Annotated in this window: 98 protein-coding genes, 1 pseudogene and 2 other annotated features (1 of these 101 running past the window's edge); of the genes and pseudogenes, 32 read left to right on the forward strand and 67 right to left on the reverse strand. The window is 47.2% G+C overall.

What is annotated here, in order from left to right; translation table 11 throughout:
• Nucleotides 1-167: 167 nt before the first annotated feature.
• The 5 genes from GC098_RS32475 to GC098_RS32495 all read right to left on the reverse strand — a co-directional run bounded on the left by GC098_RS32475 (nucleotide 168) and on the right by GC098_RS32495 (nucleotide 3,820).
• Nucleotides 168-1,163 carry a molybdopterin-binding protein gene (locus GC098_RS32475; RefSeq protein ID WP_171648182.1) on the reverse strand — a complete coding sequence of 332 codons (996 nt, stop codon included), beginning with the start codon at nucleotides 1,161-1,163 and terminating at the stop codon, nucleotides 168-170.
• A 14-nt stretch (nucleotides 1,164-1,177) separates the two neighbouring features.
• The gene (locus GC098_RS32480; protein WP_029197035.1) at nucleotides 1,178-1,669 is read right to left on the reverse strand and encodes a MogA/MoaB family molybdenum cofactor biosynthesis protein; all 492 of its coding nucleotides are present in this window, start codon (nucleotides 1,667-1,669) and stop codon (nucleotides 1,178-1,180) included.
• A gap of 111 nt (nucleotides 1,670-1,780) precedes the next feature.
• Nucleotides 1,781-2,269, reverse strand: a complete 489-nt coding sequence (gene moaC, locus GC098_RS32485) for a cyclic pyranopterin monophosphate synthase MoaC (protein WP_261306573.1) — start codon at nucleotides 2,267-2,269, stop codon at nucleotides 1,781-1,783.
• Nucleotides 2,270-2,285: 16 nt separating this feature from the next.
• Nucleotides 2,286-2,915, reverse strand: coding sequence for a 5-formyltetrahydrofolate cyclo-ligase (locus tag GC098_RS32490; protein WP_171647990.1), 630 nt, complete (start codon nucleotides 2,913-2,915; stop codon nucleotides 2,286-2,288).
• A gap of 65 nt (nucleotides 2,916-2,980) precedes the next feature.
• On the reverse strand, nucleotides 2,981-3,820 hold the full coding sequence (locus GC098_RS32495) for an endonuclease/exonuclease/phosphatase family protein (protein WP_171647992.1): 840 nt from the start codon (nucleotides 3,818-3,820) through the stop codon (nucleotides 2,981-2,983).
• Between the two features lie 151 nt (nucleotides 3,821-3,971).
• On the opposite strand from GC098_RS32495, the gene GC098_RS32500 reads away from it, so the two are divergent.
• Complete coding sequence (locus GC098_RS32500) at nucleotides 3,972-5,924, forward strand: ABC-F family ATP-binding cassette domain-containing protein (RefSeq protein ID WP_171647994.1); 1,953 nt, start codon at nucleotides 3,972-3,974, stop codon at nucleotides 5,922-5,924.
• 580 nt (nucleotides 5,925-6,504) lie between these two features.
• On the opposite strand, the gene GC098_RS32505 is transcribed toward GC098_RS32500, so the two are convergent.
• The 8 genes from GC098_RS32505 to GC098_RS32540 form a co-directional block, all read right to left on the reverse strand.
• Complete coding sequence (locus GC098_RS32505) at nucleotides 6,505-8,952, reverse strand: hypothetical protein (protein WP_171647996.1); 2,448 nt, start codon at nucleotides 8,950-8,952, stop codon at nucleotides 6,505-6,507.
• Between the two features lie 367 nt (nucleotides 8,953-9,319).
• Nucleotides 9,320-10,891: a 2-isopropylmalate synthase gene (locus GC098_RS32510; RefSeq protein ID WP_171647998.1), complete on the reverse strand. Its 1,572-nt coding sequence runs from the start codon at nucleotides 10,889-10,891 to the stop codon at nucleotides 9,320-9,322.
• 359 nt (nucleotides 10,892-11,250) lie between these two features.
• Nucleotides 11,251-11,521 (reverse strand) — a binding site (T-box leader).
• Nucleotides 11,522-11,638: 117 nt separating this feature from the next.
• Nucleotides 11,639-11,889 (reverse strand) — a binding site (T-box leader).
• Nucleotides 11,890-11,963: 74 nt separating this feature from the next.
• On the reverse strand, nucleotides 11,964-13,034 hold the full coding sequence (gene tsaD, locus GC098_RS32515) for a tRNA (adenosine(37)-N6)-threonylcarbamoyltransferase complex transferase subunit TsaD (RefSeq protein WP_171648184.1): 1,071 nt from the start codon (nucleotides 13,032-13,034) through the stop codon (nucleotides 11,964-11,966).
• A gap of 70 nt (nucleotides 13,035-13,104) precedes the next feature.
• Nucleotides 13,105-13,611, reverse strand: a complete 507-nt coding sequence (gene rimI, locus GC098_RS32520; RefSeq protein WP_171648000.1) for a ribosomal protein S18-alanine N-acetyltransferase — start codon at nucleotides 13,609-13,611, stop codon at nucleotides 13,105-13,107.
• Nucleotides 13,611-14,435, reverse strand: coding sequence for a tRNA (adenosine(37)-N6)-threonylcarbamoyltransferase complex dimerization subunit type 1 TsaB (gene tsaB / locus GC098_RS32525; RefSeq protein ID WP_171648002.1), 825 nt, complete (start codon nucleotides 14,433-14,435; stop codon nucleotides 13,611-13,613). Before tsaB ends, rimI begins: the two co-directional genes overlap by 1 nt.
• Complete coding sequence (gene tsaE / locus GC098_RS32530; protein ID WP_171648004.1) at nucleotides 14,432-14,983, reverse strand: tRNA (adenosine(37)-N6)-threonylcarbamoyltransferase complex ATPase subunit type 1 TsaE; 552 nt, start codon at nucleotides 14,981-14,983, stop codon at nucleotides 14,432-14,434. Before tsaE ends, tsaB begins: the two co-directional genes overlap by 4 nt.
• Nucleotides 14,984-15,145: 162 nt before the next feature.
• Nucleotides 15,146-15,328, reverse strand: coding sequence for an H-type small acid-soluble spore protein (locus tag GC098_RS32535; RefSeq protein ID WP_171648005.1), 183 nt, complete (start codon nucleotides 15,326-15,328; stop codon nucleotides 15,146-15,148).
• A complete protein-coding gene (locus GC098_RS32540) occupies nucleotides 15,325-15,510 on the reverse strand; it encodes a hypothetical protein (RefSeq protein WP_171648007.1) in 186 nt (61 codons plus the stop codon). Before GC098_RS32540 ends, GC098_RS32535 begins: the two co-directional genes overlap by 4 nt.
• A gap of 161 nt (nucleotides 15,511-15,671) precedes the next feature.
• Between GC098_RS32540 and ku the strand changes: the two genes are divergently transcribed.
• Nucleotides 15,672-16,541: a non-homologous end joining protein Ku gene (ku, locus tag GC098_RS32545; RefSeq protein ID WP_171648009.1), complete on the forward strand. Its 870-nt coding sequence runs from the start codon at nucleotides 15,672-15,674 to the stop codon at nucleotides 16,539-16,541.
• Between the two features lie 77 nt (nucleotides 16,542-16,618).
• Here ku and GC098_RS32550 read toward each other — a convergent pair whose 3' ends face one another.
• Nucleotides 16,619-17,566: an ATP-dependent DNA ligase gene (locus GC098_RS32550; RefSeq protein ID WP_171648011.1), complete on the reverse strand. Its 948-nt coding sequence runs from the start codon at nucleotides 17,564-17,566 to the stop codon at nucleotides 16,619-16,621.
• A gap of 478 nt (nucleotides 17,567-18,044) precedes the next feature.
• Between GC098_RS32550 and GC098_RS32555 the strand changes: the two genes are divergently transcribed.
• The 5 genes from GC098_RS32555 to GC098_RS32575 are packed head-to-tail and all read left to right on the forward strand — an operon-like array spanning nucleotide 18,045 to nucleotide 21,085.
• Nucleotides 18,045-18,386, forward strand: a complete 342-nt coding sequence (locus GC098_RS32555) for an ArsR/SmtB family transcription factor (protein ID WP_376774046.1) — start codon at nucleotides 18,045-18,047, stop codon at nucleotides 18,384-18,386.
• Nucleotides 18,387-18,422: 36 nt separating this feature from the next.
• On the forward strand, nucleotides 18,423-19,715 hold the full coding sequence (locus GC098_RS32560) for an arsenic transporter (protein ID WP_171648016.1): 1,293 nt from the start codon (nucleotides 18,423-18,425) through the stop codon (nucleotides 19,713-19,715).
• A gap of 24 nt (nucleotides 19,716-19,739) precedes the next feature.
• Nucleotides 19,740-20,162, forward strand: coding sequence for an arsenate reductase (thioredoxin) (gene arsC / locus GC098_RS32565; protein ID WP_171648018.1), 423 nt, complete (start codon nucleotides 19,740-19,742; stop codon nucleotides 20,160-20,162).
• A gap of 1 nt (nucleotide 20,163) precedes the next feature.
• A complete protein-coding gene (locus tag GC098_RS32570; RefSeq protein ID WP_171648020.1) occupies nucleotides 20,164-20,637 on the forward strand; it encodes an ArsI/CadI family heavy metal resistance metalloenzyme in 474 nt (157 codons plus the stop codon).
• Between the two features lie 13 nt (nucleotides 20,638-20,650).
• Nucleotides 20,651-21,085: a protein-tyrosine phosphatase family protein gene (locus GC098_RS32575; protein ID WP_171648022.1), complete on the forward strand. Its 435-nt coding sequence runs from the start codon at nucleotides 20,651-20,653 to the stop codon at nucleotides 21,083-21,085.
• A gap of 82 nt (nucleotides 21,086-21,167) precedes the next feature.
• On the opposite strand, the gene GC098_RS32580 is transcribed toward GC098_RS32575, so the two are convergent.
• Nucleotides 21,168-22,445 carry an adenylosuccinate synthase gene (locus tag GC098_RS32580; protein WP_171648024.1) on the reverse strand — a complete coding sequence of 426 codons (1,278 nt, stop codon included), beginning with the start codon at nucleotides 22,443-22,445 and terminating at the stop codon, nucleotides 21,168-21,170.
• A gap of 126 nt (nucleotides 22,446-22,571) precedes the next feature.
• On the opposite strand from GC098_RS32580, the gene GC098_RS32585 reads away from it, so the two are divergent.
• On the forward strand, nucleotides 22,572-23,456 hold the full coding sequence (locus tag GC098_RS32585) for a LysR family transcriptional regulator (protein WP_171648026.1): 885 nt from the start codon (nucleotides 22,572-22,574) through the stop codon (nucleotides 23,454-23,456).
• 510 nt (nucleotides 23,457-23,966) lie between these two features.
• Here the strand turns inward: GC098_RS32585 and mnmH are convergent.
• The 7 genes from mnmH to GC098_RS32620 all read right to left on the reverse strand — a co-directional run bounded on the left by mnmH (nucleotide 23,967) and on the right by GC098_RS32620 (nucleotide 32,041).
• Nucleotides 23,967-24,998 (reverse strand): tRNA 2-selenouridine(34) synthase MnmH, encoded by a 1,032-nt coding sequence (gene mnmH / locus GC098_RS32590; protein WP_171648028.1) that lies wholly within the window; start codon nucleotides 24,996-24,998, stop codon nucleotides 23,967-23,969.
• Nucleotides 24,999-25,013: 15 nt separating this feature from the next.
• Entirely contained in the window at nucleotides 25,014-26,063 is a 1,050-nt protein-coding gene (gene selD, locus GC098_RS32595) for a selenide, water dikinase SelD (RefSeq protein WP_171648030.1), read from the reverse strand.
• A 135-nt stretch (nucleotides 26,064-26,198) separates the two neighbouring features.
• Nucleotides 26,199-27,167 carry a ring-cleaving dioxygenase gene (locus tag GC098_RS32600; protein ID WP_171648032.1) on the reverse strand — a complete coding sequence of 323 codons (969 nt, stop codon included), beginning with the start codon at nucleotides 27,165-27,167 and terminating at the stop codon, nucleotides 26,199-26,201.
• Between the two features lie 82 nt (nucleotides 27,168-27,249).
• Nucleotides 27,250-27,972, reverse strand: coding sequence for an anti-sigma factor (locus GC098_RS32605; protein ID WP_171648186.1), 723 nt, complete (start codon nucleotides 27,970-27,972; stop codon nucleotides 27,250-27,252).
• Between the two features lie 4 nt (nucleotides 27,973-27,976).
• Nucleotides 27,977-28,543, reverse strand: a complete 567-nt coding sequence (locus GC098_RS32610; RefSeq protein WP_057304934.1) for a sigma-70 family RNA polymerase sigma factor — start codon at nucleotides 28,541-28,543, stop codon at nucleotides 27,977-27,979.
• Nucleotides 28,544-28,700: 157 nt separating this feature from the next.
• Entirely contained in the window at nucleotides 28,701-30,383 is a 1,683-nt protein-coding gene (locus tag GC098_RS32615) for a hypothetical protein (protein ID WP_171648034.1), read from the reverse strand.
• Between the two features lie 1,058 nt (nucleotides 30,384-31,441).
• The gene (locus tag GC098_RS32620; RefSeq protein WP_171648037.1) at nucleotides 31,442-32,041 is read right to left on the reverse strand and encodes a nitroreductase family protein; all 600 of its coding nucleotides are present in this window, start codon (nucleotides 32,039-32,041) and stop codon (nucleotides 31,442-31,444) included.
• Nucleotides 32,042-32,275: 234 nt separating this feature from the next.
• Here GC098_RS32620 and ligD point away from each other — a divergent pair, with 234 nt between their 5' ends.
• Nucleotides 32,276-33,160, forward strand: a complete 885-nt coding sequence (gene ligD, locus GC098_RS32625; RefSeq protein WP_171648040.1) for a non-homologous end-joining DNA ligase — start codon at nucleotides 32,276-32,278, stop codon at nucleotides 33,158-33,160.
• Between the two features lie 29 nt (nucleotides 33,161-33,189).
• Here ligD and cls read toward each other — a convergent pair whose 3' ends face one another.
• Nucleotides 33,190-34,617, reverse strand: coding sequence for a cardiolipin synthase (gene cls, locus GC098_RS32630; RefSeq protein ID WP_171648042.1), 1,428 nt, complete (start codon nucleotides 34,615-34,617; stop codon nucleotides 33,190-33,192).
• Nucleotides 34,618-34,845: 228 nt separating this feature from the next.
• Here cls and GC098_RS32635 point away from each other — a divergent pair, with 228 nt between their 5' ends.
• The 4 genes from GC098_RS32635 (at nucleotide 34,846) to GC098_RS32650 (ending at nucleotide 39,333) form a co-directional block, all read left to right on the forward strand.
• Nucleotides 34,846-36,498, forward strand: a complete 1,653-nt coding sequence (locus GC098_RS32635; RefSeq protein ID WP_171648188.1) for a spore germination protein — start codon at nucleotides 34,846-34,848, stop codon at nucleotides 36,496-36,498.
• Complete coding sequence (locus GC098_RS32640; RefSeq protein WP_171648044.1) at nucleotides 36,485-37,657, forward strand: Ger(x)C family spore germination protein; 1,173 nt, start codon at nucleotides 36,485-36,487, stop codon at nucleotides 37,655-37,657. Before GC098_RS32635 ends, GC098_RS32640 begins: the two co-directional genes overlap by 14 nt.
• A 2-nt stretch (nucleotides 37,658-37,659) precedes the next feature.
• The gene (locus GC098_RS32645) at nucleotides 37,660-37,890 is read left to right on the forward strand and encodes a hypothetical protein (protein WP_171648046.1); all 231 of its coding nucleotides are present in this window, start codon (nucleotides 37,660-37,662) and stop codon (nucleotides 37,888-37,890) included.
• Between the two features lie 72 nt (nucleotides 37,891-37,962).
• Complete coding sequence (locus GC098_RS32650; protein WP_171648048.1) at nucleotides 37,963-39,333, forward strand: GerAB/ArcD/ProY family transporter; 1,371 nt, start codon at nucleotides 37,963-37,965, stop codon at nucleotides 39,331-39,333.
• Nucleotides 39,334-39,390: 57 nt separating this feature from the next.
• Here GC098_RS32650 and GC098_RS32655 read toward each other — a convergent pair whose 3' ends face one another.
• Nucleotides 39,391-40,482: a ParM/StbA family protein gene (locus GC098_RS32655; protein WP_171648050.1), complete on the reverse strand. Its 1,092-nt coding sequence runs from the start codon at nucleotides 40,480-40,482 to the stop codon at nucleotides 39,391-39,393.
• A 199-nt stretch (nucleotides 40,483-40,681) separates the two neighbouring features.
• Here GC098_RS32655 and GC098_RS32660 point away from each other — a divergent pair, with 199 nt between their 5' ends.
• From GC098_RS32660 to GC098_RS32670, 3 genes are all read left to right on the forward strand, one after another.
• A complete protein-coding gene (locus tag GC098_RS32660) occupies nucleotides 40,682-41,713 on the forward strand; it encodes a M23 family metallopeptidase (protein ID WP_171648052.1) in 1,032 nt (343 codons plus the stop codon).
• A 5-nt stretch (nucleotides 41,714-41,718) separates the two neighbouring features.
• Nucleotides 41,719-42,171, forward strand: coding sequence for a bactofilin family protein (locus tag GC098_RS32665; protein ID WP_052229292.1), 453 nt, complete (start codon nucleotides 41,719-41,721; stop codon nucleotides 42,169-42,171).
• A gap of 80 nt (nucleotides 42,172-42,251) precedes the next feature.
• Entirely contained in the window at nucleotides 42,252-42,986 is a 735-nt protein-coding gene (locus GC098_RS32670) for an HAD family hydrolase (RefSeq protein ID WP_171648054.1), read from the forward strand.
• Nucleotides 42,987-43,066: 80 nt separating this feature from the next.
• Here the strand turns inward: GC098_RS32670 and GC098_RS32675 are convergent, their stop codons facing one another.
• Together GC098_RS32675 and GC098_RS32680 are read right to left on the reverse strand one after the other, a co-directional pair.
• Complete coding sequence (locus GC098_RS32675) at nucleotides 43,067-43,975, reverse strand: ABC transporter permease (protein ID WP_216625504.1); 909 nt, start codon at nucleotides 43,973-43,975, stop codon at nucleotides 43,067-43,069.
• 19 nt (nucleotides 43,976-43,994) lie between these two features.
• The gene (locus tag GC098_RS32680; protein WP_171648058.1) at nucleotides 43,995-44,930 is read right to left on the reverse strand and encodes an ABC transporter ATP-binding protein; all 936 of its coding nucleotides are present in this window, start codon (nucleotides 44,928-44,930) and stop codon (nucleotides 43,995-43,997) included.
• A gap of 198 nt (nucleotides 44,931-45,128) precedes the next feature.
• Here GC098_RS32680 and GC098_RS32685 point away from each other — a divergent pair, with 198 nt between their 5' ends.
• Both GC098_RS32685 and GC098_RS32690 read left to right on the forward strand, forming a co-directional pair.
• On the forward strand, nucleotides 45,129-46,328 hold the full coding sequence (locus tag GC098_RS32685) for a sensor histidine kinase (RefSeq protein ID WP_171648060.1): 1,200 nt from the start codon (nucleotides 45,129-45,131) through the stop codon (nucleotides 46,326-46,328).
• A 143-nt stretch (nucleotides 46,329-46,471) separates the two neighbouring features.
• Entirely contained in the window at nucleotides 46,472-47,158 is a 687-nt protein-coding gene (locus GC098_RS32690; RefSeq protein ID WP_171648062.1) for a response regulator, read from the forward strand.
• 70 nt (nucleotides 47,159-47,228) lie between these two features.
• On the opposite strand, the gene GC098_RS32695 is transcribed toward GC098_RS32690, so the two are convergent.
• Nucleotides 47,229-47,687 (reverse strand): hypothetical protein, encoded by a 459-nt coding sequence (locus GC098_RS32695; RefSeq protein WP_171648064.1) that lies wholly within the window; start codon nucleotides 47,685-47,687, stop codon nucleotides 47,229-47,231.
• Nucleotides 47,688-47,812: 125 nt separating this feature from the next.
• On the opposite strand from GC098_RS32695, the gene GC098_RS32700 reads away from it, so the two are divergent.
• On the forward strand, nucleotides 47,813-49,084 hold the full coding sequence (locus tag GC098_RS32700; RefSeq protein WP_171648066.1) for an MFS transporter: 1,272 nt from the start codon (nucleotides 47,813-47,815) through the stop codon (nucleotides 49,082-49,084).
• A 315-nt stretch (nucleotides 49,085-49,399) separates the two neighbouring features.
• Here GC098_RS32700 and GC098_RS32705 read toward each other — a convergent pair whose 3' ends face one another.
• The 3 genes from GC098_RS32705 to GC098_RS32715 all read right to left on the reverse strand — a co-directional run bounded on the left by GC098_RS32705 (nucleotide 49,400) and on the right by GC098_RS32715 (nucleotide 56,440).
• Complete coding sequence (locus GC098_RS32705; protein ID WP_171648068.1) at nucleotides 49,400-50,884, reverse strand: glutamate synthase subunit beta; 1,485 nt, start codon at nucleotides 50,882-50,884, stop codon at nucleotides 49,400-49,402.
• Nucleotides 50,885-51,028: 144 nt separating this feature from the next.
• The gene (gene gltB / locus GC098_RS32710) at nucleotides 51,029-55,621 is read right to left on the reverse strand and encodes a glutamate synthase large subunit (RefSeq protein WP_171648070.1); all 4,593 of its coding nucleotides are present in this window, start codon (nucleotides 55,619-55,621) and stop codon (nucleotides 51,029-51,031) included.
• Nucleotides 55,622-55,837: 216 nt separating this feature from the next.
• Entirely contained in the window at nucleotides 55,838-56,440 is a 603-nt protein-coding gene (locus GC098_RS32715) for a YdcF family protein (protein WP_171648072.1), read from the reverse strand.
• A 99-nt stretch (nucleotides 56,441-56,539) separates the two neighbouring features.
• On the opposite strand from GC098_RS32715, the gene GC098_RS32720 reads away from it, so the two are divergent.
• From GC098_RS32720 to GC098_RS32745, 6 genes are all read left to right on the forward strand, one after another.
• Nucleotides 56,540-57,517: an HD domain-containing protein gene (locus tag GC098_RS32720; RefSeq protein WP_171648074.1), complete on the forward strand. Its 978-nt coding sequence runs from the start codon at nucleotides 56,540-56,542 to the stop codon at nucleotides 57,515-57,517.
• Between the two features lie 40 nt (nucleotides 57,518-57,557).
• Nucleotides 57,558-58,133, forward strand: a complete 576-nt coding sequence (locus GC098_RS32725) for a thymidine kinase (RefSeq protein ID WP_171648076.1) — start codon at nucleotides 57,558-57,560, stop codon at nucleotides 58,131-58,133.
• 57 nt (nucleotides 58,134-58,190) lie between these two features.
• Entirely contained in the window at nucleotides 58,191-59,372 is a 1,182-nt protein-coding gene (locus tag GC098_RS32730) for an MGDG synthase family glycosyltransferase (RefSeq protein ID WP_171648078.1), read from the forward strand.
• Nucleotides 59,373-59,396: 24 nt separating this feature from the next.
• Complete coding sequence (locus tag GC098_RS32735; protein ID WP_171648080.1) at nucleotides 59,397-59,894, forward strand: hypothetical protein; 498 nt, start codon at nucleotides 59,397-59,399, stop codon at nucleotides 59,892-59,894.
• A gap of 153 nt (nucleotides 59,895-60,047) precedes the next feature.
• On the forward strand, nucleotides 60,048-60,773 hold the full coding sequence (locus GC098_RS32740) for a polysaccharide deacetylase family protein (protein ID WP_246359105.1): 726 nt from the start codon (nucleotides 60,048-60,050) through the stop codon (nucleotides 60,771-60,773).
• 49 nt (nucleotides 60,774-60,822) lie between these two features.
• Nucleotides 60,823-61,749: a polysaccharide deacetylase family protein gene (locus GC098_RS32745; protein ID WP_246359106.1), complete on the forward strand. Its 927-nt coding sequence runs from the start codon at nucleotides 60,823-60,825 to the stop codon at nucleotides 61,747-61,749.
• Nucleotides 61,750-61,768: 19 nt separating this feature from the next.
• Here the strand turns inward: GC098_RS32745 and GC098_RS32750 are convergent, their stop codons facing one another.
• On the reverse strand, nucleotides 61,769-62,551 hold the full coding sequence (locus GC098_RS32750) for a C40 family peptidase (RefSeq protein WP_171648084.1): 783 nt from the start codon (nucleotides 62,549-62,551) through the stop codon (nucleotides 61,769-61,771).
• 149 nt (nucleotides 62,552-62,700) lie between these two features.
• Nucleotides 62,701-63,897 (reverse strand): beta propeller repeat protein, encoded by a 1,197-nt coding sequence (locus GC098_RS32755; protein ID WP_171648086.1) that lies wholly within the window; start codon nucleotides 63,895-63,897, stop codon nucleotides 62,701-62,703.
• A gap of 255 nt (nucleotides 63,898-64,152) precedes the next feature.
• On the opposite strand from GC098_RS32755, the gene GC098_RS32760 reads away from it, so the two are divergent.
• Nucleotides 64,153-65,163 carry a M23 family metallopeptidase gene (locus GC098_RS32760; protein ID WP_246359107.1) on the forward strand — a complete coding sequence of 337 codons (1,011 nt, stop codon included), beginning with the start codon at nucleotides 64,153-64,155 and terminating at the stop codon, nucleotides 65,161-65,163.
• Nucleotides 65,163-65,615: a bactofilin family protein gene (locus tag GC098_RS32765; protein WP_171648088.1), complete on the forward strand. Its 453-nt coding sequence runs from the start codon at nucleotides 65,163-65,165 to the stop codon at nucleotides 65,613-65,615. The genes GC098_RS32760 and GC098_RS32765 overlap by 1 nt, the downstream gene beginning before the upstream one ends.
• Before the next feature lie 86 nt (nucleotides 65,616-65,701).
• On the opposite strand, the gene GC098_RS32770 is transcribed toward GC098_RS32765, so the two are convergent.
• The 12 genes from GC098_RS32770 to GC098_RS32825 form a co-directional block, all read right to left on the reverse strand.
• Nucleotides 65,702-67,186 (reverse strand): leucyl aminopeptidase family protein, encoded by a 1,485-nt coding sequence (locus tag GC098_RS32770; RefSeq protein WP_171648090.1) that lies wholly within the window; start codon nucleotides 67,184-67,186, stop codon nucleotides 65,702-65,704.
• The gene (locus GC098_RS32775; protein WP_171648092.1) at nucleotides 67,183-68,082 is read right to left on the reverse strand and encodes a metallophosphoesterase family protein; all 900 of its coding nucleotides are present in this window, start codon (nucleotides 68,080-68,082) and stop codon (nucleotides 67,183-67,185) included. Before GC098_RS32775 ends, GC098_RS32770 begins: the two co-directional genes overlap by 4 nt.
• Before the next feature lie 332 nt (nucleotides 68,083-68,414).
• A complete protein-coding gene (locus GC098_RS32780) occupies nucleotides 68,415-69,371 on the reverse strand; it encodes a carbohydrate kinase family protein (protein WP_171648094.1) in 957 nt (318 codons plus the stop codon).
• 32 nt (nucleotides 69,372-69,403) lie between these two features.
• Nucleotides 69,404-70,423 (reverse strand): LacI family DNA-binding transcriptional regulator, encoded by a 1,020-nt coding sequence (locus tag GC098_RS32785; protein WP_171648096.1) that lies wholly within the window; start codon nucleotides 70,421-70,423, stop codon nucleotides 69,404-69,406.
• 43 nt (nucleotides 70,424-70,466) lie between these two features.
• A complete protein-coding gene (locus tag GC098_RS32790) occupies nucleotides 70,467-71,354 on the reverse strand; it encodes a CehA/McbA family metallohydrolase domain-containing protein (protein ID WP_171648098.1) in 888 nt (295 codons plus the stop codon).
• Nucleotides 71,355-71,377: 23 nt separating this feature from the next.
• Complete coding sequence (locus GC098_RS32795) at nucleotides 71,378-72,289, reverse strand: carbohydrate ABC transporter permease (RefSeq protein ID WP_312880483.1); 912 nt, start codon at nucleotides 72,287-72,289, stop codon at nucleotides 71,378-71,380.
• A gap of 78 nt (nucleotides 72,290-72,367) precedes the next feature.
• Complete coding sequence (locus tag GC098_RS32800; protein ID WP_171648102.1) at nucleotides 72,368-74,098, reverse strand: extracellular solute-binding protein; 1,731 nt, start codon at nucleotides 74,096-74,098, stop codon at nucleotides 72,368-72,370.
• An 84-nt stretch (nucleotides 74,099-74,182) separates the two neighbouring features.
• Nucleotides 74,183-75,142: an ABC transporter permease gene (locus tag GC098_RS32805; RefSeq protein ID WP_171648104.1), complete on the reverse strand. Its 960-nt coding sequence runs from the start codon at nucleotides 75,140-75,142 to the stop codon at nucleotides 74,183-74,185.
• A 410-nt stretch (nucleotides 75,143-75,552) separates the two neighbouring features.
• Nucleotides 75,553-76,602: an ABC transporter substrate-binding protein gene (locus GC098_RS32810; protein WP_171648106.1), complete on the reverse strand. Its 1,050-nt coding sequence runs from the start codon at nucleotides 76,600-76,602 to the stop codon at nucleotides 75,553-75,555.
• A 16-nt stretch (nucleotides 76,603-76,618) separates the two neighbouring features.
• Complete coding sequence (locus GC098_RS32815) at nucleotides 76,619-77,383, reverse strand: ABC transporter permease (protein WP_047687173.1); 765 nt, start codon at nucleotides 77,381-77,383, stop codon at nucleotides 76,619-76,621.
• The gene (locus GC098_RS32820; RefSeq protein WP_171648108.1) at nucleotides 77,316-78,155 is read right to left on the reverse strand and encodes an ABC transporter ATP-binding protein; all 840 of its coding nucleotides are present in this window, start codon (nucleotides 78,153-78,155) and stop codon (nucleotides 77,316-77,318) included. Before GC098_RS32820 ends, GC098_RS32815 begins: the two co-directional genes overlap by 68 nt.
• Nucleotides 78,156-78,195: 40 nt before the next feature.
• A complete protein-coding gene (locus GC098_RS32825; protein WP_171648110.1) occupies nucleotides 78,196-79,455 on the reverse strand; it encodes a DUF445 domain-containing protein in 1,260 nt (419 codons plus the stop codon).
• A 159-nt stretch (nucleotides 79,456-79,614) separates the two neighbouring features.
• Here GC098_RS32825 and GC098_RS32830 point away from each other — a divergent pair, with 159 nt between their 5' ends.
• A complete protein-coding gene (locus GC098_RS32830; RefSeq protein ID WP_171648112.1) occupies nucleotides 79,615-80,442 on the forward strand; it encodes a DUF2935 domain-containing protein in 828 nt (275 codons plus the stop codon).
• Nucleotides 80,443-80,818: 376 nt separating this feature from the next.
• Here GC098_RS32830 and GC098_RS32835 read toward each other — a convergent pair whose 3' ends face one another.
• Nucleotides 80,819-81,499 carry an HD domain-containing protein gene (locus GC098_RS32835; RefSeq protein WP_171648114.1) on the reverse strand — a complete coding sequence of 227 codons (681 nt, stop codon included), beginning with the start codon at nucleotides 81,497-81,499 and terminating at the stop codon, nucleotides 80,819-80,821.
• Entirely contained in the window at nucleotides 81,496-82,380 is an 885-nt protein-coding gene (locus GC098_RS32840; RefSeq protein ID WP_171648116.1) for a TrmB family transcriptional regulator, read from the reverse strand. Before GC098_RS32840 ends, GC098_RS32835 begins: the two co-directional genes overlap by 4 nt.
• Nucleotides 82,381-82,664: 284 nt before the next feature.
• On the opposite strand from GC098_RS32840, the gene GC098_RS32845 reads away from it, so the two are divergent.
• Complete coding sequence (locus tag GC098_RS32845) at nucleotides 82,665-87,353, forward strand: S-layer homology domain-containing protein (RefSeq protein ID WP_171648118.1); 4,689 nt, start codon at nucleotides 82,665-82,667, stop codon at nucleotides 87,351-87,353.
• A 155-nt stretch (nucleotides 87,354-87,508) separates the two neighbouring features.
• On the opposite strand, the gene GC098_RS32850 is transcribed toward GC098_RS32845, so the two are convergent.
• From GC098_RS32850 to GC098_RS32890, 9 genes are all read right to left on the reverse strand, one after another.
• The gene (locus GC098_RS32850; protein ID WP_376769363.1) at nucleotides 87,509-88,192 is read right to left on the reverse strand and encodes an MgtC/SapB family protein; all 684 of its coding nucleotides are present in this window, start codon (nucleotides 88,190-88,192) and stop codon (nucleotides 87,509-87,511) included.
• A 639-nt stretch (nucleotides 88,193-88,831) separates the two neighbouring features.
• A complete protein-coding gene (locus tag GC098_RS32855; protein WP_029194561.1) occupies nucleotides 88,832-89,521 on the reverse strand; it encodes a response regulator transcription factor in 690 nt (229 codons plus the stop codon).
• Nucleotides 89,518-90,993, reverse strand: a complete 1,476-nt coding sequence (locus GC098_RS32860) for a sensor histidine kinase (RefSeq protein ID WP_171648120.1) — start codon at nucleotides 90,991-90,993, stop codon at nucleotides 89,518-89,520. The genes GC098_RS32855 and GC098_RS32860 overlap by 4 nt, the downstream gene beginning before the upstream one ends.
• A gap of 5 nt (nucleotides 90,994-90,998) precedes the next feature.
• Entirely contained in the window at nucleotides 90,999-91,748 is a 750-nt protein-coding gene (locus GC098_RS32865; protein WP_171648122.1) for a DUF2705 family protein, read from the reverse strand.
• Nucleotides 91,741-92,478, reverse strand: a complete 738-nt coding sequence (locus GC098_RS32870; protein ID WP_171648124.1) for an ABC transporter ATP-binding protein — start codon at nucleotides 92,476-92,478, stop codon at nucleotides 91,741-91,743. The genes GC098_RS32865 and GC098_RS32870 overlap by 8 nt, the downstream gene beginning before the upstream one ends.
• Before the next feature lie 66 nt (nucleotides 92,479-92,544).
• On the reverse strand, nucleotides 92,545-93,477 hold the full coding sequence (locus GC098_RS32875) for a hypothetical protein (RefSeq protein ID WP_171648126.1): 933 nt from the start codon (nucleotides 93,475-93,477) through the stop codon (nucleotides 92,545-92,547).
• Between the two features lie 202 nt (nucleotides 93,478-93,679).
• Nucleotides 93,680-94,837 (reverse strand): Ger(x)C family spore germination protein, encoded by a 1,158-nt coding sequence (locus tag GC098_RS32880; protein ID WP_171648128.1) that lies wholly within the window; start codon nucleotides 94,835-94,837, stop codon nucleotides 93,680-93,682.
• Nucleotides 94,834-96,285 (reverse strand): spore germination protein, encoded by a 1,452-nt coding sequence (locus GC098_RS32885; RefSeq protein WP_171648130.1) that lies wholly within the window; start codon nucleotides 96,283-96,285, stop codon nucleotides 94,834-94,836. The genes GC098_RS32880 and GC098_RS32885 overlap by 4 nt, the downstream gene beginning before the upstream one ends.
• Nucleotides 96,285-97,376 (reverse strand): GerAB/ArcD/ProY family transporter, encoded by a 1,092-nt coding sequence (locus GC098_RS32890; RefSeq protein ID WP_171648132.1) that lies wholly within the window; start codon nucleotides 97,374-97,376, stop codon nucleotides 96,285-96,287. The genes GC098_RS32885 and GC098_RS32890 overlap by 1 nt, the downstream gene beginning before the upstream one ends.
• Nucleotides 97,377-97,579: 203 nt before the next feature.
• On the opposite strand from GC098_RS32890, the gene bluB reads away from it, so the two are divergent.
• Nucleotides 97,580-98,227, forward strand: a complete 648-nt coding sequence (bluB, locus tag GC098_RS32895) for a 5,6-dimethylbenzimidazole synthase (protein WP_171648196.1) — start codon at nucleotides 97,580-97,582, stop codon at nucleotides 98,225-98,227.
• Between the two features lie 232 nt (nucleotides 98,228-98,459).
• Here bluB and helD read toward each other — a convergent pair whose 3' ends face one another.
• The 6 genes from helD to GC098_RS32925 form a co-directional block, all read right to left on the reverse strand.
• Nucleotides 98,460-100,760: an RNA polymerase recycling motor HelD gene (gene helD / locus GC098_RS32900; protein WP_171648134.1), complete on the reverse strand. Its 2,301-nt coding sequence runs from the start codon at nucleotides 100,758-100,760 to the stop codon at nucleotides 98,460-98,462.
• Nucleotides 100,761-100,781: 21 nt separating this feature from the next.
• Nucleotides 100,782-101,753, reverse strand: coding sequence for an ABC transporter ATP-binding protein (locus GC098_RS32905; RefSeq protein ID WP_171648136.1), 972 nt, complete (start codon nucleotides 101,751-101,753; stop codon nucleotides 100,782-100,784).
• A 35-nt stretch (nucleotides 101,754-101,788) separates the two neighbouring features.
• Nucleotides 101,789-102,580 (reverse strand): ABC transporter permease, encoded by a 792-nt coding sequence (locus GC098_RS32910; RefSeq protein WP_171648138.1) that lies wholly within the window; start codon nucleotides 102,578-102,580, stop codon nucleotides 101,789-101,791.
• The gene (locus GC098_RS32915; RefSeq protein ID WP_171648140.1) at nucleotides 102,577-103,353 is read right to left on the reverse strand and encodes an ABC transporter permease; all 777 of its coding nucleotides are present in this window, start codon (nucleotides 103,351-103,353) and stop codon (nucleotides 102,577-102,579) included. The genes GC098_RS32910 and GC098_RS32915 overlap by 4 nt, the downstream gene beginning before the upstream one ends.
• Before the next feature lie 190 nt (nucleotides 103,354-103,543).
• Nucleotides 103,544-105,562 carry an LTA synthase family protein gene (locus GC098_RS32920; RefSeq protein ID WP_171648142.1) on the reverse strand — a complete coding sequence of 673 codons (2,019 nt, stop codon included), beginning with the start codon at nucleotides 105,560-105,562 and terminating at the stop codon, nucleotides 103,544-103,546.
• Nucleotides 105,563-105,659: 97 nt separating this feature from the next.
• A complete protein-coding gene (locus GC098_RS32925) occupies nucleotides 105,660-105,974 on the reverse strand; it encodes a c-type cytochrome (RefSeq protein ID WP_171648144.1) in 315 nt (104 codons plus the stop codon).
• Between the two features lie 358 nt (nucleotides 105,975-106,332).
• Here GC098_RS32925 and GC098_RS32930 point away from each other — a divergent pair, with 358 nt between their 5' ends.
• Nucleotides 106,333-109,923 (forward strand): family 10 glycosylhydrolase, encoded by a 3,591-nt coding sequence (locus tag GC098_RS32930; RefSeq protein WP_246359108.1) that lies wholly within the window; start codon nucleotides 106,333-106,335, stop codon nucleotides 109,921-109,923.
• Nucleotides 109,924-109,966: 43 nt separating this feature from the next.
• Here the strand turns inward: GC098_RS32930 and GC098_RS40510 are convergent.
• Together GC098_RS40510 and arfA are read right to left on the reverse strand one after the other, a co-directional pair.
• Nucleotides 109,967-110,118: pseudogene (locus tag GC098_RS40510) on the reverse strand (tRNA (N6-threonylcarbamoyladenosine(37)-N6)-methyltransferase TrmO); the annotation flags it as partial.
• 60 nt (nucleotides 110,119-110,178) lie between these two features.
• Nucleotides 110,179-111,690 carry an arabinosylfuranosidase ArfA gene (gene arfA, locus GC098_RS32935; RefSeq protein WP_171648145.1) on the reverse strand — a complete coding sequence of 504 codons (1,512 nt, stop codon included), beginning with the start codon at nucleotides 111,688-111,690 and terminating at the stop codon, nucleotides 110,179-110,181.
• A 165-nt stretch (nucleotides 111,691-111,855) separates the two neighbouring features.
• Between arfA and GC098_RS32940 the strand changes: the two genes are divergently transcribed.
• Nucleotides 111,856-112,761, forward strand: a complete 906-nt coding sequence (locus GC098_RS32940) for an ArsR/SmtB family transcription factor (protein ID WP_171648147.1) — start codon at nucleotides 111,856-111,858, stop codon at nucleotides 112,759-112,761.
• A 526-nt stretch (nucleotides 112,762-113,287) separates the two neighbouring features.
• Here the strand turns inward: GC098_RS32940 and GC098_RS32945 are convergent.
• The 4 genes from GC098_RS32945 to GC098_RS32960 form a co-directional block, all read right to left on the reverse strand.
• A complete protein-coding gene (locus tag GC098_RS32945; RefSeq protein ID WP_171648149.1) occupies nucleotides 113,288-113,722 on the reverse strand; it encodes an SRPBCC family protein in 435 nt (144 codons plus the stop codon).
• Nucleotides 113,723-113,758: 36 nt separating this feature from the next.
• Nucleotides 113,759-114,214 (reverse strand): SRPBCC family protein, encoded by a 456-nt coding sequence (locus tag GC098_RS32950; protein ID WP_171648151.1) that lies wholly within the window; start codon nucleotides 114,212-114,214, stop codon nucleotides 113,759-113,761.
• Nucleotides 114,215-114,245: 31 nt separating this feature from the next.
• Entirely contained in the window at nucleotides 114,246-114,647 is a 402-nt protein-coding gene (locus GC098_RS32955; protein ID WP_216625507.1) for an ArsR/SmtB family transcription factor, read from the reverse strand.
• Nucleotides 114,648-114,716: 69 nt separating this feature from the next.
• On the reverse strand, nucleotides 114,717-115,343 hold the 3' end of the coding sequence (locus GC098_RS32960) for an MATE family efflux transporter (RefSeq protein WP_171648153.1). Its footprint extends 768 nt past the window's final position; only the last 627 of its 1,395 coding nucleotides appear in the window; the start codon falls outside the window, past its right edge; it ends in the stop codon at nucleotides 114,717-114,719.

A 115,343-nucleotide genomic window follows, 5' to 3' on the forward strand; every position in this document is an offset into this window, starting at 1 on the left:
TGTACATCAAAATCAGCTAAAAAGAGCCAATATACCGCCAAAGCGCCAAAAAAGATGTACATTTTGCAGCAAATTGCTAGATACGAAACAAATTCATCCAATTACTTGCACAAAATGCAGTAAAATGTCCGAATGTGCTTTAAAAAGCAGGATTTCATCGACTACCACTAGCACTGATAAAACCCACCGTAACCCATCTCCGTAATGTCGCTGCGCACGATGGTCTCGCCCGCGCAAATCCGCGGGAGCAGCACATCAAAGGACGTGTACGGGTCGTGCATCACGCAACCCGGCAAGCCCATTATCGGCACATCGCCCAGATAGCCGATCATCAGCATCGAGCCCGGCAGCATCGGCGTGCCGTAGCTGACCACGCGGGCGCCGGCCTGCTTGATCGCACCCGGTGTGCGATCATCCGGGTCCACGGACATGCCGCCCGTGACCAAAACCAGATCCACGCCCAGCGCTAGCAGCGCGTGGATCTCCCCCACAATCGCTTCGCTGTCATCCGACACGAAGCGCTGATCTACTACCTCGGAGCCGAGCTGCGCCAGCTTCTCCTTCACAACCGGGCCGAATTTATCTTTGATTCGGCCCTTGAAGACCTCGCTGCCCGTCGTAATAACGCCGACGCGCAGCTTGCGAAACGGCTTCACCTCAAGCAAGGTGAAGCCCTCCTCACGTCGAGCAGCAGCCAGGCGCTCGACCTCCGCAACCTTCGCTTCGTCCACAATCAGCGGGATCACCCGCGTGCCGATTAACGAAGCGCCTGCCTGAACGACCGTGTTGCTGCGAATCGTCGACAACACAACCTCATCGATAGCGTTCACACTGTCGACGAACGCCTTATCGATCTTGACCAAGCCGTGAATCGCCGATTTCACGTTCACTTTGCCCTCATGCGGCTCCGTCAGCGTGAGCCCATCCCCAGCAATGGCCTTCGCCATACGCTGCGCAGCTTCATCTTCATGGAGGTAACCTGGCTGCAGCTCCATCAAATAGATGTGCTCCTTGCCAATGCTGAGCAAAGCAGGAATGTCCGCTTCCGTCACCTGATGCCCTTTGCGAAACAGCCGTCCCTTGAATTCACCTGGCAAAATCTGCGTAAGATCATGGGGCAAAATCATGCCGATCGCATCTTCGACCTTGACTTCTCGCAGCATGGATTCATGTTCGCTCACCCATGGTCACCTTCTTTGCCTGTCAGAATCCCCAGCGCATGCGGAAGCTGATCGATAATCGCCATCAGATTCTCCTGCACGCCTTTGGGGCTGCCCGGCAAATTAATGATCAGCGTGCGCCCGCGGATGCCGGATACCGCTCTGGAAAGCATCGCTTTCCGCGTTTTTTGCATCGAAATCATTCGCATGGCTTCTGCAAAACCAGGCGCAACTCGGTCAATCACATTGAGCGTTGCTTCCGGTGTCACATCTCGGGGAGCTAGTCCCGTACCGCCAGTCGTTAAAATCAAATCTGCCTGATAATAATCCGTCATTTCTATTAATGAAGCCATGATTTCATCCATCTCATCCGGAACGACCCGGTATTCGATGATCTCGCCTTGAATTTCCTCTTCAATCAGCTCGCGGATTACCTGAGCGCTAGTGTCTTCTCGTTCTCCTCGGTAACCGCGGTCACTGGCTGTCAAAATCGCAACTTTCCAGTGCATCCTTCGTCACCTCTCCCTTGTTAACTGAATGAGATAACCCCACTAACCTGAGTGATCGTCGACTTTCATTTCTATGAAAAAAAGTGCTTTATCTGTCTAGTCGCGTCACTGTCAACTATCTTGTCTGTGAAAATCCCCGTTTTTGCCGCCTGTTTTGAGGACAAGCAGCGTGGAGCTGATAATCATATCCTTCTCTACTGCTTTGCACATGTCGTAGACGGTTAGAGCAGCGGCAGATACGGCTGTTAAAGCCTCCATCTCAACGCCAGTCGGACCCGTCGTCCGAACAGTTGCTTCTATGTATAGTTCATTGTTGCCATTATCAGCAAACTGAATATCAATGCCGGTCAGCGCAATCGGATGGCACATCGGAATCCAGTCTGACGTTTTTTTGGCGGCCATGATGCCAGCCACTTGCGCAACGGCGAGGACGTCGCCTTTTTTCATTTTACCCTGCTTAATTAAATCGAGCGTCTCGCTCTTCATAATTAAAGTGGAACGCGCGGTAGCCGTACGCTTCGTCTCTGTTTTGTCCGAAATGTCGACCATTCGTGCTCGTCCCTGCTCATTAAAATGGGTTAATGGGGAAGAATCGGGCAAAGCACTCACCTCTATTTTAGGTTTCTGATTTGAAGACCATTTTGCTCTCGGTGACGATCCCGTCAACTCGGAAATCATGCCAGGAAGAAGGAACCGCAGGAATCAATTGATTATCAAAAGCGGCCGCAACCGCAAATGGTCTCTTAAGCCCGCGCGCAGCAAATAGCTGCATGAAGCGATCATAAAAACCGCCCCCATAGCCCAGTCTTCCGAAATCTAGATCAAAAGCAAGCCCTGGCACTAAGATCATAGATAGGGTGGACAAATCGTGCTCAATCGGCACCTCGCTGCGAGGTTCTCTGATGCCATATGCCCCGCTTTCCACATCTTCATAGCTGCTTATGACATGCAAATTCATTGTCTTCGTATCTGCTACAACCTTCGGCACAAGCACACGAATTCCCTTCTGCCAACACCATTCCATCAGAGGGGCAACATCCGGCTCAGACCGAAAAGGCATATAACTCATGATCGTAGGCGGAGCGGACGTTTCATTCTGTCCATGCCCAAGAAGCCTATCGCTGCATAGTTTTATCAATCTTTCATTTATGCGCTGCTGCTTCTCTTCACGTTCTTCAGACATGATGGAGGAGCGCAGTTCTTCCATTTCTTTACGTAATTCGATTTTCCGCTCTCGGATGTTCATACTAGCTTCAGCCCTTCCCTAACGAGGAGTGGTTTCCCCCATTTTAACATAAACAAGGAAAAAAACTATACTTGCACTGGGGACTTCAGTCGAATGAGCGTTATTACGGGAAAATGGTCCGAGAATATCGTCGGAATCGCCCATGAAGTTTGGACATTTTTCCTATTCGTGAAGATGTGATCGATCCTTTTTCCATCCACAAATGTCGATTTCACATCAGCTCGTAATGGCACATTGGTGAGCTGATCTGTGTCTATTTTGAACGGAAAGGAGTCTAATTCCATATTAAAATCCCCCGCGACAACAAGTGGGTCATCATAGTTTGTTACCATTTCTGAAATGCGAGCAAGTTGAAGGCTTCGATCCTCTTTGGTCAGACCCAAATGCGTGGTGGCTATTCGAACAGGTTTAGAATTCACCTTGATTTTTACCTCTAACAGACTTCTAGTTTCCTTATTACCTGGAAGCAGCGTATAACTGCTGTCCTCAATCGGATAACGGCTCAGAATCGCATTGCCATATTGCCCGGCCGTATAGGTTAAACTAGGTGAAAAACGCATATCCATCCCAAGAAGCTCGGCCAATTCCTTCGCTTGATCCACATACCCGCTGCGCCAGCGGTAACGATCCACTTCTTGCAAGGCGATGATGTCGGCTTTTTCATTTTGAATGAGCTCAGCAATACGTTGTATATTTACTCTACCATCTAAACCTTCACCGTGGTGGATATTAAACGTCATAATCGTGAATGCTGCTGGGGAAGTGGTTGAACTAGACGCGGGAATTGCAGATATGGCCTGCCTCCCATTATCTGATGAGCTTGTTACTCCTTGACATAGAAATATCAACAGAAGCAGGACCAAGAACATAAAGCCTATATTCTTAGCATGCCTCAAAAGTACCATTTACCCATCCCCCACCCATTCTGATCTATGCAAAATTAAGCATACGATGCCCTCGCGCATGGTGTATACTAGTGAATTGATGGGATTTATAAGCCAACGAAAAGGCGGGCAAGATCAGGTCCTTTCATTAATAAGCAGGAGGTAGCAGCAGATGCTATTACAGGTTTCTAACATTTCAAAAAGCTATGGGGTACGTTCCGTACTCTCCAATATAACGCTACAGATCGAAAACAGGGAACGGATCGGTTTAGTTGGCGTGAATGGCGCCGGCAAATCGACGTTGCTCCAAATTATTGCCGGCGAAATGTCCTATGACAGCGGTGACTTATTCAAGGCGAAAGAAACGAAAATCGGCTATTTGAAGCAAAATAGTGGACTGCATACGGACAAGTCTATCTGGAACGAGCTGCTCAGCGTGTTTAGTTCCTTGCTGGAAACAGAGCGAGAGCTTCGAGAGCTTGAAGCGTTAATGGCAGATCCTGATCTAATCTCGGATGAAAAAAAGTACGAAACCACAATGAATCGTTATGCTCAGCGCTCCGAATGGTTCCGTGAACATGGGGGCTATGAAATTGAAGCGAAAATCCGCGGCATTTTGCACGGGATGGGCTTTGGACAATTTCCTCCAGATACGTTAGTCAAAACGCTTAGCGGCGGTCAGAAAACAAGGCTTGCCCTTGCCAAAATGCTGCTCGAAGAACCCGATCTGCTCATGCTCGATGAGCCGACGAACCATTTGGACATTCCGACGCTAACTTGGCTGGAAGGTTATTTACGCGGCTATCCGGGCGCTATTCTGGTCGTATCTCATGACCGTTTCTTCCTCGATGCTTTGGTGACTTCTATTTATGAAATTGAGCGAAATGCTTCCAAACGATATACCGGGAACTACTCCCGATTCATCGAGATTAAAGAAGCTAATTATGAAATCGAAATGAAGCAGTTCGAGAAGCAGCAGGATGAAATTGCAAAGCTGGAGGATTTTGTTCAGCGCAATATTGTGCGTGCTTCCACGACGAAGAGAGCGCAGAGCCGCCGCAAGCAGCTGGAGAAAATGGATCGACTCGATAAGCCGATGGGGGATTTGAAGCGGGCTTCGTTTTCTTTTGAAATCGAGCAGACTTCCGGCAAGGAAGTGCTGCAGGTTGATCGTTTGGCGCTTTCCTATGATGGAAAGAACCGATTGCTCGATGGCGTCTCCTTCCAGCTTCGTCGTTCGGAAACCGCTGCACTCATTGGACCCAATGGTGTAGGTAAATCCACCTTGCTCAAAACATTAATTGGTCAGCACAAACAAGACGCAGGCACCTTCAAATGGGGCGCTGGCGTCACGATTGGCTATTATGATCAGGAGCAAACAGGACTGACCCCGACTAACAACGTGCTGGAGGAAGTGTGGAACACATATCCGCATCTGGAAGAAGCACGCATTCGGACTGTGCTCGGAAGCTTTCTTTTTAGCGGCGAAGATGTGTTCAAAAAGGTTGCGGCCTTAAGCGGCGGGGAAAAAGCGCGTGTAGCCTTAGCAAAGCTAATGCTGCAAAAAGCGAATGTTTTGATCCTCGATGAGCCTACCAACCATTTGGATTTGTACAGTAAAGAGGTTTTGGAATCGGCATTGATGGATTACGAGGGTACTCTCCTCTTCATCTCCCATGACCGTTACTTCCTGAACAAAATGGCTGAGAGTATGCTCGATCTGCAAAAGGATGGGCTTACGAGCTATCTCGGCAACTACGACGATTACGTGGAGAAAAAGGCCGAGCTCGCCGAGATGGAAGCGAAGCGTCTGGCCAAAGAAGCAGAGAAGAAGGCTGCTGGAGGCAGCGGTGCTAGTGCTGGAAAAAGTGATCCCACCAGCGGTGGTGGGTATGAAGCAGACAAACTGGCGAAGCGCGAAGAACGCAGCCGCCAGCGCAAGCTGGAGCAGCTCGAGCTGGACATCGCTCGGCTGGAAGACGAAGTGTCCGCCTTGGAGGCGGAGCTTGCTGATCCAGCTGTGTATAACAACTATGTGCTCGTTCAAGAGAAGACCGCTGCGGTAGATGAGCGGAAGAGTGCACTCGCTGCTTGTTATGAGGAGTGGGAGCTTTTGTTGGCTTGATGGGTTATCACTTAGCGGATCAATGCCTCGGAAGCGGGAATTTGTTGGACTGAGAGCGCGAAATTGGGCCTCTCGGGCTCCGTTCCGCTCGTGAGGCAGCCTAAGGGGATCTAAAACGACCTCTCAGCTGCTCAATGCCTCAATGGCGGGGTTTTTCTGAGCTGAGAGCGATGATTTCGACCTCTCAGACGCATTTCCGCTCGTGAGGCAGCTTGAGAGGATCTAACACGACCTCTCAGCTGGTCAATGCCTCCGTGGCGGGGGTTTTCTGAGCTGAGAGCGATGATTTCGACCTCTCAGACGCATTTCTGCTCGTGAGCCAACCTGAGAGGATCTAACACGACCTCTCAGCTGCTCAATGCCTTAATGGCGGGGGTTTTCTGAGCTGAGAGCGATAATTTAGACCTCTCAGACGCATTTCCGCTCGTGAGGCAGCCTGAGGGGATCTAAAACGACCTCTCAGCTGATTCTTGTCCCTATGAGCGGGGATTTACCGCGCTGAGAGAGCTTATTTGTTTCTCTCAGACCCGTTTCTGCTCGCTCGTAAGGTTGCACGAGAGTCCAAAAAGGACCACTCACCTTAATCCATGCCTCGGAGGCGGGGATTATCTGTTTCCAGCTCCTGCAATCGCAGGAGTTGCATCGGTACGGCGACGAAGATGATCAACGTCGCTGCTGCAACAATGCCGGAGTCGTTAAGCAGCAGCGCTGCGATGGCTCCGATCATATTGGCCGAGAACCCGTACATCCAGTACGGGTATTTGTGCTGCCACAAGCGGAGTCGGCCGCGGGGACGGAGCACAAGTACAGCCATGACGAAGAGGCTGGTGATGAGCACTTTGCTCCACGCGGATGCACGAAGCAAGTGCACGTTCATCCGCAGCTTGCGCTCGATCAGCTGTCCGATCTGATCGAAGTGCCCGGCGTGCAGCGCGTGAAACGCACGCCCGACATGGCTCTCCCGCGCGAATGCCGCGGGAGAATCGGCGCTGTTGAGCAGCCACAGCGCCCCAAGCCCCAGCGCGAGCAGCGCCGACAGCAGGGCTGCGCCCCTGCCTAGGCGCAGCTCGCTCCAGCGTTCGCCGGCGAAGCAATGCGCGCCGGCTACGCCGAAGGCGACCGCGGCGCTCAAGGCGCCGCCCGCGTTCGCGCCCAGTGACGGTGCCGCCAGGCACCCCGTCACGAGCAAGAACGCCCCGCACGCGAGCAGCGCGGCGGCAGGCGAAGCCGCCGCGACTCCGAGGCGCGGCGATGCCTCCCTCTTCCCGCTCCCAACAAGGAGCGGCTCAATCCCACCAAGCCTGCGCAGCGCGGGCTGCCCACCTCCATGACGGCGCTGCAAAACCGCCGTCACGCCTAGAACGAGGGCGCCGATCAAGACGCCCATGTACTCATTCCCGATGCCGTAGTAGCGGGCACCGATCATCGGATCATAACCCAGAATGGAATATTTCATAGCATGGGCCCCTGTACTGCCATCCAGCGTTATGATCAACGCGTTCCCAAGACCAAGCCAGATCATGGCTGTGGATAGGCGGCATTTTTCCATAACTGCAGAAATTAGCAGCGTGCACACAATAAAAACGGCAGTCAGCACCCCCATCGTTCCTTCTATCCCTATTTTTGTTGTCAGAGGAACAACCAACCAGCCCATCAACAGCATAACTGCAGGCGCCGTGGGCAATGAGAAAAGCAGCGTACGCACACTCCTGCGCCAAGGTAATGCCCTTCCTTCAAGATATCCAGTGTCTGCCTGTCTTTTTTTAATCCACAGACCATACATCAAACTCAAGAGCAATACGAGCATTTCATAAGTAACAAACGGATATAGCAGCAGCGGCCTACTGCGGTAAATCATCTGCATGCTGCTCTGTTCCCTGATAAGCCCAGCAAGAACGTCATTTTTCCCCATATAGGATAAAGGAATGCCCATCAGCCCACTCGGCACCGGGATATTGAACTCTTTTAGCAATGAACTTGTGAAATCTTGCGCCGTGACTACACCTTGCCTGCGAGTAGATTCCGAAACTAATATTGCTCCTCTGCTGTCGTTCGTGTAATGAAGGATAGGAGATAAATAGGCTTTGGCTCTAGCCGCCTCACTATTCACTTCCGGAGAGAAAATCCACATGCTTTCCTCCTCCGTCATTCCTGCTACCACTTGACCTAACCATTGATCCATTTCCCTCAATACTTGCCCTTTCAACTGCGTGAAACGTTCTTCGTTGTAATGCTCTTTATCCATGTAAAGTCTGTACAAATCACCTAATTCGACTAGTGTAATACCGGACAGCTTCCTTTTTTCCCACAAAGAACGCAATTGTGCATAATTGGCACTAACACCGTATGGTCTATCCACAACCACAGTTAAGACGTCATCTCCGAGTGCACCTTTGTCCACAAAACCATTGGAATCCATGAGCATAAGCGGACTGTAGCGCCGCAATTTCTTTTCTTCGATGCCTGATCTCTTCCCTAAATCACTGCTTCCCAACACGGAACGAACAACACCATACTCCTTCAACAATTCCCCTAGGATACCTGTTCCATATGCTTGGTTCTCATTAGCCCGCTGCAGCAACGTGATGTCAGGCACCAGTACTGCGTCAGCTTCAACCTGTTTTTCTTCCTGGCAGCAGCCTGTGTAACGATTCATAAGTTCGGAAAAACGAATACCTTGCTTTGTTTCTTTTGCTTCAAAAGCCTGCACTTCTGCAATGCCTACGGAAGGTGCTCCTGCTCCCAACGAGATATACACGTCTCTCATCGTTCGGCTTGATGTACGAATGTTCATAGCCCCAACTGCACTTAACTCCGTCAGCCGGCGTAAATGGGGGAGCTCCGCAAGTTGATCGGGTCGGAGCTCCATGAACGATAAACCCGGTATTGAAACCACCGTTACCTGCTTGGACTTTACTTCGTTGTGGATGGATTGGTCAAAACCAGCTGCTATTCCCTCCGCACCTGTGGACAACTCTAACAATAAAGTTAAGATACCCACAAATATGCCTGCTATTTTTACTTTCAAGTGTATTCACCCACTGTTTTTGCTTTTAGCATTTTCATCCAAGTGAAAAGCTATCCACTGCCGGATTGTTCCGATAATTTAAAGTGGGATGATTTTATGCCCAATTACTTATCCACATCGTTATCCACAAAAAAAGAGAGGCAAAATTCGCCTCCCTCCGCGATATTCCTTCGTTTTCCACAATCTTATCCACATTGTCCACAAAAAAATGTGAAAAAGTTATTCTTCTCCGTACTCTTTTAAAATCGTTGGTAACCGTGGGTTTGCACTAGTTATGCACATTGTACACAGGGTATGTGAATAACTTTGCACACAAGCTGTGTATATATCTAAGTTTTCTTACAATTTGATATTGTTTAGTCGTTTATCACGCTGTCGTGGCTTCGGTTGGAGCCGATACGCTATTTTTCATACGAATAGCTTGGTTGCAAGCTGAGATAAAAGCTTTCGCTACCGCAACAAGCACATCCTGGTCTATGCCTGTATTTTTGTAAGTTTGGCCGCCCACTGAGATGGTGACTTCCGCTTCTCCAGTTGCTTTTTCACCTGTGGATAACGAATGAAGCTCCAGATCGGAGAAATCCACAGCCATCGGAATCGCTTGTCGAAGGCACTGCACGATTGCTTCAATCGGTCCTTCACCTGTCCCCGAGTACACATTTTCAACACCTGTTTGATTGTTCTTTACCGACACAGAGGCAACACGATTGCGATCACTGCTGGAAACGACTTGCATATGTGTTAGTGTAAATGGCTCCATTTGCCCATCAACTGTTGAGCCCACAAGCTCCATGAGCTGATCGTCAGTCACCATTTTCTGGTCATCTGCTTTTTCTTTGAATCTGGTGTACAGTGTATCCAGTTCTTCTCCTGTAAGCTCAATGCCAAATTGTCCGACGCGATGCTTCAGCGCGTGACGTCCCGAATGCTTGCCAAGGATGATCATGGACCGTGGAATGCCTAGCTTTTCTGGATCCATAATTTCGTACGTATTACGGTTTTTCAGCAGCCCATCTTGATGGATACCTGCTTCGTGCTGGAAGGCATTACGGCCGACAATCGGCTTATTGTACGCAATGGGGAAGCCCATGATGCGGCTGACCATTTTGGATGTGTTAAAAATTTCACTGGCTACGATCCCTGTTTCCACGCCCATGGTCATCTTACGCGTCTCAATGGCCATAACGAGCTCTTCGAGAGAACAGTTGCCTGCGCGTTCCCCTACACCATTAACAGTTACTTCCACATGTGTGACTCCTGCAGCAATAGCTGCAAGGCTGTTCGCAACAGCAAGGCCCAAATCATTATGGCAATGCGCGCTGTACTCCACGGTGTCGCCGCCTCTAACACTTTGGCGTACTCTACGGAACATTGCACCATATTCTTCTGGAAGCGCGTAACCTACAGTGTCAGGGATGTTTAGTATAGTAGCTCCCTCAGCAATGACCGCCTCGAGCACTTCAAACAGGAATTCGTCCCCTGTTCGCGTTGCGTCCATTGGTGAGAATTCGATCCGATCAACGAATTGCTTCGTATAGGCGACCATGGAGCGAGCCATCTCTACCACCTGTTGACGGGATTTGCGAAGTTGGAAATCCAGATGGATGTCCGACGAGGACAGGAACATGTGAATGCGTCTTGAAGCAGCATCCTGTGTGGCTTTTACCGCCGAGTCAATATCCGCTTTAACAGCGCGGGCGAAGCCGCAAATCTCTATGCTTTGCAGTTCACGTGAAATTTGCTGCACCGCCTGAAAATCGCCTGGACTTGATATCGGGAAGCCCGGCTCGATGGTATCCACCCCCATTTTCGCAAGCTGCCTTGCGATACGAATCTTCTCTTCCGGATATAGTGAGGCTCCTGGCGCCTGTTCGCCATCTCTTAGTGTCGTGTCAAAAATGCGAATACGTCGGTTCGTGTTTGTGTTGTTGATTTCCATGGTTATTCCTCCTCAAGGTTGGGCCAGACCTGCTGGCAATTATCTTTTATGGTTTGAAAATGAAAATGAATCGTGCTACGACTGACTTATGTGTCTCCACGTTACTTTAGTGCTGTTTTTCATCGCTAACGTAGGTAGCTTGGGCTTTTCTGAGACTTTAGTGATGTTTTTCATGCTTAAATCACTTCTTTTGAGGCAGTTTCCATAAATGCTTCCTTGTTACGGATGTTTTTCATCACTACAGCTGCCAATACTGGGCGGACTGTGACTTTAGCGATGTTTTTCATCGTTACAGAGACTTGCTGAGATAAGTCATTCAGCCACCTCAAAAAAACAACAAAAAGACCCGTCATCTCTACATAAGAGACGACGGGTCTTCACCCAGCGCGGTACCACTCTTGTTGGCTCCAAGTCACGGAGCCCACCTCAGACATAGTGCAGCAAAACTAACTGCTGCAACTACGTCACCCGATCACGGAGGTCATCCGTTCATCCCTAACAGCGTAAAACTAGCTGATCAGGATGACCGCTTCCAAGCGAGTTCGGGGCATTCACGGTCTGCGTCGCATCAACCCGCAGCTTTCTGTACCGTACAAGTGAGCCCTTACTACTCTTGTTCATCGCGTTTTTGTATATGTTTTCCTTACTACTTGTTCATCAAGTTGGTTATATGTTCATATTCCTTCTTCGCATTTGTTCATGTTCGCTTCAAGTTTCAGAACAACCAAAAAAGCCTGCCATCTCTATAAAAGAGACGACAGGCTTGAACCTTCCGCGGTACCACTCTAATTGATCCGAGCTGTTACACTCGAAACCACTCATGTACCTGATCACGGGGGTCAACCGTCAAGACCTACTTGGGTGCTGGATCCTTGGCATCCTTATCAGTCTTACCGCTCCCGGGCGAGTTCAGGTACCGTTTCGTCTGTGCTTTCACCAAGCGCACAGCTCTCTGAGCGAAACTACTGTTCCTTACTAATCCCGTTCGTTGCGTTTGAAAGTATTGATTGTGATTATAATATGCAGCTTTGGCAAAGTCAATACAGTTGTCAGAAAATTTATTTTATTGCCCTTACCACTCTTCAAGCTTGAGCTGAGGCTCTGCCTTCAGTTCCATGGAGTCGAATTCCTGCTTGTCCCACTTGAGGAAAGCGGCTGCGCCTATCATCGCAGCGTTGTCCGTGCAGAGGCCTAGCGGCGGCACGAGCAGCGGCACATTCAGCTGCTCGCAGCGCTCGGCGAGCCTGCTGCGCAGTCCTTTGTTCGCCGCGACACCGCCCGCGAGCAGCAGCTGTTTCGCACCGTATTCACGCACGGCGCGGTCAGCCTTCTCCACAAGCACGTCGATGACGGAGGCTTGAAAGCCCTTGGCAATCTGCGCGACTTGAACGGCCTCGCCGCGCATCTTGCTTTGGTTGACGACGTTCAGCACAGCGGATTTCAATCCGCTGAAGCTGAAGTCGTAAGAGTCTGCCTCGAGCCATGAGCGAGGCATCTTGATCTCGGACTCGGCTTCCTGTGCAAGCCGATCCACGTGCGGTCCGCCCGGGTACGGCAGGCCCATCGCCCGCGCGATTTTGTCGTAGGCCTCGCCAGCCGCATCATCGCGAGTTCGCCCGATGATGCGGAATTGGCCCGGCCCCTCCATCAGAATCAACTCCGTGTGACCACCGGACACAACGAGCGAGATCAACGGATACTCGAGCTCATGCACAAGTTGATTCGCATAAATATGTCCCGCAATATGGTGAACACCAATCAGCGGCAGGTCTAAGGCACAAGCTAGCGCTTTGCCCGCAACGACGCCTACTAACAGGGCCCCGATTAATCCGGGTCCCTCGGTTACGGCAATCGCGGACAGCTCCTGCAGCGATACGCCCGCTTTCTCGACGGCTTCCTCCAGCATCCATGTGATCGACTCCACATGTTTACGGGAAGCCACCTCCGGCACCACACCGCCATAGCGTTGGTGCGTTTCGATCTGGCTGGAAATCACATTGGAACGAATGATTTTACCATTTTCGACAATGGCTACGGAAGTCTCGTCACAGCTCGTTTCGATGGCCAAAATATAAACCGGCTTCGTGACGGGAGCTTCTTTTTGCTGTTGTCCTGTTTCACCCTTTTGTACATCTGTATCTATCCGCTGTCCCGTTTCACTCTTTTGCTCTTGCCCTACTTCTCTAGTCAAATTCGTCACCTATCCGAAAGCCTCAATCTCCGAGACTATCCTTTCTTCTCTTAGGCAAGTCCGCCCACATAATGACAGCATCCTCGCGATTATCCGTGTAGTACCCTCTACGCACGCCAACAGAGCGGAATCCGACTTTTTCGTACAAATTTTGCGCAACGTAGTTCGAGGCTCGAACCTCAAGTGTCATCCGAATAGCCCCTAAGAAAGCAGCTGTTTTCATCAGCTCTCGAAGCAAACGTTCCCCCAGCTTACGTCCTCTATACGTATCCCGAACTGCCACATTCGTGACATGCGCCTCTTCCATGATGAGCCACATGCCACCATACCCTGCGACCTCGCCGTCGATATCCATAATCATATAATGAGCGAACTGATTGTTCGTTAATTCATTCTCGAATGCACCTTTTGTCCATGGCGTCGTGAAAGCTTCTTGCTCGATTTCACAAATAAAAGGGATGTCTTCCATTCTCATGGAACGGAACACCAACGAGTTTTCGGTTGTTTGCGGTTGTCGCTGTTCCATCATCAATGATCCCCTTTCTTCGTCTTAATCCCGGCCAGTAAATTGGCTTCGGCTTCTGGAAGTCTGGTGTAATTGGGGACAAATGTATGCACATCTGCCTTCTCCCCTTTAGCCAATCTCGGATAGGCTAGTCTCCCGATATATTCCGCTTCAATGCCATAGGAAAGGATACGAACAACTCCGTCCCAATCCCGCGCAAATTGTTCCAGTTCATCTATAAACCCTTCGGTTTCACCTACAAACAGAATCGCATGGGGCCTTTGTTCTTGCACAGATGAGGCTGCTAGCTTAATGATTTGCTCCGTCCAAGATCCAATAACACGAATGCCATCAGGCAGTACTTCTTGCCAGCTTGCTCCTAGCTCTCCACTAGCTGTCATAGGAGAAGCACCCTCATAGGCATAGACTGCTGTAAAAGCCTGCTTACGTCTACCATCCATGAGCGGAACTACCCAAGTTGGCCCATTTCCTGTCGCGCGCTGCTCTTTCATAGCACCACCAAGTGCCATTGCTTCTAAGCTGGACACACCAATGAGATCAAGACTTAACGACCATGCGAATGTTTTGGCAACAGACACGGCAATACGAACCCCTGTATAGGAACCGGGGCCTTGGCCCACAGCGACCGATTGAAGGTCCTTGGGTTTGAGATGTAAACTCGCAAGCAAATCTTGAATATGGGGAAGAAGCCCTATCGAGTGATTCCGTTCAGCGTAGGAGCTGACCTCGCCCAGCATATTTCCATTTTCCAAAATAGCAACTGTCATTGCAGATGTTGAGGTGTCGATGGCCAAGCATCGTCCTAAATTCATTGTCCGTTCTGTCATTGTAAATGTCCGTTCTCCTTCATTTGTACACACCAGCTCTGATACGGGGCTCCGTGCGGAGTCAGGTGAAATACTCTGGTTTGATCATCCTGATGGGCGATCGTGATAGCTAGTCTCTCTGGCGGCAAAAGGTCTTCAATTAAGCTTGACCATTCGATCAGCGTAACACCCGCTCCATAAAAATAATCATCGAGCCCTAATTCATCCGCTTCCTCTTGGGAAATGCGGTACATATCCATATGGTAGAAAGGAAGCTCGGCTCCCTCGTATTCTTTGATAATGGTAAATGTAGGCGAGTTGACGATTTCGGTAATTCCCATCGCTCTGGCAAAGCCTTGCGAAAACCTCGTTTTTCCCGCACCCAAATCCCCATCTAGTGTAAAGACGGTGCCAGGCTGCAAATAAGCGGCCAGCAATCTCCCTAGTTTATCGGTATCTTCCTCATGCTGGGAGTTGTACGTAAATGTGGATTGAGGCAAGTAGATCTCATCCCTTTCTTTCCGTTTGCGCGTGCTGCTCCTATTATAGTCCTCGCTAGTAGGCAACATCAACTCTCTAATCAAAATAAACGACTTCGTCGTCCCTTAGGGGCGAGCGCGTTTATCAAGATTGATGCGGAGCAAGAGTATAAAACTTATACTCACTTAATCAATTGAAAAAGCCCGCCCCGAAATAACTCGGAGCAGGCTTTTGCTGTTCTTTCACATCCACTAATGGACCTCTTCTAACTCTTGAACCGTCACAACCCGAGAATCAGCCGGGTTTTCTTCCGCATGAACTTTGGCAACTGCTTTGCCGGTATCCACACTGTCGATCCAGACAGGGAGGCCATTTAACTCGACGTGAATCTTCTCATCGGCGGCTAAAATTTCTTGAGCGCGATGAATGTTCATGGCTCATCCAATACGGATTCCGGATGATCCATCGTATCCGTCGTCGAGGATTCGATTAATCCATTGTGCATGGTGACGTTACCGCCTCCCAAGCCTTCGTTAATCATGCGATCAATGTCCATGAAATGATCATCTTTCCCTTGACTGTCTGTATCTTGGGATGCATTTGAATCTTGTGCCATCCGTGAATCCCTCCTTAGCATAGATTAGCTTCATGGTAATCAACTTGCGTTTTTAACGTACCCACTCTCAAGGCCATCTATTCTCTTAAATCCCTACCGTATAAAGCCATTAATTCAAGAGAATACTAGTACAATCACGACTATTGGGGAGGAATCACGAGATGCATACGGTTTGGAAAGGCGCTATTAGCTTCGGACTTGTTCATGTGCCTGTGAAAATGTTTTCGGCAACGGAAGATAAGGATATCTCCATGCGTTACATACATAAAACTTGTATTACACCGCTCTCCTATGTGCGTAAATGCCAGACTTGTGAGAAAGAAGTAGAGTGGGAGGAAATTTCCAAAGGATACGAGTATGAACCTGGACGTTTCGTTATTTTTGAGAAAGATGAATTAGAAAATATCTCGGGTGAAGCGAATAAGGAGATCAAGATTCTGGATTTCGTCAACTTGACAGATATTGATCCCGTTTATTTTCAAAAGACCTACTATCTTGGGCCTGGAGACACAGGGTCTGGCGCCTATCATTTGCTGTTGGACTCTATGCGTCAAACCGGCAAAATCGGCATCGCCAAAGTCTCGATCCGTTCCAAAAGCTCACTTGCCGCCATTCGAGTTATCGAGAACTGCCTTGCTATGGAAACTATTTTTTACCCGGATGAGATTCGTCCGATTTCTCAAGTTCCCAACCTTCCCGAGAAAGTCACTGTGAACGAGCGTGAAATGGAAATGGCGAAGATGCTCATCAGCCAGCTATCGACACCTTTTGAGCCTGAGAAGTATAAAGATGAATACCGCGGTCGCTTACTGGAAGCAATCGAGCATAAGGTGGCTGGAGAAGAAGTACAATCGGCGCCTGCGCTGCAGAAAACGAGTGTTATTGATCTCATGGCCGCGCTGCAAGCAAGTCTTGACGCCACGAAATCGACGGATGGTAAAGTAGCGCTAGGTGAGGACGCCAGTGTCACTGAGGTCAAGAAGCCGAAAGCGAAACCGAGAGCCAAAAAGGTCAAAGAACCGGTAACGTGAAAGTGAATAGGACACAAATAAAGCGCTGATTCTTGATTTTCAAGGATTAGCGCTTTTGCTTTGTTCTGTTGTATCATCTACATATTCTGTGCGAAGGTGCAATCCGCTATATCCATTTGAACGAAAGCTTGAATGCTGGGATGCCTCATCGTTCCGTGGGGAGTCCATTCAAGAAATTGGATTTTCGCCGTTAACTTGGGTTGGGTCCAAATGGCTTCTTTACTCCGCTCAGGTTCGTTGATAAATGGCTTTTGTGGCGTCGTCATCGGTTCAATGATCTTCGTCAATTGACGCCAATCTTCCCTGCTTAGTTTCCCTGTGCCAGCGTGGCCTATATAGATAAAACGGCCTTCTTTGTCGTATAACCCTAGCAATATCGCATTGACAACTCCGGCCCTAGTCGTTACCCCGCCAATCACAGCAAATAGGTCACGGAAAATCTTCTTCTTCACCCAACGACTGTCTTTTCCCCCAATGGCATAAGTACTTTTGAGATCCTTACATACAACCCCCTCCATACCATGCTCCTTCATAACATTGAAGAGTTTGTTTCCGTCCGCAATGTTTTGCGTAATTTGAAATTGGGGCAAAGGGGTAATCACTTCATGGAGGATCTTCTGTCTCTCTGATAATGGCTTATCCAAGACCCACTTGTCATTGTACATGAGGATATCAAAAATCATATATGTAATGGGCGTCTGCGTGACCGCTCTATCTATGCTTTGACTTTTCCGCAAAGATTCCCTCTTCATAATCTCGTGAAAGGCAGGCTTCTTTTGATCAAATGCTATGATTTCCCCGTCTAAGATGACGGAAGAAGCCGAACAATATGTTTTAATTTCTAGCAGCTCGGGGTACTGCTTGGTACGATCATTACATCGGCGATTCACTAAACGAACGTCATTTCCATCAAAATAGGTTAGCATTCTGACGCCGTCCCATTTAATCTGGGCCACCCAATTATCGGATGTTGGAATGGTTTCAGTGCTGATCGGCTCGAAAGGTAATACGGGCTTAAGTTCCATGTGGTTCTCCCATGTTTGATTTGTTCTCTTCATTGTTGCCATTATTAAAATAGAACAAACCAACTATACTAGCTGCCAAGGCGATCAATGTTTGCTTCAAGCCAAGTTTACCCCCAAAACATGTTGTACTTCATACAACAATAAGTAAGCACAATTCCGCGTTATTTTCAGAATTGTTGCAGAAAATACACCATTTACTCCTAAAAGTAGCCTCATAGCATGAAATATGGCTGAATTGTTGTACAACGTACAACATCTACAACTTGATGAGAAGAAACGAAAGAAATTGTTGTACACTGTACAACTTTCGCTCATAATAAGCCGATAAATGCTAGACTCAAAAGCATCCTAATCATCCTGCTTGCTTAAAATAAAAAAGCAAACACTCATCAACATATAATTAAGTAATTATATAAGCATTGACAAATGAATAGGTAATTGAGAAAATGACAAAGAAAATTCTTGTACTTTACGTCTTATGAAGGAGCGTGCAGCTTTGGTTGAATTAGAAAAAGTCGCGGACGTTTGCAAGCTGCTGGGGGATAAAATGCGGCTCACGATTCTCTCGCTTCTTAAGGAACGCGAGCTTTGCGTGTGCGAAATTGTGGAAATCATGAACACCAGCCAGCCTAATGTGAGTCAACATATGCGGAAATTGAAGGACGGCGGCTTGGTTAAGGAAGCCAAGAAGGGGCAATGGGTCTATTATTCCTTAAACATTGACGATAAGCCCTATTTGCATGTATTATTTCAATATTTGCCTTCTCAAAAAGAAAAGGTAGATCTCATATCTTGCGAACAGCTCAATTTCTGCGACTAGCAGATATTTACTATTAAGGAGGTTTAAGAGGAACACATGGTTTACTTAGCAGTTATCATCTTTTTACTTACACTGACCTTCGTTATTTGGCAGCCTCGAGGGCTGAATATTGGATGGTCCGCATCAGCAGGTGCCATTCTTGCACTGCTCTTTCAAGTTGTTTCTCTGAATGATGTTGTCACTGTGACTGGCATTGTGTGGAATGCGACTTTGACTTTTGTCGCCATTATTCTGATCTCCCTCATCTTGGACAACATTGGATTCTTTGAATGGTCTGCCCTTCATATGGCACGAATTGCCAAAGGGAACGGGAAAGTCATGTTCGTCTATGTCATCCTGCTCGGGGCCGCTGTTGCTGCATTTTTCTCCAATGATGGCGCCGCGCTAATTCTAACGCCAATTGTTCTAGCTATGGTTCGTGCCTTGAAATTTCCAGATAAAATGATTCTGCCCTTCATTATGGCCAGTGGTTTTATTGCAGATACGACATCCTTTCCTTTCGTTGTGAGCAACTTGGTGAACATCGTATCGGCTGACTTTTTCGGTATTGATTTTGTCACCTATGCTAGCCGAATGTTTATTACAAGTCTAATCTCATTAGCTGCTAGTTTGCTTGTGCTGTTCCTGTATTTTAGAAAAGACATTCCTCAAAACTACGATGTCACTCAGCTTAAGCGTCCTTCTGATGCGATTAAGGATATTCAGCTATTCCGATTATCTTGGGTCATTCTTGGGATCCTATTAGCTGCTTACCTAATCAGTGGGTTTATTAAAATTCCTGTTTCCATCATAGCCGGGGCCGCTGCACTAAACTTCATTCTGATTGCCCGATCGAGCAAGGTGATCGAAACCAAAAAAATCATCAAAGATGCGCCATGGGCTGTCGTGATTTTTTCAATCGGCATGTACGTAGTTGTTTATGGATTAAAGAATGCTGGCTTAACCAATGCTCTTGGAGAACTAATTGACACCATTTCAAGACAAGGCTTGTTCGCTGCCACCATAGGGATGGGCTTCCTGGCTGCTATCCTTTCCTCGGTTATGAATAACATGCCGACGGTTATGATTGATGCGCTAGCGATCAAGGGCACTCAAACAGAAGGAATCATTCGTGAAGCTCTCATCTATGCCAATGTCATAGGCTCCGATTTAGGGCCTAAAATTACACCAATCGGCTCGCTCGCGACTCTATTATGGCTCCATGTCCTATCCAAAAAAGGTGTGAAAATCACCTGGGGGTACTATTTTAAAATAGGCATCATCCTTACGATCCCAACTTTGTTAATCACGTTAATTGGTCTGTACCTATGGTTAAACGTAGTTTCATAATCAACCTTTAAGGAGATGTTCACTATGGACAAAAAAATCGTATATTTTCTATGCACGGGAAATTCTTGCCGGAGTCAAATCGCAGATGGTTATTTGAATGCTTTGGGCAGTGACAAATATGAAGTGAAAAGTGCCGGTCTGGAGGCCCACGGTCTAAACCCAAGAGCGGTTGCCACGATGAAAGAGGATGGCATTGATATCTCTACTCATACCTCTGATGTGATTGACCCTGAAATTTTGAGTCAAGCCGATTACATTATTACATTGTGCGGTCATGCCAATGACAACTGCCCTGTTGTGCGTAATGATAAAGCCGAAAGATGGCATTGGGGCTTCGATGACCCGGCCAAATCAACAGGAACAGAAGAAGAAATTACAGCCAAATTCCGCGAGGTTCGCGATGCCATTAAAGCTCGTATTACGCAGTTCGTAAAAGAAGGTAACTAAGATGATCAAAAGAATGCACGTTGCTGTGAATTGCTCTGATCTTTACAAGTCGTTAGATTTTTACCGCGCTTTCTTCGGCGCTGAGCCGACGAAAGTCAAAGACAACTACGCGAAATTCGAGCTGGAGAGCCCCGCTCTTCACTTCTCTTTGAATGTCAGACCGTTCGAGAAAAACGGCGTTCTCAATCATTTGGGATTCCAAGTGGATAACACAGAAGACGTACTGCAGATGGGTGAGCGTTTGAGACAAAGTGGCCTACTTCTTACCGACGAAATGAACACGACCTGCTGTTATGCTGTTCAAGATAAGGTTTGGGTATATGATCCCGACGGAAACGCTTGGGAAATCTTTTATACCAAAGAAGATTCCGAATTTGAATCCGCGGGAGAGCCATTGGATGCCTCATTATGCTGTGCACCACCGTCCGCACCTGTAAAAGCAACTATAGAATTCACACCATTTAAGAAAAAATAAGGAGGGCGTATCTATGCCGAAAAATTATCAAGCCTTAATCGAAGATAAGATCTTCTTTGGCGGTGCCTCTGACGTTGAGGACATGGTCAAGAACGAGAATGTTGAAGTGATTGTTGATCTACGTGGAGAAGCCACGGAGTGTGCTTTCCCAGCCGGTAACGTCGAATGGATTAAAGTACCCCTTGGAGACAACGCCGAGGGACCACAAGATCAGCTTTTCCAGCAAGCAATCGATCACGTTGTAGAGGCTTATAAAAGTGGCAAAAAGGTTGGCTTTCACTGTGGTGGCGGCAAAGGCCGTACCGGTGCTGTGGCCATTGGCACTTTGATAACATTGGGCAAAAGCCAGACCATTGAAGAAGCGGAGAAAATTGCTCAAAGCATTCGCCCTGTTGTGAATGTTAGAGCCCCTCAACGTGAGGCTCTTGAGAAAATATTTAATAGATAAAATTTAATAAATAAACCATAAAAACTAGACCCCTGAGCAAATTTGCTTAGAGGCCTAGTTTTTTGCTATTCTTTAACGCTGCTTATCTTTCAATAATTTGTTCGCGTTTCGGTCCAATGGAGACCCAGCGAATAGGTACACCAATCAATTTCTCAATGTGAAGTACATAATTTTGAGCTTCAATTGGGAGATCCTTAAAAGTACGAATATGTGAAATATCACACTTCCAACCCGGCAGCTTTTCATAAACTGGCTCTGCTTGCTGTAATTGTGAAGTATGCGGGAAATCCATGCTAATCTCATTTTGAATACGATAAGCGTTGCATATTGGAATCTCCTCCAGATAGCCCAGTACATCTAGATTAGTTAGGGCAACCTCGGTTGCGCCCTGCAGTTGACAGCCATACTTGGTCGCAACGGCATCGAACCATCCTACGCGCCTTGGCCTGCCGGTTGTTGCACCGAATTCTCCTGCATCCCCGCCACGCGTGCGCAACTCATGAGCAGCCTCGTCATGAATTTCTGATACGAATGGCCCTTCGCCGACACAGCTTGAATAAGCCTTCGTTACAGCGACAACTTTCTTAATGGCATATGGAGGAACGCCTGCCCCAACAGCAGCGTATCCAGCCAATGTGGATGAAGATGTCGTATAAGGATAAATACCATGGTCAGGATCTCGTAACGCTCCCAACTGTCCCTCAACTAATACCGATTGTCCTTTTGCAAATGCTTCTTGAAGCAATGTTGTCGTATTGCATACAAATGGCTGAATGAATGCCGCTTGCTTCTGCACTTCATCAACAAGCTGATCTACATCCAGGGGAGCCTTTTTATATAAATGTGTGAGAAGTATATTTTTGGACTCCAAAGCCCTAGTTAACTTTGATCTTAAATGACTTTCATCAAATAATTCGGACACTTGTATGCCAAGCTTCGCATATTTATCCGCGTAGAATGGCGAAATCCCTTGCTTAGTGGACCCAAACTTCCTATCCCCTAAACGTTCCTCCTCCAACTCATCGAAAAGAATGTGATAAGGAAGCACAACTTGCGCGCGTTCAGAAATACATATCTTAGGCTCTGGTACGCCTCGCTTCACTAATTCCTGAAATTCACTTTGCAGCTTACTCATATTTAAGGCAACACCTGGTCCAATTACGTTCGTGGTCCCTGGATAGAACACTCCTGAAGGCAGCATATGCAGCGCAAATTTTCCATAGTCGTTAATAATCGTATGCCCAGCATTGCTCCCTCCTTGGTACCTAACTACAAACTGGGAATGAACGGCAAGCACATCTGTTAATTTTCCTTTGCCTTCGTCTCCCCAATTCGCTCCCACAATAGCTGTAATCGTCATCTTAAGATCAACCTCCCATTGAAATAACTCCCTACAACTAAGTATAATGACAATGTTCATATTAAAAAAATTAATATTACTTATAATAGGTATTAACAATATTGATATCCTGGAGGTGAACGAACGATGATTCACAATATGGAACTATATCAAGTCTTCTACATCACGGCAAAAGCGGGAAGTCTGTCCAAGGCAGCTGATGAACTATTTGTGACACAACCAGCTGTTACGCATTCGATCAAACAATTAGAGGCAAAACTGGGTGGGCAATTATTTTTCCGCACATCTCGAGGAGTGACACTAACAACGGAGGGTCGCGAGCTTTTCACCTATATTGAGCAGGCTTATCATTTTATTCTTAATGGTGAAAGAAAGATTATGGAGATGCATCAACTTACGCACGGAGAGGTGAAAATCGGAGCTGGTGATACGCTTTGTAAACATTTTCTGTTGCCGCATCTTAAGCAGTTTCACGAATCGTTCCCCAAAGTAAAGATACAAGTAACGAACAGAACCACAACGGAGACCATTACTCTGCTAAAAGAGGGGAAAATTGATCTAGGTATCGTCAATCTCCCTATTTCTGACCCTCATATTTCCATTCAAGAAAGCATTGTCATTCATGACTGCTTCTTAACAGGGGCAGCGTACAAGCAGCTTGCAGAGATCCCTATTTCTCTTCAGAAGTTGCTCGAGTATCCGATTATTCTTCTTGAAAAGGGCAGCAGCACTCGCGCCTACTTAGATCATTTTGCTGAAGAGCATGGTTTATCCATGAAGCCCGAGATTGAGCTTGGAAGTGTTGATTTACTGATCGAATTTGCTAGAAATGGATTCGGTATTGCTTGCGGAATTAGAGAGTTTGTCAATCAAGAACTTTTGGACGAAACATTGTATGAAATTCAGTTAACAACACCGATTCCAGCCAGAAAAGTTGGTATTATTAAATTAAAGAGCACACCCCTATCTGCTGCTGCGACTCATGTATATGATACTTTAAGACAAATGTGAGAAAACCTCTATCGAAGCCATCCAAAGATGGGCGACTGCGTTTAATAAGGAGGGACTTTGGTCTCCAACCAAAGATCCCTATATGAGGATTTATCGCCAACAATAGCTCAAATCTCATCAGATAAAGCCCTCTCGTTCCACTAATTCAATGATTAACTCATTTCATCCACTTTAGCGGCTTGTCGTTCCGTTAGAACAACTATGACCAAAAAACGTGAATACCGCGCTTTCCGTGAGAGCTCTGCGAGCCGAAGTTAGCCGACTGAGTCTGAGAAGCTGATAATCGACTTCTCAGCAGACCATCCTGCGCGTCTGCTCTGAATAAGCTCAAAAACGCGCTTAGCTTTGCTTCCCCCAAACCCTAAACATATAAATTCTGATATGACCAAAAGGACCTCCCCCTATTGGCGGAAGTCCTTATGGATACGTGTAACCATCTTTAAGCTAGATACCCCTCAAGGATTATAACCCTTTTGGGACAGCCCCTCTTTTCCTCGCCATAGCCGCCTTCTAAATCCCCGACAAATAGTTTTTCACAGCCTCGACTGCTTCTTTCCTATTTCCAGCCTTGATAACGACTCGGTCTTGTTCATATTGCTTCATCGCATGCTCATAGCGCGGGTCATAGTAATGCAACAGAAGCAGCCTGACGGCTTTCTCATAGTGCTGTTCCTGAAGATTTGTCTCAATTTCTTTGGCTATTGGGGTATGGATGCGGTCTTTAATATGCTTAAACGCGTGTAAAATATCCGGCTGATGTTCGAAAGGTTTATAATCCTCAATAATATGCTGAACACGTTCTTCGATGGGCATTTCGATAAAAATCTGCTTGGCGGCTTCTTTTTTTTGAACGAGAAACTCAGGAAGAACGACTTTGCCTATTCGCTTGCTTTCTCCCTCTATTAAAACGTAAGGCGCTGTTTCAAGCTTCAACAGTTGTCCGACGAGTAAGGATTCGAATGTCTTTTGGTTATGAGATTTTAGGCCAATTTCTCCAAAAATGGAGCCTCTATGACCCGCCATCCCTTCAAAATCCAAGACAGGATAGCCTTCTTCCAAAAGACTGCGTAAAATAGCTGTTTTCCCCGTTCCCGTGTTTCCCAGAATAACGTGTGCAGGCGGCTTAAAATCTCCAAGCTGCTCTAGTGTACTTACAACCCACTTCCGATAAGCCCGAATACCTCCGGTCAAGCGGTAAACCCGAATGCCCATCAACGACAAAACAGTTGCTGTTGTTTTACTTCTCATCCCGCCGCGCCAGCAGAAAACGACCTTCGGTTCCTTGATTTGCTCGAAAGTCTTCACAAAAGCGGGCAGCTTCGCAGAAACGATCTCCAGCCCTCTATCCTTAGCTGCTTGCACGCTCACTTGCTTATAGAGGGTACCTATCTCGGCACGCTCTGCATCCTCAAATATGGGAATATTCAAGCTGCCGGGGAATGTGCCATCTTCAAATTCGGAAGAGGAACGAACGTCGATCGGAATGATCTCTTTTTTATTTTGCAGGGTTAGTAATTCTTCGATGGTGATATCTTGAAACAATGGATTTTCGCTCCTTTAAAGTACAACAATACGTCCAGGATGTTCTGCGGTGATTTCACCAATTAAGCTCGCTTCTACACCTGCATCCTTCAGTTTGCGAAGCAATTCATCAGCCTGCTCTCCATCGACAGAGATGAGGAGACCACCTGAGGTGACCGCGTCGCATAAAATCCATTGACTAATTTGATCCAACGATTCAGCAAATGTGATCGATTCTTGTACGTGAGCGAAGTTGTTCTTGGTACCCCCAGGAACGAATCCCTCTTCGGCCAGCTCTCGCACCCGCGGCAATACAGGTACATCTTGCGCAGTTATGCGAATACCCACGCCGCTGCCTTTGGCCATTTCCAGAGAATGCCCCATTAAACCAAAGCCCGTCACATCTGTGCAGGCATGAACGTTATAAGGCTCCATCGTTTCTGCCGCGGTCTTATTCAGCGTTGCCATCACCTGCGTAACTCGCTGAATTTCTTCTTCATTCAATCGATCCTTTTTGATCGAGGTTGTCAGAATACCTACACCAATCGGCTTTGTTAAGATCAATTTATCTCCAGGCTTAGCTCCTGCATTGGTGCGAATTTTCCCTGGGTGCACTAATCCCGTGACGGCGAGTCCAAACTTCGGCTCGTTATCATCAATGGAATGACCACCTACTAGTGTAATTCCTGCTTCCTGCATTTTATCTCCAGCGCCACGCAAAATATCGGCAAGCACTTGCTTGGGAAGCGTTTTAATCGGAAAAGCAACAATGTTTAATGCCGTTAATGGCTTACCGCCCATCGCATAAATATCACTGATGGCATTCGCCGCAGCTACTTGTCCGAATGAATAGGGATCGTCAACGATCGGAGTGAAGAAATCTACAGTTTGAACGAGCGCAAGCTCTTCAGTTAATTTATAAACCCCTGCATCATCGCTAGTATCTATCCCAACGAGAAGATTGGGGTTGGCAACTGTAGGCGGCAAAGATTTTATCACTTGAGAAAGATCTCCCGGACCGATTTTGCATCCGCATCCACCTTTCGTGGAGTAAGAGGTTAGTTTGATTTTATCCCCTGTTGTCATCTGGCATCTATCCCTTCATCATTTTCATGCTATGTATGTATTCCATGATAACCGATTTGACGCCAATCATAAAATAAAACGAACATCTCTTATCTGTGAGCTGAATCACAGAGCAGAAATGTTCGTTTTTGGTCATCAACGTTTCGTATGCAGCGACTTCAAGTTTGCTTCAATGGAAACACGTTGGTTCTCTAAGAATGGTGGAAGGGAAAGAGATTCGCCCAACGTCTCAAGGGGTTCATCCATAGCAAAGCCAGGACCATCGGTGGCTAGTTCAAAGAGAATGCCATTCGGCTCGCGGAAGTACAAAGAACGGAAGTAAAATCGTTCTACAAAGCCTGAGTTAGGTAATCCAGCTTGGTTAAGGATCTCAGCCCAAGCCAGCAGTTCTTCCTTGTCTTCAATACGGAAAGCAACGTGATGAACGCCGCCGCTGCCTTGACTTGTAACCGGCAGATCGCTGCGTGGCTCGACTTGCACTTCGGCCCCTGACCCACCTTCGCCTACTTGCAAGACAATGATATCTTCTTGTCCTTTAGTAAGTGCGGGAATGCGTTCTTTCTCAGTGAAGCCTAGTATGCGAAGTGCTTCCAATGTGAATTCCGGCTTCTGTACGGTCAGCAGCACTGGGCCTAGTCCGGTAATACCGTATGAGACAGGAACCGGGCTTTTTTCCCACGGCTTTCCGGCCTTAACACCTGTATTATTTTCATCGGAAACGATGGCTAGCTGCTGACCTTCCGGGTCCTCGAAAAAAATGACTTTGCGTCCCGCAAAATCCTCCACAGGGGAGTACTTTACACCATGTTCCTTGAATCGGTCTACCCAATATGAAAGCGCATCGTCATTCGCTACACGAAGGGATGTACCTGAAATACTGCCTACTCCTAAAACATTAGGCCCAACTCCCGGAAAATCAAAGAAGGTGAGTTCTGTTCCAGGATTCCCCTTTTCATCCCCATAAAATAAATGATATGCCGTTGTATCATCTTGATTGACTGTTTTCTTGACAAGCCGCATGCCAAGCACCTCGGTGTAGAACTGGAAATTCGCTGCTGCATCCCCTGTTATCGCGGTTACATGATGAATACCTTTGACGTTCAAATCTATCCGTCCTCTCTACAAATGCTCAGACCTCTGATCAAACACAACAAGTAGTCTAACCTTAACCTATTCGTAATATGAACTACGAAGTTCCCAGTATCTTCTTACCGCGCGGCTGCAAACCATTTGGATCCGGTTCTAACGTAACGCCAAAGGAGTCAATTTGGAAATCCTTCACCTTCACAGGGATACTGTATGTCAGCACACCAGTACCCTTCTCGTCTACACGGAGCGTCCCGCAATTGTATCGCTTCCCGCCTCGGTTATACCACACCTGGTAGGCCCAATCCCCTTTGGTTTCCTTGAGACCTTGCAGATTAATGACCACATTGTGGATATCGCCATTTTGCAGCACATAAGCTGTGCCAGAGGCAGTTGGCATTGTACTTTCAACGGATTTCAATTGGAACGTATGCACGATTTCCGCAGGTTGACTTAAAGAAGGGTTGGCTGAAAAGTTTTTTGGTTGTTGATTGTTCCACCATACACCTACAACGAGGCCTAAGATAATCGCAGCAGCTCCGCCATATACCCATTTATACGAACGTTTCTTCTTTTTCTTGATTGCCTTCAGTTGGGTCGGGATAATAGACTGCATAACCTGTTGCTTCAAATCCGAAGGGACTTCTACTTCCTCCATCTCAAAAGGAAGTGCCTGCCAGACCTCCTGCAGCTCGCTTAATTCTTCCCGGCATGTGACACAAGTTCGCAGATGCCGTTCGAAAGCAGCGCGTTCCCACTCCGTGCAATCACCTGTCAAATAATTGACAAGATAACTGCATTCCACAGTCTCCTGTTCTTTCATTACGTCATCCCTCCCTCAGTGATGTCAGATGCTTCCGAAGTATTTTCAAACCTTGATGCAAACGACTTTTTATCGTACCGAGCGGCTCATTCGTTTGAGTCGCAATTTCGCTTAGAGAATAGCCCTGCCAGTACATCATGTCGATCAATTGAATTTGGCTATCCGACAAATGCACATAAGCCTCTTGAATTTGCTCTCCAATCCACTTACGTGACATAACCGATTCTGGATCAGGATCGCTTGAAATGAGCGTATGTTCCCACTCTCTGGGCTCAAATTGGATCACTTGATCGAGTCTGCGCTTCTTGCGCAAGCAATCGATGGTGATATTACGGGTAACCGTGATCACCCAATTGACGAATGCACCTTTGCTTGCGTCAAAGCCCTTTTCTGTGGTCCAAAGACGTGTGAAAACAAGCTGGACAATTTCTCTGGCCGCTTGCTCTTCCTTCATGGATTTCAGCGCAAATGAATACACCAGCTTCGCATAGCGATCGTAAAGCTCTTCTAAGGCAGGATGGTGCTTAGCCATCACTAGCTTCATGAGCTCACCATCTGTTCGATTTCGCATAATTCGGTACACCCCGAGTCGAAATGAAGTTTATTATCTTTCTACCTTATCGCCAGCTAGACTTCTTGGCAATAGCTTTATAGAAAAATAGCGCCCCAACGTCGCTGAATCTGCCAGCATGTTGGAGCGCAATAAACCTACAGGGTCGACTAGGAAGTTATCTTGCTGTGGTTTGAGCTGGATCGAGGACGAACCAGACTTTTCCTACATTTTGTCCAGTCGTATCGCCAGGGTTGTGATCTTTGATCCAGTAGTAAAGCGGCCAGCCTTTATACGTGCTTTGTTTCGTGCCATCGTTTCGAGTAAGAGTACCGAAATCACTGCTAGTTAGATCCGTGGAAACCGTAAGGTTCGCATCATAGAAGATCGGCCAGTTAACCAAACATTGGCCTACACAAGAGTTAGGGTCCGCTTTATCTTTTGTGAACAAGTACAAAGCCATGCCGTTCTGATCCACCAAATACGTGCCAAGAGCGTCGGATTTACTTGTTTTTACAGATGTATTCGCCGCCTTGGTGCCACTGAATTTCGCAGGGTCAATCACGTACCAGACTTTACCAACATCCTGACCTAACGTGTCGCCCATTTTCTTATCATCTACCCAATAGTACAGAGGGAAACCTTTGTACGTTGTTTGCATTTTGCCATCTGCACGAATGAGAGTGCCGAAATCTGCTGAATTAACTTCTGTTGGAGGTGCAATATTCGGTGCGTAGAATAATGGCCATTTCTCCAAGCATTTGCCGGAGCAATTGCTGACGCCCTTCGTATCTTTATCATAGTAGTAAAGTGCCATGCCGTTTGCATCTGTCAAATAATTGCCTAGATCGGTTTTGGTACCTAGCGCCACCCCGCCGTTCGAGGGTTTAATAACGAACCAGACCTTACCAACGTTATCTCCTGTGGTATCTCCAGCTTTTTGATCTTTAACGAAGTAGTATAATGGCCAGCCCTTATAGGTGAGTTGTTCTTTGCCGTCAGCACGCACGAACACTTTGAAATCCGCTGCGCTAAACTCTGCAGGAACCGTGAAATTATTGCCGTTAAAGATCGGCCAGTTGGTCAAACATTGACCCACACAGGAATTAACATCTGCTGCATCCTTGGTAAAATAGTAAAGCGTCATTCCTTTGGAGTCCGTTAGATAACTACCCAACGTATCGCTTTGCTTCAAGCTGAGTTCTGCGTTCGCGAGCACTTCTAGCTTAGCCGCACTGATTTTACCTTTATCCGTCAAATCAGCACCTAGCGTTTTCGCAGTTCCTTTGATTGGCACCTTCAGAGCTTCGATGGTTGCTGTAGCGATATGTAAGTTTTTGAACTGCTTCACATTAGCAATTTTCGATAAGCCATTTTTACCGGCAAAAGTAAATACGTTCGCGTACTCGAAATCCGTGCCTTGTGTGTAGCCTAGCGATTCCAACAGAACCTTATAATACTGCTGCGCTGTAATTCCTGCGAGCGGTTCGAATTTATCATCGCCGGTTCCCTGCCAGCCTAAATCAGGATGTGCTTTCAAATAACCTAGGATCGCTTGGTTCTCTTTAGAAACGCCGCTAGCATCCTTAAAGCTAGTTGTTCCGGTGAAAGCTAACGCTTCGGCTTCCAATCCTTTTAATCTTAGGGACATCACCGCGGCTTGCAGCCTTATAGTTGGCTTGTTTAAGTATTCAGCCGTCAGCCCGTTGCCCTCTCCTTGGAGGATACCAATATCCCCTGCTATATCCGTTTCGGATTTGACCTTCAGAGGCTCAGCCGCAACAGCTGATAGAGCCGTCACTCCCGCCATAAGACCTAGTAATACTAGGGAAGATACTAATACTTTTTTAAAATTACCCATGCTCGAATACTCCTCCTTAAATTTTCTATCTAAGGTAACGATGCGGAGCTGCAAGCGGTTTTATCATTTGTGATAAGCTGGACAATTTTTATTTTTTAGCAACTATACGCTATGGTGAAAGCTCGAAAATCGGCTTCTCAACCTTCAAACGCCTACCTCACCATGATTCTCGCTGCGTTTAGGCGCGTTTACGGAGCTTATTTCAGTCACTCCTCAGCGAAAGCGCGTTTTCAGAGCTTATTCATAGTGACTCCTCAGCGAAAGCTCGTTTTCCGCGCTTTCGCACCTGCGCCGTACTTCCAGACTTAGCTGAAAGCGCGGAATTCGACTTCTCAACCTTCAAACCCAACCTCGCAACGGTTCTCGCTGCATTTAATCGCGGTTTCGGAACCTATTCCAGTCACTCCTCTGCGAAAGCTCTATTTCCGCGCTTATCCACTACGCCACACTTCCCACCTTTTGTTGAGAAGTCCGAAAAGGACTTCTCGAAGCAAAAATGATGCTTGTTAACCACAAATGTATGCTGAGAGAGCCGAAATCGACTTCTCATCGTCGGAAAAGTAACAAAGTGTTGCTAAGAAGTCTGAAAAGGACTCCTTGGAGCCAGAAGGATGCTTGTTAACCGACAAATGAATGCTGAGTGAGCCGAAATGGACTTCTCATCGTCGGAAAAGTAGCAAAGTGTTGCTGAGAAGTCCGAAAAGGACTTCTTGGAGCCAGAAGGATGCTTGTTAACCGACAAATGAATGCTGAGTGAGCCGAAATGGACTTCTCACCGTCGAAAAAGTACCAAGAGCCGAAAGCTCGAAAATCGACTTCTCAACCTTCAAGCGCCTACCTAACCATGATTCTCGCTGCGTTTAGGCTCTATTTCCGAGCCTATCTCAGTCACTCCTCGCGGAAAGCTCGATTTCCGCGCTTTCGCACCTACACCTCACGAGTGCTCGGCTTCCAAGCTGCTAGGTTTTTCTTTATACGTACAAAAAGCCACCCCAACGTCAAAGGACGAATGGGATGACTTTTTTATAAGGACGAATTGACGGTTAATCTTACATTTCTTATTGGAAAAACTTCACGCGGTCTTCAAGTGGTTGAAACTCTTTATCGCCCGGTGTAAAGGTCGGTTTACCGAATGGCATTTGGGCAAGCAGCTTCCACTCGCTTGGAAGGTTCCACGTTTGTGCAACTTCCTCGTTGATCAATGGATTGTAGTGCTGCAGCGATGCGCCAAGACCTTCTTGCTCCAGTGCCGTCCATACTACAAATTGCAGCATGCCTGAGGATTGGTTGGACCAGATCGGGAAATTATCAGCATAGGCAGCAAATTGCTTTTGCAGATTCTCTACTGTCGTTTCATCTTCAAAGAACAACACAGTTCCATACCCGCTTTTGAAACTATCGATACGTTCCTCTGTTGGCGCGAAGCTGTCAGCAGGTACGATCTTTCTGAGTGTTTCCTTTGTAATGTTCCACAATTTATCGGATTGCTCGCCGAATAATACAACAACTCTTGCGCTTTGTGAGTTAAAAGAGGACGGTGTATGTTTCACAGCCTCGTTCACAATTTCTTGGATGCGTTCATTCGAAACGACCACTTCTTTGCTCAGTCCATAGTACGTTCGTCTTTCTTTTACTGCTGCTAAAAATGAGTTACTCATATTTATCTCTCCTCCGCTTCTATCCTCTGATAGAATTAAGTTTTATATACAAATAAGAATTACCTTCTACTTCATATGTTACTTACTAAATGTTATTTACTTTTATTATTATCATACGAATCCACCTTTTTGTCAAGCATAATTTCATTACCTTTCAACAGGTCGTAGAAGTTTGAGATCCCTCCCCACGGGGAATAATCGGATATAAATCCATATCAGGAGGGACGAGTATACATGGCGGTAACAACCAAAGGAACGCTGCTTGTGGAAGGGCATGAGCTGACGATTACGAACCCAAACAAGCTTTTATGGCCTGAAGCGGGCATTACCAAGGCCGATTATCTCGCTAAATTAACCGAGTTGTCTCCTTTCCTGCTGCGCTATTGCCGTAATCGCCACTTAACAACCATTCGTTTCCCTAACGGGTATAATGAAAAGTCCTTTTATCAAAAAAACGCCCCCGATCCGGTACCTAACTTCGTGAAGCTGGCGCCGCTGGATGGCATCAATTACATCAATCTAGACTCGTTACCCACTCTGATTTGGCTGGGAAATTTGGCTTGCTTGGAGTTTCATCCTTCCTTCCACCGAATTGGCGAGACGCTGCCAGCAGAATGGGTGATCGATATCGATCCTTCGCTTGAGGAAGAGCCGCGTATTATGGAGGCTGCCCACATCATTGGAGAAGTGTTGGATTCCCTGCATATACAGTCGGTTCCCAAAACCTCAGGGGCTACAGGTGTTCAGATCTACATCCCCATTCAGCATGGCTACACATTTGAAGAGCTTCGCCGTATCGGTCATTTTATTGGTGCCTTTGTCGTGAAAAAATATCCTAATCTTTTTACCATCGAAAGGTTCAAGAAAAATCGCGGTGATAAAATCTACGTAGACTACCTACAGCACTGGTATGGAAAAACATTATCTGCTCCTTATACACCACGCGCCAAAAAGGACGCCTCCGTGTCCACCCCCCTGTTATGGAAAGAGGTTGAGCTGCGTCCAAGTATTCGTGATTTCAACTTACATACGGTGATGAACCGTTTGAGAATGTATGGCGACCTCATTGAGAAGGTTCCTCCACAAAATTTGAACGCCATCTTAGAGCGTCTTCAATAATTTTAGCAGTCTCTCACAGAACTACTCTCTTAGAACAAAGGGGATAATAATCGGGCAATGACTTCCTTCCCCTTCTCCATCCGGGATCTCATCTCAAATTGGGCTAATTTCAATTCATCACTGTCCTTCAAATCCATTAAAAAGTCAGTCTCTAGACGCTCAATGACATTCTTATTAAACATCACCGCATTCAATTCAAAGTTGCTGAAAAAGCTGCGCATATCCACGTTCGCCGTTCCTACTGTAGCCATTAAGTGGTCAATAATCATGACCTTGGCGTGCATGAAGCCTTTGCGATATAAATAGAACTGAACCCCCGCCTGCATCAGCTCCAGCAGATAGGACCGTGATGCGTACTGAACGATTCGGGAATCTGATTTGTAAGGGAGAATAATACGGACATCGACACCGCTGATAACCGCTGTTTTGAGTGCCATTGTGATACTGGGATCCGGAATAAAGTATGGCGTTGTCATGTAAATTCGTTTCTTAGCTGCTATAATACCTGCGAAAAACATCTCCTGAATAGCATCCCAGTGGGCATCAGGACCGCTTGAAATAACCTGGACCAACGAAGCTTCTGGTTCATTATGCTCAGGAAATAACGATTCTTCAGACAATCGCTCCCCGCTAACGAACATCCAGTCTGTTATAAAAGTCTGCTGCAAATAATACACCGAATCCCCGTGCAGCATGAGATGGGTGTCCCGCCAGAAACCAAGTTTTCGATCTTTCCCTAAGTACTCATCGGCAATATTAATACCGCCAACGAACCCCACCAAACCATCAACGACAATAATTTTCCGATGATTGCGATAGTTCATTCGTTTATCGAAGAAGGCAATGAGCGGCCGCAAAAAAGGATGCACGTCAACCCCAGCTTGCTTAAACTTATTTATGTAAGCCGTAGAAAGCGTATAGCTACCCACCCCGTCATAAATAACTCTGACCTTGACACCCTCCTTCGCCTTACGGATCAAAACTTCTTGAAATTTCACACCGGTTTCATCATGTCTGATGGTATAAAACTCAAAATGTATATGACTTTTCGCCTGTTCAATCGCCTTTATCATGGCCTCGTAAGTGACTTCCCCATTAGTCAACACTTCAACTCGATTCTTCGGAGTAATGGGTGAGCCCGGAATGTTATGGAGCAGTCCACCAAGTCGCGGCTCATCGAACAGCTGATAATTCCCCTCATTGCTTGCAATCGCAGCCGATTCCTTATACATCCATTGATGCTTAATTTCATCCATTTTACGGCGTCCTTTGCGCCGAACCATTTTCCTTTGGGTATATTCCTTAGCTAAGAAATAGTACATGATAAATCCGATGATTGGAAAAATAAACAAAACGAGCAGCCAGGCTACCGTTTTAGCTGGTCGTTTATATTCGCCGATCAGAATCGTTGCGGTCTGAAAGATGAATAGCAGCAGAAGTATCACAACCCACAACAAAAAGCTCCGCCTCCTCTACCAATTTCCCCGCAATTTCTTGTCCTGATAGCTTTTGCCAAGGGCTACTCAACTATACCCATCCTGCAGTTTGGGCTCGACCGAATAAAATTTTCCAACTTTCGTAATAAAATCCTTTCATTTCGAGAAAAATATGAAACGCATTCCTATAATCTTCATCCAGATTGCAGCAGGAGGGCCCCTCGCATGGTTAAAGCATCCAAACAATTGATGAAAAGTATCCTGCGTAAACGCCCATCAGACAGGCTGGGTGAGAATGATGAGCAATCTGAGCTTAGTGATTCGTTAGACTATCACTTCATCGAAGAGCTTAAGCAAACTAAAATATCTCTTCTTCTACATGAAAATCATGAATTTATTAAAGCCATGTTTCAGGAATGCTCTGATGTTGTCGTCCGTGAATTCGAGATAGAGCCGCACATTCCGGCATTGCTGCTCTTCGTTGATGGACTCACCAACACCCAACTGCTCAACGAAACGATGAAATCGTTAATGCTCCTGGGTGGCGGCGAAACATCAATCGACCGCATCGCGGGCACGATACTGCCGGTGTCTCAGACACAGATCTCCGATAATTACGGAGACCTGCTCGTTTCTGTTTTGGGCGGGGACACCGCCCTGCTCGTGGAAGGCAACGCGAAAGCCATTCTGCTTGGTATTCGCGGTACAGAGAAGCGCTCCGTTGGCGAGCCGGAGACGGAAACGGTCGTTCGCGGACCGAAAGAGGGGTTCGTGGAGAGCATTCGCACGAACACCTCTATGATCCGCCGCAAATTAAAGACGCCTCGATTGAAGATGAAATCCATGAGCGTCGGCAAAGAGAGCAATACCGCTCTTGTCATCTGCTATCTCGACGACTTGGCAATGCCCTCCCTTGTTGAGGAAGTGGTCAAGCGGATTGAGCAAATCAAGATTGATGCCATTATCGAATCGGGCATGATTGAAGAACTCATCCAAGATGATGCGTATTCGCCCTTTCCACAGATCCAATACACAGAACGACCAGACGTTATTGCCAGTGCTCTCCTGCAAGGACGAGTGGCCATCCTCGTTGATGGCACACCCTTTGCGCTAGTCGTTCCTTTCGTATTCATACAGGTTATGCAAGCGAGCGAGGATTATTATGAACGATTTCAAATCGGTACACTATTACGCTTGCTGCGTTACATCTTCTTGTTTCTGTCGCTGACGGCACCTGCTCTGTATGTCGCTATAACGACGTACCACCATGAACTACTACCGACCACACTGATGTTAAGTGTCGCAGCCGCCCGCGAAGCGATTCCGTTCCCTGCCGTTGTTGAGGCGTTCATCATGGAAATTACATTTGAAGCCTTACGAGAAGCAGGTATTCGATTGCCCAAAGCGGTCGGCTCCGCTGTCTCCATCTTGGGTGCGCTCGTTGTTGGACAAGCCGCCGTCCAAGCCGGCATCGTATCCGCACCGATTGTCATCGTCGTATCCATTACTGGGATTGCTTCATTCACCATCCCCCGTTATAACGGCGCTATCGCCATTCGGATGCTGCGTTTTCCTTTTCTAATCGTTGCCTCCGTATTCGGTTTCTACGGAATTATCTTTTGCTTGATGATTTTATTTGGACATATGGCGAATTTACGTTCCTTCGGAGTGCCTTATTTATCCCCACTAGGACCGTTATCCGCTGGAGACTTACAGGATTCGCTGATTCGCTCTCCTTCGTGGGCGATGGAGAAACGTCCTGCATTTATGGCGATTCAAGACACACAGCACATGGATCACAAGCTGCCTCAGCAAATCAAGGAGGACGGAGGCGTAGACGGAAGCAGAATTCAGCATGAGCATAAAGCGAGTGAGGAGGGCAAATCAAATGACTCATCGTAGGCGTCTTTTTGTGTTTGGGATGATGATCACCCTCGTGCTGACATTCCTGACAGGCTGTTGGGATCGTACCGAAACCAACGATATCGCCTTTGTGCTCACCTCCTCCATTGATCTGGAGGACGACGGCAAGTATCGCGTTACTTATATGTTACCCCTCCCCGGTTCCATGGGAGGCGCCAGCGGGGGTGGAGGCGGTACGAGTGGAGGTAAAAGTTACTATATCGATTCGGAGGTCGGAACAACGATACGCGACGCAACAAGCAAACTGCAGATGCGAATGTCGCGCAGACTGTTTCTGTCTCATCGGCGTACGATCGTCCTAGGTGAAAAGCTTGCCAAGGCAGGCATTGGCATCATGTTTGACGATGCGGCACGGACACCGGAGAGTCGGCTGACCTGCTTTCTCGTCGTGACGAAGGGCAGAGGCTACGACTTGCTGAATGCTGAGCCCAAGTTTGAACGTTTTCCCTCCGAAGTCATTCGCGAAATAACCAAATCGCGCCGCGCGATGGCGACATCCACGAAGGATATTGGCCTTTCGCTTAGCTTTAACAGTGATCCTATTTTGAGTTACCTCGAAGCCAAGGAAACCCAAGGAGCTAAGAAGCCCTCTCAAGAAATTCAGCTAGTTGGTTATGGTCAGTTCAAAGGAGACAGAATGGTTGGCATTTATAAGAACCAGGAGGCGAATGGACTCATGTGGATGAGAAACCGTGTTAGAGAACATCTTCTCACCTTTCCGCTCGAATCAGGCAAAGATATCTCCATTCTCGTTAAGGAAGGACATACCGAAATCAAACCTATACTGCAAGGGGACAAGGTCATCTTTCAACTTACTCTAGAGGCTAAAGGGGTCATTGGTGAAGATTTATCCGAACAAGATCTCAACAAGCCGGAGGCCATCCACAAGGTGGAGCGTAAATTCGCAGAGCAAGTGAAGAAATGCGTCCAAGCCGCCATTAAGCAAATGCAAAAGGAAGGGACCGATTCAGCGCAATTGGGTTTACTCGTTTGGCGGAGTCATCCAAATGTGTGGAACAACAATTTAAAACCTCAATGGCGAGACGTGTTTAAAGAAGCTGAATTCCGCATCAAGGTTGAAGCCTCCATCACCGAAACCGGTCTTATCAATCAGAATGTGATCAAGGATGGGAGCTAGCGATGAACAGCATATTTATACTGAGCTTTCTATTCATTATGATTGCCAGCCTTTTGATAGACCGTAAGGTACTTAAGCATCAGAAAGGCAGTGTAAAGGTAACGTATGGGCTAATTACCTTTGTCACATTCGTACTCTTTATTAGCAAATATTTACACGTACCGATTCCGATGCCTTCGCGCTTCTTTATCCACACGGTCTCCCCTTGGTTTAGTCATTTAATGGGCACTTGATTACAATTTAGCATCAATAACTCAATGATTCAGTGATCAGCCCTTGAAGCAATCGAAAAGGCGGTGTCTTTCTTGGATAAAAAACAAGTGATTAACCAGAGACAGCTGGCGTGGCTGGCCTCATCCGTCATCACAAGCGGAGGCATCTTTACGTTGCAAAATGTATTGATTCGAGTAAGTGAGATGGATGCGTGGTTCAGCTATATCCTATCTGTTTTCTATATATTTGTGATTGCAGCCTTCTTCGGATATTTAGTGAAGATGTTTCCCAAGCTGAACATTTTCGAAATATCCATACATGTGTTGGGACGCTGGGGCGGTACTGCCGTAAATCTGTTGATTTTATTCCACTTCTGGCAAATTCTCGTGCAGGATATGGCTTCCGCGTCGAAATACAATTCCACGTTGTTGCTGCACAACACACCCTTGGAAATCTTAGTTCTGATGCCCTGTTTGTATCTGATTTATTTTGGGAGAAGCAGCGTTGAAATTGTCGCTCGCGTCAATGACATGTTCTATCCTCTCTTCGTCATCGCGACTTTGTCGATGCCGCTCTTGCTGTCGAACGAATTCAACCTTCAGCTCGCTATGCCCGTTCTCACAATGCCGCTCAAACAATTGGCCTTCAGTAACCTGCTTGCCATCGGGAGCGCGGGTGATATTTTCATTCTCGGCGCCTTTCTGCACACGATGTACAACGCCAATCATATCCGTTCCGCGATCCGACACGGGTCCCTGCTCGGTATTTGCCTGTTCACGCTTCTCATTTTTTTGGTACTTACCGTTTTGGGACCCAAAATGCCAGCGAACTTCATATATCCCGCTTACAATTTGGTGCAAGTGATTCATGTGACGGATTTCCTCGATCGGCTAGACATCGTTCTCATGACCATCTGGTTACCCGTACTAGGTTGCAAAATGATCGCGATTTATTTGGCGATTCTCTTAGGCATTAGCTCAATCATCAAGGAGCGCAACTATCCCGTCATTAACAAGCAGGTTGCCCTCTTGGTGGGGCTTACGACTATTCTATCGTTCAAAAGTATCACTGAGGTGCTCGCCTTCGCGAATTTCAGCATGCCGCTCATCGTACTAGGATATCAGCCTTTCGTCATCGGTATCCTATTCGCTGCCGCGAAGATCAAGCAGCGGAAGCAATCTCATCCAATGGCTTCACCCAGCGACAGTGGGAATTCTAATAAAACTCCTCCCGAGCAGATGACCAAGACCAGTGTACGATTCTCCTACAAGCAATGGTTATGGCTGGGCAATATCCTGATCGTCTTCTCCACTGTCTGCATCGTCATCGGACTTGCCTTTGGCAAGTACAAGCCCATCATGAGCACGGCCTGCGCAATGTGTTTTGCTTGTTGTTTATTCCTTACGGTCCTGACAACTTATATGGAGGTGAACCTTTCGAAGCAATCAGAAGTAGGAAAATGATTTAGCGGGAAAAAACGCATAAAAAAAGCACCCGCATATAACAGGTGCTTGTGAGGATTAAACAGGAACTGACTGGCTTAACCGACTTTTGGCCACTTTCAAGTAGCCATACATATTTAGAAATTCGCTTTCATTCGCGAATCGTAATTTTAAGGACCCTGCGGCTTCTTGGATATAAGGTTTAAGGGCTGATGCGCCTCCACCAATCACATAAAAGCATTGAATATCGGGATATTTGCGCCAGCGCTTTTTGATCATCTCGATCATCCGCAAAGCCGCGCGGCGGAAATGCTGGTCTACGATCGGTCGAATATCGACCTGTCCTTCGCCAAGGAGTTGAATCGTAAATTCACGATTCTTCACTCGCTGAACCAGCTTCGCGCGGCTTGGGAACACGTAGCCGTATGCATCTTCGACATCGCGAATGACGGCATCCAGGTAGGTAGCGATGCCAATTTGTTCGCCATGGCTGAAGTGATTGTCAATGGCCATCCGTTTGATAACAGGGAAGTCCGTTGTCAGCGCGCCGATCTCGCAAACGCCGATGCAGCCGTTGTAAATTTCTTCATCCTTGACTTGCAAGCTGTCGTGCGTAGCCAAATGGAACATAGCTGCCGCCCCTTCAATGGAGACTGCAACCTTGCGAACCGATACTTTAATCTTGCGGTTTTGGAATTGTGGAGTGGATAGAAAAGTCACTTCATGCTCACCAAGCAGCCTCTGCTCGAATTGCTGATTGAACTTCGCAAACGCACGAACAGGCAAACCGGTTCCGAGCGTATATTCGACTTCGTCTACATTTCCGTAGCCAGCATTAAAGGCTTGGTTGCTTAGACCTTGATAAGCTAATGCAGTAAGCGCAACAATAAGGGATTGATCCGATATCGCCTTATTATCCGTGTCTTCAAGCTCCAGGTTATCTTCGTGTTCCAAAGCAAGTTGTCCGACGAAATAACGTTGATTTCTTTGAGAAAGGGATGGGCTGTAAATCATCACATCCAGCGCTTTCAATGGTGAGTCTTCTTCCTGCAAAATATGCCTTTCGTATCCTGGCGCAATGATATTCGGGATCACTAACGGTTCTCTAGAACCATCCAGCACCAGTTTAATACTATCGTTCCCTATATCGATACCTGCAAGCTTTATCATTAGTGGCTACACTCCATATCTACAACTTCCTGTATTTGTTAAGTACATTCGATTATATCCGACAGGATTCCTTCCTACTTTAGACTCATTTTATGTAGGACTAGTAGGTATAAGGAAGGTTTTTATCAGAATATGACGAATGAAGTACAGGAAACGCAATTTACCAAATTCAACCACGACAGGAGACAATTAAGCCTTTATGAAGCTCAACTGGAAACCAAAAAAACTGACGCTAGTCATCATTCCAGATGCCAATCAATCGGTCGTCAGGTTTCGTATTCCCCATCTATTCGCTTATATCGCCGCAGCATGCTTATCCGTGCTGCTGCTAATTTCTATAATCACTTATGTAATGCATGCAAGCACCTTGAAAAAGGCTAGTGCTCTACAGTCTAAGCTAACTGGAGCTAATCAGCAGTGGAGTGCTGCATTAAATTCCAAAGACAAGGCCATCGAACAATTACAGAATGAAGTTATTCAACTGTCTCAGCAAGCCGAACAAATGAAAACACAAGTTGAAGAGATGAAGAAATTCGAAAGTGATCTCAAATCGATTGCCGGGATCGACGCAAACACAACCGGCACAGCCGTTGCCAGCACGTCATCAAGCACACAGGATAAACCTGCGGATGCAGATGGAAAGCTCCCTACCCTAGACAGCGGCATTGGCGGAAGTCCTAATCCAGCTTCTCAGGAAGACATCATAAAGCTTGGTGAGCAGACGTTAGCTTCCTTCACGGCACTTAACAGCGAAGTGAAAGAGCTGCAAACCAACTTAACCGCAACGAAGCAAAAGGTTGCCGATAAGCAGCAATTGCTTCGCATTACCCCTACCCTGTGGCCGACTACCACCAAGGTCGTCACATCGACGTTTGGTTACCGTACAGACCCTTTTACGCATCGTCCAAGCTTTCATTCCGGCATTGATTTCGGTGCTCGTGAGAATGATCCTGTCTATGCAACCGCAGACGGCAAAGTCGTCAGCACCGGGAGTGATATGTTCCACGGCAACAATATCGTCATCGAGCATTCAAAGGGATTGCGCACTTGGTACATGCATTTAAATAAAATTTTAGTGAATAAGGGAGATTCCGTGGAAAAAGGTAGTTCTATAGGCCTAGTCGGATCCACGGGACGCAGTACTGGACCTCATCTGCACTATGAAGTACTCAAAAATGGGGAAAGCATCGATCCCAAACCTTATCTCAAAGCGAATCGAAAGGATGAATAACCACCATGTTTAAGAAAAAGAAAGACTTCATGAATCCGAATACAACAGATACTTTGATTGGAGAAGGTACAACCTTTGAAGGCCGCATCAAATCAGAAGCGAGCATTCGCATTGAAGGCGGCATTACAGGTGATATCGAATGCGCTGGGGATGTTATTATAGGGGAAAATGGCGTAGTAAAATCCAATATTTCTGCAAGAGACGTTGTACTCGCAGGAAGCGTACAGGGTAACATCATCACCAAGGGCAAGCTGACGATTACTTCTACAGGTTCCCTTCAAGGCAATATCAGCGCGGCTTCCTTTATCATTGAAGAAGGTGGACTATTCCAAGGAAACAGTAAAATGGACTCGAAAACATCAACAACTGCTCCTATCCAAAACGGTGAGCAAGACAATGGGAATAAACCTGCCTCATCCGCTAATGGAGCATTTAAGGGGAATACGGTGGCTATGTAAGGGTCTCGCCTAGGACTTAGGCTAGGCGCATGATATAATAGTTGGAAATTCATTTCTAACTGATGCAGGAGACAGGGCCTATGAGAGAACAGACGATACTTTTTGATCTTGATGATACGTTGGTGCATTGTAATAAATATTTTGACTTCGTGATTGACCAGTTTATCGATCTTATGCTTACTTGGTATTCTGGGCACGGACTTAACGCGCAGGACATCAAGCAGAAGCAGCTCCAAATCGATCTCGCTGGCATCCACATTCATGGCTTTATGCCGGATCGTTTTCCCAAATCATTTGTTGAGACATACCAATGGTTCGCCGCACAGTATAACCGTCCAACTAATGTAAAAGAAGAATCATGGTTGTTGCAATTAGGCCACACTGTTTATGAATATACAGCAGAGCCTTATCCGCTTATGAACGAAACACTCGATTATCTCCAGCAAGCCGGACACCGACTGTTTCTATATACAGGTGGCGATGCAACTATCCAAATGAAAAAAGTGAAGGATTTGAGCTTAGACACCTACTTTGATGATCGCATCTTTGTTACGGTGCATAAGACGAGAGAATACATGGAAACGATCATGAACGAACAGCGTTTTGATCGCAACCACACATGGATGATCGGCAACTCGATCAAGACGGACGTACTGCCTGCGCTGCATGCGGGTATCCATTCGATTCACATTCCTGTACAGCAGGACTGGGAGTACAACACAGGGACCATCGACATCACTCCTAAAGGGGCGTTCTATCAATTGAACTCCTTGCAGGAAGTTCCTGATACCATCCACGCGTATATTCAAAAATGAGAAAAGGACGATTCCAAAGGTTTCATAACCTCGGAGTCGTCCTTTTTTTGGTATCCATTAGTCTCTGGACCATACGATTATCAGGCGGCTACATCGCGTCTGCGGAATATTTCCCAAGAGAGCACAATAAACAATAAGAAGTAGAAGAGCAGCACGGTTATAGAGAAACCAAGCGTCATCCCTTCTGCCAGCGGCTGCCCCTCTAAGTACGGAGTGAGATCCGTGTTGGCGAATAAAAAATATTTGCCCCAGCTGTATCTCATCAACAATAGCGTAATAATTTGCCCTGCGAACATGATGAAAATGCTAAGACCAATGGCTAGTGAGGAGCTGCGAAATACGGTCGAGATCATAAAGGCCATCGTCACGATCATAACGAGTTCAATCAACTTTAGTCCATAGGTTGCAAACACGTACACCAGCATACTCCCTTCCTGAACTTGTCCTGCTGCATTTACAGTCAAGTGTGGAAGATTTAGACTCTGAAATCCGTAGAGGAACCCGTTCACAATGAGAGAAGTAATAAACATCACAATCAGCAGAGTAGCTGCGAAAAGCAGCGTTGTTAGATACTTAGACAAGAGAATTTTCGCTCGGCTGGCAGGACGAATGAGCAGCAGCTTAATTGTCCCCCATGTAAACTCACCAGCGACCATATCTCCGGCAATGATTACGGTAAATAATGTAACCATGATGATTAATCCTGCTGCGCTTAGGGTGCCACCCCATAAGGTGTTATCTGTCGGAGGGTAATTATGATCCAACATGTACTGCTGGAGTGCTATGTCCTCCTTCATCTGCTGTTTAAATTTGGCCGGCACATCCGGATTTTCCAGCTCTTTCTGATTGTGCTCAATCGATTCCGCTGCTCTGGTCTTCCAGTCATCATTTGTCTGATAGCCCGAATGTGAGAATAGTGCAGCTAATACGACAATGGCAATCAATAATCCACCTAGAATCCAAGTTCGCAACCTACGATAAATTTTCATATGTTCATTTCGAATGAGATTAAGCAATCGGATCACTTCCCGTCATCTCTAAAAATTGATCTTCCAGGGATTTGGTTGCCGCTCGGATGCCGTAGACCGCAATCCCTGCCTCTACGAACCTTTTGTTCCACGCTGCTATCTCTTGCTTATCGAGATTCATGATGATCTCATCCCCAGCCACTTCCACTTGTGCTCCGATTTCTGCTGCTAATGTCAACGCCTGATCCATCGACGCTACCTCAAAAGCCACCTGCTGCTTGCCATCCGCCTGACCAAACTCTTTAATCAGTCTGACGTCCACAAGCTTCCCGTTCTGAATAATGGCGACACGGTCGCACATCAACTCCATCTCCGCTAGTAAATGACTGGAAACGATAACTGAGATCCCATCCTCCCGGGTAAGCTTCCGTAAATGATCACGCAGCTCCCGAATACCTGCTGGATCCAGCCCATTAGTAGGCTCGTCCAGGATTAGCACAGACGGCTTGTGCAGCAATGCTTGAGCGATCCCAAGCCTTTGGCGCATACCGAGGGAGTACGTTTTGACCTTGTCATGAATTCTATTCTCCATACCGACAAGATCAATGACCTCTTGAATTCGGTCTTCCTCTATACCCGGGAACATTCTCGCGTAATGGACCAAATTATGATAACCACTCAGAAACTTATACATTTCCGGATTTTCCACAATTGCGCCAACATGACGAATCGCTTGCTCAAAATGGGTACGAATGGAATACCCGCCAATCCGTATATCCCCTTCCGTGATCGACATGAGTCCGACCATCATCCGAATGGTTGTCGTTTTGCCCGCTCCGTTCGGACCGAGAAACCCAAACACCTCGCCCCGCGGCACCTCAAAGCTTAATTTATCAATAATCGTCTTAGAACCGATTCGTTTCGTAATTTGATCGATTTTTACTATCGGCGTAATGGCATCTATTGTTGCCGTCATCCTTAACACTCCCCCTAATTTTTAACCAATATAACCCAATGCTACCCTACCTGAGCCGCTTTGCCTAGTAATCTTCCTAAGAATAGTCATAGAGAAATGTCACAAATCATCACCAAACCATATGACTGCGCTCACTATGGCTTTTTCCTTATTTTATGTACAATGATCTTATAAGATCTTGTGTAAAGGAGTCCTTTTATGATTCAAAGAAGACCTTGGCACGGTGTGGAGTGGTCCCTGTTTATCGTCTTGACTGGTTCTACGCTGCTTGGCTTACTTTATGCGCTTCTGCATATGCATGAGCATGAACTAACTGCCACCATCCAAACGATATTGGCCATCCTCCTGTCCTATGGTGTTCCATTTCTATTCTGGAGACCGAACTACATCAACTCAACTTTCTATCCAATTGCCGTGCTGCTGACAGGTATTCCTCTACAAATCTATCTTTCATGGATGCAGCAGGATGCGTACCTTACTATTAATTGCCCATTAATGGTCATTGGATTCCTCACCGACCGAAAAAATGCTTGGTGGACCGCTCCCATATTTATGGTGGCTATGCCTGTTGCCTATTTTTTCATCCTAAACAGTGGAATGGGTGTCGGCCAATTATTCAGCTTTATCTTAAATGCGGTACTGTTTTTCGCCATTGGTCTTAGTTTACAGCGGGTTGTGACGTCGAATGAGAAGACCGAAAAGCTTTTAGCCGAGAACCAACGTCAGTATCATTTAATCCATGAGCAAAATAACGCATTAGAGCAGTACGCCAACCAAATCGAACAGCTTACGCTGCTTGAGGAGCGCAACCGGATGGCACGTGAATTACACGATACAGTGGGTCATACGTTTACTTCCGTCATCATGGGGATGGACGCTGTGTCCTACCTGATCGAAACAGTGCCAGACAAAGCCAAAGAAAAGCTGGACGTCCTGCGTAGTGTAACCCGCAATGGACTTGAAGAAGTACGCCGCAGCATTCATCAGATGGTTCCCGAAGGCGATATGCTGCTCTCCCAACAATTGACGAGACTGGCCAACGAATTTGCCCTTCATACCGGGACCCAAATCCGATTCACCACCGTAGGTGACGAATTCGACATTCCGAAACAAACCAAACTTTCGCTCATTCGCTGTCTGCAGGAGTCACTAACCAATGCCAAACGACATGGCCGGGCTTCCACCGTAGAAGTTACACTCACTTACTCCGATGATTTAGTCGACATTCGCATTGAGGACGATGGCGTCGGTACCGAGCAGCTGAAAGTTGGCTTTGGTATCAACGCCATGCAGGAACGCATATTTGCGCTGCAGGGTACACTTCAGGTGAGTTCCACAATAGGTCAAGGTACTGTCGTCCATTGTTCCATTCCTGCCAAACGCTTGCCATCCTTCTAAATCCTTTCCCGTTGGAAGCACTGGGTGGTACAATGTGGATACAAACTTAAGCTGCGCTTACGATGCCAGTTTTTCTGGTGAAAAACTCAAGTAACGCTTTCGAAGCCAGTTTTTCTGGCGAAAAACTCTGAGGAGGACCAAGCATGAACACAACCCCGCTTAAACTTCTCCTGGTCGATGATCAGGATTTAATAAGAGAAAGCCTACACATCGTACTTGATATGGATCCGGATATTCATGTCGTCGGTTTGGCTGAGAATGGCCACATAGCTCTAAAGCAGTGCGAAGAACAGCAGCCTGACGTTGTACTCATGGACATTCATATGCCTGTCATGGATGGCGTCGAAGCGACTCGCCAAATCAAGGCCACATGGCCTCAGATTCGCGTCATCATTCTGACTACCTTCCAGGAAATCAGCTATGTCGTGGATGCCCTAGGAGCGGGTGCTGAAGGATATTTGCTCAAAGCCATTCATCCGAAGGATCTGGCGGCCGGTATCAAATGGGTGCACCAAGGCGGTACACTCATCCCGCAAGATATCGCCAGAATGCTCGTCCAGCAAGCGAGAGGCGCTTCAGACAGCACATCCCAGGGTGCCGGAGTCAAAGCTTCGGAAGAGCAGGTTCGGGCCGATGCTTATGGACTCAGTGAGCGCGAAGTGCAAGTACTGCACTGTATCGCCGATGGCCTCAATAACCGAGAAATTGCCGAAAAACTGTTCTTGTCCGAAGGCACCGTGAAGAACTATATTTCCAGCATATACTCGAAAATGGACGTCCGAGACCGCGTGCAAGCATCCAAGAAGGCTCATGAGGAAGGGATGCTATAGATATTCAGCCTCACTAAGAAACCGAAAGACCGCTCTTCGACTAGGAAGATGCGGTCTTTTGTCCTTTCAACTATCCGAAAAGCTTCTCCAGTAACGACTTTTTTCGTTTCCGAATCTTTTTGTAGCTTTTCACCCTGGAATAGGTCGGCTCCTCATCAACCGGTTCAGGCAGTTCAGCTGAATAGAGCGTCAATTGTTGGGATTCCTTATGCAAAACTTCGGCATCCATGTCTGTTGGCTGCTGCAGTACCAAGATCCCATTTGCCAACTGCTCATGGAGCTTATGTTCAATTTGATATTTAAATTGCCGCAGCAGTTGTTCTTGCTGTTTGTTTTGGAGTTCAAAATGCACATGAAGCTGCGTTTGAAGATCCGCTACCTGCTGGGAGAGGAGCACAACTGCTTTTTGCAGAGAATGAAGATGCTGTGTACCGATGGGTTCGTCCATTTCAAACTCCTGAAAGTCCTCTCCATTCTCAGCTAGCAGTGCATGCAGTTCCGCAGCCGTAATAAGATCATCTTTCTTCATGTGCTCCCCTCCAATCCGATCATACTAGGCTCCCGCAGTATCGCGCGCTTACCTGCTCCTTCTATTGTACATGATGTGTATGAATTGTTCACCTTTTGATTCTGAGAGTTAGGAGTAAATCAAACATGCAAATAGAATCCCCTCTTAAAAAGAAACAGCGAGTACTAGATAATTTCCTGATACCTTTCGTAAAATCACGTTCCTTTCCTTATTTGTGGCTTAGCCAACTCATATCCATGCTCGGCGGTTCTGTTACTACCGTTATTTTACCCATGGTTGTTTATTCCCTAACAGGTTCTACCACGATGATGGGCATCGTTATGGCTGCTTATATGCTCCCTTACGTAATCATGCTCCCTTTTTCCGGCTGGATCGTAGATCGCTATGATCGCGTTAAAATTATGATGCTCTCTGATATCGTTCGATTCATCACCATGTTAGCCATCGCGGTGCTTATTTTCACTGACACCTTATCCATCCATGTCTTATTCGGACTTGTAGGCATCTATGGCCTCATGGAAGGCCTTTTTCATCCTGCCTATTCAGCTGTACGGGCCACCGTATTCACACCCGAAATTCGTAATGCAGCTAACGCTCTGACACAGATGAGCAATCAAGCCGTCCGACTTATCGGACCTGTCTTAGGTGGACTACTGATTTCCTCCTTATCAGCGAGTTACGGCTTCGGATTAGATGCGCTGACCTATCTGCTTTCCTTTCTATGCCTGCTCTTTATGGTGAAAAAATCACTTTATACACCGACCATCAAACAAATTGCCGATCAACCCTCGACTTCGTGGAAGAGCGAATTTCTAGAAGGCATTACGATCCTCAGAGGTCATCCCTGGCTTTGGATAACGATCCTTGCCTTTTCGTTCATTAATATTAGTTATAGTGGAATTAGTGTCATTCTTGTCCCTTGGTTATTCAAAGTACATCTACAACTGGATCCATTGATGTATGGTATCGGGATTACTTGCTCCGGACTTGGGGCCATCGTTGCAGCACTCATTTTTGGCTCTAAAACGAAATGGCCTCATCGAGGTCTACTCGCTTACGGCTCTGTACTCCTTAGCGGTGTGGCATTGCTGCTCCTGCCTTTCACCTCTTCAGCTGTCATTCTAGCTTTACTGATGGCGGTAGAAGGTTTTGGACTTATGATCTTCGGTCTTATCTGGGAAACCAGCTTACAGGAGCTTGTACCGGCAGAAGCCTTCGGCCGTGTGGTCAGTTTGGATTTGTTAGGTTCATTCGCCCTGCTGCCCGTGAGTTATTTCCTTATCGGCTTAATTGCTGATGGGATTGGCGGGATTACGACTATAACGTTGTTCGCTTCGATTGGCATCGCCATTGTTGCTAGTGTGCTATGTGTGCCTGCTATTCGTCGGTTTCAGTGACGGGTTAGGGCATTGAGAGCATATGTTGGATAGATGAGATACTCCCATTATTACTGTTCGACAACAACTAAATCAGGGTCAAATAAAGGGGCTGTAGCTAGTTTACATGGAAAATTCCCCGTTATTTCTGATGTTTTCTCGCGGAATAGCGATTCCCCCTTAAATTAGAGGGAGGTTTTCCAGTTAGATGACCATTTAGATCAATTAACGCCAAATAACTGGAGGAATTCCTGTTAGATTTCGCTCCGTATCGAAACAAAATAGAGACTGCTCGCTAGGTTTTTAACCTTTCGAGTCAGCCTCTTTTCCACATCTTTATGGTAAATTCGATGATCCCATCAAATACCGATCAACTTCCCGAGCCGCTGCGCGACCTTCGTTGATCGCCCAAACCACGAGGCTTTGCCCACGACGCATGTCACCAGCAGCGAAAACACCGTCCACGCTCGTCGCAAACTTACCGTAGTCCGCTTTCGCGTTGGAGCGCTCATCTTTGACGACGCCAAGTTGATCCAGCACCGTGTTCTCCGGTCCAGTGAAGCCCATCGCGATCAGTACCAGCTGAGCTGGGTAAACTTTCTCGCTGCCCGGAACTTCCACAGGGACGAATTGGCCTTTCTCGTTCTTCTGCCACTCGATGAGTACTGTGTGCAGTTCTTTCAAGTTGCCAATCTCATCCCCCACGAATTTCTTCGTGTTGATTAAGTATTGGCGCGGATCGTCACCCTGCAGCGCAGCCGCTTCTTGTTGACCGTAGTCCACTTTGTGGACTTTTGGCCATTCCGGCCAAGGATTGTTCGCAGGACGTGTGTCCGGCGACTTCGGCATAATCTCAAATTGCGTAACACTCTTCGCTTTGTGACGCAAAGATGTGCCCACGCAGTCCGTACCCGTGTCGCCGCCGCCGATGACGATAACATCCTTACCTTCGGCGGAAATAAACGCGCCGTCGGCATGCTCGGAATCCAGCAAGCTCTTCGTGTTCTTGCTCAGGAATTCCATGGCTAAGTGGACGCCGCCTAGCTCACGACCCTCGATCGGAAGATCGCGGCCTTTCGTTGCCCCGCCGCACAGAACGATGGCATCGAACTCCTCTTGAAGCTTCTCAATCGGATAGTTCACACCGACATGAGCGCCTGTAACGAAAGTAATGCCTTCGGCTTCGAGGAGGTCCACACGACGCTGGACATACTTCTTATCCAGCTTCATGTTCGGAATACCGTACATGAGCAGTCCGCCCACGCGGTCTGCACGCTCGAACACGGTTACCCAGTGTCCGGCTTTGTTCAGCTGCGCTGCGGCTGCGAGTCCGGATGGACCCGAGCCTACGACAGCCACCTTCTTACCTGTGCGCACTTCTGGAGGCTCAGGTGTAATCCAGCCTTCATCGAAGCCTTTATCAATAATGGCTTTCTCGATGCTTTTGATCGTAACCGGTGTATCCTTCAAACCTACCGTACAAGACCCTTCACATGGCGCCGGACATACACGCCCAGTGAACTCAGGGAAGTTGTTCGTTTTATGCAGACGATCCAGAGCCTCTCTCCATTGACCGCGGTACACCAGATCATTCCATTCCGGAATGAGGTTATTAACCGGGCAACCAGCGGCCATGCCGCTGATCAACGCCCCTGTGTGACAGAAAGGAATCCCACAATCCATACATCTTGAACCTTGCGTTTGCAATTTATCTTCAGTCAGCGGCGTCGCAAACTCTTTCCAATGTCCAATTCGGACTAGGGGAGCAGCTTCAGATGCCACTTCTCGACGATGTTCTATAAAACCAGTTGGTTTACCCATTTACGTTTAGTCCCTCCTGAGAGTTTTCGCTAGAAAACTTACTTCGTAAGCATGTGCTGAGTTTTTCGCCAGAAAAACTGGCATCGGAAGCATCACATGTTTTTCTTAAGCAAAACGCACTTCGTCAGCATCTGATCTGATTCGTTAGTTTCCACCGACACGTGAAACGTCCCTCATATTCGCCTCGAAAGCAACCATGATCGCTTCTTGTTGGCTTAGTCCAGAGCGTTTCACCTTTTCGATGGCATCAAACATCCGTTTGTAGTCCTTCGGTATAACTTTCACGAACTTCCAAACGTACTCATCCCAGTGCTGAATAACTTGGTGGGCAACGCTGCTATCCGTAAATGTGGCATGATGCTGAATCATCGTTTTCAGTTCGTTCATTTCATACGTTTCTTCCAGCTGCTCTAGGTAAACCATTTCTTTGTTCACCTTACTTGAGAAGTCCCCCTTCTCATCCAGCACATAAGCGATACCGCCTGACATACCTGCTGCGAAGTTGCGTCCCGTAGAACCGAGAACAACAACACGGCCGCCCGTCATGTATTCACAACCATGGTCGCCTACACCTTCGACAACCGCTCGCACGCCGCTGTTTCTAACGCAGAAACGCTCGCCTGCAATACCACGGATGTAAGCATCCCCGTCGGTTGCGCCATAGAACGCGGTATTTCCAATAATCACGTTGTCTTCGGGAACAAAGTGCGATTGACTGGAAGGGAAGATTGCCAGCTTACCACCGGATAATCCTTTACCAACGTAGTCATTTGCATCGCCTTCCAGCGAAAGCGTGATCCCTTTCGGTACGAAAGCACCGAAGCTTTGTCCAGCAGACCCATTAAAGTGGAGGCGGATGGTATCGTGAGGTAAGCCGTCCACGCCGTGACGACGTGTAACTTCACTACCTACAATCGTTCCGACAACACGGTTAACGTTCGTAATTGGCAGGATGGCATGCACATGCTCCTTGCGTTCAATAGCAGGCTCACAAATAGCGAGCAGCTTCGTTACGTCCAATGAGCGATCCAAACCATGATCCTGCGCCATTTGGCAGAAACGGCCCACATCCTCGCCCATCTCTGGTTGGTGCAGAAGCGGCGATAAGTCGACGCCCTTAGCTTTCCAATGCTCGACAGCTTGCTTAGACTCAAGCACATCTGTACGGCCGACCATCTCTTCAATGGTGCGGAAGCCAAGTTCAGCCATCATCTCACGCACATCCTGCGCGATGAAGGTCATGAAATTCACCACATGCTGCGGGTCCCCGGCAAATTTCTTGCGAAGCTCCGGATTTTGCGTAGCAACCCCAACCGGACAGGTATCCAGATGGCACACGCGCATCATCACGCAGCCAATTGTAATGAGCGGAGTTGTAGCGAAGCCGAACTCCTCAGCCCCGAGCAGGGCAGCTACGACAACGTCGCGCCCCGTCATCAGCTTGCCGTCTGTCTCGACGACGATACGGCTGCGCAGGTTGTTGAGCACGAGCGTCTGATGCGTCTCCGCCAGACCGAGCTCCCACGGCAGTCCCGCGTGACGAATACTCGTCTGCGGCGACGCGCCTGTTCCTCCGTCGTAGCCGGAGATCAGGACAACGTCCGCTTTCCCTTTGGCTACGCCGGCAGCGATGGTGCCAACACCGACTTCGGATACCAGCTTCACGCTGATCCGTGCCCGCGGGTTGGCATTCTTGAGATCGTGGATCAGCTCAGCTAGATCCTCGATCGAATAAATATCGTGATGCGGCGGCGGCGAGATTAAGCCTACGCCTGGCGTAACGCCGCGAACCTCGGCCACCCATGGGTACACCTTGGTTCCCGGGAGCTGACCGCCCTCGCCGGGCTTCGCGCCCTGCGCCATCTTGATCTGAATCTCGTCAGCATTGACGAGATAGTGGCTTGTGACGCCGAAGCGGCCGGACGCCACCTGCTTGATTGCGCTGCGGCGAAGGTCGCCGTTCGCATCCGGCGTGAAGCGCTCAGGATGCTCGCCGCCCTCGCCGGTGTTGCTCTTGCCGCCGATGCGATTCATCGCAATCGCAATCGTTTCATGCGCTTCTTTACTGATGGAGCCGTAGGACATGGCTCCGGTCTTGAAGCGCTTGAAGATCGACTCGATCGGCTCCACTTCTTCGATCGGGATCGGTTGTCGGCCTTCCTTGAAGCTCAGAAGCCCGCGCAAAGCCATATATTTCTCATCCTCACGTTTGATGAGCTTCGAGAAATTCTTATACATCGCGTAGTTGTTCGTACGAACGGCTGATTGTAGGGCATGCACCGTTTCTGGTGTGTAGAGATGATCTTCTCCATCTCTGCGCCACTGCAAATCACCACCGGTGTCCAGCACCTTATCGCGTCCCTCTTGCTCAGAGAAAGCGCGGTTGTGGCGGATCAGAGCTTCCTTAGCCACAATATCGATGCCAATCCCGCCAACAGGTGTGTGTGTCCATGTGAAATATGAATCGATGAGCTCTTGGCTAAGTCCAATCGCTTCGAAAATTTGCGCCCCACGATAACTCTGGATCGTGGAGATGCCCATTTTCGCCAGGACTTTAACAACGCCTTTCGTCACTGCTTTAATGTAGTTATACGTCGCTTTTTCAATATCAACGCCAACAAGCTGTTTGCGCGCTATCATGTCGTCTAACGTTTCCAACGCGAGATATGGATTAATGGCCCCTGCGCCATAACCGAGCAGCAAAGCAAAATGGTGCACTTCACGCGGTTCGCCCGACTCTACAAGCAAGCTAACTTTGGTCCGTGTGCCTTGGCGAATCAAATGGTGATGGAGACCCGAAGTCGCAAGCAGCGCCGGAATCGGTGCCTTACGGCTATCCACACCGCGGTCAGAAAGAATGAATAGCGAAGCGCCTTCCACAATGGCTTGATCAGCTGCAGCATAAAGGGCTTGCATAGCACTTTCCAGACCCTCTGTGCCTTCAGCCGCCTCGAATAGCGTAGGCAAGGTAACTGTTTTGAAGCCATCGCGCTTGATATGACGGAGCTTAGCCAGTTCTTCATTGGAGAGGAATGGCGATTTCAAACGTATTTGTCGACAGCTCTCCGGTTCAGGGTTAATCAGGTTGCGCTCAGGACCGATTGTAGTGCCTTGAGCTGTAATAATTTCTTCGAAATTCGCATCGATCGGCGGGTTGGTAACCTGCGCAAACAATTGCTTAAAATAGTTATATAGGAGCTGCGGTCGATCGGAAAGCACGGCAAGCGGTGCATCCGTACCCATTGAACCAATGGGGTCTACACCCGTTTTGGCCATTGGCTCTAGAGTCTTACGCAGTTGTTCGAAGGTATAGCCAAATGCATGCTGACGCTGAAGTACCGTGTCATGGTCGGAACCGAGCACGATTGGCGCATCTTCCAAGTCTTCAAGGGAAACAAGGTGCTCGTTCAGCCAATCACGGTAAGGCTGTTCACCAGCGATGCGGCTTTTGATTTCCTCATCGGTCACGATGCGTCCTTCTATCGTATCAACAAGCAGCATACGACCCGGTCTGAGACGATCTTTGTACAAAATACGCTCGGGCTCAATATCCAAGACACCTACTTCAGAAGCCAGAACAATGAAATCATCGGTAGTTACATAGTAACGCGATGGACGCAAGCCATTACGGTCAAGGATTGCTCCAATTTGACTGCCATCTGTGAAAGCAATCGCTGCTGGACCATCCCACGGCTCCATAAGTGTACTGTGGTACTCGTAGAAAGCCTTCTTCTCATCATCCATCGTTTCGTGTTTGGACCAAGGTTCTGGCACCATCATCATCGCTGCATGCGGCAGCGAACGTCCAGAAAGCATGAGGAATTCTAAGGTATTATCAAACATTTGTGAATCGGAGCCATCGGTATCAATAACAGGAAGAATGCGTTTGAAATCTTCGCCGAATAATTCGGTTTCGCACATAGCCTGACGGGCATGCATCCAGTTCACATTGCCGCGCAGGGTATTAATTTCACCATTATGAATCAAATAGCGGTACGGATGTGCACGTTCCCAGCTCGGGAATGTGTTCGTACTAAAGCGGGAGTGAACGAGTGCGAGTGCGGAGTCTACTTTCTCATCTTGCAATTCAATGTAATAAGCGTCTACTTGCTCAGGCGTTAACATTCCTTTATATACAATCGTTCTGCTAGACAAGCTAGAATAGTAAAATTGCGATTCACTGTGAGATAATTTAATAGCGTTTTCAGACAGCTTACGAATCATATATAGCTTACGCTCAAAATCCAAGTTGCTCGAAACATCTTCACTTTGACCGATAAAGACTTGGCGCACAAACGGCTCTGCTGACTTGGCGGAATCTCCCAAAGAACTGTTGTCCGTTGGAACGGTTCTCCATCCGAGGAATTGCTGCCCTTCTTGTTTGACAATTCGCTCAATTATACTCTCACATGCTTGACGTGCCTCCAAATCCTGAGGTAAATAGACCATACCGACACCATAGCTGCCAGCAGCAGGGAGCTTTATATTCTCCACCACACAAGCGGACTGAAGATACGTATCCGGGATTTGCATCAATAAGCCTGCCCCGTCACCCGTATTCGTTTCACTGCCTTGACCACCGCGATGATCTAAATTACAAAGGACACGAAGCGCCTGCTTGACGATTTCATGTGATTTGACGCCCTTGATATTGGCAACAAAGCCAATACCGCACGCATCATGCTCAAACCCCGGATCGTACAATCCCTGTTTGGGAGGTAATCCAATTTTAGTCATGTTGTGAACCTTTCTTCCCTCGTTTTTGGTTGTACTCTTCGTCCTTGCCCGGACGATGGAGTCGTTTACCCTTGGACGCACGCGTTAAAGCGCTAAAAAGTGATGACACGCGAATGCCTATTCCACCTAAACCAAGCTAATTAATTAGATGAAATATTCTCAATATTTTTTATATTATATTAACACTTGATATCTTATAGTTCAATTCAAAAATAATTAATATGAAAAGGTTTTCATTTTAATAGATTCCAGCGTGAAAATCGCAATGCCTGCACACTCCCTTAACGTATAGTACGTCAATGAAAGCGGACGAATCTGAACCGGCTCGACCGTTGATGTAATCCCCAGACTTCTCGCCATCAGAGATGCCCGATAAGCATGGAAGCCATGCGTTACAATCACCGCTGTCCGATATCCTTTTTCCATCATAATCGCCTGACTGTTCTGTAAATTCTCCATAGTGCTTCGTGACTTCTCCTCTAAAAGGATAGCCCGCTCCGGTACTCCTTTCTCCATTAAATAACGTTTCATCGTTTCAGCTTCAGAGGGTTCACTGCCGCCTATCCCCCCACTGGCAATAATATTCGGAGCTAATCCGCTGCTGTAAGCCTCCACCGCAATATCCAATCGTTCACGTAAAGCCGGACTCGGCTTGCCATCCCATACCGCAGCGCCTAGAATAATGATACAATCACTAGGAGTTCCATGGGAATGTTTCCAAGTATAGTTAACTTTCCAACTCATGAAAGAAAAGTAAAACAGGATGATTAGGAACAAAGCGACGAGTATCCAAAGCCAAGTTTTGAGTTTCTTTTTCATAGGCCCATGATAGCAAACTTTCTATGTTTCATGCTATGATAGCTTATACCGCTGCAATGAACATACATCCAGATTCCACAGCCTAGGAGGAACTCTGTTTTGAGTATACAGCATACTTTTTCAACCGGAACGATCTGGGAGCCTCTTTATCAATGGCAAATGAAGGCCCATCCGATTGAAGTTGAGCTTTTCCGGTCGCAGCCGGTTCGCCGTCTGAAGTTTCTGCATCACTTCGGGGCATCTGCGCTTTTTTCACCGATGACACATTCCCGTTTTGAACATACCGTAGGCGTCTGGTCATTGATGGCTCACTTTTGCCCAGATGATCCTCATCTGCGTATTGCTGCGCTTTTACATGATATTGGACACTTGCCTTTCTCCCATGCGGTTGAGAGAACACTTGGGTACGATCATCATCAGCAGACTGAGCAATTAATTAAGCGCGGCGTCGTTGCTAATATTCTCATCAAGCACGGCATTTCGCCACCGTCGATTGTGGATATTTTGAATCAAGACAGCCCTCTTACGAATAAAACAACGCTGCTCGGGCTCGATCATCTTGATAGCTTTCTAAGAGATACTTATTATGCCGGACAACAAGTACGACCACCCTCTGAGATTGTCAAAGGGCTTCGCTTACGCGGTCATTATGTGGAAGCTGACGAAGATACGGCTGCTGCGCTCGTTCATGCGGTTGTCGAGGACCACCGACTCTTTCTGAACCCACAGTTCCTTGCGATGGATGCTCTGCTGGCTAAGGCCGCTGCTCATCACTGCGAGTCGAATCCCGGCATGAAGGAACGTATCCCTTCCCTTATGGATCACGAATTGATCCAGGAGCTTTTGCAGAGCAATAATGCGACTTCCAGGGAAATCATCCATGTACTGATGTACGAGCCCCAACGGATTCAAATCACTGGGGAGCCTGTTCCAGGCAGTATTGAAGTCAAAATTCGAAAACCATACAAGAAACAACCACTGATCGGCGATAAGCTCGCTTCAGAAGCAAGCTTTCAATCTGCTGTCAAACTGGCAGAGCTCGATAGCATGACAGCCACTTACTTTTTCACCATATAATACTTACATTTATTACATCCGCAGAGGGGAATGGCCCAGTTTGGCAAAATTGTATTTCCGTTATGGCACAATGAACAGTGGTAAATCAATCGAAGTTTTACGAGTCGCTCACAATTATGAAGAACAAGGAAAAAAAGTACTGCTCCTCACGTCCGTCGTAGATGATCGTTTTGGGGTTGGCAAAGTTGTCTCCAGAATCGGCATGCAAAAGGTCGCTACCGTGGTGGACAAGGACTTGGATATGATTGCACTCGCGAGCACAGAACGCCCAAACTGCATTTTGGTTGACGAAGCGCAGTTTTTGAATAAAGAGCAGGTTGCTCAATTAATTGAAATTGTGGACGAAATGGATATTCCCGTTATTGCTTATGGGCTCAGGGCTGATTTCATGGGGCAATTATTCGAAGGAAGCGATGCCTTATTAGCTGTTGCTGACACGATTGAGGAGATCAAAACCGTCTGCTGGTATTGCGACAAAAAAGCGATTATGAATATGCGCTGCAAAGACGGGGAGCCGATCTTCCACGGCGAACAGATTCAAATTGGCGGTAATGAAAGCTATGTACCTGTGTGTCGTAAATGTTATGCATCTAAGCGGAAGTCTTCACAAATTTAAAGGCTATACCTGCCTATAGGTCACAAAGATATGGTTTTATTAAGAAAGGTGAGTTCCTTGCGAAAAAAACGGATTTTGCTCTTATCCGAGGGCTTCGGGAAAGGTCATACGCAAGCGGCTCATGCGCTTTCAGTGGAGCTAAGACAAAGCTCATCTGAAATTATCACACGTGTGATCGAGCTTGGCGCTTTTTTGCATCCTACCTTGGCACCTTGGATCTTTTCGGCATACCGCCGCACGGTTACATCACAACCCAAACTCTATGGTATGCTTTACCGTAATCAATATGAAAAGTCGCCTAACCGCGTTGCAGCGCTTTTTCTGCATCGTATTTTCTACTCCCAAACGAAGGCAATCATCAAGCAGCTAAAACCAGATATCATCGTTTGCACACATCCTTTTCCGAGCATCATTGTCTCTCGTCTGAAAAGAGCTGGACTTGCTGTTCCACTCTTCACCGTCATCACCGATTATGACATACATGGCACGTGGATTGATCCAGCAGTGGACAAATATTTGGTTTCGACACCATTGGTGAGAGAACGCTTGATAGGCCGCGGCGTGCCGGAAACGCATGTCGAAGTCACGGGGATTCCTGTGCATCCTAATTTCCGGTTGGAACATAGCAAAGAGCAGATTCGCCAAGAATTTGGTCTAAAAGCAATGCCCACTGTTATGGTCATGGGCGGCGGTTGGGGAGTATTTAAAAAGGAAGAAAAGGAAGAACTGCTGACGTACTTGGCAAGTTGGAGCAAGGATATCCAGCTTCTAATCTGCCTGGGGACGAATGAAAAAGCACGTCAACAACTACTCGAGGAAGACGTGTTCCGGCAGCCTAACGTACATTTAATCGGTTATACAAGCGAGATTAACAAGCTGATGGACATCTCCGATCTGCTCATTACGAAGCCGGGCGGAATGACTTGTACAGAAGCGATGGCCAAAGGCATTCCAATGCTGTTCTACAGCCCAATTCCAGGTCAAGAAGAGAAGAACTGCGACTATTTTCAAGAACAGGGTTATGGCCAGAAAATTATTTCGTTAGAGATGATAGACCACTGGTTCAAATTACTGCTTGAACAGTATCCCGAGCTTGTGAAACGTAGAACAGACATCCGCAACCATCAAAAATATACGGCACAAGACTGCTCCACAGCCATCATGCAATACTTAAAGTTATCGGAGAAGCGCCCCTATATGCAGGCATCAACAACAACACCGCTCATACAATGGTATTAACCATGTATAGGGCGGTGTTTTATTATGGATCCCCTTCACCGATTCGGCAAGCAGTTCATCTTCGCTTATTTGCTTATCTGGTTCGTCGGCAGCCTCTGGATGATGGCTGTGCTGGGCAGCGGCTCAGTTCAGGGGAAACTCCTCGGTGTCGACGTATATTTGTATCACGAGTATGCGTGCTTTGGATTTGCGGGAGCTTTAGGCGGAGCGCTGTATGGACTGCGCATGTTTCATGAGCATTACCACGACCTCACCACACAGTGGGTGTACTGGTACCTGATGCGCCCGATACTATGCTTCGGATCAGCAATTATTACCATCGTCTTATTCCAGAGCGGCATTCTGCTGCTGCAAGTTGGGGACTCGATGGCCGCTCGTATCAGTGTGGCGTTTCTTACCGGATATGGGTATGGGAAATTCATGGAGAAGATTCGTGCATTGACGAATACGTTTTTTAATGGAAACGGGAATGGGAACAATACCGGAAACGGTAGTAATGGCGGTGATCAGCCGAAGGCTTAATAAGATGGTGCAAAAAGGCATGTTGCCGCCGCAGCATGTCTTTTTTTTGTTCAAAATAACCATTAGAGCTGATTCCAGCCAAATATATAATGAATTGGATTGGGTTATTTGGAGATTATAATTTTGTCACCTACTTGTAAAAAGGAGAACACTATGAGAATATTCCTGATTTTGTGTATTTGTCTATTTTTGATGCAACCTACTGCTAGTGCAACCCCTAAGAAAGATCGAGCTTATTATGAGACACGCGGAGAAATCGTTTGGGAAGTAAATACCGATGAAAAAGTCATTGCTCTAACGTTCGACGATGGTCCTCACCCTGAGTACACAGCTCAGATCCTGGAACTGCTAAAACAGTACGAAGCTAAGGCCACCTTTTTCGTTGTTGGTAATAAAGTAAAGCTTTATCCTGACGTTCTAAATCAAACCATACGCGAGGGCCATGAGATAGCTAATCATACATATAGCCACGCCTATTTAAGCAAAAAAAACAACATCAAAAAAGAAATTAATCAAACAGAGGAACTTATCTATGACACAACAGGAAAGCGGTGCCTATTGTTTCGCCCACCTGGTGGGTTTTATAACGAAAGGCTTGTAGCTACTGTCCGAGCAGAAGGGTATAAGATGATTATGTGGAGTTGGCAATTGGATACAAAGGATTGGAGTACACCAGGGGTCAACAAAATTGTAAATAGCGTATTAAAGAATGCGAAAAACGGAAATATTGTGTTATTTCATGACTATATTGAAGGTCCTACACAGACCATAGCAGCCTTGAAGATCATTTTGCCGGAATTAAAAAGCAGGGGATATCAGCTAGTTACCGTTTCTCAACTTCTAAACTATAACAAGGCTCTCCCGGCAAAAATTAATTAGACATTGAAAGGTCCTAACTAAATAGAGATTTGAAATGGAGTGCTTTTCGATGGCAATTTTTAAGCTGCGTTATTGTTTGATACTTTGTGCGCTGCCTGTTTTGTTCGGATTCACAGCATCCGCTGGCGACTCCGTCATGACCGAGATTATGAACGAAGCTCCCAAAAAGCGAATCTTACCTATTTCCGCCAGGATAGATCGTGTTGAGGGTGCTATCCCGGGTTACAATGGTCTGGAAGTCGATATTCAAAAGACATACGAAATGAACAAGAACAACCTTGGCAGCAGATCTATTCATTATGTTTATAAGGAAATACCAGCGGAGATTAATCTTAACCAGTTGGGAGCAGCCCCCATTTATCGCGGCAATCCTCAAAAACCGATGGTTTCTTTCATGATCAATGTTGCATGGGGAAATGAATATCTCCCTGTTATTCTCGATACACTGGACAAGCATCATGTGAAAACAACTTTCTTTCTTGACGGTTCTTGGCTAAAAAAAAATGTGACCACGGCCAAACAAATCCTGAACCGCGGTCATGAATTATCCAATCATGCTTATTCTCATAAAAACATGAGCCAATTAAGCAATAGCCAAGCTTACCAAGAAATCTCGAAAACCGAGAAACTGCTCATTCGAGAACTACAAGTAAAAAACCGATGGTTTGCTCCCCCGTCGGGTGATTTCGATAAAGAGACTGTAGAAGTTGCTCAAAGTATGAAGCTGAATACGGTGTTGTGGACTTTAGATACGGTTGATTGGAGAAACCCAAGCCCGCAATCCATTATTCATAAAATAAGCACAAAAGTGGACAAAGGTTTCTTAATACTCATGCATCCTACTCGATCAGCAAGTAAAGCCTTGGATGGCATGATTACTGCTGTAAAGAATAAAGGATTGCATGTAGGGACTGTAAGCGACGTATTGTCTACAAATCGGGTTCCAGTTGGTGAACAATACTTTGGGACCGAATGACGTGGAAGGTTTGGGGGAATTACAGAACGCGCTTAGCTTGGACAAAGCGCTCTTTCCAAGAGCCATTCAATTCAGATATCGTGACTCCAATGCCCGGGCGGAAGGTATGCAGCATAAGGCCGTTACCTAAGTACACCGCAACATGTCCGATACGTTCGATGCCGCTTTTATTTTTTCTTTTGGGCGTGGTGAAAAACACGAGATCACCTTCACGTAGTTGATCAATAGACACCTCTGTACCAAGCCGACTCTGCTGCCTTGAATCTCGCGGCAGCGACACCCCTTGACTGATAAAGATGTATCTCAAGAAGGAAGAACAGTCGAAAGAGTCGGTTTGGTCCGACTTCGCCCCGAATACGTAGGGGGTTCCAAGGAAGCCAAATCCTTTCACAATGAGATGGTCGGCTTTGCGTTTCCAACTTGGCTCCTTTTGATCCGAATGAGCGAGCTGTTCAAAATGCGCGACGACTTTAGCAGTTTCGGCAGCGGATATTTTTACATTCTTCGCATTTGGGACTGGATCATCTCCATCTTGACTCTGATCTTGTGTGAGAGCGCTCTCATTCTCCTTCACGGAAGGCTCGCTGCTATCAGGAGTTGTCGTTGGTTTCACTGAAGGTTCTTTATCGGTAGCGGCATCCTGTCCTGATAACTGAATAGGAGCAGCTGCTACCCATTTATTGGCGTGAGATTTCGAGAATGCAGCTGATAATTCCATGTTTTCAGGATTTTTCATGGTAAAACCGATTAGTACCAGAAAAGCAATGACTAGAGCGGCTATCGCATATTTTTTGGCAAGCATGTGTGGCCTCCTCTAGCTAAGCAAGTTTACCTATACCATTCTACGGCAGATGACAAGGTCAGGGGGTATAGTGGATGGGATTTCATGGGTGATTAACAGCAAAGAAGCCTTTCCGTCAGCAGTGCTCTGCTTCCAGAAAGGCTTCTTCGTCATTTCAGTGCATCAAACGTATGCACCTTGTTCCAACTGACACCACCGCTAGCCGTGGTGTACATCACGCTAGGCTGCTCATTGTCATTCGTGATGAGCCAGCCTTGATTTATGTCTGCCATAGCCAACAGCAGCTCACCATAGCCTGTGAACGACTCCTTGCCGTTCACCCATGTCTTGCCGCCGTCCTTGGTCCACCCAACGGAGTTCGGCTTGTCGCAGCTCGGGCACTGCCCGCCCATATAAGCTACGTCTGGGCTCACGACGTAAAGAGGTCCGGGCTTGCTGCCCGTGTTCTTCGGACCCGTGTTCTCACCCGCAGGGAAACCAGGGGCTGGTCCACCACCGGCGGTGCTGTTCGCCAGAACCGTCAGCCAGTTTTTCCCGCCGTCTTTCGTGTGAAACAACGAATACGAGGTTTGGGTCATCCCCGATTCCCCAATTAGCTCAACCCACGCATCGTTTACACCCGCAGAACGAATAACGACACCGGTTAGTGAGGCTGCTGTTTTACGCGACATAACATTAGTCCATGTCTTGCCGCCATCCTGTGTTCGCTGGACTTCAATAGTATCCTTGACTTGTCTAACCGCCCATCCATTATTTTTATCATGGAAATAGGCGTCCCCCTTCGTCCCCTCAGGTACTGGCAAAGAAGTCCACTTCACGCCTCCATCCACAGTGTGTGCATTCCCGCTAAATGCTTCCGTCTTCGTTACAAAATGAAGGAATGCCTGATTCGCTACTTTACCAACGGATGTCCAGTGCTGGCCTCCATCCTTCGTATTTAACAGTTTACCTTCATCCGAGGCAACTGCCCAAGCATCTTGATTATTCAGTGCAAACAACTGCTTAATGTCGCCTGTCCCCTCGTATTGAACCTTCCATTTTACACCGCCATCATCTGTCCGTGCGATCCAACCTTTGCCGCCGATCCAGCCGGATTTGGCATCAGCCAGCCTTACTGCTGTTACCCCGTTCATCGATACCTTCGATGGTGTTTCATTACCTTTATTGGGAACAGCTGTCGAACCTGGAGCTGGCGTCTCAGCCGCAGCTGTCGGTTGTGGCGTGATCGTTGCACTAGGTGTCGGTGAATTTGAAGCATTCACTGTTCCGCTTGTTGTTCCGGATGATTCACACCCTGTAAGTGCGAATACCGTTATTGCCAAAAGCGTAAATGTTTTTCTCAACATGATGATAACTCCCTTCACTTCTAATCGTTCATCGATCTACCTTATAGACGTAACTTTCCTCAGAAAAGTTGAGCCCGTAGACACATAGCTTTTTGGCAGATTTAGTATGTCCCATAGCGTATTGTGCTTATGATGGGAGCAAGAATTACCGAAATCACCTTTTTAGCAAAATAATAAATTAGGCATGACTCATCCCATTGACGAATACAATCGAATCAAGGAGGGGGACATTGTTACGGAAAGGAAGAGGATCGGTTGAAATTCATCTGGGGTAAAAAAGAACTCACCTTAATGATCATTCCGGGCGCCAACCACCGAACCGTAAGATTCAAGCTTCCGCACAGCAGTCTGTATATTGTGCCGAGCTTGATCCTGCTCGTGTTGATTGGATTTTTTGTCACGATTTACTTAATGAATATCTACTCCCATCAAACGAGAACCAGCATGCAGCAAACGTTCGATGGACAAGAGCGCCAACTGGTTAATCAAATTACACTTAAAAATAGCGAACTGGAACAGCTTCAAACCAATTTGATTGACTTATCCCAGCAAGCGAATGAATTTAAGGTGAAGTTAGAAGAAATTAAGAAACTTGATCATGTCATTCAGTTAATGAGCCAGACAGAAGGAACAAACCGGACAAGCAAAAAGATTTCTATGGAGAGTACAGAGACTCCGAGTGGAGTACGCTCTGACATCGGTGGCAGCGAGGTCCCTGTTACTTCGCAAGAAGTATCTTCTTTGGTCAGCAGCACCAAACAAGGACTTTTTTCGTTAGTTGGGGATATTAACGCCCTACTTGTGAATTTGAGCGAATCCGAAGCCAGGCTGGCAGAAGCCGAGCGTCTACGCAGCATTACACCGACACTTTGGCCAACGATGACCCACCTTATTACATCAGGTTTCGGCATACGAAGAGATCCTTTTACGCTTAAACCGACCATGCATGCCGGGCTTGACCTCGATGGCGAGATGAATGACCCCGTATATGCCACTGCTGCAGGTAAAGTCGTAGAAGCCAGCTTTGACAACGAACATGGGAATCATATTATTATCGATCATTCCCGAGGGATACAAACGGAGTACATGCATCTGAATAAAATCCTCGTCAAACGCGGAGAATCAGTAACGAAAGGTCAGAAGATCGGCCTACTCGGCTCCACAGGACGAAGCACGGGCTCCCATCTGCATTATGAAGTTCATAAGAACGGCGTCCAGATTGACCCCTCCCCTTATCTCATTACCAATAGAAAGGATGAACCCTAATGCTTGGAAGCTCAAAGACGAAGCGAATTGATGCGAAAACAACCGACACTTTGATCGGGGGCAGTACCATTTGTGAGGGTAAAATCATGTCCGAAGCCAGCCTTCGCATCGAAGGTCAGATGAATGGCGACATTGAGTGCGCAGGCGACATCACGATTGGTGAGAACGCTGTTGTGCAGTCCAACATCCAAGCACGCGATGTCATCGTTGCCGGCAAAGTGAAAGGCAATATTCACACCAAAGGCAAGCTCATCGTGACTAGCTCAGGCGTGCTTGTTGGCAATATCGATGTACGCTCCTTCATTATTCAGGAGGGCGGCATTTTTCAAGGAAGCAGTGCGATGAATCTTGCAGCTGTGAATGAAAAAGGCAGCGGAAGCGGAAAAGTCATCGATGCTAAAGCACATAAACAGCAGAAGAGTGAGCAGCAGGCTGCTTCTGGCGGGAATTAAAAAAAGGGGAGCCGCGTGTAGTGCGGTTCCCCTTTTTTTGTAAGTTCACGAATGGATTATTGCTGCACGCAATCCAGTTTCCTAGTTCAGTTCGAACTTTCCCTCAACGTTCGATTGCGTACAAATTGCGCGAGTAAACGGGCCCCGTAACCGGTCGCGCCTGCCGAATGCCAACCTTGAGCAGATGATACATCCTTTAAAGACGCCATATCGATATGGGCCCAACGCAGAGATGGCTGGACGAACTTACGCAAAAATAAAGCTGCCGTCGTAGCCCCTGCTTCTCCTACCCTGCTGATGTTGCATATATCCGCATAATCACTGTGCAGGTAAGCCTCATATTCATCGACAAGAGGAAGCTGCCACACTTTTTCGCTCACTTGCTTCCCTGCTTGCACGATCTCCGCTACAATCGTGTCCTCCCCCCAGATTCCAGCATACTTGGAACCTAGAGCGGCTCCGCAAGAATAGGTCAAGGTCGCAATATCAACGGCTTCCACTGCCCCAAGGCGCTGGGCATGAATCAAGGCGTCGGCTAGCACCAATCGGCCCTCGGAATCGGTATTGCCTACCTGAACCGATACGCCGTTCGGGTATTGCAGCAGCTCGCCAGGCAGCAATGCCTCCCCGTCTGGCATATTTTCGGCAGCAGCAATCAGCACAACGACGTTCGCCTTCACGTCCCCAGCAGCAAGAATATCAAGAGCGCCTATCACGGCTGCCGCCCCAGCCATATCCATTCGCATATCGCTGATATCGAAGTCCTTCTTCAGACTGATCCCGCCTGTATCAAAAGTAATGCCTTTGCCAATTAAGGCCGTAAGCGGCAATGTCTCATTCGTACAATAGCGCAGCTCCAGAAGCGCAGGAGGATACTTGCTTCCTTTGCCCACGGCGATCAAGCCGACCATACCTTGCTGCTCCAGACTCTCCCCTTCATAAACGACAGCCTCAACCTTGGATAGGGCAAAATGTTCTATCGTCTTCTCGATGAGGGTTTTCGGACGCAGCATGTTGGGGGGCTCATTCGCGAGATTACGGGCTAGAATCGCCCCCTCTGCATAGAGGCATCCCCATCGCACCGCTTCGTTCAACACTTCGAATTTTGCTTCAGTAAGAAACTGCAAGCTTACTTCCGAATGCTTGGTCTGTTTCGTCCGATATACCTCGAACGCATAGGTGCCAAGCTTCCAGCCCTCCACCCAAGCGGTTACTGCTTCCGCTTCGCTAATGACAAGCGAATGCTCACAGCGCTTCAACAGCTCGCCCAAGTTTATGTCTACTCGCTCTTTCTTGTGCTTATGAATCGCACGACCTGCATTCCCCGCTGCCTCGCGGATTCTTTCCGTATCCAGGCGCGAGGCCTCTCCACAACCAACCAGCAGCGCGTCACGTTCTCCAATACGACCATGAAGCCAAGTCAGCGCTCCCCGTTCTCCCATATGCGGCAGTAGTGAATAGGCTTGCAGCCATGAAGGAAGACGTGTCGCTCCCATCTCTTCGATGTCGTCCGAGCAGATGGGAACAATGAGAGTCTGGGCCGCATTTTCTCCACCAAACGTAAAGCTCATCTTAAGACACTTCCATCTTCTAGCCGCTGCCATGTATCAAAGGAATGTCTTCCTTCTTGCAGACGTATGACGCGAGCGCCTCGAGGTAAGTCTCCGTATGTGCTGCAGCCTGTCACTCTGCCAAAACATAACCGAATATCATGCAGCGTACCACAGTAATCATTGTCATGATCATGTCCGACAAAGGTTCCCATCACATCGCCCATTTCCACCATGGCAGCAAACAACCCGCTGTTGAGTTTGGGACAACATACCTCTTCGTGCTTGGTACCGCTCACTTTCCCCAGTTTCCATACATCGTCGTATTCAGGAAGCGGGATATGGAAAAACGCGAGCCCAGGCAATATAGCCCCGCTCCGTTCGCGGAGAGCAAGCGACTGCTGCTTATACCAATGCACCTGATCTGAGCCAATCCAAGCGTAACCGCCCACTGATTCTGGTGCCATCACGCCGGAATCGAGAAAATAAAGAACAGCAGCCGGATTCCCGGATTGCACGCTTTGGATCGTATGCATGTAATTGCCAACACCGCTGAGATCGAATGGTCCTGCTTGCGAGTAGCAAGTCTTATGCTCCAGTGCGATCGCCATCAGTTCCTCACGTGTCACATCCGCCTCTGCATCGTGATTACCGAATACGTGCGTCCAGGGTATGCCTGACTCAACTGCGGGAGCAATAGCTCTGCGAAAGGATGCTGAAGAGTCAGATACGCCATAGCTTGAAATCAGATCGCCCGTATACACGATGAGATCCGGCTTCTCCGCCGCTAGCACCGCACTGACTAAAGCGAGCGTCCTCAAATCCTCTTCATTGTCCTTGTCGCCTCCTATATGCAAGTCCGTGAGCTGTACAATAGTAAATGTCCCGTCCTCCCGGAACCTCAGATCGTCCGCCATTCATCCATGCCCCTTTCTAATCGCAGCTAAAAATATTGTGTAAGTTACTAAGAATGAATCTACAAACTCGATAGAATGATGTTGTATTCGCAACAGATGCACACGAAATGTTATACAAACGAGACTTTCGTGATGGCTGAAGGGCTACAGTGGTTACCAATGTTGTATTTTCTACAACATTGGTGCCACGATGCCTCATCTACCCTCGTAAAACTGCTGAACGACTCTAAAATCGGATTTTGGAGTTATGACTAGCATCATTCATAGCTAATCAAGCTGAATATAGGATAAGCATCGAATATCTCTTTTCCAAACTATTCAGCGACTAGTCGTTATACCACCTCAGAATGGTCAGATCCCTGTTCTTTATTTTGCCTAATAAAAGCTTCCAGCCCTTCCCGATCCGGGGTACCGGTGCTGCCGCCATAAGCTCCGACGGACATGGCTCCACAAACGTTGCCATATAACAGGCAAGTCTCGACATTTAACCCTGTTAAGAACCCATACATGTAACCGGCATTAAATGAATCTCCTGCTCCTGTCGTATCTAAGGCTTTGACGGAGAATCCGGGGCAAGACGTTTGCAAACCGTCTTTCATCGCTACGGCTCCTTGAGGTCCGAGCTTGATTACAACATGCTTACAGAAGCCCGACATATAACTTAAGCTGTCATCTATGTGTTCGAAGCCCGTATAGTGGTGCGCCTCGGTTTCGTTCATCAGAAAGACATCTACATAACGCATCAATTCAAACACCCCGGAATACCATTCTCCGGTATCATCCCAACCTACATCGCAAGATAGTGTGACTCCCATACCTTTCAACTTCTTCGCCATTGCGACGAATTCGTCATGGTTGCGTCGCCCTCTATAACCGGTCACGTGGACATGTCTGCCTAACGCTACTTGAGCTAAATCCAGGTCGCTTACTTGCATCTCAGCGTTTGATCCTGCATAGGTAATGAAAGAACGATCCTGCTCCGGATTAATCGCTATCGTTATGCCTGTACGACTCGTTTGGCTAGTCAGGATCAGACTGGTATCGATACCATATTGTCCAAACTGTTCCCGGATATAATGGCCGTAGCCATCATCTCCAAGAACACCGTTAAAGGCTACATGCAGCCCTAGCTTGGCTAACGAGATCGTGAATAGAGCCGCACCTCCGCCTACATGCATCAACATATCTTCAACAAAAATTTCTTGTCCAGGCAGAGGAATCTGATTACAGCCCACCACTACTAAATCAATATTGGCATCGCCGATGACAACCGCATCAAATTTGTTCATTCCGCACTTCCTCTCCCGCTCCGTTCTCTGTCCTATCTCTCAGTTTGATAGGCCCTGCAGCTGTCGCGCACGACAAGTTTATGTCCCAAGATCAAATCTTCCCTCGGACTGAATGTAGGATCTGAAATTAATTCAATCAGCGTATCCACCGTAATTTTCCCCATGTCCTGAATTGGCTGCTCCATGGAGGACAAGCGTGGACGAACGAGCTCCGTCAGTTGGCTTCCATCAAAGCCGATGATGGATATATCGTCCGGAACTTTTAGCTGATGGTCATGAATGCAGTTCATAGCTCCAACCGCCATATCATCACTTACTGCAAATAAAGCGGTAGGACGAGGCTCACAGGCAAGCAGTTCCTTCATCAGATTGTATCCGCTTTGCGTCTTATAGTCGCCGAACCGGATATAGTCATTCACAATCCTGACTCGCTGATCTTTGAGTGCATTGCGATAGCCTACATAACGGTTCTGTCCTGAGGTGATGTCTCTCATATCCCCACCAATAAAGGCAATTCGCTCATGTCCGAGCTCAATTAAATAACGGGTCGCATCATAAGCCGCCTCGTAGTCATCGATAATGACAGAAACGAACTTATGATCTAAAGGTCTTACACTTGAAAAGATGACTGGGATATCCAGTTTATTAATAAAACTGCGAATGTCATCGCTTAATTTCTCATGCATAATAATAATGCCGTCTACACGCATCTCTTTAAACACATTCAAGTATTTCAGCTCTTTATCCGTATCCTCGATTATGTTGCAGACAAGTAGGTTGTAATCATTCAAGCTCGCCGTTTCCTCGATACTGCTCAAAATAGTGGAATAGAAGCTGGATGTCAGATCGGGAACAATGACGCCAATCAGGTTCGTTTTCTTCCGTACCAAACTCCTCGCGATGTGGCTTGGCGCATAACCAAGCTCGTCAATCACGCGTTTCACTTTGGCCTTCAGATCGTCCTTCACGTATTTTTCTCCGTTTAACACTCTGGAAACTGTGGTTACGGATACTCCCGCTTTCTTGGCTACATCTTTAATTTTGGGCGCCATGATTATCATCCTTCCTTACTTGCAGCATGCACATTTTTCTCTGTTATTCGACAAAAATCGGCTGAGCGAACGCCCCGAATCCACCTTCCAAGTAGACAGCGATGCGGATATAACCTTCATCACCTTTGACCGTATACTTCACCTGTTTGATTCTTCCTGTTTCCTCATGAAGTATACGGCCCTCTTTACCGATCAATGTCACATATTTATACATTTTATCATATAATGGGCTCGACCGAAGATCATAAATAATTTGACCGTCTTCTACCCTAATTCCATCAAAGCCATAGCCTGTAGAAACATAAAAGCTGCCCTCCCGAATCGCGGTAAGAATAGCTCCATTCGTATTTTCTTCGGTGAGGACCATATTCCAGGCCCGTTTCTCCTGCCCGTAGACGTGTGAGTCATCATTTCCGAAGCCCCATACCCTGCGTCCTGCGGACAATAGGTAATCCCATTTATCAAAAGCGATGTCGTATTCCGGATTTCCATCCCCATTTACAACCTCAATACCATTGTACCGCTGCATGCTGAGCATATCTTCATGCCGCCAATAATGGGAGAAAAAACGGTTCGGATGAGCCAGTATAGATAGGCCGCCGTTCTCTACACATATATCAGAAAGTCTCTGATAATTAGCAATCGAAAATTCATTGGAGTAGCCGTCCATAAGAGATTTCGGAGGGTGGACAAGCAGCATGTGCGTTTGCGAACTGCTCACCTCAATGGCTTCAAATACAGTTCCAAGCGTGTGCTCACCCTCATGCTCGGTAATCAGATCATGATCGGATATGCCTAGAAAATCATAATCATGATACATGCGGTACACCGTCGAAAGCGGATGATGCCCGTCACTGTTTGTCGTATGATTATGAAAGCTGCCTCGCAGCCAGATGCCTTGTTTGTCATAGGGATTTGTTATTGAAGTCACTTACAACCTCTCCTCTTGGGCGTTTATTCTTTGACCGAACCAATCATCGCACCCTTGGCAAAATACTTCTGAATAAAGGGGTAGGCAGCAATAATCGGTGCCACAACCACGATGATCGTCGCCATCTTCAGGGAATCTCCGGTAAGCTGCATGCGTTCAAGCATTTGATATTGCGTCGTACCGGCGGCCTGCATCAGGGATTCCCGAATCGCATCCTGTTTGGTTAACATCTCCTGCAGCAGGGTAGATAAAGGTCTAAGCGAAGCGGTTCGGACAAAAAATGCACCTGTGAACCAATCATTCCAATGAGTCACGGCTGTAAACAATGAGATCGTTGCCAGCACAGGCTTGCTGAGCGGCATGATAATCCGCATAAAAATACCAAAGTCGCTGCAGCCATCCAGCTTTGCTGATTCCTCTAGACTGATGCTAATTTGCAGGAAAAACGTCCTCATGATGATCAAATTCCACGCACTGTATAGTCCCGGAAGGACATAGACCCAGATCGTATTGGTCAAATGCAGACTTTTGAGCAGCATATAATAAGGAATAATGCCGCCAGAAAACAACATCGTAAAAAAGATCATAAGCGTAAAAAATCGTACGCCCGGCATCGTCTTGCTTTTTAGCGTATAAGCAGCCATAGCTGCTAAAAACACGCCTGCGATGGTGCCTAGAGCCGTACGAAATATGGATATGGCAAATGCCTTGCCGATATTAGCCGATGTAAACACTTCACGATAATTTTCAAGCGTCCAAACGCGAGGCCAGAAATAGATTCCTCCTCTTTCCGCATCCTTACCTGCGTTAAAGGAAAGTGCCAGTATATTTAGAAAAGGCAATATGATGGACAGGCACAGGAGAATAATGAGTGCATAATTAACGAACTTGAATATTTTTTCACCTGCTGAGAGCTTATAAAATTCATTTCCCACGTTAATCTCTCCCCGTACTAAGAAGTGCGCTCCCGCCATGATCTGGGGGAAGCGCCCGCTTCCCTACTCATCCATTCATTATTTGAGAATAACCTTTGTTTTAGGATCACTATCCTTCTTCATAAGCAATTCTTCGAATTTGTCCAAGCCAGCTGCCTGCAATTGCTTCTTCGATGCATCTAGAATTTTTTGCGCTTCATCCATGCTTTTGGCATAGAACGCGCGAATGACGCTTTCATTGTAGTTCGTTAAGGCTGTTTTTAATTCATTGCCTGTCGCTAGCTCGTTAATAAATGAAAGCGGACGATAGCCGTCGTTAATGATTGCGTTTTTCTTCTTCTCGTCATAGCCCCAGTACTCGGCTATTTTCAGAGGTGTCGCATTGGCTTCCGGTGAAACCGCATCGCCATACATCATTTCGCCGAAATCACCCAGCCTGTTGATATCCGTACTGCCGAGGTAGCCTCCCCAGCTATTCCCTACTCCCTCAAAGCCAAGCTCCATAGCCGCTTTCGGATCTTTGTTCCGTAGCTCCAATACTTCTTTTTTGACCAACGGATTGCCTTTGGCATCCAGCGTAAAGTCTCTTCCCTCTAAACCGTACTGCCAGAGCAGCTTGCCTTCACGACTGGCCAGGAAATCAGCCAATTTGACGATATCCTGCGGATTTTTCGTTGTTTTCGGAATCGACCAGGCCAAGGACCCGCTCTTATAGTCAACGGACATCTGGTAGCTTCCATCCACAGAATTAATAGGTCCAAGCGGAAGATAGCTCATATCTTTATTGAAGTCCAAATAGCTATGCATATCGCCGATAATGCCAAATGAACCGTTAATAGCTCCTTCAGTCGCTTTGTTTTCCTGCATCGCGTAATAATCAGGAGCCATTAGTTTATCCTTCAAAAGCTTCTGAACGAACTCAATACGCTTCATCGGATATTCCGTCTTGCTTTCGTGAACAATTTTACCTTCCTTGTTCTTTTCGAAGTGTTGGTCAGTCGCTCCCCAGGTCATATCATTGAACAGGGGTCCATTCTCGTGATTGCTATTGCCCCAATATCTAGGTCCAAGAGGGGTAATCACTTTTCCGTTTTTATCTTTGAAATTGCCATCTTTGATCTTCTGGGCCAATTCATACACTTGATCCGTTGTTTTAATCGTTCGAGGATCAACCTTCAGCGCTTCGGCAATATCTTTGCGTATAAAAGGACCTCCGACATACTTGCGTTCTTCGTAGCCGCCCTCTCTTTGAATGTTCATATGGACAAAGTAACTGGAGCCGTTAAATTCCGGACGGAACATGACACCATTCTTCGTATCAATCGGCAAATATTTATCATCCAAATATTTGCTGTATATCTTTGTACCTTTGATAAGAGGAGTCAGGTCAGTGAACATGTTTTCTTTGGCAGCTTTCAGAATGACTGGCATTTCTTGACGACCGCTGTTATTCAGATAATAAACGATGAAATCCGGTAAATCATTGGAAGCCAGCCCTGCAATCAGACCGTCAATCGCATGCTGCGAGTTTACACCATCCATTTGTAAAGTAATCCCTGTCATTTCTTTCAGCTTCTTGGCAATCTCCGGATTGATGTCTTTCGTTATATCATCGCTGTCAATAAACAGAAGCCCCTTGATGGTTCGGTCTGCAATCCAAGTTGCGGGCTTGCCGCTGCTGGCTGTGGTTGACGGTGTTGAGCTCGCATTGTCCCCTCCACCTGCTGGTTGACTGGAACTTTCACAACCGGCAAGCAGCAAACTTGCTGCCAAAGGCATAGTAACCCATTTGACCCATCTTTTGCTCATACAATACTCCCCTTATCTTTCAATTTTTATGAACAACACCCGAAGGCGTCCTTCAACAGTTGAAAAGCGGAAATCATGGTAACGTTACCATACTGATTCGTCAAAAAACTTTTTGGAGGCTCGATTAGCAGTTACAACAAGAATCAGTCCAATAACACCCTGCATTAAACCAACAGCAGTCGCATAGCCGTATTGTCCATTTTGAAGGCCTACACGAATGATATAGGTGTCAAGAATATCGGCTAACTCCATATTCCCGGGTGTTCTCATGAGATAAATTTGATCAAATCCCGCCTGCAGAATGCTGCCCAGCGACAAAATAAACAGGATCGAAATCGTTAACCGTATGCCCGGCAAGGTAACGTGCCAGATTTCATGCCATTTATTAGCGCCATCAATCTTAGCGGCTTCATGCAGCTCAGGATTAATACTAGCAATAGCGGCCAAATATATGATGGAATCCCATCCGATGCTTTGCCAAATATGGCTTCCAAACATGAGTGGATAAAAGTACTTGCTCTCCATCATGAAAAAAGTGCTTCCATCTCCGCCGAAGAATCGGATCGCCTCGTTCAACAGCCCCGTTTCGGGAGCAAGCACCCGCTGCATAAGGCCAATGACGATAACCCAGGAAAGAAAATGCGGCAAATAGGATATGCTTTGTGTGATCCCGCGAAATCTTCGGCTTCTAACCTCATTGAACATCAGCGCAAGCAGAATCGGAAAAGGCAGCCCCAAAAATACTTTGATACTGCTGATAATCAATGTGTTTGTAATCAGCTTCCCGCTTTGATAGTCGTTAAAAAAGGCTTTGAAATACGTCAACCCCACCCAAGGACTACCAAGGATTCCCTTGTTAAACTGGTAATCCTTAAAGGCTAGCATGAGTCCACCCATCGGGATATACGAAAAAATAACGAAAAATACAATACAGGGAAGGAGCATGAGATATAATTGTTTGTGCTGTAGTATTCTTTTCCCCAGACTAGCATTTTTCTTCTTCACCGCAGCGCCAACTCTAGCTTGCGGCAGATTCGTTTCCATGTTATGACCACCTTCCTATGGGTTTCTGTAAATCTTTCTGGTACCGATTCCATAATCCACATGAATAAAGAAAATTCTGTTGAAAAATCGTCTGGTAAGCGTTTTCTGAAATCGCTACCATATACATCTGCCTTTAGTATAAATCCATAATCTTCATTTGACAATACAAAATTTCATTTAATATTCTTAATTTTCTGTAAATGACAGCAGGATCATCGTGCAGCGAAAAACAAAAAAAGCGAAAAACGCGCTTTCAGCGGGAGTTCCACGAGCCGAAGCTCGTCGACAGTGCCTGAGAGGTCGAAAATCGACTTCTCAGCTGACCGTCCTACACGTCCGTACTGCATAAGCGCGGAAAACGCGCTTATTCGTGCTGCGCGTAAAGAAAAGAAGAGCCTGATTCATCCGCACTAGGATGAATCAGGCTCTTCTTTTCTTTTCCCATTCTTTACTTCTTCGAGCATCGACAAATCGACGAATTTGCTAAGGTTGAGCTCCTCTTTGTTAATGCCCTTAATATAGTGAGCATCGATGGACACCTTCGCCATCTCCTCCATCACCTTGACGTCAACGTCGGTGGTGAGCTTCAAACGGCTCAGCGAGGCTTTGATCAAGCCTTTGTCCATCCCTTTACCGCTGTATTGTTTCAGCTGGTTGTTGATGAGATCATAGGCTTGCTCCGGACTGTTCTGGATGAACGCGATGCCATCCCTATTCGCCTTGATCGCGCCTTTCACCATATCCCGGTGCCGCGCAATGAAGTTGTCGCTCGCGACCATGATGACCGTCGGATAATCGCCGTTGTTCGGCGGGATCGCCTTCCAGTCGACGACGACTTTGCCAAGTCCGGCTTTCTCGATCTGTGTCCCCCATGGCTCGGGGACGAGCGCCGCATCGATCTCCTTCTGGCGGAAGGAGATCAGCGCATCCGACGGGGATCGCACGATGAGGTGCGCACTCTCGGCACCTCTGCCCAAGCTTACACCTTCTTGCTGCAGCAGCATGCGCAGCGAGATTTCGTTCGTGTTTCCTTTGGACGGGATCGCGATCGTTTTATCTACTAAATCTTTAACGGTATTAATTTCCGAGCCATTACGCGCAACTAGTACAGCGCCGCCGTTATTTGAACCGGAGACGACCCGATAGTTCTCACTTTTCAAAAAGAAGGTTGTCGCAGGTCCAGGACCAACGAATCCGATATCGATATCCCCTGTCGCCATAGCGATAGATAGATCAGAGCCGTTATCGAAGGCTGTAACCTCAATCTTAACTTCGCTGCCCCATTCCCGGGCGAAATAACCTTTTTCCAGCGCGATGTAGGCTGCGGCATGTGTAACATTTTTGAATACGCCGACTCGTACCACTTGAGCTTTGCCTGTAGGAGTCAGCTTCTCACCACAAGCACTCAACATCGCAACCACGACTAGAAGCAGCATCAGCAGCCATGTACGTTTTCTCATCCGACCCGCCCCCTACTCAAGACTTCGAGCCCGCGAGGCCGTATCGCTCTAGTACTTTATCTTCGAGTTTCTTAAAGCAGAAGTGATCAGATACCGTGCCCAGTACCGCGATAATAATGACAATACACAGCATCAGTGATGTATCGCCCAGATTTCTTCCGTCCTGCAATAGTTGGCCTAGCCCAGCCCCTTTGGCAATAAGCTCGCCAGCAACAAGCGCGCGCCATGCGAAAGCCCAAGCCGTACGAACACCATTGATCAGATGCGGGAAAGCGGCAGGAATCATAACTTGCACGAATAAATTAAACCCATTGCCCGTCCCCATCGTCTGCGCGGCGCGCAAATAAATCGGGGGGATGTTTTTGATCCCCGTACGGCTGGCCAATGCCATCGTCCAGGTTGCTCCGAGTGTCGTAATGAAAATAACAGAAGATTCGTTAAGACCGAACCATATAATTGCAAAAGGCAGCCAAGCAATACTCGGAATGGTCTGCAAAGAAACAACCAGAAATCCAAGTGTATCATCCAGCATTCTGTAACGTGCGAATAGGAACCCAAGTGTTGTACCGATCAGCAAAGACAAAGCAAAGGAAACCAATAACCTCGCCATACTCGCAAATGTCGCTTGGAGCAGTTCTCCATGCACCAATCCATCATAGAAGGCTTGTAAGGTTTGGGTGGGCGAAGGGAACTTCCATCCCCATCCGAATAATCTAAATCCCGCCTCCCAAGCTATCAGAAGCAGTACCAGAAAAATCGTTCTTCTTGATGCTGTACTCATCGCCAGTCTCCTCCCTTACCACTTTCTCCAGCTCGTCTGCCAGCGCGTCCATGATCGAATTCTCCACATGATGGAGGACGGTGTCTGCGCTTTCCCGAGGTCTCGCCGCTTTCACGGCGAATTCCTTCTTAATAGTTCCAGGACGCGTGGACATCACGAATACACGATCCGAGAGGATCACGGCTTCACGAATGTTATGGGTAATGAAGAGGATCGTTTTGCGCGTACGCATCCAGATTTCTTCCAGTTCTTTATGCAAAATAAGGCGTGTTTGCTCATCCAAAGCGGCGAACGGCTCGTCCATCAGCAAAATCTCTGGGTCCATGGCAAGCGCCCGGGCAATTGCGGCCCGCTGCTTCATCCCGCCCGAAAGCTCATGCGGATAACGATCCGTAAAACGGCTAAGATGCACAGCTTTGATCTGTTCCATCGCCAGCTCGTAACGCTCTTTTTTACCAATACCCTTCTGCTTGAGACCGAAGGCTACATTGTCCAGCACTGTCAACCACGGGAATAGACCATGCTCTTGGAACACGACGACACGGTCCGCTCCAGCGCCGGTCACCTTTTTCCCATTCACCTGAATAATACCATCGCTCTGCGTATCGAAGCCTGCGACCAAATTCAGCACGGTCGATTTCCCGCATCCGGACGGGCCCAGCAAGGAGACGAACTCCCCTTTTTCAATTGTTAAAGTGATATTATCCAGCGCCTGATAGCTGCCGCCTAATCGCTGAACAAACGTCTTACTGACTCCCCTAATCTCGATCAAAATGCCTACCTCCACTCGGGCATGTCCCGTCGTTTTTCACCTAAAACAGCATTTTTAACCCTGCCAAGCCAAGTCCGATAATAAATCCGCATATCGCACCGTTGACACGAATCCACTGCAAATCATTGCCGAGCTTATCTTCCATCAACTGGGTCAGCTTTTCGTTCGTCAGCTTATCCAGATTTTCTTTGACGAGCAGACCGATTTTGCTGTGATTTTGCTCCAAATAAGCAGCGATTTGCTCTTGAATCCAGCTCTCGCCGCGCTGCAGCATATCCTCGTTTTCTTTCACTGAAACCAACATTTTACGAACCACCGGAACCACATGCTGAGGCACAAAATCGGGCTGATCCACGAAATCCTCTGCCTTCGCCTTCAACCTCTCTAACAGCCCCGATAATTTCTCATCGAGATCAAATAGGCCCGGCAGCTTCGCTTTCAAACCTTCTAACTCAGCCAAAAGCTTTGGATTCCGCTCAAGCTTGTTCAGTTCATTCCGAATAAAAGTCAGAACCGCTTCCCTGCGCGGATGATTCTTCGTTCGCATTTGCTCGATGTAGGAAAGAACGAAGTTCTGGATAATGCCCCCGATCTTCTCTTCATTCACCATACCGATGAACGCATTAACGGCAAATGCCATGAAGCCATTCGACTGCAAACCCTCGAACGCTTTGAGCGCCATAACGCCCAGCTGATCGCGCGTATCTGCCTTAACAGCCCATGCTTCCACTTTATCGATAACAAAATCAAACGTTTTGCCTTCATATCCGCCATCAACAATGCTGTCCACAATCGTACTAACGAGTCGACTCGTATCCACGTCTTGGAGTGCTTTATGAATTTCCTCCGCTAAAAGCGGCGTCAATTTGTCCAGATCAATCGCGTTTAGAGCCTGTTTGGCAAGTGTCGAAAGTCCTTTGTGAAGCGCCGCATTGTCCAGATGGCTCTCCGCAAGCTCAAGTCCACGTTCTAAGAAACGAATTTGCTGCAAACGAATACGAATGGTTTCTTTGGAAAGCAGTTCATTTTCAACCGTCGAGACAAGCGCTTTCGTGATCTTCTCACGATTCTTCGGCAATAGAGCCGTATGCGGAATCGGAATGCCAAGAGGGTGACGGAATAGGGCACTAACCGCAAACCAGTCAGCCAAGCCGCCTACAACTCCGGCCTCAAAACCACCCTGCAAAAAGGTTCCCCAAATGGTTGAAGATACCGGTGTGGGCAGCGTAGCCAGAAAGCCTGCTCCCATAACCCCTAAGGAAACCGTCGCTATATACTTTGCTTCTCTTTTCATTGTCATAACATCTCTTTCTGCTCGAAGTTAATAAATCATTCTTTCTATTTTATCACAAAATGCGACGAAAACCGTTCTCGAACCTTTTTTTGTTGAATACACTTCGTTGATGCGTAATAAATGAATGTGATGGCGTAAAGCTTTAGTTATAGGAGGAAATTTTCCATGTGCCTTAATGGGATAATAACACCCTGGCAGGAGCATTTATTCTGGGTCGAAATTTTACAGGATCATGCCATCTTTGTGGACGAGGCGCTAGCGAATGAAGAGGTGCAATGGATTACGATAGCCAAGCGTTACATCGGTGCTTTTACAGAACTGCGGAACCGCATTTTGAAAACAGACCCCGCACTGCCTGTCTCCTCGGCAACGATGATTCAGCTCTCTAAAGATATTTACCCTGTTGTTCAAGGATATTATCAATTCGAGGGCTATTTGCAGCATCTGCGCATTCAAAATAAAATCGTTGTCTCCTTAACTCCCGTCTATTTCAATGGGACCCTTTTGGAAAACGGAGAGTATATACGCATTCTGCACGATTGGATGAACGGCGTCCCTTATGAGCCCCTTCCGCTCGTTACGCTGGTGGAAATGTGGCTTGAGGATCAGCTCGGTCACGCTGTACTTCTTGGCAATCATTTGGACCCAACAGAAATGGAGCTAATCAAAACCACACAGCTATTCAGTCAACAATTCAGCGCCCACATCGTCAAAAACACTGAAATTCGCGGCTTCCTCCGCTTCACAGCACCTAACTTCCCTATTCAACAAAAGTTTGCTCGGCAGGTCGCCGAAACCGTCATCCGTTTTTACCATGTCGTCGAGGGGGTCATTCAGGATTATAAGGAAACCGAACTGCTTAGCCGGTTGACACTACGGTTTCTGGAGCATCATTTACCCGAATCGTGCTATTTCCTGCGTAAGCTGGCGGCTTATAATGTGGAGATTCTGGGGCTGCCGAATTGTCCGTTGACCAAGCCTTCTTTTGAGTGATTGAACCCTTACAAGGCTCCTACTTACATGCGACTTTAATTCAAAAGACCGCCATATGGCGGTCTTTTTGTCGAAAGCTTAAATAGGCATTTAACGGGAAAAAAGCATGCTAATTTCATCGAATAATCGTCTTCACGCCATATTGCTGGATTTCCTCCCGTTAATTTCCTCTGATTTGGTTAATTCGAGGGGTAATCACTGATTTAAATGGATATTTTCCAGTTAAGCAGCTCAGTTCCTTCATCAACGTAATATTAGCAGGAGGATTTCCTTTTAATTAAAGCAAGGAGAGAGCACCGACATTACAGTAAAAAACGAAATAAGAGGTACACTTCGACTTCATACAATAGAGCCAATCAATGGTTCTTTTGGTATTCTATCTCTCGCCTTCCCACTCCGCGTAAAACTGTTCGAGGTACTGCTCCATGAAGCGGTGCCGCTCCTCTGCCAGCTGCCGAGCGTAGGTTGTGTTCATAAGCTCCTTCAATTTCAGGAGCTTCTCGTAGAAGTGATTAATCGCGGTATCTTTCCCAGCGCGATACTCCTCCTCCGTCATATGCTCACGGGCCATGACGGTAGGATCGTGAATCGGGCGGCCTTTCCAGCCCGAATAAGCGAATACGCGCGAGATGCCTACCGCGCCAATCGCATCCAACCGGTCGGCATCCTGCACGACCTGGCCTTCCAGCGTGCGCATCGGTGGACGCGCGCCGCCCTTGAACGACATCGTGCTGATGATCTCCAGCACGTGCTTCACTTGCTCCGCCGGCGTGCCGCTGGCAGCGAGCCAGGCCTCCAGCTCGCGCTGCGCAGCAGCTGGATCGGCGTTCAGCTTCTCATCGACGACGTCGTGAAGCAGCGCCGCAAGCTCGCAGACGAAGCCGTCGGCGCCCTCCTGGGCAGCAATGCGCTTCGTCGTCTGCACAACGCGATAAATGTGCCACCAGTCGTGGCCGCTGCTATCGCGCTCCAGCTTCTCTTTCACGAGTGCCTCCGCCGCGAGTAGGATGCTCTCTTTCTCTTCTGTATTCAGATGTTCCCCGTCACGCTGAATCATTTCTTCTTCTTCCTCTTTCCTTCGGGAGACTTTCCTTCATTAAACTTGCCTTCCAGAGACTTTCCTACACCCGCTGGCATGATATCCTTCTCTTTTGCCTCTGTGTACTTCTGGATAATTTTCTTGAAGTTCTTGCCGTATTTATCCTCCAGCTTCGTGCCCATATCCTGCAGCAACTCGTGGATCACCACATCACGGAAAAAATTGTTCAGCAGCAGCTCCACCATCGCCGGATGCTCTGTCAACATCACCAAAGTCGGCTCATCACCGCCTCGAGTACCAATAATCGCCAGCTTACGGTCAATCAGCAGCGTAAACTTCCGCCCATTGCGTCCCTGCACACCATCTTCGCGTCCGTGAGGGAACAGATGAACCCCATTTGGCAGCTCCACTTCGCCAATCGTCGAAACCAGCAAGCGCACGCCTTGCGTTGGCACTAACCGAAGCTCTTCCTTCAGCAGCTGCGCTTCCTCCGACCATAGGTCACAGAGCGCCTCTTCCTTCGCCTTTTTGAGCTCAGTTCGTATACGCTCGATGACCTTAGCGTCTCCCTCCAAGCTGAAGTACTCAGAGCGGTGCGCATCCTGCTTCGGCATATGCGCTTTCACGTAGCGGATCGAGGCTTGCAGCTCCGCTTCAATTCGCTCGCCGATCTCTTCGATCGGCACGCTCTGATAATGCGTGGGCTCACCGTGACTAGTGAGCACAGCCCCCTTCTCCGCGAGCTTCTGCAGCGCCGAGTAAACATTCGAGCGTGAAACGCCAAGATGCTTGGCGATTTCGTAGCCCGTCTGCGTGCCGCTTTCGGCGAGCACGTGCAAGCACTTGGCTTCAAGGTCTGTGAAGCCCAGATTTTTTAAATGCAGATGAACATCCTCCATGCCAGCTCCCCTTTTCATCAATCCGTTATGATTTCTTGATCAATATTGTAACATGATTTTTCACTTCAAGTTGTATAGACTTCCGTTTTCATACCCAGTACTTTGTTTGCGTTTTTTAAAGGCCAGCTGTAGTTGGCCCAGCTACATTTAGAAGCGCTGTAATATAAAATTAGTCAAAGGTTTATAAAACATTAACATCTTAGATGCGCTTGAATTTACAAATAAATGGTAGTCTTTTAGAGTCATTCAAATTATTCGTGTATTTGAGAGGAGAAGATTACAAAGTGTTTAACTCAATAAACAGAATAAAAAAATGGGTCGGCGTATTGCTCGCGGCATTGATGATCATCGGTCCCGCATTATCTGATGCACAAGTTGTCCAAGCAGCACCTGATAATACCAAAGTTGTTTTATCGCAAGTATACGGTGGTGGAGGAAATAGCGGGGCTGAGTATAAGAATGATTTTATTGAATTGTATAATCCGACGAATTCAGATGTACTTTTGACTGGTTGGAAGGTTCGCTATAATAGCGCGGCAAATCCAATCAGTAGTGGAACTTCGACTACATTAAGTGGATCAATTAAAGCAAAAGGCTATTACCTTATTCAGCAAGCAGCTGGTACAGGTGGGACAAAAAATTTGCCCTCACCCAATGCAACAGGTACATTGGCCTTGAGTGGCACAAACGGTAAAGTCGACCTAGTTGATGCTTCCGGTGCACAAGTAGACCTGATCGGATACGGGACGGCCAATGAAAGTGAGGGGGCTGCAACTGCTGCTCTAACCAATACGACGGCAGCAATTCGTAAAACCGCTGCTGGTGGACGCGGACTGGATACAGACAATAACTCCGCAGATTTCATGGTGGCGTCACCCGATCCGAGAAACAGCACCTATGGATTCACGACCGATGCCGTTACTGCGAGCCCAGCTCCGAATGCTTGGCCACTCAACACTCAACTTACGCTGAGTTCGACAACCGCTAGCTCGTCTGTCTATGCCGAAGTATATACACAAGGAGGCACTGCAACAGGGATCTTCCAACCGAATACTACCCAAGTCATGTTAGATAGTCCCAAGACCATCAGAACTTACGCATCGGCACCGGGCTATTCAGACAGCTCCATATCGACATTCGAGTATACGATTCTTGGCAAAACCGATGTCGCAACAGCCAGAACAGCTGCTAAGTCCCGAAATGTCATGACACAGGGAACAGTAACGCACATTGATGAACAAGAAATGTATATCCAAGATACTACCGGTGGCATTGTCCTTTACAGTTTCCCGTCATTTGCGCAAGTGGGAGACATTGTTGAAGTCTCAGGATCAATGGATATCTACAATAATCTCCAGGAGATCAAACCGGTTACTGGACTTACATATAGTGTAGTTCAGCCAAATGCCGGTGTGCCTGCGCCGAAGCTGCTCACAGCTGCCGACTTGTCAACAGCGAACGGCGAACAGCATGAAGCCGAGCTTGTTTATTTGGAAAATGTAAATATAACGGATAAAAGTGGAAGCACGGTTACAGCTAGTCAGGGAGGACAACAGTTTACCATTTATTCACCTTTTCCCAAATTGGCAGTAGGCAAAACCTTTGAGAAAATAACGGGTGTAATCAAGCAGTTTAATGCTGTATACCAATTCATTCCACTTAATGAGAACGCATTGGTCGAAGAAACCTTCTCGGTTGTTGCGAATCCAAGTGCGGGCCGAATTATCAGAGGCAACCAAGTAATGCTCTCCAGTCCAACAGTCGGCGCCGCAATTTACTATACTGTGGATGGCACAGTACCAACGACGACAAGTCCTTTATACGCTGCACCTATAACAGTAAGTCAGGATGTCACTATTAAGGCCATCGCCAAACTAGGCGAACAGACAAGCGATGTTTTCACCTTCACTTATATCGCGTCTGAAGCTCCTCGGATTCATGACATTCAAGGTGAGTCCCACAAGTCGGAATATACAGGTCAAAACGTAACAGATGTTGAAGGGATCGTCACACAGTACGGTTATACATTTGCCACAGGTGCATACAAAGGCTTCTTTATGCAAGATCCGACTCCCGACAGCAATGTCAACACTTCAGAAGGTATCTATGTATTCACCACGGATGCTTTTTCGAAGCCAGCAATCGGCGATAAAATAAAAGTGACCGGCACGGTTGCCGAATATAATGAAGGAAGCGGCAGCAATCTAACATCCACACAAATTTCATCTCCTACAATAACTGTCTTGTCTTCCGGCAACGCCATTCCGAGTGCCGTCGTTCTTGGTAAAGGCGGCAGAGCGATTCCGTCGTCCATCGTTGATAACGACAAAATGATGAATTTCCAACCGGCAGAAGATGCGATCGATTTCTACGAATCGTTGGAAGGCATGCTCGTGGAACTGCCGTCTCCGACCATTCTCAGTCCCTACTGGACCAGCGGTACTGGGAATTCGTTACTTTACAACATCCCGACAAGAGTCGAAAATGATGTACCCGATGTCATTACTCCGGCTGGCGGACTCGTGCTGAAGGAGCTAGGCAATCTGAATCCGCAGCGCCTTCTGATCGCCTATGGAAACCCGGGGCAAGAGGTCAGCTCCGGCGATAGATTCAACGGAGATGTTACAGGCGTCATCGGATACAATAATGGCAATTATAAAGTGATTCCTGCATTAAACAGTTTACCAGCAATCATCAACAATACGTTCCAGCGTGAAACAACCACTCTTACATTTCATGAGGACAAACTGACTATTGCAGGTTACAACATAGAGAACTTTAACCCGGGCGTCGGTTTGGAGAAAATTAACAAGATTGCTCAATCGATCGTAGCCAATATGAAAACCCCTGACATTGTCGGTGTTGTCGAGATGCAGGACAATAACGGAGAAGCAAATGACGGTACCGTCGAAGCCAATATGGGTGCTGCGGCGTTGATCCAGGCCATTCAAAACGCTGGCGGTCCCGTTTATCAGTACACGGACATCGCACCTGTAAACAATCAGGACGGCGGAGCACCGGGCGGCAACATTCGAGTCGGATTCTTATATAATCCAGATCGGGTAACCTTGGCGGATAGCGTAAATGGAACGAAGGGTTCTTCCACAACGAAGGTGGAATACATTTCAACAGGAGATATGCTGAATTTCAATCCAGGGCGAATCGACCCAACGAATTCGGCGTTTGCCAGTTCACGAAAACCGCTTGCGGCTCAGTTCGAATTCAAAGGCGAGAAAGTAATCGTCATTGCCAATCATTTTAACTCCAAAGGCGGAGATAACGGTCCATTTGGCAATATACAGCCTCCGGTACTATCGAGTGAAACTCAACGCCATCAAATCGCTGCATTGGTGAACGGCTTTGTGAAAGATGTGCTGATTGCAAATCCGGCAGCCAACATCGTCGCACTTGGAGATCTGAATGACTTCCAATTCACCCAGACGGCAACCATCCTCAAAGGTAAAGAATTGGATAATCTGATAGACAAACTTCCGATCAACGAGCGATACACGTATACATTCGATGGGAATTCACAGGTGCTCGACCATATGCTGGTCAGTAAAAAACTGACGGAAGTATCCAAAGTGGATGTCATTCACTTGAATGCCGACTTCTCGCCAGCGGACGGACGAGTATCCGACCACGATGCGGTGCTTGCGCAGATTGATTTGAAGAGTTTGCCATTGCCCCCTGTCAACGATACTGACGGGACTCCAACGTCTCAGACGGGTACACCGAATTCTAACAGCAATGCTGAGCTATCAGGCATAGCCGTTCAGGAAACCAAGGGTACAACAGCTGATGGTAGGTCGGTAAGCATTGTCTCTGTAAGCAAAGACAAGCTGTTAGAAGTTTTGAATACTCTTCCGAAAGAGACCGTACAACTTCTACTCGAGAGTAAGAGCACAGATGCGGTAGTGAAATTCGAGCTTCCAGCAGAAACTCTATCAGAGCTTATGGCGAAATCACCTCAGGTAGGGATAACCGTAAAATCCGCTGCGGGTACTTACATTCTTCCAGCCAAAGGCTTAATCATTTCTGATCTTGTGAAAACACTTGGTAATGACGTTAAGGATGTCAAAATTATCATCACAATCGACAAAGTTGTTGACGCCAAGTCTCAAGATGTAGACAGCAAAGTGAAAGCACTTGGTTCTAAAATTGTTGGAGCTCCAGTAGATTTCACAATTACATTTGAAGCTAACGGAAAATCAGTAGAAGTTAATCAGTTTACTATGTACGTAGCGAGAAAGATGCCGATTCCAAGCGGCGTGGACTCGAACAAAGTAACGATAGTGAAGCTGGATTCGGATGGGACGCTTGTTTTCGTTCCTGCTATCTTCGGGAATGGCGAGGTCGAGCTATGGAGCTGCACCAACTCCGTTTATGCGATCATAGAATCCAATATCAGCTTTGCGGATGTGGTTTCTCACTGGGCTAAAAAGGATGTAGAGCTTTTAGCTAACAAACTGGTCGTAGAAGGTGTATCCAGCACAAGCTTCTCTCCGGAGGCAAAAGTCACTCGTGCACAGTTCGCAGCCATGCTGACAAGAGCACTCGGACTTGCAGAAGATAAATCGAGTTCTCGCTTTACAGATGTGAAAACTTCGGAATGGTACGCAGGTTCTGTGGGAGTGGCTGCAACTCAAGGTCTGATAGAAGGCTTCGAGAATGGAACTTTCATGCCTAACGAAGAAATCACAAGAGAGCAAATGGCCGTAATGGTAACAAGAGCCATGAAATTCGCTGGTAAAACACCAGAAGCAAGCACACCTACAGACAGCCTACTTGCCAAGTTCCAAGACCAAAACAAGATGAGTACTTGGGCTAAAAATGAAATTACGGCTTCCATGAAAGCAAGCATTATGGATGGAATGACCGATACAGTGTTTGCTCCTGAGAAGCAAGCTACTCGTGCTCAAGCAGCTGTCATGTTGAAACGTTTGCTTCAATATGTGAACTTTATCAACTAAGTGAACAGTTTACTTCATAAAAATAAGAAAATCCTCAGACTCTGCTGAGGACAATAATAAAAGCCGAATTAGTTGCAACCGACGTTACCCAAACGTCGGTTTTTTCTTTGTTTCGCACCAACACCGCAATCCGATCCTACAACTATTCCACTCTCCTACAAAGTCTCTACTTCTGCAATCTCAATATAATCCATACTTTTCAGCTCATCATACACTTCCGAAGCATATTTCCTATCAATATACACGATGAAATGCAGCTCTTGCTGCTCCTTGTTCAGCTCTTTAATGTGTACGCTTTTCATCTTGTAACCTTTGGCAATGATCGCTTTGATAATCGTAGTTAAGTTGCCGTCATGGGAGACGACGAGCCTCACGCGTAGGTCTTTCATAATTAGCGGTCTTGGACCCATTTTCTTAATAAAATAAGGCAAGAGAACGACGCTAATCATGATTAATACCAGTCCAAAAAAAGCTTCTACAAAGAAACCTGCCCCAACCGCGATGCCAAGTCCAGCCGCTCCCCAGATCATTGCAGCCGTCGTTAACCCGACTATGACATCATTATGCTTGCGAAGAATCACCCCGGCCCCGAGGAAACCAATCCCGCTGACTACTTGCGCAGCAAGCCGCATAGGATCCATGACATGAAGTCCCATAACCGCATATTTATTTGCTGATTCGATTGAAACTATCGTCAACAAACAACTGCTCAAGCAAATGACTAAAGAAGTTTTCAGCCCCAGCGGCTTATTCCTGATTTCCCGTTCCAGACCAATAATTAAACCGAAAATAGCGGAAATCCCTAATCTCATTAAAATGTTTACATCCACGGACAGCATCATTGCAAGTTTCTCCTCCATCTAAATTACCTTTACAATATCTTAACATTCCAATAGAGTAAATGACCATTTGTTAATTACAAAATCAACATATAGGGTCGGAAAAACGAGCTTACGTCTAACGATTGCCTAGATAGGCGCTAAAAACGCGCTTTCGGCTGGCATCCACCGAAATAGGCTCCGAAAACGCGCTTATCTCTAGGCGACACCGGCGCGAGGCCGGAATACGGAACCTGAGAAATCGGTTTCCGCGCTTTCGGCTGGCGTCCACCGAGATAGGCTCCGAAAACGCGCTTATCTCTAGGCGACACCCTGGCTAGGCCGGAATACTGAGCCTGAGAGGTCGGTTTCCGCGCTTTCGGCGGGTGTGAGCAATGGAGCACAGACGAATAAGCTCGGAAAATGCTCTTTCGGCTGGCGTCCACCGAGATAGGCTCCGAAAACGCGCTTATCTCTAGGCGACACCTTGGCGAGGCCGGAATATGGAGGCTGAGAAGTCGGATTCCGCGCTTTCGGCGGATGTGAGCAATGAAGCATAGATGAATAGGCTCTGAAAACGAGCTTTCGTCTGGCGTGAGCTATAAAGCCACACAAAACAAAAAGCCCAAGAAGAGTCTACACTCTTCCCAGGCTTCCCCGTTATATCCGAAACCGATATCCCGCTCCCCAGATCGTCTCGATGTATTGCGGGTTAGACGGATCTTGCTCGATTTTCTCGCGCAGTTTGCGAATATGTACCGTCACTGTCGCGATTTCCCCCATGGCGTCCATGCCCCATAGAAGGTCAAAAAGCTGCTCTTTGCTGTACACACGATTCGGATTCATCGCTAGATGGGTGAGCAGATCGAATTCTTTCGTCGTGAAGACGACTTCTTTCTCGTTTACAAAAACACGGCGCGCTGTTTTATCGATCATCAAACCGCGAATGCGGACTTCATCATTCCGCGTTTCGCGCCGTCCCATCAGCCGTTCGTAGCGTGCTAAATGGGCTTTCACTCTGGCCACCAGCTCGCTAGGGCTGAAGGGCTTGATCATGTAATCGTCAGCGCCGAGGCCGAGGCCGCGAATTTTATCGATGTCTTCCTTTTTAGCGGAGACCATCACGATGGGAATGTCCTTCTCACTGCGAATACGCCGGCAGATTTCGAAGCCATCCACTTTCGGCAGCATAAGGTCGAGAATAATGAGATCATATTCCGTGGAGAGGGCTCGCTGGAGCCCCTTGTCCCCGCTATTTTCGATATCGACTTCATAGCCGCTGATCTCCAAATAATCCCGCTCCAGCTCCGCAATACTTTGCTCGTCTTCAATAATTAAGATTCGACTCATTCTTCGCTCTCCCCCTGCTGACTAAGCGGTAATGCCATGTACACGGTCGTTCCCCGCCCAATGATACTGGATGCGCTGATTCTCCCGCCGTGCTCTTCCATAATTTGTTTGGCTATCGCCAGTCCAAGCCCGCTTCCTCCGGTAGCCGTGTTACGTGAAGGATCGGCCCGGTAAAACCGATCAAAAATATGAGGAAGCGACTCTTCCGATATGCCTTGACCTCTATCTTTTATTTGAATGACGGCATTGCCGTCTATCTCTCTCAACGTTAAGGTAATGTGACACTTACCTTCTTCACTATATTTTATCGCATTTTCGATAATGTTCAGCAGTACACGTCTGAGCTTGTCACGGTCTGCTGTTACATACAGCGGTGACTTCGGCAGCTCGGTGAGCGCGAACTGAACCCCTTTTTTCTCCATATCAAACTGCAATTCCTGCGCGCAATCCAACACGTATTGACCGAGATCAACCTTCTCGAATTGAAAGGGCACTTTGCCCAAATCCAGCTTGGAGAACAAAAATAATTCATCAATGAGCCGATCCATATCAGCTGCTTTGTTATAGATGGTTCGAATGTACCGATCCAGCTTGTCTGGGGAATTCGATACACCGTCCATAATCCCCTCGACATATCCTTTAATAGCCGTAACCGGCGTCTTGAGATCGTGGGAAATATTCGAAATAAGCTCCTTGCGGTTCTCTTCATATTGAAGCTGAACCTCTACGGATTTCTTAAGCTTACGACGCATTTCTTCAAATGCCGTACTAAGCTCACCGATTTCATCATCGGAATGCGGTACAATCTCAAAATCGAGATTGCCTTCCTTGATCTCCTCCGCTGCACGTTTGAGCGCTCTTAGAGGCCTAATAATACTGCGAGAAACGAAATATGTCAGGACACCATTCGTCAATACAAGAATGAGAATAAACGTAACAATGACAGATTTTGAAAATTGGTGAAGATACTTTTGAAAGGGACCGCCGTCGAGAAAAACGAATACAGAGCCTTTACTTTGATCTGAAAATAAAAAATCCTGCTGCCTAGTTATCCACAGGGAACCATGATTGCGCTGAAACTCACCCTTAGATGTGCCAAAAGAAGGCAGCTTGGAGGTGTCCTCAGCCTCACCCTGCTTAATATACGGTGAAACGTACGTAATCTCTTTATCCTTCCGGATGATGATGCCCATATTAATTTTGTGGAATCTTTCTTCTAGATCCTTCACAAAAACAGGATCCAGAAAAACCTCCGGTTCCGTATCCGTCTTCGCTTTCATATAAGCGACATTTTCTAGCTCTTGATCAACAACACGTTTGATCGGATTGCCTTGGGAGAAATCGACCTGAAAGACGGACTTCAGATTCCCAAACGTTGCGACGCTGATTAAGATCACGGCTAGTACGGAGAGCACTAGTGGTACAAGCAGCATGGCTATATAGGAAAGTACCAGCCGTAAACGAATCGACATCCGGATCAAATCTCCTTTTTATCAAACAAATAAAATCCTGCTGTAAAAAACAATATACTACACGCCATCAAAAACATAAAGATGCTGCTCATCTTGCCAATGGCCATCGAGCTGCCAATCCAGAGCATATGCCAATCTGTGTAAGCTGTTGGCGAGTAGGTTGCAATTTGCGGAATGAAAAAAGCAGCTACTTTAAACGCCAAATAAAGAAGAATGCTAACGGTCAATGCGGAGCTGCTGCTGGAGAAGAATTGCGCGAGAAGCACGGCTGCAATACTGAGCACAAGCAGAGGAATGAATGCTGAGCCATAGGCGAGGAACCAAGTAAGTACTGTACTTACGCCTCCGAAGTTTTGGAAAAATAAGGCGGACACGATCGAAGCCAGCAAACCTGCAATTAAATAAAGTGCAATGTACACGCCCAGCGCAATTTGCTTGGATGCAAAGACCTTAAACCGAGTGATGGGCCGAGTGAGTGTATTCTTCATCGTGCGTTCACCCATCTCACCAGCGAAAACATCCGCGGCACCCATGAACACGAACAAAGGCAAGAATATACTCGTAAACAAACCGAGCATGACGATAGGGAAATCACCCGATGCAATGGCTCCGATGCCGATGCCGCTTTGAAAGCGTGCAAGCAATAAGCCTGCAATAACCGGAAGAAGCAGCGTAACAGCTAGGAAGAAAATGGTTTTCTTCTTCGATGCGAGTTTAATCGTTTCGTTCCAGACGTTGGCGGTTAAGCTATGCATGGGCAGCGAGCCTCCTTACTTCATTGATTTCGCGCAAATACGCTTCTTCCAGCGTCGCGCTGCCTTTGGATAATTCGGATACGAGTCCCTCGCGAACAAGCCGTCCTTGGTGAATGATGCCCATGCGATTGCACATCAGCTCCATTTCATGAATGAGATGGCTGGAGATGAGGAAAGTAATTCGCTCTTCACGTGCTAGATGCATGATGATTTCCCGAATATGAACCATTCCTTCAATATCGAGCCCATTGGTCGGCTCATCGAGAATTAGCAGTTCAGGCTTCGACAGCATGGCTGCCGCTAGTCCGAGCCGCTGCTTCATGCCAAGTGAGTAACCCGCAACCTTTTCGTGCTGAAAAGGGGTGAGTCCAACGATCTCCAGCACTTCATCCACTCGCTGCTTGCCGATCCCAGGATAAAAGCGCGCCGCTAGCTCCAGATTCCGCTTACCGCTCATATAGGTATAAGCTTCAGCAGTTTCTATCAGCACGCCAACCTTTGCCATTGCCTGCTCATAATGCGTAGACACATCATGGCCGAACAGTTTTACTTCGCCTTGCTGCGCTCTGGTTAAACCAGTCATGATCTTCATGACCGATGTTTTACCAGCGCCATTGGGTCCGAAGAAACCATAGATATCGCCTTGCTGCACGGTCATATTCACTTGATGGATGCCGCGCAAATTTTTATAAGTTTTCGTGAGGTTCTTAATTTCTACTACAGGCTTCATGAACGGGCCGCCTTTCAGGATGAATGAGGAGGTCAACGATCGTTGAATCCTCCTCTCGTCTTTCTATTAATGCTTCTCTCCCCAGTTTTTGTGAGAATTCTCATCAAACTTCACATTTTCCACTTGTTTTCCGTTCAAATCAATCGTATCCGACGTTGTCGAGTTCAGGCTAGATAGTGTCACATCAACACTCAAGACCACATCATGCGCTGCACCCTGAGCGTCCTTACCGGAAATATGAATTTGTGCCGTTTGATTCGTAATGTGGTTATCCGCATCCACGCTAGCATTCACTTCGACTTCATCCATTTTGATGTCTGTTACAAGCTGAGGCAGGCTGTTTTTGAGTGTTGTTACATCTACACCAAGGGTATCCGCTTTAGCCGGTAGAGGACGGTGACTGTTCTCAACAGTGCCGTGTTTAATAACCAGAGAGCCAATTGTGTTCACAACAGGTGAAATCTGGCTACCGGACAGTTTGAAATGAATGTCCTTCACGTTACCAGGTGCTTCACTCATGGTTACATAGTTCTTCAGGTTACCAACCAATGCATCGACCACATTTTCCACTTCGCTAATCACTTGTGGGTCAGGTGTATGGTTTGCTTGATCATGTCCTTTGAACTTGGCCGGCATGCCTTCACCTTCCAGCACTTTATACACCTCGGAATCCTCGGTTTTTACAATCCGCTTCCCATCTTGGCTGTAGACGTGAATGGTTTGCTCATCCGTTCCACTTTTCACTGTAACTACAGCGCTGCCAGCGTGATCGACACCTGTGCTCTTAATCGTTGATTTCACATTGAGTAATGAAGCTCCATTGTCCTGTAGAGATACGTTCACCTGGCGAGTTACATTCTCCACTGCTGCTGTTTTTTTGAATGCTGATTTGAATGTTTCATACCCGGGAGCGTCTCCCACACCTGCATATACCGAGGTCACTAGCATCATGCTGCCTACCGCAACGCCTAATCCCATCATCGCTAACTTCTTATTCATATCTTATTTCCTCCGCGTATCTATACGCTTTATCTAATTTGGATGCGTTCCTCGCTTCCATGTATTCATCTTATCCCCTCCGCATTAACTGCCTCTAAATCACCTATTAACCGTGCCTAAAACAATTCTTAAAACTTTATTAAAAAAAGCCTCCAAAACCGCAAAATCTGCGGAGATGAAGGCTTCCATATATGGTCAATGACTAATACTGCTGCACCTTGTCTTTCATCTTAAGCATCCCTGAGTGGGATAGCTGGATATCTACCTTGATATCCCCTAATTGATAATCTTCCAGCGGTTTCTCTCCGTTAGATGTAAGCTTTGACCACTCGGGAAAGGCTTGTTTATATAACACATGTTCGAGCTGAAAAACATCCATATCGCGCTTTCTTCCCTGCTTAAACGTTTGCTCGATTTCCTCTGCGATTTGTTTGACAACCTGTTTTTGCAGCGTATCTTCATCAACGTTCTCCAGCAATTCGGCAACGATTGCCTTGGCTTCGATATGAATATCGAATAAGGGTTGATCTCCTTTCATTCGAGGTGTAATGCGGGCTTTAGGATTCTCAATAGTAACAGATAGTTCAGCCTTCCCATTTATAAAAACGATCAGAAGTGTCCGGACGGTGCTTTTTTCTATCCAACGCGCACCTTTGAACTCATCCTCTGAAAGCCATTCCACATGATTTTTTTTAGCTATCGCATATACACCGCTTACTTCTAATTTAGGATCTGGCTTTTCATTTTTCACCCACACGTCTTTACGAATGGTCAAAGAAGGCATCATTACCGTGTTCCCAGGCTCTCTAGTTAAGGCAGCAACCCTGTACAATCTGAGCGGACGAATATAAGATCGTTGAAGGTAATTCTCTACAGGCTGCATAAGAATAGAAGTCAGAGGGGAGACATTGAAAAAAGGGATCACCGAAAAAATCGTCTCTATCGGCTCATCCGTACTATAAACCCATGGGGTAAACCTTGTTTCACCATAGCGTACCAAACTGTCAGTAAATTTACCTACACCTTGCTTTAGAGCCTTTCTTGTAAAAACATAAGCACCCACATGCCCCCAAAAGACTCGCTGCTGTGTTGTTTTGTACAAGCGGGTGTAAGCATCATTAGCCGTGTCCCCTTCCTCTTGTCCGACCCAAATCATCGGGGGCCCTCCTTTACCCTCCTGTTTAGCCACGCTAGAAAAATCCAACATCTGACAATACACCACATAGCGCCCTTTTTGATAATCGAAGCCTATCGCTGTAATGTAATTCGTATCTTGGATCGTCTTTATATCCCAACAGCCTGTCTGACTAACCAGAAGCAGCATTCCGATAGCCAGTCGCCCTAAACCTTTCGTTATCATGAGGACTCCCCACCCTGGCGTGTGTCATCCTTCGTATGTAATGACTTCGGTCTTCGCTTTAATTTGTTCCACGGCTTGGCCAATACGGAAGGGATGATATCCCTGAATTGAGGCGGCGACAAAGGCGACAAGTAAGGCACACCGAAAGATTCTAAAGTTGACAAATATAAAATGAGCCCCATGAGGGATACCATAAATCCGTAAATACCGAAAATCGTGGATATGATCAAAATAATGATTCTCAGCACAGTGATCGTTCCCGCTAACGATTGATTCACTAGGGTGTACATCGATATCGTCGAAATGGAGGTCACCACTAATGTTGTAGGGCTCGTGATTCCTGAACGTATCGCTGCGTCCCCAACAATAAGCCCGCCAACGACAGTAACGGTTTGACCTACCACCTTGGGCAGCCTTGCTCCCGCTTCACGGAACATCTCGAATAGCAGCAGCATGATAATAAAATCCATCGGACCTGACAATGGTAATCCCAGCCTAGATGTGGCGATGGTGGCTACTAAGGGGTACGGGATTTGGTCCAAATTAAAGGCGGAAAGTGAAATCCAAAAACCAGGCAATAAGGCTGAAACGATCAACCCACCTATACGCAATACACGTTCGAACGCGACATAATAATACGGTGAATGCACATCTTCAGGGGATTTTAATATATACATTAAATTCGCTGGCGCAATAAGAGCCATAGGGGAACCATCCACTATGACCGCGAATCGTCCACGCAGCAAGCTATCCGCTACATAATCGGGTCTTCCTGCATAATCCAACAGGGGAAAGAAGGGATATTTGCGTCCAGACATCTCACCTTCTAATTGCGAGCTACTAATCAGGGCATCAACGTTAATGACTTGAAGCCGCTGCTTTGCTTCCTGGAGGATATTAGGATTTATTACATCGCCTATATAAAGAAGAGCAACGGAGGTGTTGCTTCTCTTCCCGATTTGCATTTTTTCAACACAAAGACTGCGCGTCAGCAAACGTTTGCGAACGAGTGCGATATTCGTAACGATGCTTTCTGTAAAAGCATCTCTTGGACCTTTGATGGATGTCTCTGTACTTGATTCCTCCGGTGAGCGGTTGGGTGGCGCCGAAATATCCAGTGCATACAGCAATTGCGTCTCTTCGAAAAATAAGATCAGTGATCCTGCATACAACGAAACCGTCATCGACTCTATGGCGTTAGAACCCGTAAATTCAATCAATTGAAGCATCGTATTCACATCTAGCTTAGACGAGTTAACATCAAGTTCATTTCTGAATAGACCCTCAAGCTTAGGCAGTACGAGATTTTCGATATGATCCATATTGATCATACCTTCACAGTACATGAGTAACACTCGCCCCTTCGGATGAGCATCCGATAATCGGTAAGATTTCACGATGACATCGTCAGACAACGCAAACCAATCTCGTAAATCCTGCTCATTCATTAGGCATTCTTCCCCTTTCGTCTCCCCGGCAGGATAGACATCACAAGCAAGACAAGAAGCAAGCTTAAGCCTATTCCAAACATGACGGGATAATATCTATTTTGAATCAGATCTACCAACTGATTATCTGTGACTGGATACAAGCTCACCGCAAGGAACAACAGGCTTATTCCTAGCAAGGTTAGGGTCCGTGTGCGCTTCTTTTTAATGCCAATAACATCCACACTAAGAAACATGAGCATCGACGTCCGGACACAAGCGCCTGATATCCATTGGAAAATAGATAAGAAATCCAAGTGGGAAATATATTTCCCCAAGGAAACCATGCGCCACTGTTCAAAGGCTGGATACCTAAAATCTGCGCTTTCAAAAGGACCAAAAATGGCAATGGAACCCGTTAACGGTCCTATAGTAAGTCCAATCACACATGCTGCAAGAATGAATAAAGCTGACAGCCGAATGCGTGTATCGACATGATGCTGAAGGAATACGATACTTAACAGTTCGAAGGAGGCGCCACAAGTAAGAATGATGGATGAAAGCGTAGACCCATAACCGTGTGTAAATAAAGGTGTAAGCAGGCTGTAGTCTTTATATTGGAAATTAGCTCCCATTACAAAAAAACCAAACAAAGCTACAACCGGCAGTAGAATGCCTGAGGTAATTGCAATCGCTCGCAACCCCGATCTCGCCGCGAAAAAGCAAAAGATCATAAACAGAAGACTAATCATAAATGGCGGTGTCCGAGGTAAATAGGTCACATGTGTCCATGTCACCATATCTTTTATGGTTATTATCGCATGCACAAAACAAATGGCAATAAGACCTAGTTTGAATGGAAAAACGACCACTTTTCCAAATTTTTGTTTCATCCACTCCATCATATTCTGCTGTTTCACACGTTTAACAACGATATAAAGTAGACATACCCATATGAGCAAAGGAATCAAGGCGACCGCTGCGCCGAACCAGGAATCACGCTTACCAACATGCAGCAGCACCGGAATTAATAAGACATGGTTCGTAATGCCAATGGATAGGATTAAGATAAAATATAATTGAAGCGCGGTAATTTTCTTGGTTCCATACATAAGCTAATCTCCCGCATTGGTATTAGGTGGAAACTTTTTATAAGTTAAGATTTCCTATTCATGTGGATTTATGCGGTGCGACAAATTAGATTTAGTCGCCTATCGAAATTAGGTCTTCAATCGATTGCAAAAAGAGAAGAGAGGGTGTAAATTTAATGAATAATTACATCGTACGTGAGCTTGGTGAAGGGTGGGGTGAAAGAATGTTTACGGAAGAAGAAAAGGAAGGTTTGTATAAGAGCATTTATACAAGACGAGATGTACGAACATTTTTATCGGATCCTATCCCGGAAGAAACAATAATGAAATTGTTAAATGCAGCGCACCATGGTCCTTCAGTTGGATTTATGCAACCCTGGAATTTTATCATCATTTCTACGGATAAAGTGAAAGAGCGTTTGGCTTGGGCGGCAGATAAAGAGAGACGGGCTTTGGCCATTCATTATGAAGATACACGTCAAGACGAATTTCTAAATCTCAAGATCGAAGGCATCAAACAGGCCCCTATCACGATTTGTGTTACTTGTGACCCAACGCGCGGCGGTTCTCATGTGCTAGGAAGAAATTCTATACCAGAAACCGATATCATGTCCGTTGCTTGCGCGATTCAAAACATGTGGTTAGCAGCATGTGCAGAAGGATTAGCTATGGGTTGGGTAAGCTTCTATAAGAAAAATGATGTGCGAGATATCCTAGGGATACCTCCTCATATTGATCCAGTAGCATTGCTATCTATTGGATTCACAGAAAATTATCCAGAGAAGCCCATTTTGGAAACTGCTAATTGGGAAAAACGCAGGAGCCTGAATAATTTGATATTCAGCGAGACTTGGGGAAATTCAAAAAGTTGACAACAAGAAAAGCCGCCTTCCGATTAATCGGAAGGCGGCTTTGTGCATCCTATTTTATATTAGAATGTTGCAAGAATGATGACTAACAGAATGTACAGTACCAATACGACAGCTGTGCTAGAATATCCAACGCCTGACATGGTGCTTCCTCCCTTCTGCCTGCAAGAACCTTTTCTTTGTTGTTGCTCGATATATCCTATGTCGGGCAGGGCAGATAGGTATAGACGTATGTCTATTTATTCAGGAGAAAAGGTGTCAATTCACCTAGATAGAATACGTCTAGGTGATGAAGTGCGCGGGTACAAGCGGTGTAAAACAGCTTGCGTTCCTTCGCTTCCGCGTAGACAGCCGCCCCGGCATCGTAGAGAATAACGGCGTCGAACTCGAGCCCTTTGGCGAGGTACGCCGGCAGGATCATGACGCCTGCCTCATAGTGCAGCGTCTCTTTGGTGATCCGCGCGAGTCCCGGCAGCAGCGGCTTAAGGCTATCGTGCGCGCTTCGCGTCTCGCGCTCGGTCTTGCAAATGATCGCGACGGAGCTTGCGCCGCCGTCGCGTCTGGCCTTGGCCGCCTCAGCCACGAGGCGGCTGAGTTCGGTCTCGTCTGCCGCGCGCAGTACACGCGGCGCCTCGCCGCTGCGGCTGAACGGCTCGATCGGCTCGCCGCCAGGCAGTACGCGACTAGCGAAATCGACGATTTCGCGCGTCGAGCGGTAGCTCTTGACGAGGCGGATTGTCTCCGTCTCATCTTCCTTCATCAGCTCGCTAATGGAGCTGTACTCGCTCGTTTGCCCCTCGCCATCCGTACTGCTGCTTGCGTTCGCATGCGTGAAGATCCCTTGATTCCAATCCCCGAGCAGGGTGAACCGAGCGCGTGGGAACAGCTTCTTCAAGTACGCATAGTGAAACGGCGAGTAATCCTGCGCTTCATCCACGAGACAATAACGGATGGTACCTACGCGCAGTTGGCCCTCAACAAGGCCCTTCAAATAGACAAGAGGTGTCGCATCTTCGTAATGCAGCATTCCCCCAGCAAGCGCATCAGCCGTGAAGGTACTTATCGTATCCCAAGCTGCAGGTAGACGCTGCTCTGAATGGTGCATAAGCTCTTGATGCAGCTCACTATTCGTATAAAGATCTTGATACATCCCGAGCACGTCCACATAAGCGAGCTTTCGCGCCTTCTCCTTAAGTGGAGCGATCGCTTTATGCGCTTTGACCTTGCTCATCTTTTTCATCTCTGGCTCGGTGCCCAAATATTTCGGCTCCCGCACCATTTTACGATAAAACCTCTTCTGTACATCCGCTTGAAACTCATCCAGCTTCTCCAGCATCCACTCCGATAATTGTTCCATCCGTTCACCCAGAGCAAGAATAGAGGACTTGCTGTAAAACCGTTCGCTAAGCTCATCCGCAGTAATCAACACTTTCTTACCGACGGATAAATCGAGAAAACGAATGCCGCCATTTTTCAGTTTCTCTCCGTAGGCCTCAATGACGCTGAGAAAAGCAGCGGACGTTTTGTAATGAATGCTTTGCAGCCGTGCTGCGTATGCGGGATCTTGATCCGTCCCCGTAAGGATGAACTCCAATTGATCGTAGGGATCTTCCAGCGTCAGACCCATGTCGCTTAATTTATGTGTTAAATAGTCTTGGAATGTTGTCTGCTGCATGGTAGCTTCGCCTAGCTCCGGCAGTACGTGAGATACGTAGTCGCTGAACAAGGAGTTCGGCGAGAACAAAATCATATTGTCGGCGCTAAGCGTCGTCCGATATTTGTAGAGCAAATAAGCGATACGCTGCAGCGCGACGGAGGTTTTACCGCTGCCGGCGGCCCCTTGCACGACGAGTACCTTGTGCCGATCATCGCGGATGATCTGGTTCTGCTCGCGCTGGATCGTCGTGACGATGCTATGCATCTTCTCGTCAGCGCTGCGGCTCAGCATCTGCTGAAGCATCTCGTCACCGATGGAGATCCCCGTATCGAACACATCCTGCAGCACGCCGGCTTTGATGATGTACTGCCGCTTGAGCATCAGCTCACCGCTGACATCCATCTCTGGTGTCCGATATGTCGCTGGACCCGGCGGATAGTCATAGAACAAGCTGGCTATGGGCGCACGCCAGTCGTAGATAAGAATTTCATCCGTCTTGGCATCTATAAAAGATGTCAATCCGATGTAAATCTTCTCGCGCTCCTGCTCCCCGCGCTCCTTGAAATCAATGCGGCTGAAATACGGCGCATCGACGACACGCTGCAGCTTACGCAGCGCATCCTGCGCCAAGCGGTAGCTGCGTTCTTGGCCCTGCAGCACATGCTCCTGCTGGGCCATACTCGCTGCCGTCTCAATCAAATCATCCGCATTATCCGCATTGACCGAGATATCATCCCAGAAACTGCGGCCAATCGCTGTCGCTTCGGATCGGCGCTCATCCACCGTTTGGCGCAGCTCTTCAATTCGCTGCTGTATATTGGCACGTACAGAGGCAACGCGCTGCGTTTCCCTCTCCCGTTCTTCGTTCTCTATAGGCATACGGTCTCACTCCACTTCTATCTATTTATATACCCCGTGGATCACCTCTTCAAACTCAGGCTCTTCCATATGTACATCGTCCATATCGCCCCAGCTGCTGACGATACGCAGCACTTCCATCGCTTTCAGCTCCTGGCGGTTGCAAGCGATCGTGAGACTATTCGCTTCTTGCTCCACCACGCGAAACGGAAGCTCCCAGCTAGCAGGAACTTGTATTTCACCTCGATAAGTGACCTTCATCATCGTTGGTAAACCAATGCGATCCCGCAGCTCATCGATCGACCCGTCATAGCCAATTTGCCCATGATTAATGACGATGACTCGTTTACACAATTGCTCGATATCATCCATATCATGCGTTGTCAGCAGAATCGTCTTACCGAAATCTCGATTTAAAGTCTGAAGAAAGCCGCGAATGTTCCGCTTGGCGACAACATCCAACCCGATGGTAGGCTCATCCAGAAACAAAATATCCGGATCATGCAGCATCGAAGCCGCCAAATCGGCCCGCATCCGCTGCCCAAGGGAAAGCTTCCGGACAGGCGTATCCATCAGCTCCTTCAGTTCAAGAAGCTCAGTCAATTCGCCTAATCTGCGGCGTGCGGTGCTTTCCTCCACCCGATACATCGCCGTTAGAATTTCATAGGAATCCTTAACCGGCAGATCCCACCACAGCTGACTGCGCTGACCGAATACAACGCCAAGCTGCTTTACGACTCGTCTTCGATGCTTCTGAGGACTATAGCCGTGAATGAGCACTTCGCCGGAGGTTGGATGTAGAATGCCGGTGAGCATTTTGATCGTCGTAGACTTTCCTGCTCCATTAGGTCCAATATACCCGACGAACTCGCCAGATTCAATCTCGAAGCTTACATCGCGTACAGCTTCCTTCTCTTTATAGGCTCGTGAGAACAAAGTTCGAATACCTGAGAACTTGCCTTCTTTGACTATCGGAGTTTGAAAAGTTTTGCGTAAATTCGTTACGGTTATCATGTTTCTTGTGATCCCTCCTTGTATGAAGCCCTCGGTTAACTTCCTGTGCTTTGATAGCGAGATAATCCTAACTTCCAGAAACGCATAGCCAGCCAGAGCGCAACGAATGAAACAGTAATGGTTCCTATCAGCATCCCGATACCGCCTTGATGTCTCAGCAAATATAAGGTAGGTATGTAATTGACGAAGCCTACCGGAACGAGTACCAATAGCGCTCCCTGCAGCCACTTGGGATACAAAGAAAGCGGATAGCGCGCCGCGGTTTGGGAAGCGTCTTCGGTCATATTTTGCAGGGATTCAATCCGTGTCAGCCAGAAGCCGGCAGCCGCAGTTGCCAAGCCTATGGCGAATAAAATAATGGCACCCGTTAGGATAATTAACACCGTTAAAGGAACGGCTGACCATCCGATTTGTCCATCAGCCATTAAAGCTTTCATAGCAATAAACAATAAAATGATACCTTGCCCTACTTCGGCAAATAAGAGCCGTGAATTTTGTGTCATCAGCGCTAGCAGTACAGGGACAGGCCGTGTGAGAAGCGCATCCAGATCACCCGAAACGAGATATTTCTCTAGATGATGCACATCGGAAGCTAGCGTGCGATAAATCGCTTTGGATATCATCATAACCCCGTACAGATAGCACACCTCATACAGTGTCCAGCCTTTGATATTGCCAAAACGCATCATCACCAACGCCACCATCAGAAATTCTGAGATATGTACAAAGGAAGCCATCACAGTCGAAAAAAAGAAATTAAACTTATACTGCATACGGCTTCGCAAGCTCGCCTTGATCAGCAGCATATAGAGCCTCACTGACATCATCCGCCCTGCACCTCCAGCTTTCTGCGTACCCCCTGCGTAACCGCCAGACAGACGCAAGTAAACCCGATGCCCCAAGCAAGAGCGCCGAGCACAACAGTTCCTTGTTCAAGCTGCATGTAGATACGAGTTGGGTAATAGAGTAGATAAGGATATGGAGTGTAAAAGCTAATCGTGCGGAGCCAACCTGGCAACCATTCTAGAGGAATGAAAAAACCAGAGAGCAGTGTACTGAAGGAATAATTAACCCAGTAAAACCAACGAGATTCTGTGGTCCACAAGGCTGCTACGCCTATCAAATAATTTGTGCAAATGGAGATATATGCCGCCAAGACGAGCGCAATCGCTGTCCAGCCATAAACCGAAGCGTGATGTGGAAGCTGTAAGGAGAAAATGAAGTAGTAGAGGGCATAAATCGGGATAAATTTATAAAGAAACTGATAATATACCTGGCCCCATTCCCGGCTCATCGCCTGACAGAATAAGTGTACAGGCCGCATGAGATCGACCGCAATTTGCCCGGTGCGCACCGATTGCTCGAGTCCGAGTCCATTCGTCGTGAACTGCGTAATCCAAAGGATCGCTTGGTTAAAAGCAATATAACCTACAATCCCTTTCGCACCGTATTCGCCGAGTGAGGAGTCGCTCCCCAAACCGGTCCAGATGCTAGCATAAATGAAGCCAAACACCGCACTCACCGCATTGTGCAGCAGATGCGAACCGCGATACTGCAAATTCCTCGCATACGCCTTGCGCGCCAAAACCGCGAAAAGCATAAAACACCTCCTGAGCTGTTTTGATCCTTATCAACTAGCTTTTTTTGCAGCCGCCGCGTAGAGACGGAAGTCTATATTACCAAAATTCCCCTAACCATGGCAATGATTATTTTTTGTTGCAGATGACGCCTCCTCCAAAAACGAAAAAGTCCCCATCTCGTCGCTCAAAGCAACAAAATAGGGACTTCTTTTACTGCGCGCTCACCGGCTTAGCCGGCGGGGAATTGTTGCTCACTCCCGCAGCTTGCGGAGGAACATTTCCTTCATTAAACTCAGCGTTATAGCTATCCTGACTGGTTTTCGTCAAATATTCATGATCGATGTGTTCAGCCAAATACTGCTTACCGAATAGTAAATCGTACTGCACATTCCTATAGTCATCACGGAGTGCTTGCACCGATTCGGGGACTCCAGCATGGAGTTCTTGGTTCGCATCAACGACAAGATTACTCAGTAGTCCTGGCACTTGCGCCGCCAATTCGGCATTCAACTTGAAATTAGCTGGTTTCTCCATATGCAGCATATCCAGTACATGGGCACCAAGGAAGGAATCACTGAGCAGTGGAATGTCCTGCTTCGGCATATCGAAGTTCGACCAAGTAACAAGCGGGATGCTATGCATCTTCTTCACTTCTTCCAGCGACCAATTATTCGCGTTGCTCGTTTGGATGAAACCTGCTTCCTTATACACTTGATAATCTAATCCCAGCATCGGCAAATGATCCCCATAGAATACGATCATCGTCGGTTCATCCGATTCCTGGAAGTGATCGATCAGCATTTGTAAGCTTTGATCCGCATCGTGCGCGCCCTGCGCGTATGTCTCAAGAATCGTTTTTGCTTCAGGCGTCAAGTCACCTTGCGCTTTGAACTGATTTTCTCCATACCGAGGTTCATCGTAGGGTCCATGATTTTGCATGGTTACCGTGTACATAAACATAGGATCTTCGGTTTTATCTACTTCGTCTATAATGCTCCTAGACACTTCAGCGTCCGAGATAAAGTAACCTTTCATTTCCGGATTCACGAAATGTTCACTGCTCTTAAAGCTTTGGAAGCCTAACTCCTTATACACCGAATTACGGTTCCAGAACCAGCCTTCATAGGAGTGAATTCCCATACTTTTGTAGCCCTGATCGGCAAAATAACTCGCCAAGCTCGGTACAGGTTTCGTTATATATTGTTGATACGGAATGGACCCTCCTGGCAGGAAGCTCATCGAATTCCCCGTCAACACTTCGAATTCTACATTGCTGGTACCGCCACCGAATTGGGGGGACAACAGGTATCCGGATGTTGACTCCTTCTGCAAGCGGTGGAGGGTGGGTACCGGATCTTCACTGAACTTCACGTTCGTTAGCAAAGTTGGATCCCAAAACGCTTCACTCATTATGAAAATCACGTTCGGCTTCTTCCCTTTTAGAGAATCAGCATCTACGGACTTTTTCAGTCCTGCCTTTTGCATGCCTACCTCTTGGAGATTAGCTGCAACGGCTGCAATGCTCTGATCACTATACGTTTCTGGTTTTTGAACGATCGAATTTTTGACATTGAGGGTGAAAGCTAGCGCTAGTCCATTATTCGCATAGTTTTCTTTCTGATTCCATACAATTTCGTTTACACCTATATGGTCAAGAATTTTGCCAGCTAACGGTGTTTTGATTGCAAATGCATACAAGGCATAGAGCGAGAACAGCCCTAAACCAATTCGACTGATGATAGATAAAGATACACGTGGGAGTACCCATTTTAATAAAAATACAAGGATGACCGCGATGACCACAATTCCGATTCGGAGAAGTGCAGCTTTCCCTGTTACGAGCGAAGCTATATCCATACTTTCTTTGTTCAGCAAAATATCCCACGGGAAGAATGGCTCCCCAATCATTTTCACCTTCATATAAGAGATCAGTGCCATTAGGCCAAGCAATAAGGTTGCGATGGATCCGGAAATAGCTAATGATCCTACAACAGCATAAATGAAAGCTAATAAACAGAAGGATATGGCTACATTTAATAGAAAAAGTGATCGGTTAGATGTTATCCATTGGACCGTTTCATGCAAAGTACCACGTTCGAGAAGTTCCATTCCCGCTACAGAAAGTATAGGTAAGCATATCATAAATAATAAAAGCGAAATCGTCGCTCCCAGACGGTTTGGTCTCATCTTCTTAGGAAGATGGTTCCGGGGCTTCAAATTCAAGTGCATATTGCATCACTCTCCTCTTGCCCCTATTATAAACACCAATTGTGAAGAAATTATGTAGCTAACCTTAAAGGAAGCTTAGTTTTACCATAAAATCCCATTATTTAAGCCCTGCCAGCCATGACGCTAGCGCCTTCAATTCTTCCTCTTTCATTGTCACTTGGAACGGCGGCATTCCGCCACCACCCTTTTGAATACGCTTTATGATCTCCGCTTCATCTAAACGTTCTCCCACTTTTTGGATATTAGGGCCTTGTCCACCCTGTAATTGATTACCATGACACGAGATGCAGAAATTTTGATAAAGCTTAGGAACATCCACTTTGACCGCCGCCGGCTGCGATTCATTTTGTTTATTTCCACAGGCAGATAAGACGAGAGCCAGAACAATTACACTAAACAGCTTTAATTTCATACGCACGAAACTCCTTCAATCTGTTGTATTTCTCTCATCATACCAGAGCAGTGAATGTAAAATAAAGGAGTCCGCCCAAGTGCAGGATTTTCCCGAAATATACCTTTATTTATCCTTGGACGGATCTCACGGAATCGATGGATGGCCCCATGCAACAATACAACAAAGCCGGATTAAACTCATCGGGAAAAACTTTGTTTTTTAAAATAAAATTTCAAATACATTATTGAATGTTGAAATATTATTTTGTATGCTAAAGGCAGCCGAAATTTTTTATAAGAGAAAGGAAGAAAGGAGGATAACCGTTTATTCGGCTTTCATGTAAGCGAATACATAATGAGAAGGAAGTGAATCCCATTTGAAGAAAACAGCTCAAAGTCGCACGGCATCTATCCATTTTACCATGGCCTTATTCATATTCTTGAGCACGATCATGTTCGGTGTACCCGTTGCTAGCGCGGGCACGGAGGCTGCTTTGATCTCAGATGCGCAGGCGTTAGCCGGCGTCCAGGCTGCCGCTGGTGTGGAAGGCTTTGAACAAACGGCTAATCTCTTCTCGTCCTCGGCGAGGGCGACGGCAAGCATCGGACTTATCAGCCGACCTGAAACCATTTATTACGGCTATCATGCTGTTAATTTGTCCTACGATTTTACCGGCACTACCGGAACGTCGGCAGCTTACGTCAACTTCAAGGATCCGGACGGCACAACAGGCAGAACACTGCAGGGACTTCCGAAGAGACTCGGCCTCTGGGTGTACGGTGATGGCAACAACCACTGGCTGCGCACCCAAGTCAAAGATTCAGCAGGAACCGTCACGACGCTTGACTTCACATCCAGCAACGGGCTGAACTGGACCGGCTGGAAGTACATCACGGTCTCCGTTCCGAGCTCGCTGAGAGCTCCGATCAAGCTCAATCAAATCTATGTCGCGGAGACCAAGGACAACAACAAAAACAAAGGTGCGCTTTATTTTGACCAGTTGACGGCGTTTTACACGGATTCGACCGTTAACGGGCTCGATTTAGTAGATCTGCCTCCGCTTCAGGTTGGGGAATCGAAGAAGGCGCAAGTATTCGCGACTTACCAAAACGCGGTGGAGCCGGTCCCCGTTACAAGCGGGCTATCCTTCCGCAGCAGCAACGAGCAGGTCGCAACCGTCGACGCAGACGGCACAGTTCGGGCGCTGCAGTCAGGCACAGCTACGATCTATGCCTCCTATGGGACGGCACCAGAAGCATCCTACGTGCTGACAGTATCAACAAGTGCAGCCGTGCCGTCGAAATTAGAGCAATCTTCCTTGGAGAAGTTGGAATCCGGCTCCACGAACAAAATTCGCCTCTACGCCGTGTACCCTGAAATGACTGAACCCGTTACCGTGCGGAGCGGAGCAACGTTTGAAAGCAGCACTCCTGATGTTGCAACCGTCGATGTCGATGGCGTAGTGAAGGCCGTAAAACCCGGAACGACAACGATCACAATATCCTATAAGGGCATCTCAACAGCTTACACGCTGAATGTAAACGCCCCTGTACCCATATTGCAGAGCATCAAGCTGACCGAGCTCCACACAATGACAGTTGGCGATACCTTGCAAGCGAAGACTCTCGGCACCTACACATGGCTTCCGGAGCCCGTTCAATTGATTAACGGTGTAACGTATACGAGCAGCAACCCGACGGTCGCCGCGGTGAGCGCAAGCGGTTTCGTTACGGCGCTGAAATTCGGCACCTCACGGATTACTGCGATGTATGGCGGAAAAACGAGCGATTTCTACTTGGTGGTGAACAAAGTGGCCGCCATTCCGAAGTCCGAGCTCAGAGCTGCGTGGATTGCTACAGTCGACAATATCGACTGGCCGGACAAAGGCGTAACGGACCCGGAGCAGCAAAAGCGCGATTTCACAAAGCTGCTTGACCAGCTGCAAGCTACGGGGATCAACGCGGTCATCGTGCAGGTAAAGCCGACGGCGGATTCCTTTTACCCGTCCCAATTTGGTCCTTGGTCGGAATGGCTGACGGGCGTGCAGGGCAAGGATCCCGGCTATAACCCGCTTGCGTTCATGCTGGAGGAAGTGCATAAGCGCAATATGGAGTTCCACGCTTGGTTCAACCCATACCGGATCAGCTTAGAGGATCGTCTCGACAAGCTGGTATCGGATCACCCGGCGCGCCAGCATCCGGACTGGGTCGTTTCGTACGGCGGGAAGTTGTATTTCAACCCAGGAATTCCGGAAGCGAAGCAGTTCATCATGGACGGCATTATGGAAGTCGTGAATAATTACGATGTCGACGCGGTTCATTTTGACGATTATTTCTATCCGTACCCGGTCAGCGGTGTCGACTTCCCCGACCAAGATGCTTTCCAGAAATACGGTGCGGGCTTTGCAAGCAAAGCGGACTGGAGACGTAACAACGTCAATTCGTTCGTACAGGAGATAGGCACCAGAATCAAGCAGGAGAAAAACTACGTCAAATTCGGTATCAGTCCGTTCGGCATCTGGAGGAACAAAGGGGAAGATCCTGCAGGCTCCGATACGAACGGTCTCAGCAGCTACGACGCTATTTATGCGGACTCGAAAAAATGGATCGACCAGCAATGGATCGATTACATCACACCGCAAATCTATTGGTACATGGGCTATTCGCCTGCCGCCTACGACAAGTTGATCGAATGGTGGAACGGCGTTACTACCAACAAAAACGTTCACCTCTACAGCGGCCAGGCCACCTACCGCATCGGCTCAAACGATCCGAGTTGGCTGAACCCGAACGAAATGCCAGACCAAGTAAGCTATAATCGTAATTTCGGCAACGTCAAAGGAAGCATCTTCTTCAGCGCCAAATGGCTGCCGGCGAATCCGCTGGGCTTTACGGACCGATTAAAAACCGATCTCTATCGCTACCCGGCCCTTGTCCCTGCGATGCCTTGGCTTGACAATCAAGCGCCGAACACCCCTGTTCTCGCTTCCGCCATCCGCAAACCATCCGGCGTGGAGCTTACTTGGGCCAATGGTACAGCAGACGCAGCCTACTATGTCGTTTACCGTTTCGAGGGCGATACGGCAGGAAGCTTACAGGATGCGTCGAAGATCGTCGCAACCCTCCGCAAGCAGGAGAGCGCGAAGGGATCGTTCGTCGACCGGACTGCCGTTGACGGCGCGCGGTATACTTATGTCATTACCGCTGTGGACCGCCTCCACAACGAAAGTGCGGCCAGCAATGCGATTGCGATAACGAACGTACTTGATGTGACAGCACCTGTGACGACGGTAAGCGTTGAAGGAACGATGCATAACGGCTGGTACGTTTCGGAGGCGACAGTGAAGCTTACGGCGACGGACGACCTAACCGGCGTCAGTTCCACGCAATACAGCACCGATAACGGCGCAAACTGGCAGCCGTACGGCGGGCCTGTTAACGTTGAGGTCGACGGCGGGACCACCCTTCTTTACCGGTCCGAGGATGCCATCGGCAACGTGGAACAAGTGAAAAGCACGGTAATTCGCATCGACCGGTCCGCCCCAGTGATTCAAATTGGCGGCGGAGCCACTTACTCCGTAGATCAAACCGTTCAAATAAAATGTACCGCTTCCGATACGGTTTCAGGCCTCGTCTATAATCCTTGCTCCGCGCTCCTTGTCGATGCTCCGGCCTATGAGATTGGTCTCGGCTCGCACGTCGTGACCGTCGACGTTCAGGATGCCGCAGGTAACACAGCCTCCGCATCGATTACGTACACGGTGCAGGCGACCGTTAGTTCCATTTCAAACGTAACCCGTACATTTGTGACAGGACCGGGAGCAGACGGGGTTACGAACTCGCTTGTGAAAAAGCTTGAGAACGGTAATTACGATGCTTTTATCAATGAAGTGCAGGCACAAACCGGCAAAAGGCTGACGGCTCACCAGGCCGACGTCTTGATCCGTTTGGCTGCTTCTCTGCAATAAATCGTATATAGTTAAAAACTCCCTTGCTCCGTCCGGAACAAGGGAGTTTTTTTGACCTATTTTTACCCCGCTGTGCAAAAATCCCTACCTTAGGGTACTCGATATTATTTCGAAGGTGCCTGGCATCGAACAAATGACTTCTAGGTGGGAATAATCCTCGCTCCCCTGTACGCTTTCTTCACTAAATTCGCTTGTGAGTTCAATAGTGGATAAAAAGACATGGCAAGGGCATTAACCCGGGCCATGTCTTAATTTTCATACTAATTTCAACCGAATGACGTTCCACGATGCTTTACCAAGTATCGCCTGAATCTGGCTGTTTGACGATATGGCCGCATTACCTCCTGTGTGAGGCTTCACCCGATCCTGGGCATCAATGGTATTCGAAGCTTTCAGATCATCGTTCTCCAGAACGATATGCTCAATAACTCGGCATTCACCAAAACTGCGAAGATCCAACTCCAGCGGAAGTGCTTCCTCCAGATGACGGTTAACTGCGAAGATCGTCACTTCGGACTTGTCTTCATTATGAACGGCAACTGCTTCTAGGTAAGGCACATCCGTATAATCCTTCGCATCGTATTTCGGCGATTTGATCAGCGGCACAAGAACAGTCCCGCGTCCAAACACACTTGTATGCATGTATGGATAGTAGATCGTTTGTTTCCAGGCTGCTCCCCCATTCGCTGTCATGATCGGTGCGATGACGTTAACGAGTTGTGCCAAACAAGCCATCTTCACACGATCCGCACGCTTCAACATGGAGATAAGCATACAACCAACTAACAAGGCATCTTCGTGGTTGTAGATGTCTTCAAGCTGCGGTGGCGCGATGGACCAAGGCTCTATTTTGCGGTCCGCCTCGTTGGAGTGATACCAAACATTCCATTCGTCAAAAGATAAGTTGATTTTCTTCTTTCCGCGCTTTTTGGCCTGAATGTAATCCGCGGTCGAGATCACTGTATTGATGAACCGATCCATGCCCATAGATTGTGCGAGGAAATTGGCAGTATCTTTATCACGATTGCCATAATATTGGTGCAGGGAAATATAATCAACGTGATCATACGTATGCTCAAGTACAGTCGCTTCCCATTCAGGGAAAGTCGGCATAGTTAGACTGGAGCTGCCACAAGCAACAAGTTCGATCGAAGGGTCTACCCACTTCATGACTTTGGCCGTTTCACAGGCTGCACGTCCATATTCCGCGGCTGTTTTGCTGCCTATTTGCCAAGGGCCATCCATTTCGTTGCCTAAGCACCAAGTTTTGATATTATGAGGCGCCTTGTACCCATGACTAATCCGTAAATCACTCCAGTAGGTACCGCCTTTGATATTGGAATATTCAATGATATCTCTTGCCTCATCCGGACCGCGAGTCCCTAGATTAACGGCCATCATTGCTTCTGTATTTGCTTTGCGGCACCAATCCATGAATTCGTTCAGACCAACCAAGTTAGGTTCAATGGTGCGCCAAGCCAGATCAAGTCTCTTCTTACGTCCTTCTAACGGCCCAATGCCATCCTCCCAGTTATAACCGGATACAAAGTTACCTCCTGGATAACGAACGATCGGAACATCCAAACCTTTTACCAGTTCCAGTACGTCTGCTCGAAAGCCTTGCTCATCCGCTTGCGGATGTCCAGGTTCGTAAATTCCGCCATAGACCGCGCGTCCCAAATGCTCAATAAATGAGCCATAAATACGAGAATCTACTTCTCCGATTTTAAAATCTTTGTCGATAATCATGCTCGCTTTCATAGACATTGCTTTCACCTCGTAGTATGATTAATAAAAATATGAATCAATTAATATATTTATAATGCTATTGACTATATTAAACAATAATCAGAAGATGATTTCAAGCTTTTTATCTGCCTTCTGTTGAATTCACATTTTTATTAATTAGTCTACTTATGAGGAGATTGTCCGATGATCCAAACGACAACAGACCGCAAATGGCTGCCATTGTATGAAGCGCTGGCAAGCGATGTGCGGCTTAAGATACTGGAGCTGCTTGCTGAGAAAGAGATGAATGTCAAGGAATTAGCCCATATGCTCGGATTAAGCAGCGCCATCGTAACTATGCATGTAAAAAAGCTCGAGGCTGGGGGGCTTATTCAGACAGCATTAGTTCGAAAGCAAGGCGGCACGCACAAAATGTGCAAGTTGGCCCTCTCCCGCATCGAAATGCGGCTCCCGCAGTCAATCGAGCAGCAGCGAGCGTTCGATGAAGTTGCGATTCCGGTTGGCCACTACACACGCTTCGATGTGCATCCAACCTGCGGTTTGGCTACGGCTGATCATGTGATTGGTCAGTATGATGATCCGCGCTTCTTCTTTGAACCGGAGCGGATGCATGCCAAGATTCTTTGGTTCGGCAGCGGCTTCTTGGAGTATCGCATTCCGAACTATGTGCTGCCCGGTCAGACACTTGAGGAAATCGAAATTTCGCTAGAAATTGGCTCCGAAGCACCAGGAATTGAAGCAAATTGGCCGTCCGACATTCATTTTTACGTCAATGATACGCTGCTCGGCTATTGGACGAGTCCCGGTGATTCGGGACAAGGCCGCGGCCAACTCACTCCTGCCTGGTGGCCAGATTCAATCAACCAATATGGTTGGTTGAAGATCATCCGCGTCACGGAGCAGGGAACGTTCCTTGATGGACAGCGGCTATCGGCTGTCTCGATCAAGGATATCCTCATGTCCCGCAACGAGTGGACACTGCGGCTCGAAGTGCCGAACCATGCGGCGCATGTCGGCGGTTTGACCTTGTACGGTGAGGGGTTTGGCAACTACAACCGTGACATTCTGTTTCGCACCTACCGTAGGTAGGGGGCTTGTGTACACGCATGAATAGGGGCTGTCCTAAGTCATATCGCCAACTGAGTCCGAGAAGCCGGAAATCGACTTCTCGGCAGACCTTTCCCGCGCGTCCATGCAGATTAAGCTCGGAAAACGCGCTTATTCTGGAGCGGTCGAACAAATAAGCGCGAAATACGCGCTTACAGCGTGAGCTATGCGAGCCGAAGCTCGCCCACTGAGTCCGAGAAGCCGGAAATCGATTTCTCGGCAGACTATCTTGAGCTTTTACTTTAGCGTAGCTAGCAGGTTTGACTGCACTCACTCATCCCTCCTCCACATGCTTGATCAAAGTAGGGGTTCCTCCCCCCTGAGCTTTTGTTGTCCTCATTGCATCGGTATTACAACCCCCGCAGGCTTCCCTCCCGCAGCTCGCCCCTATTAGTTGTGCCTAGCTTGGCTAGGCGCGCTATGTAAAAAAGAGCCCGTAGGCTCTTTGAACTTGAACTTCTTTTGAAATTTTTTGAATTTCTTTTGAATTTCTTTTGAAATTTAACACTCATCTCACAATTGCTGCTCTTAATCGATTAACACCAAATTCCAAATACCCCTTGAAACAGGTCAACATATAAACCCAACCTTCTTTATTATCTATCAATTGACTGATTAGGTCCCCATCATTTTCATTAAAACCTTCTTCGTTAACTTCAATAACGGTACTCGAATGATCGAACTCTTTCAGCGTAATCGTAACAACATTACCTTCATCTGTTGCACCCCACTGGAAAACGATTTTCTTATTTACCTCGATTTCCAATACTTTTATATCCAATTGTGCATCATATTCATCATATCTCCATGTAATCGTCTTACCTTGCTCCAATCTTCCAGAACCGGAAGAAAACCAATAATTGGACATTTTCACAGGGTCTATAAGAGCTTCAAATACTTCATTAACGGGCTTAACTATTTTAAATTTCGTAAGGTTGTTCATCCTAAATCAACTCTCTTTCGATGTAATTGTGATTAGTTAAATGGAAATAGGCGGCAAGGTGTTCCCAGTTTCGAGTAAACTCTTTAAGTTGCTCAGAATGGCTGGCCATCCATTATTTAATCCCTCAAACGTGTCTTCTCTATCCACGATGTCAGTAGACGCTAGATTATCATGCTTAAGTGTCAGTTTGACCGTCGAATCTAATGCTTTCAACTCAAAAGTGACCCGTGACGGCTGCTTACGAGAAGTTTCATCTCCTATCATGTTCCATGTAAAAGAAAGTAAACGATGCGGCTCGCATTTTAGTATGATTCCGTGATCGGTGACTTGTCCATTCCGCGAATAGGTAACGTTAGAGCCTTCTTGCCAATCAGATTGGATTTTGCTTCCGAAGAAGTATTTTTCGGTAAAATCGCTGCTTGTCAAAGCTTGCCAAAGCTTTTCAGGCGTCGTCTTGATGTAAGTTACATAAACAAATGCTGCATCAGTCATTTTAATCCTCCATATTTGAGCTTGCTCAAAATCACTCCGCTTCAAGCTGCTTTTTAAGTTCAAGCAATGCTTCGATGCGATCACGATCATATTTGCTGATCCAGCGGTCATAAATCTCTCCAATGGGTTCAACATTTAGATAATGAATTTTATTTCGGCCTTGCCAATCAATATAAATCAGATTCGCTTCCTCCAAAATAAGCAGGTTTTTCGTTACTGATTGACGCGTCATTTCAAGATGATCACATAGTTCATTTAATGTCTGGCCATTTTTCTTGAAGGGCTCATCAAGGAGTTGTCTTCGGCTTGAATCAGCAAGAGCTTTAAATACTTTATCCATGCCATCATTATATGCAGCCATTTGTCCGCATTTCAAATTTGGTTTATTGGTGTATCCTGCCTGTTCGTTCCATTCTCGAAACAAAAAAGACACGGAAGAGCAATCCCGTGCCTTTCAGAAACAAATGGTGTTGTTTGTCCAACCAACCTCGTCATACTCACGCTATGCATGCATGCCCATACCAGCAGCCTCGCTGCTCCCAGAAACAGCAGCGCTCTTATCCCGCGCCTCCGCCCGGCGCAAATACTTCTGTTGGCGCCAACGGATGACAACGAGGATGCCGCGCAAATATTCGTCGCAGATCATAGCGACATAAATACCCGCAAGTCCCCAGCCCATGTGCAAGCCCAAGACATAGGAAAGGCCCGCGGCCACTCCCCACATCGAGAACAGCGAGATAATCATATTGTAACGGGTATCGCCTACCGCGCTCAGCGCATTACCGAAGCCCATATTGAGCATTCTCCCTGGCTGCAGGATGAGCGTCAGCACCAAACAGGAGAGTCCCAGCTTAATAATATCCGCGTCTGAGGTGAAGAAGCCGAGAAAGCTTTTGCCGATGAGAAAGAGAATGATGCTGTTGAACCCAACCAGACCGAGTCCAATCCATGTTCCTCGATATCCGCTCTTATAAGCTTCTTTGATATTTCCGGCTCCATACAGATGAGCAATCTGAATTTGAACAGCTAAGGCAATGGAGTAGCCTAACATAAAACAAATCGACTCGAGCGTGTTCATATACGTTCTCGCAGCCAATTCCTTAGCTCCCATCGTGGCTAGAAATGTGTA

It is taken from the genome of Paenibacillus phytorum (genome assembly GCF_013141715.1).
GTDB classification, from domain to species: Bacteria; Bacillota; Bacilli; order Paenibacillales; family NBRC-103111; genus Paenibacillus_E; species Paenibacillus_E phytorum.

Coding starts and splice junctions, on each gene's coding strand:
- GC098_RS32480 (WP_029197035.1), bottom strand. CDS start 1,669: ATGCACTGGAAAGTTGCGATTTTGACAGCCAGTGACCGCGGTTACCGA.
- selD (WP_171648030.1), bottom strand. CDS start 26,063: ATGACAACAGGGGATAAAATCAAACTAACCTCTTACTCCACGAAAGGT.
- GC098_RS32865 (WP_171648122.1), bottom strand. CDS start 91,748: ATGCATAGCTTAACCGCCAACGTCTGGAACGAAACGATTAAACTCGCA.
- GC098_RS32745 (WP_246359106.1), top strand. CDS start 60,823: ATGGCAATTTTTAAGCTGCGTTATTGTTTGATACTTTGTGCGCTGCCT.
- GC098_RS32510 (WP_171647998.1), bottom strand. CDS start 10,891: ATGGAAATCAACAACACAAACACGAACCGACGTATTCGCATTTTTGAC.
- GC098_RS32540 (WP_171648007.1), bottom strand. CDS start 15,510: ATGGCACAAGATTCAAATGCATCCCAAGATACAGACAGTCAAGGGAAA.
- GC098_RS32875 (WP_171648126.1), bottom strand. CDS start 93,477: ATGAATAAGAAGTTAGCGATGATGGGATTAGGCGTTGCGGTAGGCAGC.
- GC098_RS32870 (WP_171648124.1), bottom strand. CDS start 92,478: ATGAAGCCTGTAGTAGAAATTAAGAACCTCACGAAAACTTATAAAAAT.
- GC098_RS32735 (WP_171648080.1), top strand. CDS start 59,397: ATGGATCCCCTTCACCGATTCGGCAAGCAGTTCATCTTCGCTTATTTG.
- GC098_RS32890 (WP_171648132.1), bottom strand. CDS start 97,376: ATGTATGGAACCAAGAAAATTACCGCGCTTCAATTATATTTTATCTTA.
- GC098_RS32715 (WP_171648072.1), bottom strand. CDS start 56,440: ATGAAAAAGAAACTCAAAACTTGGCTTTGGATACTCGTCGCTTTGTTC.
- GC098_RS32495 (WP_171647992.1), bottom strand. CDS start 3,820: ATGGTACTTTTGAGGCATGCTAAGAATATAGGCTTTATGTTCTTGGTC.
- GC098_RS32770 (WP_171648090.1), bottom strand. CDS start 67,186: ATGAGCTTTACGTTTGGTGGAGAAAATGCGGCCCAGACTCTCATTGTT.
- GC098_RS32645 (WP_171648046.1), top strand. CDS start 37,660: ATGAACAGCATATTTATACTGAGCTTTCTATTCATTATGATTGCCAGC.
- ligD (WP_171648040.1), top strand. CDS start 32,276: ATGGCGGTAACAACCAAAGGAACGCTGCTTGTGGAAGGGCATGAGCTG.
- ku (WP_171648009.1), top strand. CDS start 15,672: ATGCATACGGTTTGGAAAGGCGCTATTAGCTTCGGACTTGTTCATGTG.
- GC098_RS32700 (WP_171648066.1), top strand. CDS start 47,813: ATGCAAATAGAATCCCCTCTTAAAAAGAAACAGCGAGTACTAGATAAT.
- GC098_RS32475 (WP_171648182.1), bottom strand. CDS start 1,163: ATGCTGCGAGAAGTCAAGGTCGAAGATGCGATCGGCATGATTTTGCCC.
- bluB (WP_171648196.1), top strand. CDS start 97,580: ATGTTTACGGAAGAAGAAAAGGAAGGTTTGTATAAGAGCATTTATACA.
- GC098_RS32655 (WP_171648050.1), bottom strand. CDS start 40,482: ATGATAAAGCTTGCAGGTATCGATATAGGGAACGATAGTATTAAACTG.
- GC098_RS32885 (WP_171648130.1), bottom strand. CDS start 96,285: ATGAATGAGCAGGATTTACGAGATTGGTTTGCGTTGTCTGACGATGTC.
- GC098_RS32815 (WP_047687173.1), bottom strand. CDS start 77,383: ATGAGTACAGCATCAAGAAGAACGATTTTTCTGGTACTGCTTCTGATA.
- GC098_RS32925 (WP_171648144.1), bottom strand. CDS start 105,974: ATGAAATTAAAGCTGTTTAGTGTAATTGTTCTGGCTCTCGTCTTATCT.
- GC098_RS32750 (WP_171648084.1), bottom strand. CDS start 62,551: ATGCTTGCCAAAAAATATGCGATAGCCGCTCTAGTCATTGCTTTTCTG.
- GC098_RS32660 (WP_171648052.1), top strand. CDS start 40,682: ATGAAGCTCAACTGGAAACCAAAAAAACTGACGCTAGTCATCATTCCA.
- GC098_RS32675 (WP_216625504.1), bottom strand. CDS start 43,975: ATGAAAATTTATCGTAGGTTGCGAACTTGGATTCTAGGTGGATTATTG.
- GC098_RS32920 (WP_171648142.1), bottom strand. CDS start 105,562: ATGCACTTGAATTTGAAGCCCCGGAACCATCTTCCTAAGAAGATGAGA.
- GC098_RS32670 (WP_171648054.1), top strand. CDS start 42,252: ATGAGAGAACAGACGATACTTTTTGATCTTGATGATACGTTGGTGCAT.
- GC098_RS32680 (WP_171648058.1), bottom strand. CDS start 44,930: ATGACGGCAACAATAGATGCCATTACGCCGATAGTAAAAATCGATCAA.
- arsC (WP_171648018.1), top strand. CDS start 19,740: ATGGACAAAAAAATCGTATATTTTCTATGCACGGGAAATTCTTGCCGG.
- GC098_RS32685 (WP_171648060.1), top strand. CDS start 45,129: ATGATTCAAAGAAGACCTTGGCACGGTGTGGAGTGGTCCCTGTTTATC.
- tsaE (WP_171648004.1), bottom strand. CDS start 14,983: ATGTTGCCTACTAGCGAGGACTATAATAGGAGCAGCACGCGCAAACGG.
- GC098_RS32555 (WP_376774046.1), top strand. CDS start 18,045: ATGAAGGAGCGTGCAGCTTTGGTTGAATTAGAAAAAGTCGCGGACGTT.
- GC098_RS32535 (WP_171648005.1), bottom strand. CDS start 15,328: ATGAACATTCATCGCGCTCAAGAAATTTTAGCCGCCGATGAGAAGATT.
- GC098_RS32690 (WP_171648062.1), top strand. CDS start 46,472: ATGAACACAACCCCGCTTAAACTTCTCCTGGTCGATGATCAGGATTTA.
- helD (WP_171648134.1), bottom strand. CDS start 100,760: ATGCCTATAGAGAACGAAGAACGGGAGAGGGAAACGCAGCGCGTTGCC.
- GC098_RS32915 (WP_171648140.1), bottom strand. CDS start 103,353: ATGCTTTTCGCGGTTTTGGCGCGCAAGGCGTATGCGAGGAATTTGCAG.
- gltB (WP_171648070.1), bottom strand. CDS start 55,621: ATGACTAAAATTGGATTACCTCCCAAACAGGGATTGTACGATCCGGGG.
- GC098_RS32665 (WP_052229292.1), top strand. CDS start 41,719: ATGTTTAAGAAAAAGAAAGACTTCATGAATCCGAATACAACAGATACT.
- GC098_RS32635 (WP_171648188.1), top strand. CDS start 34,846: ATGAAAAGTATCCTGCGTAAACGCCCATCAGACAGGCTGGGTGAGAAT.
- GC098_RS32835 (WP_171648114.1), bottom strand. CDS start 81,499: ATGATTCAGCGTGACGGGGAACATCTGAATACAGAAGAGAAAGAGAGC.
- GC098_RS32575 (WP_171648022.1), top strand. CDS start 20,651: ATGCCGAAAAATTATCAAGCCTTAATCGAAGATAAGATCTTCTTTGGC.
- GC098_RS32605 (WP_171648186.1), bottom strand. CDS start 27,972: ATGAAAGAACAGGAGACTGTGGAATGCAGTTATCTTGTCAATTATTTG.
- GC098_RS32850 (WP_376769363.1), bottom strand. CDS start 88,192: ATGCTGTCCGTGGATGTAAACATTTTAATGAGATTAGGGATTTCCGCT.
- GC098_RS32905 (WP_171648136.1), bottom strand. CDS start 101,753: ATGATAACCGTAACGAATTTACGCAAAACTTTTCAAACTCCGATAGTC.
- GC098_RS32610 (WP_057304934.1), bottom strand. CDS start 28,543: ATGCGAAATCGAACAGATGGTGAGCTCATGAAGCTAGTGATGGCTAAG.
- GC098_RS32775 (WP_171648092.1), bottom strand. CDS start 68,082: ATGGCGGACGATCTGAGGTTCCGGGAGGACGGGACATTTACTATTGTA.
- GC098_RS32840 (WP_171648116.1), bottom strand. CDS start 82,380: ATGGAGGATGTTCATCTGCATTTAAAAAATCTGGGCTTCACAGACCTT.
- GC098_RS32785 (WP_171648096.1), bottom strand. CDS start 70,423: ATGGCGCCCAAAATTAAAGATGTAGCCAAGAAAGCGGGAGTATCCGTA.
- GC098_RS32585 (WP_171648026.1), top strand. CDS start 22,572: ATGATTCACAATATGGAACTATATCAAGTCTTCTACATCACGGCAAAA.
- GC098_RS32880 (WP_171648128.1), bottom strand. CDS start 94,837: ATGATAACGAAAGGTTTAGGGCGACTGGCTATCGGAATGCTGCTTCTG.
- GC098_RS32550 (WP_171648011.1), bottom strand. CDS start 17,566: ATGGAACTTAAGCCCGTATTACCTTTCGAGCCGATCAGCACTGAAACC.
- GC098_RS32825 (WP_171648110.1), bottom strand. CDS start 79,455: ATGACAATGAAAAGAGAAGCAAAGTATATAGCGACGGTTTCCTTAGGG.
- GC098_RS32740 (WP_246359105.1), top strand. CDS start 60,048: ATGAGAATATTCCTGATTTTGTGTATTTGTCTATTTTTGATGCAACCT.
- GC098_RS32560 (WP_171648016.1), top strand. CDS start 18,423: ATGGTTTACTTAGCAGTTATCATCTTTTTACTTACACTGACCTTCGTT.
- GC098_RS32780 (WP_171648094.1), bottom strand. CDS start 69,371: ATGAACAAATTTGATGCGGTTGTCATCGGCGATGCCAATATTGATTTA.
- GC098_RS32800 (WP_171648102.1), bottom strand. CDS start 74,098: ATGAGCAAAAGATGGGTCAAATGGGTTACTATGCCTTTGGCAGCAAGT.
- GC098_RS32765 (WP_171648088.1), top strand. CDS start 65,163: ATGCTTGGAAGCTCAAAGACGAAGCGAATTGATGCGAAAACAACCGAC.
- GC098_RS32615 (WP_171648034.1), bottom strand. CDS start 30,383: ATGGGTAATTTTAAAAAAGTATTAGTATCTTCCCTAGTATTACTAGGT.
- GC098_RS32910 (WP_171648138.1), bottom strand. CDS start 102,580: ATGATGTCAGTGAGGCTCTATATGCTGCTGATCAAGGCGAGCTTGCGA.
- GC098_RS32620 (WP_171648037.1), bottom strand. CDS start 32,041: ATGAGTAACTCATTTTTAGCAGCAGTAAAAGAAAGACGAACGTACTAT.
- GC098_RS32810 (WP_171648106.1), bottom strand. CDS start 76,602: ATGAGAAAACGTACATGGCTGCTGATGCTGCTTCTAGTCGTGGTTGCG.
- GC098_RS32580 (WP_171648024.1), bottom strand. CDS start 22,445: ATGACGATTACAGCTATTGTGGGAGCGAATTGGGGAGACGAAGGCAAA.
- arfA (WP_171648145.1), bottom strand. CDS start 111,690: ATGTCTATGAAAGCGAGCATGATTATCGACAAAGATTTTAAAATCGGA.
- GC098_RS32950 (WP_171648151.1), bottom strand. CDS start 114,214: ATGACTGATGCAGCATTTGTTTATGTAACTTACATCAAGACGACGCCT.
- rimI (WP_171648000.1), bottom strand. CDS start 13,611: ATGATGGAACAGCGACAACCGCAAACAACCGAAAACTCGTTGGTGTTC.
- GC098_RS32805 (WP_171648104.1), bottom strand. CDS start 75,142: ATGGAAACGAATCTGCCGCAAGCTAGAGTTGGCGCTGCGGTGAAGAAG.
- tsaB (WP_171648002.1), bottom strand. CDS start 14,435: ATGACAGAACGGACAATGAATTTAGGACGATGCTTGGCCATCGACACC.
- GC098_RS32940 (WP_171648147.1), top strand. CDS start 111,856: ATGATCCAAACGACAACAGACCGCAAATGGCTGCCATTGTATGAAGCG.
- GC098_RS32570 (WP_171648020.1), top strand. CDS start 20,164: ATGATCAAAAGAATGCACGTTGCTGTGAATTGCTCTGATCTTTACAAG.
- GC098_RS32855 (WP_029194561.1), bottom strand. CDS start 89,521: ATGAGTCGAATCTTAATTATTGAAGACGAGCAAAGTATTGCGGAGCTG.
- GC098_RS32695 (WP_171648064.1), bottom strand. CDS start 47,687: ATGAAGAAAGATGATCTTATTACGGCTGCGGAACTGCATGCACTGCTA.
- GC098_RS32490 (WP_171647990.1), bottom strand. CDS start 2,915: ATGAACATCCGAGAGCGGAAAATCGAATTACGTAAAGAAATGGAAGAA.
- GC098_RS32705 (WP_171648068.1), bottom strand. CDS start 50,884: ATGGGTAAACCAACTGGTTTTATAGAACATCGTCGAGAAGTGGCATCT.
- GC098_RS32640 (WP_171648044.1), top strand. CDS start 36,485: ATGACTCATCGTAGGCGTCTTTTTGTGTTTGGGATGATGATCACCCTC.
- GC098_RS32945 (WP_171648149.1), bottom strand. CDS start 113,722: ATGAACAACCTTACGAAATTTAAAATAGTTAAGCCCGTTAATGAAGTA.
- GC098_RS32830 (WP_171648112.1), top strand. CDS start 79,615: ATGTGCCTTAATGGGATAATAACACCCTGGCAGGAGCATTTATTCTGG.
- GC098_RS32860 (WP_171648120.1), bottom strand. CDS start 90,993: ATGTCGATTCGTTTACGGCTGGTACTTTCCTATATAGCCATGCTGCTT.
- GC098_RS32755 (WP_171648086.1), bottom strand. CDS start 63,897: ATGTTGAGAAAAACATTTACGCTTTTGGCAATAACGGTATTCGCACTT.
- GC098_RS32500 (WP_171647994.1), top strand. CDS start 3,972: ATGCTATTACAGGTTTCTAACATTTCAAAAAGCTATGGGGTACGTTCC.